This window comes from Pseudomonas glycinis (assembly GCF_054871425.1).
In genome coordinates this window covers 57,672-173,014 of sequence record NZ_JBTYHF010000004.1, presented here as the reverse complement: position 1 = coordinate 173,014, position 115,343 = coordinate 57,672, and the positions used below count along the sequence as shown (strand labels likewise).

At 59.9% G+C, this 115,343-nt stretch carries 93 protein-coding genes and 1 pseudogene (2 of these 94 cut by a window edge); 36 read left to right on the top strand and 58 right to left on the bottom strand.

Annotation, left to right across the window (positions count from 1 at the left end; genetic code table 11):
* A protein-coding gene (locus ACYSTU_RS11200) for a DUF4197 domain-containing protein (protein WP_498998419.1) crosses the window boundary here: on the top strand, nt 1-682 show its 3' portion. It extends 8 nt beyond the left edge of the window; the window shows 682 of its 690 coding nt (coding positions 9-690); its start codon lies off the left edge, out of view; its stop codon occupies nt 680-682.
* 772 nt (nt 683-1,454) lie between these two features.
* On the opposite strand, the gene ACYSTU_RS11195 is transcribed toward ACYSTU_RS11200, so the two are convergent.
* Both ACYSTU_RS11195 and ACYSTU_RS11190 read right to left on the bottom strand, forming a co-directional pair.
* Complete coding sequence (locus ACYSTU_RS11195) at nt 1,455-4,523, bottom strand: efflux RND transporter permease subunit (protein WP_016771493.1); 3,069 nt, start codon at nt 4,521-4,523, stop codon at nt 1,455-1,457.
* 6 nt (nt 4,524-4,529) lie between these two features.
* On the bottom strand, nt 4,530-5,630 hold the full coding sequence (locus ACYSTU_RS11190) for an efflux RND transporter periplasmic adaptor subunit (RefSeq protein WP_024011758.1): 1,101 nt from the start codon (nt 5,628-5,630) through the stop codon (nt 4,530-4,532).
* A 94-nt stretch (nt 5,631-5,724) separates the two neighbouring features.
* On the opposite strand from ACYSTU_RS11190, the gene ACYSTU_RS11185 reads away from it, so the two are divergent.
* Complete coding sequence (locus ACYSTU_RS11185; protein ID WP_073476091.1) at nt 5,725-6,360, top strand: TetR/AcrR family transcriptional regulator; 636 nt, start codon at nt 5,725-5,727, stop codon at nt 6,358-6,360.
* A gap of 107 nt (nt 6,361-6,467) precedes the next feature.
* Here ACYSTU_RS11185 and ACYSTU_RS11180 read toward each other — a convergent pair whose 3' ends face one another.
* On the bottom strand, nt 6,468-7,250 hold the full coding sequence (locus tag ACYSTU_RS11180) for a class I SAM-dependent methyltransferase (protein ID WP_404822205.1): 783 nt from the start codon (nt 7,248-7,250) through the stop codon (nt 6,468-6,470).
* A 92-nt stretch (nt 7,251-7,342) separates the two neighbouring features.
* On the opposite strand from ACYSTU_RS11180, the gene ACYSTU_RS11175 reads away from it, so the two are divergent.
* Entirely contained in the window at nt 7,343-7,963 is a 621-nt protein-coding gene (locus ACYSTU_RS11175) for a hypothetical protein (RefSeq protein WP_056783179.1), read from the top strand.
* 3 nt (nt 7,964-7,966) lie between these two features.
* Here the strand turns inward: ACYSTU_RS11175 and ACYSTU_RS11170 are convergent, their stop codons facing one another.
* From ACYSTU_RS11170 to ppc, 7 genes are all read right to left on the bottom strand, one after another.
* Nucleotides 7,967-8,659, bottom strand: a complete 693-nt coding sequence (locus ACYSTU_RS11170; RefSeq protein WP_498998411.1) for an extensin-like domain-containing protein — start codon at nt 8,657-8,659, stop codon at nt 7,967-7,969.
* Between the two features lie 2 nt (nt 8,660-8,661).
* Nucleotides 8,662-9,498, bottom strand: coding sequence for an isocitrate lyase/PEP mutase family protein (locus ACYSTU_RS11165; protein ID WP_498998407.1), 837 nt, complete (start codon nt 9,496-9,498; stop codon nt 8,662-8,664).
* A 30-nt stretch (nt 9,499-9,528) separates the two neighbouring features.
* Complete coding sequence (locus ACYSTU_RS11160; RefSeq protein ID WP_024011753.1) at nt 9,529-10,389, bottom strand: DUF72 domain-containing protein; 861 nt, start codon at nt 10,387-10,389, stop codon at nt 9,529-9,531.
* On the bottom strand, nt 10,389-10,697 hold the full coding sequence (locus ACYSTU_RS11155) for a hypothetical protein (protein WP_042606956.1): 309 nt from the start codon (nt 10,695-10,697) through the stop codon (nt 10,389-10,391). Before ACYSTU_RS11155 ends, ACYSTU_RS11160 begins: the two co-directional genes overlap by 1 nt.
* Before the next feature lie 302 nt (nt 10,698-10,999).
* Nucleotides 11,000-11,674, bottom strand: coding sequence for a tRNA (adenosine(37)-N6)-threonylcarbamoyltransferase complex dimerization subunit type 1 TsaB (gene tsaB, locus ACYSTU_RS11150; protein WP_498998401.1), 675 nt, complete (start codon nt 11,672-11,674; stop codon nt 11,000-11,002).
* Between the two features lie 95 nt (nt 11,675-11,769).
* The gene (gene adk / locus ACYSTU_RS11145) at nt 11,770-12,420 is read right to left on the bottom strand and encodes an adenylate kinase (protein ID WP_324174975.1); all 651 of its coding nucleotides are present in this window, start codon (nt 12,418-12,420) and stop codon (nt 11,770-11,772) included.
* Between the two features lie 300 nt (nt 12,421-12,720).
* Nucleotides 12,721-15,351 carry a phosphoenolpyruvate carboxylase gene (ppc, locus tag ACYSTU_RS11140; protein WP_110645880.1) on the bottom strand — a complete coding sequence of 877 codons (2,631 nt, stop codon included), beginning with the start codon at nt 15,349-15,351 and terminating at the stop codon, nt 12,721-12,723.
* 213 nt (nt 15,352-15,564) lie between these two features.
* Here ppc and ACYSTU_RS11135 point away from each other — a divergent pair, with 213 nt between their 5' ends.
* The 4 genes from ACYSTU_RS11135 (at nt 15,565) to ACYSTU_RS11120 (ending at nt 19,980) form a co-directional block, all read left to right on the top strand.
* Entirely contained in the window at nt 15,565-15,909 is a 345-nt protein-coding gene (locus tag ACYSTU_RS11135; protein WP_016771500.1) for a hypothetical protein, read from the top strand.
* Nucleotides 15,910-16,287: 378 nt separating this feature from the next.
* Nucleotides 16,288-16,692 carry a DUF4398 domain-containing protein gene (locus tag ACYSTU_RS11130; protein ID WP_024011747.1) on the top strand — a complete coding sequence of 135 codons (405 nt, stop codon included), beginning with the start codon at nt 16,288-16,290 and terminating at the stop codon, nt 16,690-16,692.
* Nucleotides 16,693-16,747: 55 nt separating this feature from the next.
* Nucleotides 16,748-17,536 (top strand): lipotoxin F family OmpA-related lipoprotein LptF, encoded by a 789-nt coding sequence (gene lptF, locus ACYSTU_RS11125; protein WP_024011746.1) that lies wholly within the window; start codon nt 16,748-16,750, stop codon nt 17,534-17,536.
* Between the two features lie 200 nt (nt 17,537-17,736).
* Nucleotides 17,737-19,980, top strand: coding sequence for a hypothetical protein (locus ACYSTU_RS11120; RefSeq protein WP_498998387.1), 2,244 nt, complete (start codon nt 17,737-17,739; stop codon nt 19,978-19,980).
* A gap of 237 nt (nt 19,981-20,217) precedes the next feature.
* On the opposite strand, the gene ACYSTU_RS11115 is transcribed toward ACYSTU_RS11120, so the two are convergent.
* From ACYSTU_RS11115 to ACYSTU_RS11055, 13 genes are all read right to left on the bottom strand, one after another.
* Nucleotides 20,218-20,547, bottom strand: a complete 330-nt coding sequence (locus ACYSTU_RS11115) for a PA3694 family proteiin (RefSeq protein WP_041478159.1) — start codon at nt 20,545-20,547, stop codon at nt 20,218-20,220.
* Nucleotides 20,544-21,449 (bottom strand): alpha/beta hydrolase, encoded by a 906-nt coding sequence (locus ACYSTU_RS11110; RefSeq protein WP_498998382.1) that lies wholly within the window; start codon nt 21,447-21,449, stop codon nt 20,544-20,546. Before ACYSTU_RS11110 ends, ACYSTU_RS11115 begins: the two co-directional genes overlap by 4 nt.
* A gap of 152 nt (nt 21,450-21,601) precedes the next feature.
* A complete protein-coding gene (locus ACYSTU_RS11105; RefSeq protein ID WP_166554750.1) occupies nt 21,602-22,852 on the bottom strand; it encodes a flavohemoglobin expression-modulating QEGLA motif protein in 1,251 nt (416 codons plus the stop codon).
* A 221-nt stretch (nt 22,853-23,073) separates the two neighbouring features.
* Complete coding sequence (locus ACYSTU_RS11100) at nt 23,074-23,787, bottom strand: TetR/AcrR family transcriptional regulator (protein WP_016771505.1); 714 nt, start codon at nt 23,785-23,787, stop codon at nt 23,074-23,076.
* A gap of 105 nt (nt 23,788-23,892) precedes the next feature.
* Nucleotides 23,893-25,395, bottom strand: a complete 1,503-nt coding sequence (gene lysS / locus ACYSTU_RS11095) for a lysine--tRNA ligase (protein ID WP_024011743.1) — start codon at nt 25,393-25,395, stop codon at nt 23,893-23,895.
* Between the two features lie 79 nt (nt 25,396-25,474).
* A protein-coding gene (prfB, locus tag ACYSTU_RS11090) for a peptide chain release factor 2 (RefSeq protein ID WP_099758102.1) occupies nt 25,475-26,570 on the bottom strand; the annotation gives its coding sequence in 2 pieces (ribosomal slippage) (nt 25,475-26,497 and nt 26,499-26,570; 1,095 coding nt in all).
* A 307-nt stretch (nt 26,571-26,877) separates the two neighbouring features.
* Complete coding sequence (locus ACYSTU_RS11085) at nt 26,878-27,879, bottom strand: response regulator (RefSeq protein WP_024011741.1); 1,002 nt, start codon at nt 27,877-27,879, stop codon at nt 26,878-26,880.
* Nucleotides 27,880-27,927: 48 nt separating this feature from the next.
* Complete coding sequence (locus ACYSTU_RS11080; RefSeq protein WP_024011740.1) at nt 27,928-28,938, bottom strand: chemotaxis response regulator protein-glutamate methylesterase; 1,011 nt, start codon at nt 28,936-28,938, stop codon at nt 27,928-27,930.
* Nucleotides 28,935-31,205, bottom strand: a complete 2,271-nt coding sequence (locus ACYSTU_RS11075) for a hybrid sensor histidine kinase/response regulator (protein ID WP_498998371.1) — start codon at nt 31,203-31,205, stop codon at nt 28,935-28,937. Before ACYSTU_RS11075 ends, ACYSTU_RS11080 begins: the two co-directional genes overlap by 4 nt.
* Nucleotides 31,202-31,885 (bottom strand): chemotaxis protein CheW, encoded by a 684-nt coding sequence (locus ACYSTU_RS11070; RefSeq protein ID WP_110600173.1) that lies wholly within the window; start codon nt 31,883-31,885, stop codon nt 31,202-31,204. Before ACYSTU_RS11070 ends, ACYSTU_RS11075 begins: the two co-directional genes overlap by 4 nt.
* Nucleotides 31,882-33,153, bottom strand: a complete 1,272-nt coding sequence (locus ACYSTU_RS11065; protein ID WP_498998368.1) for a CheR family methyltransferase — start codon at nt 33,151-33,153, stop codon at nt 31,882-31,884. The genes ACYSTU_RS11070 and ACYSTU_RS11065 overlap by 4 nt, the downstream gene beginning before the upstream one ends.
* Nucleotides 33,150-33,686, bottom strand: coding sequence for a chemotaxis protein CheW (locus tag ACYSTU_RS11060; protein WP_498998365.1), 537 nt, complete (start codon nt 33,684-33,686; stop codon nt 33,150-33,152). The genes ACYSTU_RS11065 and ACYSTU_RS11060 overlap by 4 nt, the downstream gene beginning before the upstream one ends.
* The gene (locus ACYSTU_RS11055) at nt 33,686-35,308 is read right to left on the bottom strand and encodes a methyl-accepting chemotaxis protein (RefSeq protein ID WP_217879387.1); all 1,623 of its coding nucleotides are present in this window, start codon (nt 35,306-35,308) and stop codon (nt 33,686-33,688) included. The genes ACYSTU_RS11060 and ACYSTU_RS11055 overlap by 1 nt, the downstream gene beginning before the upstream one ends.
* 438 nt (nt 35,309-35,746) lie before the next feature.
* Between ACYSTU_RS11055 and ACYSTU_RS11050 the strand changes: the two genes are divergently transcribed.
* The 5 genes from ACYSTU_RS11050 to ACYSTU_RS11030 all read left to right on the top strand — a co-directional run bounded on the left by ACYSTU_RS11050 (nt 35,747) and on the right by ACYSTU_RS11030 (nt 44,216).
* Nucleotides 35,747-36,262, top strand: a complete 516-nt coding sequence (locus ACYSTU_RS11050) for an Hcp family type VI secretion system effector (RefSeq protein WP_007949952.1) — start codon at nt 35,747-35,749, stop codon at nt 36,260-36,262.
* A gap of 134 nt (nt 36,263-36,396) precedes the next feature.
* Nucleotides 36,397-38,439, top strand: a complete 2,043-nt coding sequence (locus ACYSTU_RS11045; RefSeq protein WP_498998362.1) for a type VI secretion system Vgr family protein — start codon at nt 36,397-36,399, stop codon at nt 38,437-38,439.
* On the top strand, nt 38,429-39,166 hold the full coding sequence (locus ACYSTU_RS11040) for a DUF4123 domain-containing protein (protein ID WP_498998357.1): 738 nt from the start codon (nt 38,429-38,431) through the stop codon (nt 39,164-39,166). The genes ACYSTU_RS11045 and ACYSTU_RS11040 overlap by 11 nt, the downstream gene beginning before the upstream one ends.
* On the top strand, nt 39,166-43,848 hold the full coding sequence (locus tag ACYSTU_RS11035; protein ID WP_110600185.1) for an RHS repeat-associated core domain-containing protein: 4,683 nt from the start codon (nt 39,166-39,168) through the stop codon (nt 43,846-43,848). Before ACYSTU_RS11040 ends, ACYSTU_RS11035 begins: the two co-directional genes overlap by 1 nt.
* Nucleotides 43,845-44,216 (top strand): SMI1/KNR4 family protein, encoded by a 372-nt coding sequence (locus ACYSTU_RS11030; protein ID WP_039764143.1) that lies wholly within the window; start codon nt 43,845-43,847, stop codon nt 44,214-44,216. The genes ACYSTU_RS11035 and ACYSTU_RS11030 overlap by 4 nt, the downstream gene beginning before the upstream one ends.
* A gap of 5 nt (nt 44,217-44,221) precedes the next feature.
* Here ACYSTU_RS11030 and ACYSTU_RS11025 read toward each other — a convergent pair whose 3' ends face one another.
* Nucleotides 44,222-44,776 (bottom strand): RNA 2'-phosphotransferase, encoded by a 555-nt coding sequence (locus ACYSTU_RS11025; RefSeq protein ID WP_177421636.1) that lies wholly within the window; start codon nt 44,774-44,776, stop codon nt 44,222-44,224.
* 215 nt (nt 44,777-44,991) lie between these two features.
* Here ACYSTU_RS11025 and ACYSTU_RS11020 point away from each other — a divergent pair.
* From ACYSTU_RS11020 to ACYSTU_RS11000, 5 genes and pseudogenes are all read left to right on the top strand, one after another.
* Nucleotides 44,992-46,837 (top strand): annotated as a pseudogene (locus ACYSTU_RS11020) (RHS repeat-associated core domain-containing protein); the annotation flags it as partial.
* A gap of 20 nt (nt 46,838-46,857) precedes the next feature.
* Nucleotides 46,858-47,220: an HNH/endonuclease VII fold putative polymorphic toxin gene (locus ACYSTU_RS11015; protein WP_498999099.1), complete on the top strand. Its 363-nt coding sequence runs from the start codon at nt 46,858-46,860 to the stop codon at nt 47,218-47,220.
* 2 nt (nt 47,221-47,222) lie between these two features.
* Complete coding sequence (locus ACYSTU_RS11010) at nt 47,223-47,861, top strand: hypothetical protein (RefSeq protein ID WP_024011730.1); 639 nt, start codon at nt 47,223-47,225, stop codon at nt 47,859-47,861.
* 104 nt (nt 47,862-47,965) lie between these two features.
* Nucleotides 47,966-48,121 carry a barstar family protein gene (locus ACYSTU_RS11005; protein WP_498998347.1) on the top strand — a complete coding sequence of 52 codons (156 nt, stop codon included), beginning with the start codon at nt 47,966-47,968 and terminating at the stop codon, nt 48,119-48,121.
* A 107-nt stretch (nt 48,122-48,228) separates the two neighbouring features.
* Nucleotides 48,229-48,573 (top strand): hypothetical protein, encoded by a 345-nt coding sequence (locus tag ACYSTU_RS11000; RefSeq protein WP_110600189.1) that lies wholly within the window; start codon nt 48,229-48,231, stop codon nt 48,571-48,573.
* Between the two features lie 125 nt (nt 48,574-48,698).
* Here the strand turns inward: ACYSTU_RS11000 and ACYSTU_RS10995 are convergent, their stop codons facing one another.
* Both ACYSTU_RS10995 and ACYSTU_RS10990 read right to left on the bottom strand, forming a co-directional pair.
* Complete coding sequence (locus tag ACYSTU_RS10995; protein WP_122508298.1) at nt 48,699-49,421, bottom strand: tellurite resistance TerB family protein; 723 nt, start codon at nt 49,419-49,421, stop codon at nt 48,699-48,701.
* 177 nt (nt 49,422-49,598) lie between these two features.
* Entirely contained in the window at nt 49,599-49,784 is a 186-nt protein-coding gene (locus ACYSTU_RS10990) for a hypothetical protein (protein ID WP_016771524.1), read from the bottom strand.
* A 403-nt stretch (nt 49,785-50,187) separates the two neighbouring features.
* Here ACYSTU_RS10990 and ACYSTU_RS10985 point away from each other — a divergent pair, with 403 nt between their 5' ends.
* Nucleotides 50,188-51,816 carry a glucan biosynthesis protein D gene (locus ACYSTU_RS10985; RefSeq protein ID WP_071174494.1) on the top strand — a complete coding sequence of 543 codons (1,629 nt, stop codon included), beginning with the start codon at nt 50,188-50,190 and terminating at the stop codon, nt 51,814-51,816.
* 199 nt (nt 51,817-52,015) lie between these two features.
* Here the strand turns inward: ACYSTU_RS10985 and ACYSTU_RS10980 are convergent, their stop codons facing one another.
* From ACYSTU_RS10980 to ACYSTU_RS10970, 3 genes are all read right to left on the bottom strand, one after another.
* Nucleotides 52,016-53,122: an NADH:flavin oxidoreductase/NADH oxidase gene (locus ACYSTU_RS10980; RefSeq protein ID WP_039759093.1), complete on the bottom strand. Its 1,107-nt coding sequence runs from the start codon at nt 53,120-53,122 to the stop codon at nt 52,016-52,018.
* Between the two features lie 266 nt (nt 53,123-53,388).
* Nucleotides 53,389-55,098 (bottom strand): single-stranded-DNA-specific exonuclease RecJ, encoded by a 1,710-nt coding sequence (gene recJ, locus ACYSTU_RS10975; protein ID WP_016771527.1) that lies wholly within the window; start codon nt 55,096-55,098, stop codon nt 53,389-53,391.
* Between the two features lie 54 nt (nt 55,099-55,152).
* A complete protein-coding gene (locus tag ACYSTU_RS10970; protein WP_083366913.1) occupies nt 55,153-55,695 on the bottom strand; it encodes a YaeQ family protein in 543 nt (180 codons plus the stop codon).
* A gap of 146 nt (nt 55,696-55,841) precedes the next feature.
* Between ACYSTU_RS10970 and ACYSTU_RS10965 the strand changes: the two genes are divergently transcribed.
* Nucleotides 55,842-57,041, top strand: a complete 1,200-nt coding sequence (locus tag ACYSTU_RS10965; protein WP_264364576.1) for a CaiB/BaiF CoA transferase family protein — start codon at nt 55,842-55,844, stop codon at nt 57,039-57,041.
* Between the two features lie 222 nt (nt 57,042-57,263).
* Here the strand turns inward: ACYSTU_RS10965 and ACYSTU_RS10960 are convergent, their stop codons facing one another.
* From ACYSTU_RS10960 to xerD, 7 genes are all read right to left on the bottom strand, one after another.
* Complete coding sequence (locus tag ACYSTU_RS10960) at nt 57,264-57,545, bottom strand: DUF3509 domain-containing protein (protein WP_016771530.1); 282 nt, start codon at nt 57,543-57,545, stop codon at nt 57,264-57,266.
* Between the two features lie 162 nt (nt 57,546-57,707).
* Nucleotides 57,708-58,115, bottom strand: coding sequence for a response regulator (locus ACYSTU_RS10955; RefSeq protein WP_016771531.1), 408 nt, complete (start codon nt 58,113-58,115; stop codon nt 57,708-57,710).
* A gap of 117 nt (nt 58,116-58,232) precedes the next feature.
* Nucleotides 58,233-59,606 (bottom strand): transporter substrate-binding domain-containing protein, encoded by a 1,374-nt coding sequence (locus ACYSTU_RS10950; RefSeq protein WP_110600197.1) that lies wholly within the window; start codon nt 59,604-59,606, stop codon nt 58,233-58,235.
* Nucleotides 59,607-59,726: 120 nt separating this feature from the next.
* Nucleotides 59,727-61,136, bottom strand: a complete 1,410-nt coding sequence (gene thrC / locus ACYSTU_RS10945) for a threonine synthase (protein WP_024011723.1) — start codon at nt 61,134-61,136, stop codon at nt 59,727-59,729.
* Nucleotides 61,137-61,243: 107 nt separating this feature from the next.
* Nucleotides 61,244-62,548 (bottom strand): homoserine dehydrogenase, encoded by a 1,305-nt coding sequence (locus tag ACYSTU_RS10940; protein WP_024011722.1) that lies wholly within the window; start codon nt 62,546-62,548, stop codon nt 61,244-61,246.
* Between the two features lie 131 nt (nt 62,549-62,679).
* A complete protein-coding gene (gene dsbC, locus ACYSTU_RS10935; RefSeq protein ID WP_016771534.1) occupies nt 62,680-63,411 on the bottom strand; it encodes a bifunctional protein-disulfide isomerase/oxidoreductase DsbC in 732 nt (243 codons plus the stop codon).
* A 366-nt stretch (nt 63,412-63,777) separates the two neighbouring features.
* Nucleotides 63,778-64,674 (bottom strand): site-specific tyrosine recombinase XerD, encoded by an 897-nt coding sequence (gene xerD, locus ACYSTU_RS10930; protein ID WP_016771535.1) that lies wholly within the window; start codon nt 64,672-64,674, stop codon nt 63,778-63,780.
* A 108-nt stretch (nt 64,675-64,782) separates the two neighbouring features.
* On the opposite strand from xerD, the gene ACYSTU_RS10925 reads away from it, so the two are divergent.
* Nucleotides 64,783-66,591: a cation:proton antiporter gene (locus tag ACYSTU_RS10925; protein ID WP_130888424.1), complete on the top strand. Its 1,809-nt coding sequence runs from the start codon at nt 64,783-64,785 to the stop codon at nt 66,589-66,591.
* Between the two features lie 163 nt (nt 66,592-66,754).
* On the opposite strand, the gene rplS is transcribed toward ACYSTU_RS10925, so the two are convergent.
* The 5 genes from rplS to ffh form a co-directional block, all read right to left on the bottom strand.
* Nucleotides 66,755-67,105 carry a 50S ribosomal protein L19 gene (gene rplS / locus ACYSTU_RS10920; protein ID WP_003175895.1) on the bottom strand — a complete coding sequence of 117 codons (351 nt, stop codon included), beginning with the start codon at nt 67,103-67,105 and terminating at the stop codon, nt 66,755-66,757.
* 45 nt (nt 67,106-67,150) lie between these two features.
* Entirely contained in the window at nt 67,151-67,903 is a 753-nt protein-coding gene (trmD, locus tag ACYSTU_RS10915) for a tRNA (guanosine(37)-N1)-methyltransferase TrmD (protein ID WP_038860625.1), read from the bottom strand.
* A 2-nt stretch (nt 67,904-67,905) separates the two neighbouring features.
* Complete coding sequence (gene rimM / locus ACYSTU_RS10910; protein WP_016771538.1) at nt 67,906-68,442, bottom strand: ribosome maturation factor RimM; 537 nt, start codon at nt 68,440-68,442, stop codon at nt 67,906-67,908.
* A gap of 5 nt (nt 68,443-68,447) precedes the next feature.
* The gene (rpsP, locus tag ACYSTU_RS10905) at nt 68,448-68,699 is read right to left on the bottom strand and encodes a 30S ribosomal protein S16 (RefSeq protein ID WP_003185073.1); all 252 of its coding nucleotides are present in this window, start codon (nt 68,697-68,699) and stop codon (nt 68,448-68,450) included.
* A gap of 249 nt (nt 68,700-68,948) precedes the next feature.
* The gene (ffh, locus tag ACYSTU_RS10900; RefSeq protein ID WP_498998326.1) at nt 68,949-70,325 is read right to left on the bottom strand and encodes a signal recognition particle protein; all 1,377 of its coding nucleotides are present in this window, start codon (nt 70,323-70,325) and stop codon (nt 68,949-68,951) included.
* 210 nt (nt 70,326-70,535) lie between these two features.
* Between ffh and ACYSTU_RS10895 the strand changes: the two genes are divergently transcribed.
* The 3 genes from ACYSTU_RS10895 to ACYSTU_RS10885 all read left to right on the top strand — a co-directional run bounded on the left by ACYSTU_RS10895 (nt 70,536) and on the right by ACYSTU_RS10885 (nt 74,151).
* Nucleotides 70,536-71,348 (top strand): cytochrome C assembly family protein, encoded by an 813-nt coding sequence (locus ACYSTU_RS10895; protein ID WP_016771539.1) that lies wholly within the window; start codon nt 70,536-70,538, stop codon nt 71,346-71,348.
* A 12-nt stretch (nt 71,349-71,360) separates the two neighbouring features.
* Nucleotides 71,361-72,602: a transporter associated domain-containing protein gene (locus ACYSTU_RS10890; RefSeq protein ID WP_498998321.1), complete on the top strand. Its 1,242-nt coding sequence runs from the start codon at nt 71,361-71,363 to the stop codon at nt 72,600-72,602.
* Between the two features lie 232 nt (nt 72,603-72,834).
* Entirely contained in the window at nt 72,835-74,151 is a 1,317-nt protein-coding gene (locus ACYSTU_RS10885; protein ID WP_016771542.1) for an MFS transporter, read from the top strand.
* Nucleotides 74,152-74,248: 97 nt separating this feature from the next.
* On the opposite strand, the gene purT is transcribed toward ACYSTU_RS10885, so the two are convergent.
* The 5 genes from purT to ACYSTU_RS10860 all read right to left on the bottom strand — a co-directional run bounded on the left by purT (nt 74,249) and on the right by ACYSTU_RS10860 (nt 77,528).
* Nucleotides 74,249-75,430, bottom strand: a complete 1,182-nt coding sequence (purT, locus tag ACYSTU_RS10880; RefSeq protein ID WP_024011715.1) for a formate-dependent phosphoribosylglycinamide formyltransferase — start codon at nt 75,428-75,430, stop codon at nt 74,249-74,251.
* A 100-nt stretch (nt 75,431-75,530) separates the two neighbouring features.
* A complete protein-coding gene (locus tag ACYSTU_RS10875) occupies nt 75,531-75,998 on the bottom strand; it encodes a VUT family protein (protein ID WP_016771544.1) in 468 nt (155 codons plus the stop codon).
* 154 nt (nt 75,999-76,152) lie between these two features.
* Complete coding sequence (locus ACYSTU_RS10870; RefSeq protein ID WP_039759143.1) at nt 76,153-76,368, bottom strand: DUF1289 domain-containing protein; 216 nt, start codon at nt 76,366-76,368, stop codon at nt 76,153-76,155.
* Nucleotides 76,365-76,889 (bottom strand): gamma carbonic anhydrase family protein, encoded by a 525-nt coding sequence (locus tag ACYSTU_RS10865; protein WP_130888428.1) that lies wholly within the window; start codon nt 76,887-76,889, stop codon nt 76,365-76,367. Before ACYSTU_RS10865 ends, ACYSTU_RS10870 begins: the two co-directional genes overlap by 4 nt.
* A gap of 39 nt (nt 76,890-76,928) precedes the next feature.
* Nucleotides 76,929-77,528, bottom strand: coding sequence for a CoA pyrophosphatase (locus ACYSTU_RS10860; RefSeq protein ID WP_016771547.1), 600 nt, complete (start codon nt 77,526-77,528; stop codon nt 76,929-76,931).
* Between the two features lie 147 nt (nt 77,529-77,675).
* Between ACYSTU_RS10860 and ACYSTU_RS10855 the strand changes: the two genes are divergently transcribed.
* The 8 genes from ACYSTU_RS10855 to ACYSTU_RS10820 all read left to right on the top strand — a co-directional run bounded on the left by ACYSTU_RS10855 (nt 77,676) and on the right by ACYSTU_RS10820 (nt 92,117).
* Nucleotides 77,676-78,227 carry an NUDIX hydrolase gene (locus ACYSTU_RS10855; RefSeq protein WP_016771548.1) on the top strand — a complete coding sequence of 184 codons (552 nt, stop codon included), beginning with the start codon at nt 77,676-77,678 and terminating at the stop codon, nt 78,225-78,227.
* Between the two features lie 76 nt (nt 78,228-78,303).
* Nucleotides 78,304-78,819, top strand: coding sequence for a L,D-transpeptidase family protein (locus ACYSTU_RS10850; protein ID WP_024011712.1), 516 nt, complete (start codon nt 78,304-78,306; stop codon nt 78,817-78,819).
* 282 nt (nt 78,820-79,101) lie between these two features.
* Nucleotides 79,102-79,833 (top strand): GntR family transcriptional regulator, encoded by a 732-nt coding sequence (locus ACYSTU_RS10845; RefSeq protein WP_016771550.1) that lies wholly within the window; start codon nt 79,102-79,104, stop codon nt 79,831-79,833.
* A 40-nt stretch (nt 79,834-79,873) separates the two neighbouring features.
* Nucleotides 79,874-80,980, top strand: coding sequence for an N-acetylglucosamine-6-phosphate deacetylase (nagA, locus tag ACYSTU_RS10840; protein ID WP_125927637.1), 1,107 nt, complete (start codon nt 79,874-79,876; stop codon nt 80,978-80,980).
* On the top strand, nt 80,961-81,983 hold the full coding sequence (locus ACYSTU_RS10835) for an SIS domain-containing protein (protein ID WP_217879375.1): 1,023 nt from the start codon (nt 80,961-80,963) through the stop codon (nt 81,981-81,983). Before nagA ends, ACYSTU_RS10835 begins: the two co-directional genes overlap by 20 nt.
* 34 nt (nt 81,984-82,017) lie before the next feature.
* Nucleotides 82,018-84,531, top strand: coding sequence for a phosphoenolpyruvate--protein phosphotransferase (gene ptsP / locus ACYSTU_RS10830; RefSeq protein ID WP_498998301.1), 2,514 nt, complete (start codon nt 82,018-82,020; stop codon nt 84,529-84,531).
* A 23-nt stretch (nt 84,532-84,554) separates the two neighbouring features.
* On the top strand, nt 84,555-86,270 hold the full coding sequence (nagE, locus tag ACYSTU_RS10825; protein WP_130888431.1) for an N-acetylglucosamine-specific PTS transporter subunit IIBC: 1,716 nt from the start codon (nt 84,555-84,557) through the stop codon (nt 86,268-86,270).
* Between the two features lie 129 nt (nt 86,271-86,399).
* Nucleotides 86,400-92,117: a membrane-targeted effector domain-containing toxin gene (locus ACYSTU_RS10820; RefSeq protein ID WP_498998296.1), complete on the top strand. Its 5,718-nt coding sequence runs from the start codon at nt 86,400-86,402 to the stop codon at nt 92,115-92,117.
* A 62-nt stretch (nt 92,118-92,179) separates the two neighbouring features.
* On the opposite strand, the gene ACYSTU_RS10815 is transcribed toward ACYSTU_RS10820, so the two are convergent.
* The 3 genes from ACYSTU_RS10815 to purL all read right to left on the bottom strand — a co-directional run bounded on the left by ACYSTU_RS10815 (nt 92,180) and on the right by purL (nt 97,652).
* Nucleotides 92,180-92,536 carry a DUF6124 family protein gene (locus ACYSTU_RS10815; RefSeq protein WP_125927634.1) on the bottom strand — a complete coding sequence of 119 codons (357 nt, stop codon included), beginning with the start codon at nt 92,534-92,536 and terminating at the stop codon, nt 92,180-92,182.
* 902 nt (nt 92,537-93,438) lie between these two features.
* Nucleotides 93,439-93,750 (bottom strand): YqfO family protein, encoded by a 312-nt coding sequence (locus ACYSTU_RS10810; protein WP_016771558.1) that lies wholly within the window; start codon nt 93,748-93,750, stop codon nt 93,439-93,441.
* Nucleotides 93,751-93,755: 5 nt separating this feature from the next.
* Nucleotides 93,756-97,652, bottom strand: coding sequence for a phosphoribosylformylglycinamidine synthase (gene purL, locus ACYSTU_RS10805; protein WP_207808440.1), 3,897 nt, complete (start codon nt 97,650-97,652; stop codon nt 93,756-93,758).
* 285 nt (nt 97,653-97,937) lie between these two features.
* On the opposite strand from purL, the gene mltF reads away from it, so the two are divergent.
* On the top strand, nt 97,938-99,398 hold the full coding sequence (gene mltF / locus ACYSTU_RS10800) for a membrane-bound lytic murein transglycosylase MltF (protein ID WP_024011704.1): 1,461 nt from the start codon (nt 97,938-97,940) through the stop codon (nt 99,396-99,398).
* Between the two features lie 127 nt (nt 99,399-99,525).
* Here the strand turns inward: mltF and pdxJ are convergent, their stop codons facing one another.
* The 8 genes from pdxJ to lptF (ACYSTU_RS10760) form a co-directional block, all read right to left on the bottom strand.
* Nucleotides 99,526-100,269, bottom strand: a complete 744-nt coding sequence (gene pdxJ / locus ACYSTU_RS10795; RefSeq protein WP_206421013.1) for a pyridoxine 5'-phosphate synthase — start codon at nt 100,267-100,269, stop codon at nt 99,526-99,528.
* 39 nt (nt 100,270-100,308) lie between these two features.
* Complete coding sequence (recO, locus tag ACYSTU_RS10790) at nt 100,309-100,998, bottom strand: DNA repair protein RecO (protein WP_016771561.1); 690 nt, start codon at nt 100,996-100,998, stop codon at nt 100,309-100,311.
* 166 nt (nt 100,999-101,164) lie between these two features.
* Complete coding sequence (gene era, locus ACYSTU_RS10785; RefSeq protein ID WP_016771562.1) at nt 101,165-102,067, bottom strand: GTPase Era; 903 nt, start codon at nt 102,065-102,067, stop codon at nt 101,165-101,167.
* Entirely contained in the window at nt 102,060-102,749 is a 690-nt protein-coding gene (gene rnc, locus ACYSTU_RS10780) for a ribonuclease III (RefSeq protein WP_024011703.1), read from the bottom strand. The genes era and rnc overlap by 8 nt, the downstream gene beginning before the upstream one ends.
* A gap of 169 nt (nt 102,750-102,918) precedes the next feature.
* On the bottom strand, nt 102,919-103,773 hold the full coding sequence (gene lepB, locus ACYSTU_RS10775; RefSeq protein ID WP_122508283.1) for a signal peptidase I: 855 nt from the start codon (nt 103,771-103,773) through the stop codon (nt 102,919-102,921).
* 9 nt (nt 103,774-103,782) lie between these two features.
* A complete protein-coding gene (gene lepA / locus ACYSTU_RS10770) occupies nt 103,783-105,579 on the bottom strand; it encodes a translation elongation factor 4 (RefSeq protein WP_016771564.1) in 1,797 nt (598 codons plus the stop codon).
* Between the two features lie 173 nt (nt 105,580-105,752).
* On the bottom strand, nt 105,753-106,814 hold the full coding sequence (gene lptG / locus ACYSTU_RS10765) for an LPS export ABC transporter permease LptG (protein WP_016771565.1): 1,062 nt from the start codon (nt 106,812-106,814) through the stop codon (nt 105,753-105,755).
* Nucleotides 106,807-107,928, bottom strand: a complete 1,122-nt coding sequence (gene lptF / locus ACYSTU_RS10760; RefSeq protein ID WP_016771566.1) for an LPS export ABC transporter permease LptF — start codon at nt 107,926-107,928, stop codon at nt 106,807-106,809. Before lptF (ACYSTU_RS10760) ends, lptG begins: the two co-directional genes overlap by 8 nt.
* A gap of 296 nt (nt 107,929-108,224) precedes the next feature.
* Between lptF (ACYSTU_RS10760) and ACYSTU_RS10755 the strand changes: the two genes are divergently transcribed.
* The 3 genes from ACYSTU_RS10755 to ACYSTU_RS10745 are packed head-to-tail and all read left to right on the top strand — an operon-like array spanning nt 108,225 to nt 110,596.
* A complete protein-coding gene (locus ACYSTU_RS10755) occupies nt 108,225-109,715 on the top strand; it encodes a leucyl aminopeptidase (RefSeq protein WP_039759172.1) in 1,491 nt (496 codons plus the stop codon).
* A gap of 57 nt (nt 109,716-109,772) precedes the next feature.
* A complete protein-coding gene (locus ACYSTU_RS10750; RefSeq protein WP_016771568.1) occupies nt 109,773-110,201 on the top strand; it encodes a DNA polymerase III subunit chi in 429 nt (142 codons plus the stop codon).
* 8 nt (nt 110,202-110,209) lie between these two features.
* Entirely contained in the window at nt 110,210-110,596 is a 387-nt protein-coding gene (locus ACYSTU_RS10745) for a hypothetical protein (RefSeq protein ID WP_056783087.1), read from the top strand.
* Between the two features lie 52 nt (nt 110,597-110,648).
* Here ACYSTU_RS10745 and ACYSTU_RS10740 read toward each other — a convergent pair whose 3' ends face one another.
* A complete protein-coding gene (locus ACYSTU_RS10740; protein WP_498998268.1) occupies nt 110,649-113,606 on the bottom strand; it encodes an RHS repeat protein in 2,958 nt (985 codons plus the stop codon).
* Nucleotides 113,607-113,764: 158 nt separating this feature from the next.
* Between ACYSTU_RS10740 and ACYSTU_RS10735 the strand changes: the two genes are divergently transcribed.
* Nucleotides 113,765-115,343, top strand: the 5' portion of a protein-coding gene (locus ACYSTU_RS10735; RefSeq protein WP_016771570.1) for a valine--tRNA ligase. Its footprint extends 1,268 nt past the window's final position; the window shows 1,579 of its 2,847 coding nt (coding positions 1-1,579); it begins with the start codon at nt 113,765-113,767; its stop codon lies beyond the right edge, outside the window.

The window sequence follows — 115,343 nt, the reverse complement described above, 5'->3', positions numbered from 1 at the left end:
CCCTACCCTTCGCTTCGCCGCCGCCTGCGCCGGTCTGCTGATCTCCGCCAACGCCTTGGCCTTGTCGCTCAACGACCTGTCGCAACAAGACGCCACCGGCGGCCTCAAGGACGCCCTGACCCAAGGCGCCCAGATCGCCGTGAAACAGCTCGGCACCCCGGGCGGCTTCAGCAATAACCCCGAAGTGAAAATCGAACTGCCGGGCAAACTCGGCAAAGCCGCGAGCAAGATGAAAGCCTTCGGCATGGGCGCCCAGGTCGAAGAACTGGAAACCGCGATGAACAAAGCCGCCGAATCCGCCGTGACCCAGGCCCAGCCAATCCTCGTCGATGCAGTGAAGAAAATGAGCGTGGCCGACGCCAAAGGCATCCTCAGCGGCGGCAACGATTCGGCGACCCAATACCTGAACAAATCCAGCCGCGAACAGATCCGCGCGAAATTCCTGCCCATCGTCAAGCAAGCCACCGACAAGGTCGGCGTCGCGCAGAAGTACAACGCCTTTGCAGGTCAAGCTGCGGCTTTCGGTGTCGTCGACGCCAAGAGCGCCAACGTTGAAATCTACGTCACCGAACAGGCACTCAATGGTTTGTTCGAGATGATCGGCAAGCAGGAAGAAACAATTCGTCAGAACCCGGCCGCTGCGGCGACGAGTCTGGCGAAGAAGGTGTTTGGTACGTTGTAATTTCCGAACCACAAAAAAAGCCCGCTCAACTTCCTCGGTTCAGCGGTTTTTTTTGCGCATCCGCTTTGTGGATCGACCGGACCGAGGACACGATTCACCGCAGTTCAGCAAGGGAAATCCTCTGCCGATGCGCAGTCATAGCGGGAAGTCGAGCTGATTACCAGAGCAACGTCGGCTTGAGATACCGAGTCAGTATCCGCAAAAGAAACAGATCAAAAGCCCCTCACCCTAGCCCTCTCCCGGAGGGAGAGGGGACTGACCGAGGTGTTCAGGCGAAATACGCCGACTTGCGATACCGAGTCGAATGCAGATTTTGGAACGCCAAAAATCGGCTCCCTCTCCCTCGGGAGAGGGCTGGGGTGAGGGGCAGCAACAACACAAATCAAAAGCCGAACACCCACGCTTTTCACCACTCAATGGCCGAGTGTCAGCTCGCCTGCTCTTGATCTTGATCCACCGGCGACGTCGGAAGGCTGAGTGGAGGGACTGATCCGGGCGTGGGAGCGCAGCGACCGTCTGGCGCAGCCAGACACAGCGGAAGGAGGTGCAGCGAAGCAAACCGGAGCCGCTGCGCCCGGATCAGTCCCGGAGCGAAGGAACCCGAGCCTGCGAGGGCCGAACGCAGGAGCAAGCCTTTTTGGGTACTTTTTCGGCGTCTGGAAAAAGTGCCTCGCCGTAAGGGCGAAACCGCCAGCCGCAACACCCACAGCAACGGATATACACCCAAAACCCCAAGTCATGGTCGGCCCGAAGGCCGCCACGACAAAGAAACTCAACCCTCCCGACGAACCCTGAACCAGGCCGCATACAACGCCGGCAAAAACAACAGCGTCAGCGCCGTAGCCACAATCAGCCCGCCCATGATCGCCACCGCCATCGGCCCGAAAAACACACTGCGCGACAGCGGAATCATCGCCAGCACCGCCGCCAGCGCCGTCAATACAATCGGCCTGAAGCGCCGCACCGTAGCCTCGATAATCGCCTGCCAAGGCTTAAGCCCCGATGCAATATCCTGCTCGATCTGATCGACCAGAATCACCGAATTGCGCATGATCATCCCGGACAACGCGATGGTCCCGAGCATCGCCACAAACCCGAACGGCTGGCGGAACACCATCAGAAACAGGGTCACCCCGATCAAGCCCAACGGCGCCGTCAGAAACACCATCGCCGTGCGCGAGAAACTGCGCAACTGCACCATCAGCAAGGTCAGCACCACGACAATGAACATCGGCACCCCGGCATTCACCGACTTCTGCCCGCGCTCGGAATCCTCCACCGTGCCGCCGACATCCAGCAGATAACCATCGGGCAACTCAGCGCGAATCGGGTCCAGCGTCGGCATGATCTGTTTGACCAGCGTCGCCGGTTGCTCCTTGCCATAAATGTCAGCGCGTACGGTCACGTTCGGCAGGCGGTTGCGGTGCCAGATGATGCCTTCCTCGAAGCCGTATTCCAGCGTGGCAATCTGCGACAACGCCACACTGCGGCCGTTATCGGTCGGCACCGCGAGACTCGGCAATAACGACAACTCAGTGCGCTCATGCACGGTGCCGCGCAGCAGAATCTCGATCAACTCGTTGTCTTCGCGGTACTGGCTAACGGTCGAGCCGACCAGCGAACTCTGCAGGAATTTCGCCAGATTCGCCGTGCTCACACCGAGGGCGCGGGCGCGATCCTGATCAATGTTCAGATAAACAACTTTGCTCGGTTCTTCCCAGTCCAGATGCACGTTGACCACATGCGGATTCTCGCGAACCTTTGCTGCCACCTTGCGCGCCAATGCACGGACTTCTTCGATGTGTTCACCGGTAACGCGGAACTGCACCGGATAGCCAACCGGCGGGCCGTTTTCCAAACGGGTGACCCGCGAACGCAGGGCCGGGAACTGTTCGTTGAGGGTTTCGATCAACCAGCTGCGCAGCGCTTCACGCTCTTCGATGGTTTTTGCCAACACCACGAACTGAGCAAAACTCGCCGCCGGCAGTTGCTGATCCAGCGGCAGATAAAAGCGTGGCGAACCGGTGCCGACATAGGCCACATAATTGTCGATGCCGGCGTGCTCCTTGAGCAGCGCTTCGAGGCGTTTGACTTCACTGGTGGTATTGGCCAGCGAAACACCTTCGGCCAGTTTCAGATCGACCATCAACTCCAGCCGGTTCGAAGCCGGGAAGAACTGCTGCGGGACGAAACGGAACAGCATCACCGAGGCGATAAACAGGCCCACGGTGAGCACGATCACCGTCTTGCGATGGGCCACGCACCACTCCACCAGACGCCGCACGCGCTGATAGAACGGCGTGGCATACGGATCCGGTTGACCATCGCCAGTGCCGTGTTTTGCCGCGTGAATTTTCGCCAGATCCGGCAGGAGTTTTTCCCCCAGATACGGCACGAACATCACCGCCGCGACCCATGAGGCGAGCAAGGCAATGGTCACTACCTGGAAAATCGAACGGGTGTATTCGCCGGTGCCGGACTGGGCAGTGGCAATCGGCAGGAAGCCGGCGGCGGTGATCAGCGTGCCGGTGAGCATCGGGAATGCGGTGCTGGTCCAGGCGTAACTCGCCGCGCGAATGCGGTCGAAGCCCTGTTCCATTTTGATCGCCATCATTTCCACAGCAATGATCGCGTCATCCACCAACAAGCCCAGCGCCAGCACCAGCGCACCGAGGGAAATCTTGTGCAGACCGATGCCGAGGTAATACATGCAGGCGAAGGTCATCGCCAGCACCAGCGGAATGGTCAGCGCGACGACCATGCCGGTGCGCACACCGAGGGAAAAGAAGCTCACCAGCAAGACGATCGCCAGTGCCTCGACCAGTACCTGAACGAACTCGCCGACGCCGGTTTTTACCGCTGCCGGCTGATCGGACACCTTGCGCAGCTGCATGCCGGCCGGGAGGTTTTTCTGGATCCGCGAGAATTCGCCCTCCAGCGCCTTGCCCAGGACCAGAATGTCGCCGCCATCCTTCATCGCCACGGCCAGACCGATCGCGTCGTCGCCCATGAAACGCATGCGCGGCGCCGGTGGGTCGCTGAAACCGCGACGCACATCGGCAATATCGGAGATACGGAACGTACGATCGGCGACGCGGATCGGAAAGTTCTTTATCTCATCGACTGTCTGAAAATTCCCCGAGACGCGTAGCTGCAAGCGCTCGCTGCCGGTTTCGAAGAACCCCGCCGTGGATACCGCGTTCTGTTCCTCCAGCGCCTGCTGCACCGCCGCCAGCGGCAAGCCGAGGGTGGCGAGCTTGACGTTGGACAGCTCGACCCAGATTTTCTCGTCCTGCAGGCCGAGCAGTTCGACCTTGCCGACGTCCTTGACCCGCTGCAGCTGAATCTGGATGCGGTCGGCGTAATCCTTGAGCACGGCGTAGTCAAAACCGTCGCCGGTCAACGCATAGATATTGCCGAAGGTAGTGCCGAACTCATCGTTGAAGAACGGCCCCTGAATTCCCGGCGGCAAAGTCTGGCGAATGTCGCCGACCTTCTTGCGCAACTGGTACCAGAGATCGGGGATCTGCTTGGAGTGCATCGAGTCGCGGGCGATAAAGGTGACCTGGGATTCACCGGGGCGTGAGAACGACATGATGCGTTCGTACTCGCCGGTTTCCATCAGCTTCTTTTCGATACGTTCAGTGACCTGGCGCGAGACCTCCTGCGCGGTCGCACCGGGCCAGCGGGTCTGAATGACCATCGCCTTGAACGTGAACGGCGGGTCTTCACTCTGGCCGAGTTTGGTGTAGGACAACGCGCCGACAACGGCGAGCAAAAGCATCAGGAACAGTACGATCTGGCGATTACGCAACGCCCATTCGGAGAGGTTGAAGCGCATCGGGGCTTACTCCTTGTTCGCCAGATTGACCACACGATTGGAGCGATCCACTGGTCGAACCTGCTGGCCGTCGAGCAATACGTGAACGCCGGCAGCCACCACCCAGTCGCTGGCATTCAGGCCCTCGAGCACCGCCACGCTTTTCTCGCCGAACGGACCGACCCGCACCGGGGTTTTCTTCAACGTGTTGTTGCCGTTGACCACCCAGACGTAAGTGGCGCCGTTTTCAGCGGTGAGCGCGGAAAGCGGTATCGACAACGAGACACTGTCGGCCGCTTGCACGAACACCCGGGCGCTCTGCCCCAGTTCAGCCGGGACTTTGCCGCTGGTGAACGAGATACGCGCAGCAAAAGTGCGCGAGCGCGGATCGGCGGACGGCGACAACTCGCGGATCTGCCCGGCAAACCGCTGATTCTGCTGTGCCCACAATTCCACCGTCACTGGCTGACCGACCTTGAAGCGGCCGAAGCTTTGCTCCGGCAGGCTGATCAACACTTCGCGCTCACCATCGGTGGCGAGGGTGAACACGGTTTGCCCGGCAGCGACCACCTGCCCGACTTCCACCGAACGCTTGGCCACCACGCCATCCTGTGGCGCACGCAGCACCGCGTAACTGGCCTGGTTGGTCGAAACGTTGAATTCAGCTTTGATTTGTTTAAGGCGGGCTTCGCCGGAGCGATATAGATTTTCCGCGTTGTCGTAGGCCGAGCGGCTGACCATTTGCCGATCCATCAGGGTTTTATAGCGATCGCGCTCGGCGCGGACCAGGTTCAGATTGGCCTCGGCGGCGGCGACCTGCGCGCGGGTGGCTTCCAGTTGCAGGCGCACATCCTGCGGATCGAGTTCGGCCAACGGCTGATCGGCTTTGACGCGCTGGCCTTCGTCGACCAGTCGTCGGCTGACTTTGCCGCCAATGCGGAACGCCAGATCAGGCTCATAGCGGGCACGCACCTCGCCCGGATAACTTTCCATCGCCTGCGCCGAAGGCTCGGGCTGTACCACCATGGCCGGGCGTACGGTGACTTTGGTCACCTCTTCCTGACCGCACGCCGATAACAGGAACGCCAGACTGACTGGCACGGCAAAGGACAACGCATGGCGGAACATGGTGACGGACCTTTCGCGAATGAGGCTTGGAATATTTATACTGGCGGGTATGGTATTAATAGCAAACTCACCAGTCCAGTATTAAAAGCGAAGAATGTCGAACAATCTTTCAGCTCCAAACGGCCCGGGCCGCCCCAAGGATCTGGCCAAACGCCAAGCGATCCTGGATGCGGCGAAAACCCTGTTTCTCTGCCATGGCTACGCCAACACCAGCATGGACGCGGTGGCCAGCGAGGCCGGCGTGTCGAAGCTGACGGTCTACAGCCATTTCAATGACAAGGAGACGCTGTTCTCCGCCGCCGTCGTCGCCAAATGCGAGGAACAATTGCCACCGCTGTTCTTCGAATTGCCGGACGGCATCGCGGTGGAAAATGTATTGCTGAACATTGCCCGAGGCTTCCACCAACTGATCAACAGCGATGAATCGGTGAACCTGCACCGTCTGATCATGGCCCTGGGCAGTCAGGACCCGAAGCTGTCGCTGATCTTCTTCGAGGCCGGCCCCGAGCGCGTGGTCAACGGCATGGAAGGTCTGCTGACGAAAATCCATGCAACCGGCGCGCTGAGCATCGACCAGCCACGAAATGCCGCCGAGCATTTCTTCTGCCTGATCAAAGGCGCGGGAAATTTTCGTTTGTTGTACGGCTGCGGCGAGCCGCTGACTGGAGAAGCAGCGGAACGGCATGTGCGGGAGGTGGTGGGGTTGTTTATGAGGGCGTACAAACCCTGACAGTTTTGCGGTGCTTGTGCAGACCGCTTCGCGAGCAGGCTCGCTCCCACACTGGAATGCATTTCAACTGTGGGAGCGAGCCTGCTCGCGAATGGGGCGACGCGCTCTCAGGGTTTGAGCGCTTTCTTCGGATAAATGTCATACCGGCTCGATTTGCCATCCAGCGCATGGCTCGGTTTCGGCCCTTCGATGCACGGTGCCTTGCGCGGGCGCTTCACCACCACCCGGTGCGTGGCCAGTGCCAGTGCGGCTTCAAGCAGGGCCGGGGCATCCGGGTCATCACCGACCAGCGGGCGGAACAGGCGCATTTCCTTTTTCACCAGCGCGGTTTTCTCGCGATGCGGGAACATCGGGTCGAGGTAGATCACCTGCGGCGGTTCCCCTTCCCAACTGCGCATCACTTCGATGGAGTTGCCCTTGAGCAATTTCATCCGCGCCACGATCGGCGCTACATCGAAATCTTCTGCCGCCCGGGCCAAGCCGTCCTCAAGCAGTGCGCCGATCAGCGGCTGGCGCTCGATCAGGCTCATTTCACAACCGAGACTGGCCAACACAAACGCGTCCTTGCCCAGCCCCGCCGTGGCATCGAGGACGCGCGGGCGCACGCCTTGGGCGATGCCGACAGCCTTGGCAATCATCTGCCCGCTGCCGCCGCCATACAAACGACGATGCGCCGCGCCGCCTTCGACGAAATCGACCCGCACCGGTCCCGGGGCGTCCGGGCCAAGCTGCTGCAACTGCAAACCCTGCTCGCCGACCTGCAAGGCGAACTCACCGTCGGCCTCGCCGAGCGGCAGGCCGAGACGTTCGGCCCAGTGTGCGGCTTGCGTTTGAAACGCTGGGGCGAGGGCCTGGACATGGATGCGGCAGGCCGCGGGTGACTCGATCATGAAAAAACGCTCAAAAAAGTTAAGGATCGACAAAAACCGCCGATAAACCATTCAACGCGCATTTTGCCAGAGCTGAGCGTCAACCGAAAAAAATGTCAGGCATTCTTCCCACATCGATTGGCTACGTTTCGCCCCATGGCGACTTCAGCCGTCATAACACTCAAGCACTGAGCGGCGTCAGTCACCTGTGGCAGGATTTCTTTGCCCAGGCCCTGGCCGAACAGACGAGTGAAGTGGTGCCTGCCTGTGGCACGTTTCCTCCGGTTGACCTGAACAGCCCGGAAGAACCAACCGTTGGCAGCGAGTTGCACGCGCACATCGTCAGCCAGCGTGAGTGCGACGTGGTCGAAACCCAGGTTCGCCCGCCGGAGCCACTGTTCCTGCCGATCGCCGAGTTCGAAATGGAGCTGCTGGACAAGCCGTTCCCACCGTTCCCGCCAGAAGAACTCAAAGCCCAGCAAGAGCAACAGGATTTCGACAGCAGCTGGGTGCGCCCGATTGTGATCAACAATGGCCAGCCAGTGCCGGAGCCAGGCCCTGCTCCGCAGAAACGCCCGCTGTACCTGCCGATTGCCGAGTTCGACCTGGACTTGCTGCAGAAGCCTTACCCGCCGTTCCCGCCGGAAGAAATCGTCGAGCAACAGAAAGCCCTGGACTTCGATAACGGCTGGGCTCGCCCGATCGTTCTGCAGAACCTGCGCCTCGCCGCCTGATTCTCAGCGACACACGCTCCAGCGCCCGACATCGACATGAAAGTGATTGCGATGAGCGGCGTTGTAGTCCGGACTCAACACCACACTGAATGACTCACAGGCGCCGTCACGCAGCTGGCGCAGAAACTCTGCGTCCTGACTCTGCTTGGGCCAATCCTTGAGCACGCTGATCGTGCGCCCGTCAGACAGGCGGAAACCGGCGATGTCCAGCGCGTCGGCACTCGCATGTCGGCTGAGAGCGCCGTTCTCACGGTTGTAGACATTGCGACAGGCGAAGCTGCCGAGGTGATCGACCCGCGCGATTTTCTGGCCGTAAACCGATTGCGCCGCCGGTTGCAGGGTGTGGTGTTCAAACGTTGCGTAGGCCACCGCCAGCGGGCAACTGGCGATGAAACTGCTGCTCAGCGCCACTTCACCGCCCTGCACCCGCAGAGCACCGATCAGCGGACACTTGGCGCCCGGGCTGTCGGCCTGGGGACTGACGCGCAGATCCGAGCTGCTCAATGCCTGTGCGCAAAGCTCGGAATCACTGCGCAGGCGCATGAGTTTGTAACCGGTCAGCCAGTTGGGCGCGGTTTTTACGTCCAGGGGCGCCCAGGGATTCCACTGTGGTGGCACGTCCAGCCAACCACGCCAGACACTCACCGCGCCACCAGCGATCGCGAGCAACACCCCCCAGAACAGCCAACGTCCCATGCTCAGTCCTTGAAGAATTGATTGGCCCTGGCATACGGCATCGACTGTGACGTGAAGCCAAAGCTGCCGGATTGCTGGATTTCTTCAGCTGCGCGGAAGAACTCGCCGAACGCCGCCAGCGCCAGTGCCGAGCCGGTGCTGATGCGGCGTACGCCCATTTCCTCGAGCTGTTGCACGGTCATTTTCAAACCGCCAGACATCAACACGTTGATCGGTTTCGGCGCCACGGCTCGCACCACTGCCAGCACTTCTTCGGCGCTGCGCAAACCCGGTGCATAGAGCACGTCGGCACCCGCCGCGGCAAATGCCTGCAAACGGCGAATGGTGTCGTCGAGATCGGGATTACCGTGCAGGTAATTTTCCGCGCGGGCGGTGAGGATGAAGGGAAACGGCAGCGTACGTACCGCCGCGACGGCGGCTTCAATCCGCGCCACGGCGTGTTCGAAGCAATAGATCGGCGCGTCCGGACGTCCCGTAGCGTCCTCGATCGACCCGCCCACCGCGCCCGCTTCGGCGGCGCGCAGAAGGCTCTGCGCAGCCTCGACCGGGTCATCGGCAAAGCCGTTTTCCAGATCCACCGCCACCGGCAGATCCGTCGCTGCGACAATCGCGCGGACATTGGCCAAGGTTTCGTCGAGACTCAGTGCGCCATCAGCCTTGCCCTGGGAAAACGCGTAACCGGCGCTGGTGGTGGCCAAGGCCTGATAACCAAGACTGGCGAGCATCTTCGCCGAGCCGGCATCCCACGAATTGGGGATGACGAAGATCCTCTGGCGATCATGCAGGGCCTTGAAGGCTTGGGCTTTGAGGAGTTGCTGCTGACTGACTTGGACGTTCATCGACGGGCTCCCGGGCAGAAAAAACCCGCCTCAGAGCAAACCAAGCTGCTCGGCGGCGGGTTCTCTGTATAGCTCAGGCAGCGCGGGCAAGCCAGGCAAACGTTGCATCAGTTGTGCGTGAAAACGTTGCGCCAGTTTCGCTGCCAACAGGTTGTCGGCGGTATGCAGAAAGACGTAGGGCGTGCGGCCCTCTTCGATCCATTCAGCGACTTTCGCCACCCACGGCACAAGAAACGCATCGTTGGCCTCAAGCTCGGGATGGCCGATGAAACGCACCTGCGGAAACTGCGTGAACGCCGCCGGACGGGTCGGTACACGCGGCTTTTTCGACTGCGCGTGGATCACCGAGGACTCGGTCGACAAGCAACTGAACAGCGCGCGCGGGTCAAGACAGATGCGCTCGACACCACGATCCAGCAACAGACGATTGAGCAGACGCTCGCTCTCGCCCTTGGCGAAGAACTGTTCATTGCGCACCTCGACCGCAAGCGGGCAATCCAGCGCATCGATAAACGCCGCGAGCTCCGGCAGACGCTGCGGCGTGAAGCTTTTCGACAGTTGCAGCCACAGCGGCGAAACACGTTCGCCTAACGGCTTGAGTAATTGCAGGAAGGTTTCGGCAGCGGTCAGTTGCTCGCGCAGGTCGCCGCTGTGGCTGATGTCGCCGGGGAATTTGGCAGTGAAGCGAAAGTGCGCCGGCATGATCTCGGCCCAGCGCTGCACAGTGGCTGGCGACGGACTGGCGTAGAAGGTGGTGTTGCCTTCGACGGCGTTGAACACCTGGCAGTAGAGAGCGAGAAAGTCGGAGGTTTTTGCGTCTACCGGATACAGATACTCGCGCCAGGCATTTTCGCTCCAGGACGGGCAACCGAGATAGTAAGGCAGATCCATCAGATATACAGATCGAGGCCCAGCACGTCTGCGTCCCAATCGACAAAACCGGCGGTGCTCAGGTAGCTGGCCAGAGCCATGGCTACGCTTTTCTTCATCGCGCGGTGGTAGATCATGTCTTGCTGGCGGGCAGGCAGGTTGCTCAGGCGTTGCGCGGTGGCTTGCGCGGCACGAGCGGCCATCTGCTCTTCGCTCGGGAATTCCAGCTCGCCGTCGATGATGTCGACAGATTCATCCAGCGCCGCATTGCCTTTACGCGGCTTGCGCTTGATGGGGTAGGACTGAGTGGAAACGCCGTCTATACGCATAATGTCATGCTCGGTATCAATGATGGCAATTTAGCGGCACTTGACCGACTTAGCAAACCGCCGAGTGATAACTAGAACACATAAAGCGCAAAAGGTTTAAAACCGGAGCTGGAAACTGACGATTGGCAGGATTTGCAGAATGGCCCATGGGCCCGTGGCGAGGGGATTTATCCCCGTTGGAGTGCGCAGCACTCCCCTGCATTTTCTCAGAGCCGCCGCATTTTCAGGACTTGCGACTGCTGCGCAGCCGAACGGGGCGGTGCGACGCTAAATCCCCTCGCCACCAAATCAGCCCGGAGGTTTCAGCGGGCTTTCGGGGTGGCGACTTTATCGCGCAGGTAGACCGGCTGGGCGTCATCTGCCGGGATCGCCTCACCGCGCTCCCAGGCGAAACGCGCCAGGGTCAACAGGTCTTCGGCGTGGGGCAGCATGCCCGCATCGGAGCCGCTCAGATTGACCGCAATGCGCTCGCCGTAGCCCCAACCGGTACCGGCACCGAACCAATCGCCATTGGCGTCAGCCGGCAGCGCGGCGACTTCCGGTGGTAGAACGGCTTCGGCACCAACCAGACGCATCTCCCCCGCCGTCTCGCGGTAGCAGCCCCAATACACTTCATCCATCCGCGCATCGATGGCGGCTGCCACCTGGCTTACGCCATGTTCACGAAAGGCACGCTGGGCGAGCACGGCAAGGTTGGATACCGGCAATACCGGACGATCCAGAGCAAAGGCCAAACCCTGCACCACACCGATGGCAATGCGCACACCGGTGAACGCACCCGGGCCACGGCCGAAGGCAATCGCGTCGACCGCTTGCAACGTGGTGCCGGCATCGGCAAGCAATTGCTGGATCATCGGCAGCAGCTTCTGCGCATGCAGACGCGGGATCACCTCGTAATGGCTCGTGACCTCGCCGTCATGCAGCAAGGCAACGGAGCAAGCTTCAGTCGCGGTGTCCAGGGCCAGCAAGGTGCTCATCGATGTTTCCAAAACAGGGGTGGGGAAAAAAGTGCGTCAGTATAAACAACTACGGCCCGCAAGCGGGCCGTGGATGATGCAGCCGATCAGACTTTTCAGCTCAGCGCAGCCAGCACCTTGGCGGTGATCGCATCAACCGAACCAACGCCCGGAATGTGGCTGTACTTCGGCTTGCCGGCGTTTTTGGCGGACAGGCTCTGATAGAACTCCACCAAAGGCTTGGTCTGCGAGTGGTAGACCGACAGGCGATGACGCACGGTTTCTTCGGTGTCGTCCTTGCGCTGCACCAGCTCTTCGCCGGTGATGTCGTCCTTGCCAGCCAGTTTCGGCGGGTTGTAGACGATGTGGTAAACGCGGCCGCTGGCTTCGTGAACACGGCGACCGGCGATGCGCTGGACGATTTCTTCGTCTTCAACAGCGATTTCAACCACAGCGTCCAGCTCGACGCCGGCAGTGACCAGCGCTTCAGCCTGCGGAATGGTGCGCGGGAAGCCGTCGAACAGGAAACCTTTGGCGCAATCAGGTTGAGCGATGCGGTCCTTGACCAGCGCGATGATCAGGTCATCCGACACCAGGCCGCCGGCATCCATGATGCTCTTGGCTTGCACGCCCAGTGGAGTGCCAGCCTTGACCGCAGCGCGCAGCATGTCGCCGGTGGAGATTTGCGGAATGCCGAATTTCTCGGTGATGAACTTTGCCTGAGTACCTTTACCGGCCCCGGGAGCTCCCAGCAGAATGACGCGCATCGATGTGCTCCTCAATTTTTTATATAAAAGCTTTACAAAACAAAGGATTCGCTCGTAACAGGCGGATCCTGAAAATACGGGTCGTGGCCGCACAAACGGCCAAAGGCTGATCAAGATACACAGCAGGCTGCGCCCACACAAGACGCCAAAAGTCGGAGAAACCGACGCCCGCCGTGACCTCGCGACGCGGTAACCCAAGTCGCAACCCCATCAATAACTGTCGCTTCGCGGCACTTTCCTACGCCAGGAGAAGCGGCATCCGACCCTTGTCGCGAACGCCGCCAGAGGTGCTCAGCAACCTTAGCCGGTATTGCGCAATCCGGCGGCAATCCCTGCTACAGACACCAGCAGCGCCTGTTCCACCGGGCTGCCCTGCTCGACATCCTGCTGCCGCGAACGCGCCAACAGCTCGGCCTGCAATAGATGCAGCGGGTCGAGGTAGGTGTTGCGCAAGCGGATGAATTCAAGGGTGTCCGGGCTGTGCGCCAGCAGCTGCGACTGCCCGGTCAGACCGAGCACGACGGTGCATGCCTGCGACAATAGGTCGCGTAACTGCGCGCCCAACGGCAGCAGATCGGCTTCGACCAAACGTTCGTCATAGGACTGCGCGATATCCGCGTCGGCCTTGGCCAAGACCATTTCCAGCATGTCGATACGAGTGCGGAAGAACGGCCACTGTTCGCGCATCTGCCCGAGCAACTCGCCCTCGCCGCGCTCCAGCGCCTTGCTCAGCGCCGTCTCCCAGCCCAGCCAGGCCGGCAGCATCAATCGGGTTTGGGTCCAGCCGAAAATCCACGGAATTGCCCGCAGGCTTTCGATACCGCCGGCACGGCGTTTGGCCGGGCGACTGCCGAGCGGCAAACGTCCCAGCTCCTGCTCCGGGGTCGACTGACGGAAGTACTCAACGAATTGCGGATTTTCCCGCACCACCTGGCGGTAAGCGCTGACACCGTCCGCCGCCAATTCGTCCATCAGATGGCGCCATTCCGGAGTCGGCGGCGGCGGTGGCAACAAGGTCGCCTCGAGCACGGCGGCCAGATACAGATTGAGGTTTTGCTCGGCGATGTCCGGCAGGCCGAATTTGAAACGAATCATTTCGCCCTGTTCGGTCGTACGGAATCGCCCGGCCACCGAACCCGGTGGTTGCGACAGAATCGCCGCGTGCGCCGGACCGCCGCCACGGCCAACGGTGCCGCCGCGACCGTGGAACAGCAGCAGTTCGACTTGCTGCTCACGGCAGATTTCCACCAGTCGTTCCTGCGCGCGATATTGCGCCCACGCCGCAGCGGTGGTGCCGGCGTCCTTGGCCGAGTCGGAATAGCCGATCATCACTTCCTGCGGGCCATGCAAACGCGCGCGATAGCCCGGCAATAGCAGCAGACGTTCCATCACCGGTCCGGCGTTGTCGAGGTCGGCGAGGGTTTCGAACAGCGGCACCACGCGCATCGGCCGCAGTACGCCGGATTCCTTGAGCAGCAGTTGCACCGCGAGCACGTCGGAAGCGGCGCCGGCCATGGAGATCACGTAGGAGCCCAGCGACGCAGCGGGCGCGGCGGCGATTTCCTTGCAGGTGTTGAGCACTTCGGCGGTGTCCGCCGATGGTTTGAAATGCGCGGGCAGCAACGGTCGACGGTTGCTCAGCTCCTCGGTGAGGAAGTTGATGCGCTGTTCTTCATCCCAATCTTCGTAGCGGCCGAGGCCGAGGTAATCGGTGATTTCGGTCATTGCCGAGCTGTGCCGGGTCGAATCCTGACGCACATCGAGGCGCACCAGAAACAGGCCGAACGTCACCGCCCGACGCAGGCAATCGAGCAACGGCCCGTCGGCGATGACGCCCATGCCGCATTCGTGCAGCGAGTTGAAACACAACTGCAAAGGCTCGAGCAAATCGCGATTGTCGTGCAGCACATCGGCGGTAGCCGGGGTCGGCGCGGTCAATGCAGCGTGCGCCCAATTGCGTGTGGCGCGCAGGCGTTCGCGCAATTGTTTGAGCACCGCGCGATAAGGTTCGGCGCTGTCGCCGGCCTTGGCCTTCAGCGCATCGCTGGCCTGCTGCATCGACAGTTCGGCAGCCAGATGATCGACGTCGCGCAGGTACAAGTCAGCGGCCATCCAGCGCGCCAGCAGCAAGACTTCACGAGTGACGGCGGCGGTGACATTGGGGTTGCCGTCACGGTCGCCGCCCATCCATGAGGCGAAGCGGATCGGCGCGGCTTCCAGCGGCAAGCGCAGACCCGTGGCGGCGAACAGCGCCTGATCGGCCTTGCGCATATGGTTGGGGATCGCCTGCCACAACGAATGCTCGATCACCGCAAAGCCCCATTTGGCTTCATCGACCGGCGTCGGGCGGGTGCGGCGGATTTCTTCGGTGTGCCAGGCTTCGGCGATCAGCCGTTGCAGTTTGCTCTGGATCTGCTCGCGCTCGGCGCTGGTCAGGTCGCGATGGTCCTGCGCCGCCAGTTGCGCGGCGATCGCGTCGTACTTCTGGATCAACGTGCGTCGCGCCACTTCGGTCGGGTGCGCGGTCAGCACCAGTTCGATTTCCAGCCGCGCCAGCTGCCGGGCCAGAGATTCGGCGCTGTGCCCTTCACTGCGCAGGCGCGCGAGCAGTTCCGGCAATACCCGCGATTCGAACGGCGCCGGTTGCGACTCCTCGCGGCGATGGATCAGCTGATATTGCTCGGCGATGTTGGCCAGGTTGAGAAACTGGTTAAAGGCCCGCGCGACCGGAAGCAATTCGTCTTCACTCAATTGATTGAGGCTGGCGCTCAGTTCAGCGTCCATCGAGCCGCGCCGGTCGGCCTTGGCGCCCTTGCGAATCTGCTCGATCTTGTCGAGGAACGCCTCGCCGTACTGGTCTCGAATGGTGTTGCCCAACAGCTCTCCGAGCAGGTGAACATCTTCGCGCAAGCGTGCATCAATATCGGTCATCAGCAGTTCTCCAGCGGTAATCGGGGACAGCGCAGAAACGAATGCTTTGCCAGAGAGTGCCGCTCTGCGCCGCTTCTTACAAGCAGGCGACGAATTGACTTTAAACCTTGCCGGCGAAAGCTAGTCTCAACAGTAAGCCGTACGACGGCCCGCCGCCGGCGCTGCCGGACACTCACCCAGGCCTGCCATCAGCAGGCGCTAAATGAGGTCATCATGAAAATTCGTGAACTCGCCCAGCATTGGGAAGAAAACGCCAAAGGTCGCCTGACCGACACCGGCTACACGATTCATCTGGACGTCGAGGCCGCCGCGCGCCTGGCGGCAATTGCCGAGATGTATCCCAAACGTCATCCCGAGGAACTGCTCGGCGAACTGATCGGCGCCGCGCTCGAGGAGTTCGAAGCGAGCCTGCCGTATGTGAAGGGTTCGACGGTGGTGGCGACTGATGAGGAAGGTGATCCGTTGTATGAGGATGTCGGCCCGACGCCGCGTTTTCTGGCGTTGTCGCGGCGGCATTTGCATGACTTGTCCTCGGCTGAGAACAAGCAGAAGCACTGATTCGACACACATCAAAACCGTGGGAGCGAGCCTGCTCGCGAATGCGGATTTTCATTCAGCATTTGCGCTGACTGACACATCTCATTCGCGAGCAGGCTCGCTCCCACATAGGCTGTATTCCAGTTCGAAAATTGTTTTATCAACGGACAAATTACACCCGCGCGTACCGCTCCAAACCGCCAAAGTTCCCGTCCCAGAGCCTTGTCCAAACGGTCAATTTAATTTTTGGCGATAGGCCATCTTTTCTGAACTTTTCAAAAATGCCGCCGGTCGGAACAGGTAACCACGCCTGGAACGAGCGTTTCAATTCGCGTCTACAAGCGATGCTTTCGCCTCCTCTGCCAGGATGGATTCAGTTGTATTTTCAGGAGATGCCTAATGGAGTTGAAGACCATGAAAACCCAAACCTCGTTTTCCCACCTGCGCGGTCTGAAACTGGCCGCTCTGGCCATCGGCACCAGCTTCGTACTGGCCGGTTGCGCCGGTAATCCTCCGACCGAGCAGTACGCCGTCACTCAATCGGCCGTCAACAGCGCCGTCAGCGCTGGCGGTACCGAGTTCGCTGCGGTGGAAATGAAGCAGGCTCAGGACAAACTGAAACAAGCTGAAATCGCCATGCACGACAAGAAGTATGACGAGGCCCGTCGCCTGTCGGAACAGGCTGAATGGGACGCTCGCGTCGCTGAACGCAAGGCTCAGGCCGCCAAGGCCGAACAGGCTGTGAAGGATTCCCAGAAAGGTGTTCAGGAACTGCGTCAGGAAAGCCAGCGCACCGTGCAGTAAGCGCGCATCCCGACCGCAAAGCTGAAACTCTTACCGATAGAAAGGACGACAAATTATGCGTAAGCAACTGATGATTCCCGCTCTTCTGGCCGCAAGCGTTGCACTGGCTGCCTGCTCCACCCCGCCTAATCCGAACCTGGAACAGGCGCGCACCAACTACGCCGGCCTGCAGGCCAACCCACAGGCGAGCAAAGTCGCGGCACTGGAAACCAAAGACGCCAGCGATTACCTGGACAAGGCCGACAAAGCTTATCTGGACAAAGAAGATGCAGCCAAGGTTGACCAACTGGCTTACCTGACTAACCAGCGCGTCGAAGTGGCCAAGCAGACCATCGCTCTGCGCACCGCTGAAAACAACCTGAAAAACGCCGCAGCCCAACGTGCCCAGGCCCGTCTGGATGCCCGTGACCAGCAGATCAAACAACTGCAGGACAGCCTGAACGCCAAGCAGACCGATCGCGGCACGCTGGTGACTTTCGGTGACGTGCTGTTCGCCACCAACAAGGCTGATCTGAAATCCAGCGGCCTGGTGAACATCAACAAACTGGCGCAATTCCTTCAGGAAAACCCGGATCGCAAAGTGATCGTCGAGGGTTACACCGACAGCACCGGCACCGCGAGCTACAACCAGTCGCTGTCCGAGCGTCGCGCGACTTCCGTGCAGATGGCTCTGATCAAGATGGGCGTCGACCCTTCGCGCATCGTCGCTCAGGGTTATGGCAAGGAGTACCCGGTAGCGGATAACGGCAGCGTCTCGGGCCGTGCAATGAATCGTCGTGTGGAAGTGACCATCTCCAACGACAACCAGCCAGTAGCACCGCGTTCTTCGGTGAGCTCGAACTAAGCTCCATCCGGTAACGCAAAAGCCCCGCCTGAGCGATCAGGCGGGGCTTTTTTTGTGGAAGTGTGAAAGTCGGTTGACTCAATTCCCATGACCGTTTCGTCTTCCGAAGGCGAAGTCCACTGTCAACTATGACAGTGGACGAGGATCGGTACTTGGAAGAGGCTGTTACCTGTCAGCCTGATCCTCACAAGGATTCCCCGATGAAACGATCAATCATCGCAGTCGGATTTTTGTCGACACTACTCCATGCAGCGATGAGCTGGAGCAACGCGGCAATCCCACCAGAGCCTTTGTATGATCCCGATGACATGGTCATCAGCACCGATCCCGAACTACTGACTCCCTCGATAAAACGCCCCATCACAGGCGTTCAAAAGGTATTGCTGGTGGTCGGGCACTGGTCAGGCGAACCGGGCCTGGACTCCGGAAAAATTGCTGAGCAAACTTTCTCAACGCACTGGAACTCATTGCGCTCCTACATCCTCGCTGCCTCCGGCAATAAACTGAAACTGGAAGGCACACAGATCGAGGCAGATTTCGGTCCAAAACCTGCAACATGCTCCGCTTCAGGCAGTCTCGACGCAGGACGCAAAGCGGCCCGTGCACAAAACATTGATCCCGCAGGTTTTCCATTCCTCTTTGTGGCGGTCCCTTGTGGCGGCGGCGCAATCGCTACAATGCCGGGAAACTGGATTTGGGTTAAAGGTATGCCGGGCTCACCGCATGTATGGAAGCACGAATTCGGCCACAATCTGGGATACCCACATGGCGGCACTTATACCAGATGTCCGGTGAGTAATGACGTTGTTCAGGCTCCTGAAGAGTGCAGCCCGGTCGGGTATGGTGATACTGGAGACTCAGTGTCGGGCGGAGCAACACTCTATCCGGCAATCAACCGTTGGTCTTCCGGCTGGCTTGATGACTCACAGGCCGCCGTGATCAGTAAGACAGGTCTGTACCGCCTGGGGGTATTGGGTAAGGAAGGGCCTCAACTTTACATGATCAATCGGCCCACAGAACCTCAGTTGATAGCGCTTGAGTACCGCCAGCCCACACCATTCGACGAATTTTCTCCCACAGATAATCGCGTGACCGGCGTATGGATCAGGTACTCGTCACTGCACGGGACGGTGCGCAACGTGCAATTGGATGCCTCGCCAGAAACTGCCACAACGAACGATCCTACCCTGCAGCCAGGACGGACGCTGGAAGACGCGACGGCAAAAATCAAAATCAAAGTCTGTGCGACGGATAAGGCTGGTGCATCGCTCGCAATTGCAATAAATGGACAAGGCCTCCCATATTGCACAACGACAGTCGTGCCACCGCTGGTCATGACACCCGAGCAGAACGCTACAACAACGCGGAAACCTTTGATCACTGGAACGGCGCGACCGGGAGCAACGATCAAGGTAGCAGAAGCCGCAACCCCGGAGACTTTCTTCGCAACAGCTATCGCGGATGCACAAGGCAGGTGGTCAATAACCCCTCCTACCGATAGGCCATCAGGCCCCAATGCACTTGTGCTTCGGCAGTACTTTGCCGACAGAGTCTCGGGGCTGTCCGAGCAGCGTTTATTCAACGTTGTTGATATCATGGATGTGTCTCCCCCGGTTATCTCTACGCCAGTGGAAAACGCTGACTCCGGTTACAACCCTTTGCTTTCAGGCACAGCATTGCCTGGCGCCCATATTCGCGTAACCCGAGTTTACGGCCCGTACGAAGTACTGGCGGAAACAGACGCTGATGCCTATGGCAAATGGTCAGTGCGAAGTGTCTGGACATTACCCTCAGGGCCTTTTTCCATGACAGCCTGGCAAAGCATTGATGGTAAGCGCTCGCCGTGGAGTGCCAATAGAACAATCAAGGTAATTGATACGCTCGACGCGCCAGTCATAGAAACCCCACTAGAGGGTAGTGACAGTGGTCAAAACCCTCTGCTCTCCGGCAAAGCTCTTCCGGGCGCACATATCCGTGTGTCCAAGGTCTACGGCCCTTACGAGGTACTGGCGGAAACAGACGCCGATGCCTATGGCAACTGGTCGGTGCAAAGTGTCTGGACTTTACCCGTCGGCCCGTTTTCCATGACTGCATGGCAAAGCACTAATGGTAAGCGCTCGCCGTGGAGTGCCAATAGAACAATCAAGGTAATTGATACGCTCGACGCGCCAGTCATAGAAACCCCACTAGAGGGTAGTGACAGTGGTCAAAACCCTCTGCTCTCCGGCAAAGCTCTTCCGGGCGCACATATCCGTGTTTCCAAGGTCTACGGCCCTTACGAGGTACTGGCGGAAACAGACGCCGATGCCTATGGCACCTGGTCGGTGCAAAGTGTCTGGACTTTACCCGTCGGCCCGTTTTCCATGACTGCATGGCAAAGCATTGACGGTAAGCGCTCGCCGTGGAGTGCCAATCGAAAAATCACGGTGACAGCCAGCCCTTAGCTGTAAAAGCTCCTTCGTTCAAATGGAGGGGCTCTTTGTTAAGTTTCATACTGTAGCCCCTCACCCCACCCCTTCCCCGAGGGAGAGGGAGCCGATTGGGGATGCTCTAGAGATACATCGATCTGAAAGTGCTTTATTGAATCCATAATCGACACGGTCTCTCAGCTCGATGTATGGCGGAATACACCTCGGTAGTCCCCTCTCCCAATGGGAGAGGGGGAAAGTGATCCAGCAGAATCACTGCTCCAGCTTCTGCGGCGTCTCCTCCCCCATGCAGCGCACAGCCTTTTTCTGGCCATTGATCAACACCCCGGTCAGGCCTTTCTGCTCGGTATCAAACAACACCAGCACGCCATCAATGCACTGCGCCACTTGCGGCGCAGGTGTCAGCGAGACTTTGTAGTCCTCGCCCGGCACGGTCTTGAGCATGGTGAATTCGCTGAGCAGCAACGCATCCTCCGGCTTGGCGAAGTGCAGGTAGCCGTAGTACCACAGCGCCCCGACGGTGCCGAGGATGCTGCAGATACCGGTGATGATCAGCGGGATGGCATTACGTTCTTCAGTCATTGCAGGGTCTCATCTTCGGAATTCGGGGGCGGCGGATAGTTGGGGATTTCGCCGAGGCGGCGCAGGCCGTCGAAGTGTTCGGGGTCGTCGAGATAGCGCAGCATGACCTGACGCCACACCGGATCGCCGAAGGTTTGCACATGACCGCCACGGGTCAGCTGCAACACGCGCGGCGGCGGCGCTGCCTGATACAGGCGAATGCCGTTGGCCATCGGCACCAGCGGATCGTCGATGCTATGGAAGATCAGCTTCGGCACGCCGGTCAGCTGCGCCATCGAGTTGATTGCGCTGTCGCCGTCCGGCACCAGCCACGACAGCGGCACTTGCAATGGCCAGGTCAGCCACGAAGTGCTGAGGGCGAATTGGCCGACGCTGCGATAACTGGCCGGCACGCCATCCAGCACCAGGGCCTTGAGTTGTTTTTGCCGCTCCGGGTGCTGCGCCAGCCAATGCACCGACATCGCGCCGCCCAGACTCTGCCCGAGCAGCACCAGCGGTTTGCCTTTGACCTCGGGCGCGTTGTCGAGCCAGGCGAACGCGGCGTCGATGTCCTGATAGATCGCCGGCAGGCTCGGCTTGCCCTCGGACAAACCGTAGCCGCGATAGTCGACCAGCAGCACCTGATAACCATTCTTCGGCAACCACCAGCTGCCGCCCAGATGCATCGGCAAATTGCCGCCGTTGCCGTGCAGATGCAGGACCGTGCCTTTGACCTCGACGCCAGGTTTGGCCGGCAGCCACCAGGCGTTGAGCTTCAAGCCATCGGCGGTGATCAGGGTGACGGTGCGGTATTCGAGTTTGGCTTTGTCCGGGGTGAAGATCTGGCCCGGTTCCGGGTAGAACAGCAGCGAACTGCAACCACCGAGGGTCAAGAGCAGGCAAAGGATGCCGAGGATTCTCATCCGGTGAAACCTCGCAAAGAAGAGAACTGAACACAAATCAAACCTGTGGGAGCGAGCCTGCTCGCGAAAGCGGTGTATCAGCCGACATCAATGTTGAAGGTGAAATCGCATTCGCGAGCAGGCTCGCTCCCACAAGGGGTTCGGTGCTGGGTCTAGAGGATATTGGAGTAATCCGCCTCAATCCGGTCCAGGCTCAAATGGTTGAGGAAGTTGGAGAAACACATCCACGCCGACAACGCATTCAAGTCACGGAACTGATCCGGCAGATATTTCGGCGGCACCACCAGCCCTTCATCCACCAATTGCCGCAAGGTACGCATGTCTTCCAGTGTGGTCTTGCCACAGAACAACAGCGGAATCTGCTCGAGCTTGCCCTTGCGCACGGCCAACTGAATGTAGTTGTAAACCATGATGAAGCCCTTGAGGTAGGACAAGTCTTTGGTGAATGGCAGACCGGTCGGCGTCGAACCACGGAACACCCGGCTGGCATTGCCGTAGCTTTCGGCCATCTCGAAACCCTGCTCGCGGAAGAATTCGTATATCTGCAAAAAGTCGGCGCCCTCTTCCACCATATGAATCGCACGGGTGCGGTTGGTCAGTTTGCGCAGGCGACTCGGGTAAGAAGCGAAGGTGATAATTTCCATCAGGATCGCCAGACCTTCCTGGGTCACCGTCGACGAGGGCGGGCCTTTCGACAGGAAGGTGCAGATCGGCTGGTTCAAACCGTTGAGCGTGGTGCCGACATGCACCAGGCCCTCGTGGACTTCCAGTGCGCGCACGTCGCGGTCGTTGAACAGCGCGTCGGTGCGGATCTTGATGTAGTCAGCGCCCGCCGCAGCGTCGGCGACGATGCCGTCGGACTCGAACACGCGAATCGTCTCTTCGGCCTCACCGAATACCTTGTTCAGTCGGGTTTGCAGCAGGTGCACCGCGTCTTTGGCGGTGAGGATCTTCGGCTCGTCCTTCAGATCGCCGCGCCCGTCGATGTTGTTCAGGTAGTCGGACATCATCAGGCCGAGGTCGGCCAATGTCGGGTCACCGGCGTGAAAGGCATCGGACGCCGCGCCGTACAGCTCTTGCGAGATTAGACCGAAATCCTCGGTGCCGCGCGCTTCGAGCATGCGCACCACCATGCGGTATTCCTTGCACATGCGCCGCATGATCTGCCCGACCGGGTTGAACTGGCCGAGCTGGCGGGTGATGTCGCGCTCGATGTTCTGGAATTCCAGTTTGACCTGGCTCGAATCGAACGACAGCGGGCGGTTGAGGTAGTAGTCGCGATCCACCGCCGGCATTTCCTTGCCCTTGGCCTTGAGGAAGCCCTTGCGCACGTTGTCGTCCCACTTGACCGCATCGAGCACGCGGATCGGCGTCTGCGCCAGCACAATGCGATCGGACAACATGCGTATCGTCTGCTGGTAATCGTCCACCCGAAACTCCTGTAGAAAACGTGACGTGCTGAAACTCAGACTTTTGATCGTTCCCACGCTCTGCGTGGGAATGTCGCCCGGGACGCTCCGCGTCCCTTTTTGCTGCGTGACGCAGAGCGTCACAGGATGCATTCCCACGCGGAGCGAGGGAGCGATCATCAACGGCTCGCTCCCACAGGGTGTAGCGTGAAACGCTAGACCGACGCCAGCACCAGGTGCATATACCGCGTCAGAATCCCGAGCATGTCCTCTTCGGCCAATGGCTCGGCGTCATTGAGCAGGCCCTGATATTCCATCCGCCCGATAATCGCCGTCAACACCTTGGCATCCTGTTGCGGTTCGCGCGAGCCCAGTACCTGGAACAACTGGCAGGTGCCCTGCAACAGAATCTGCTGATGCGAGCGCACCAGAATGGCCAGACGCGGATTGAGCAGCGCTTCCTGACGGAACGCCTGTTCGGCCATCAGATGCTCGCGCCGGTTGATCAATTGCCGGTGCACGTAATCGGCCATCAGCCGCGCAATATCATCGGCCAATTGCGAGCGCGACTCCGGGCTGCCGTCGGCGCTGACCACCATTTCGCGCAACAGACCCTCGTTATTGATCCACAACTTGGCCATGTACGCCGCGCTGCGCTCCACGTATTGGGCGAAGGTATCGGTGAGCAGGTCATCGATGTCCTTGAAGTAATACGTGGTCGCCGACAGCGGCACGCCGGCCTCCGCCGCGACCGCACGATGGCGCACGGCACGCACGCCGTCGCGCACGACAATGCGCATCGCGGCGTCGAGAATGTCCTGGCGACGCTGCTCACTGCCCTGTCGGCTGGCCTTTCGGCCCTGGTACTGAACACTTTCAGCGACCGCAGTGGCGATACCCGCTGCACCTTCTTGAGCTAATGCACCCATCACGACAGCACTTCCTCTACTAATGCCAAATTAACCAATTGATACATTTGTACCAGACAGGCAATAAAAAGCCGCCTGTTTTAGGCGGCTTTTTAACTGAAACGTTTACGCTTGCGGTCGCATGTGCGGGAACAGGATCACATCGCGGATCGACGGCGAGTTGGTCAGCAACATCACCAGACGATCGATGCCGATACCTTCGCCGGCGGTTGGCGGCATGCCGTACTCCAGCGCACGGACGAAGTCGGCGTCGTAGTGCATGGCTTCGTCGTCGCCGGCGTCCTTGTCGGCCACCTGCGCCATGAAACGCTCGGCCTGATCTTCGGCGTCGTTCAACTCGGAGTAGGCATTGGCGATTTCACGACCACCGATGAACAGCTCGAAGCGGTCGGTGACGTTCGGGTTCTCGTCGTTACGACGGGCCAGCGGCGACACTTCAAACGGGTACTGAGTGATGAAGTGCGGCTGCTCGAGCTTGTGCTCGACCAGCTCTTCGAAAATCATCACCTGCAATTTGCCCAGACCTTCGAAGCCCAGCACCTTGGCGCCGGCCTTCTTGGCGATGGCGCGAGCCTTGTCGATGTCGTTCAGATCATCGGCTGTCAGCTCAGGGTTGTACTTGAGGATCGAGTCGAACACCGACAGACGCACGAACGGCTCGCCGAAGTGGAACACCTTGTCGCCGTACGGCACGTCGGTGCTGCCCAGCACCAGCTGCGCCAGCTCGCGGAACAGTTCTTCGGTGAGGTCCATGTTGTCTTCGTAATCGGCGTACGCCTGATAGAACTCCAACATGGTGAATTCAGGGTTGTGACGAGTCGAAACGCCTTCGTTACGGAAGTTGCGGTTGATCTCGAAGACCTTTTCAAAACCGCCAACCACCAGACGCTTCAGATACAGCTCTGGGGCTATACGCAGGAACATTTCCATGTCCAGCGCATTGTGGTGGGTTTCGAACGGCTTGGCTGCGGCGCCGCCGGGAATGGTCTGCAGCATCGGCGTTTCGACTTCGAGGAAGTCGCGCTTCATCAGGAAGCTGCGGATGTGCGCGATCACTTGCGAACGCACGCGGAAGGTCTGGCGCACGTCTTCGTTGACGATCAGGTCGACGTAACGCTGGCGATAGCGCTGTTCGGTGTCGGTCAGGCCGTGGTGCTTGTCCGGCAGCGGGCGCAGCGACTTGGTCAGCAGGCGCACGTTGGTCATTTCCACGTACAGGTCGCCTTTGCCGGAACGCGCCAGGGTACCTTCGGCGGCAATGATGTCGCCCATGTCCCAGGTTTTCACCGCGGCCAGGGTTTCTTCGGACAGTGTCTTGCGGTTGACGTAGACCTGAATGCGCCCGGTCATGTCCTGGATCACCATGAACGAGCCACGGTTGAGCATGATGCGACCGGCAACCTTGACCGGGATTGCAGCCTCTGCCAGCTCTTCCTTGGTCTTGTCCGCGTACTGTTTCTGCAAGGCATCGCAGTAGTTGTCGCGGCGGAAGTCGTTCGGGAAGGCATTGCCCTTGGCGCGCTCGGCAGCAAGCTTTTCCTTGCGCAGGGCGATCAGGGAGTTTTCTTCCTGTTGCAGGGCTTGCGGGTCGAGTTGTAGGTCGCTCATGTCTTTAAGTATTCCATCAGGTTCGTTGCCCCCAGCCTTCGGCTGGGGATCGCGGGCGAGCCCGCTCCCACAGAGGGTGTTACAGGCCGGATTTCAGGCTCGCTTCCAGGTACTCATCGATGTCGCCATCGAGCACCTTGTCGCAATCGCTGCGTTCGATGTTGGTACGCAGATCCTTGATCCGCGAGGCATCGAGCACGTAAGAGCGAATCTGGTGACCCCAGCCGATATCCGACTTGGTGTCTTCCAGCGCCTGCGAAGCGGCGTTGCGCTTCTGCATTTCCTGCTCGTACAACTTGGCCCGCAGCATTTTCATCGCGGTGTCCTTGTTGGCGTGCTGGGAACGCTCGTTCTGGCAGCTGACCACGGTGTTGGTCGGTACGTGGGTGATACGTACGGCCGAGTCGGTGGTGTTTACGTGCTGACCACCGGCACCGGAGGAACGATAGGTGTCGATCCGCAGGTCTGCCGGGTTGATTTCGATTTCCACCTTGTCATCGATCTCTGGCGAGACGAAAACGGCGGAGAACGAGGTGTGACGACGGTTGCCGGAGTCGAACGGGCTCTTGCGCACCAGACGGTGCACGCCGATCTCGGTACGCAGCCAGCCAAAGGCGTATTCGCCCTTGATGTGCACGGTCGCGCCCTTGATCCCGGCGACTTCACCGGCGGACAGTTCCATGATGGTCGCGTCGAAACCGCGTTTGTCGGCCCAGCGCAGGTACATGCGCAACAGGATGTTGGCCCAGTCCTGCGCTTCGGTACCACCGGAACCGGCCTGGATGTCCAGGTAGGCGTTGTTCGGGTCCATTTCATGGCTGAACATGCGGCGGAATTCCAGCTTGGCCAGATTTTCCTCGAGACGGGCCAGCTCGGCGACGACATCGCCCACTGCGCCTTCGTCGTTCTCTTCGACGGCCATGTCCAGCAGGTCGCGGCAATCGGCCAGACCGCCGTTCAGTTCGTCGAGGGTGTCGACGATCTGCGCCAGCGCGGCACGCTCGCGGCCCAGCTCCTGGGCGTATTCAGGTTTGTTCCAGACACTCGGATCTTCAAGCTCGCGATTGACCTCGGTCAGACGCTCATGCTTTTGATCGTAGTCAAAGATACCCCCGAATAGTTTCGGAGCGCTCGGACAGGTCCTTGATGGTGTTCAGGATCGGGTTGATTTCCATGACGGGCAGCACTCGTTGGCGAACTTTTGAAAGCCGGCGAGTATAACGTAAACAGGCTGTCGCGGCAGCCCGTCTGGCGGTGAATGGGCCGAGATTGCTGCCCTCACCCTAGCCCTCTCCCGGAGGGAGAGGGGACCGATCGGGGGATATTTGAAACATACGCCGAATAGAATGGCTTCACCGAATCCGTGACCGCCAAGCCTGAAGATCCATAATCGCTGCGATCTCACAGGTCGATGTCTGGCCCGAGACACCTCGGTCGGCCCCCTCTCCCTCCGGGAGAGGGCTGGGGTGAGGGCAACGGCCGTTACTCGATCCCGACCTGATTGCGCCCATTGTTCTTGGCCAGATACAAGCCGCGATCCGCCGCCGAAATCAGCAGCCGGCAATCACTGCCCGCCTGCGGCACCATGGTCGCCAGACCGATGCTGATGGTCAGACTGGAACCCTCGGCCGGCGTGTTGTGCGGAATTTTCAGCGCCGCCACAGTCTGGCGCAGTTTTTCGGCCAACAGCCGCGCGCCGCCCGGCGAAGTGTTTGGCAGGACCAGCACAAACTCCTCGCCGCCATAACGCGCCGGCAGATCCGATGGCCGCGAGCTGGCGTCACGGATGGCTGCGGCGACCTTGCGCAACGCTTCATCGCCTTCAACGTGGCCAAAACTGTCGTTATAAGATTTGAAGTAATCGACGTCGATCATCAGTAACGACAGCTGCGTCTGATCACGCAGCGAACGGCGCCACTCCAGTTCCAGGTACTCGTCGAAGTGCCGGCGGTTGGACAGCCCGGTCAGGCCATCGGAATTCATCAGCCGTTGCAGCACCAGATTGGTGTCGAGCAATTGCTGCTGGCTGACCCGCAACGCACGGTACGCGGCGTCGCGCTGGAGCAATGTCATGTAGGAACGCGAGTGGTAGCGGATCCGCGCGACCAGTTCGATGGTATCCGGCAATTTCACCAGGTAATCGTTGGCGCCGGCGGAGAACGCCGCGCTTTTGATCAGCGGGTCTTCCTTGGTCGAAAGAACGATGATCGGGATGTCCTTGGTCGCCGGGTGATTGCGGTATTCGCGCACCAGGCTCAGGCCATCGAGGCCGGGCATCACCAGGTCCTGGAGGATCACCGTCGGCTTGATCCGCACCGCCTGGGCGATGGCCTGCTGCGGGTCGGAGCAGAAGTGGAAGTCGATGTTTTCCTGATTCGACAGCCCACGGCGCACCGCTTCGCCGATCATCGCCTGATCATCCACCAACAACACCATGGCGGCGTTTTCGTCGGTTTTAATGTCGTCGATCTGTAAATCATTCATGAGCGGTCACCTGAGTACTGCGGGGGCCTGGATTGCCGATCAACCTGTTCATTTGGGGAAAATCTCCAGCAATCGTGGCGCTATCTTTTCCAGCGGGCGGATTTCCACCGCGGCATCGATCGCCGCGGCAGCCTTGGGCATGCCGTACACCGCACTGCTGTGCTGATCCTGGGCGATGGTCAAATAACCCTGCTGGCGCATGAGCTTAAGCCCTTGCGCGCCATCGCGCCCCATCCCGGTCAATAAAACCCCGACCGCGTCACCGTTCCAGTAACTGGCGACGCTCTCGAAAAACACGTCGATCGAGGGGCGATAGATCTCGTTGACCGGTTCGGCGGTGTAGGCCAGCGTGCCGTTTTTCAACAGGCGAATATGGTGATTGGTCCCGGCCAGCAGCACCGCGCCACTTTGCGGCGGCTCGCCTTCACGGGCCAGACGCACATCGAGGCCGCTGGCGCTGGCCAGCCATTCGGCCATGCCGGCGGCGAACACCTGATCGACATGCTGCACCAGCACGATCGCGGCGGAAAAATCTCTCGGCAGGCCTTTGAGCAACACTTCCAGCGCCGCCGGCCCACCGGCAGACGAACCGATCGCCACTAGCCGCTGACGTGACGGCGAACTGCGCGGCGTACTCGGCGCCGGGCGCGCACGTGGCGCCTTGTCGCCGATCAGCCAGCCGATGTTGAGGATCTTGCGCAACAACGGCGCCGCCGCTTCCTGGGCATTGCCGGCGCCAATGGCCGGCGTGTCGACCACGTCCAGCGCGCCGTGGCCCATGGCCTCGAACACGCGGTGCACGTTCTGCTGGCGGTCGACGGTGACGATGACAATCGCGCACGGCGTTTCGGCCATGATCCGCCGCGTGGCTTCGACGCCGTCCATGATCGGCATGATCAGGTCCATCAGGATCAGGTCCGGGGTGTATTCGGCGCAGCGTTGCACCGCCTCCGCGCCGTTGCTGGCGACCCAGATCACCTGATGCGCCGGCTCGAACGCCAGCGCTCGGCGCAGGGCCTCCACCGCCAGGGGCATGTCGTTGACGATTGCGATCCTCATGCCCGCGCTCCCCCGATGAGCTCGACCACTGCATCGAGCAGGGCGTCGTCATGAAAACTGGCTTTGGCCAGATAATAGTCGGCGCCGACGTCCAGTCCACGGCGGCGGTCTTCTTCGCGATCCTTGTACGACACGACCATCACCGGCAGCGATTGCAGACGGTTGTCGCGGCGCAGCAGCGTGACCAGCTCGATGCCGTCCATGCGCGGCATGTCGATGTCGGTGATCAGCAGATCGAAGTTCTCCGAACGCAGCGCATTCCAGCCGTCCATGCCGTCCACCGCCACCGCGACGTCGTAGCCACGATTGAGCAGCAGTTTGCGTTGCAGCTCGCGCACGGTCAGCGAATCGTCGACCACCAAGACTCGTTTGCGCGCCGCTTCGGCAGCTTGATTGCCGTGGCGGGCAATGCGCTCCAGGCGCCCGGTGTTGAGCAGTTTGTCCACCGAACGCAGCATGTCTTCGACATCGACGATCAGCACCACCGAGCCATCATCGAGCAAGGCCCCGGCGGAGATGTCCTGAACCTTGCCCAGACGCTCGTCCAGCGGCAACACCACCAGCGTGCGCTCACCCACGAAGCGCTCGACCGCCACCCCATAAATCGCCTCGCGCTCGCGGATCACCACGACTTTCAGGGTAGCGCCATCGTTCTGACTGGCCGGGCGATTGAGCAACTGGCTGGCCGCAACCAGCCCGACATGCTGGCCTTCGTGCCAGAAATGCTGACGCCCCTCGACCTGCACAATGTCTTCCGGCGCCAGATCGCACATGCGTTCGATGTGCGCCAGCGGGAACGCGTAAGCCTCTTCACCGACTTCCACCACCAGACTGCGCACCACCGAAAGCGTCAGCGGCACTTCCAGGTGGAAACGGCTGCCCTCGCCCGCCGTCTGCTCCAGCACCACGGCCCCGCGCAATTGGCGGACCATATGCTGAACAGCGTCCAGGCCGACGCCACGCCCGGACACTTCGGTAACCTTGTCGCGCAGGCTGAATCCCGGCAGAAACAGGAAGGTCAGCAGTTCTTCTTCGCTCAATTGCGCTGCGGTTTCGGCTGGGGATAACTGCCGTTCGACGATGCTGCGGCGGACTTTCTCCAGATCGACGCCACCGCCGTCATCGCTCAATTCCAGCACCAGCAAACCGGCCTGATGGGAAGCGCGCAGGCGAATAAGGCCCTCTTCCGGCTTGCCCTTGAGCAGGCGTTGTTCCGGGGATTCGATGCCGTGATCGACGGCGTTGCGCAGCAGATGAGTCAGCGGTGCTTCAAGCTTTTCCAGCACGTCGCGATCGACCTGGGTTTTCTCGCCTTCGATCTCCAGGCGCACCTGCTTGCCAAGGCTGCGACCGAGGTCGCGAACCATGCGCGCCTGCCCGCTCAACACGTCGGCGAACGGGCGCATGCGACAGGCCAGCGCGGTGTCATAGAGCACTTGCGCGCGCTGACTGGCCTGCCAGGCGAATTCGTCGAGTTCGGCGTTTTTCTCGCTGAGCAGTTGCTGCGACTCGGCGAGCAAACGTCGCGCATCTTCCAGCGACTCGAGCGCTTCCAGGCTCAGCGCATGCTCCTTCAGGTGCACATTGAGATTTTCCAGCGCGCGCAGACCGTTGTTCTGCATGCGTTTGAGGCGCTGCATGGTCGCCAGGTGCGGCTTGAGACGCTGGGTTTCCACCAGCGATTTGCTCGATAGATCGAGCAAGCTGTTCAGGCGTTCGGCAGTGACGCGCAAGACGCGCTCGCCGCCCTCGGTGGTGCGTTTGTTTTTGCGCGGGGTCGGCTCGGCGGGCTCGTCCATGATCGGCGCTGTCGCTGTTGGCGCGGGCTCGATCTGCAACTCGGCCATCGTCGGCGTGGCAACCACAGCGGCTGGCGCCGACGGATCGAGCAGACGCCCCATCAGCGCCACGTAGGCTTCAATGTCCGCAGGTTGCGGCGCATTGGCCGGCGTGGCGATGCGCATCAGCAGATCGGTGCCCTGCAACAACGCGTCGATGTGCTCGGGACGCAGCAACAAACGCCCTTCCTGGGCGCTGACCAGGCAATCTTCCATGACGTGGGCGACGCTGACGCCGCTGTCGATACCAACGATCCGCGCCGCACCTTTGAGCGAGTGCGCCGCGCGCATGCACGATTCCAGTTGATCGGCCTGGGTCGGATTGCGCTCCAGCGCCAGCAGCCCGGCGCTGAGCACTTGGGTCTGGGCTTCGGCTTCGAGGCTGAACAGTTCGAGCAGGGAGGCGTCGCGCATTTGCTCGGGGGTCATGTCAGGCTCCGGGTCACGGCGGACAACAGCTGTTCTTCGTCCAGCCAGCGCAGGCTGCGACCGCGATATTGCAGAACGCCACGGGTGTACTTGGCACTGGCCTGCGCACCGGACTGTGAAGCAGCATCGAGGATGCGTTCGTCGATGGCATGAATGCCGTCGACCTCGTCCACCGGCACCACCACCGGCCCGCCATGGGCAGCGATGATCAGCATGCGCGGCATGACTCGCCCGCCGCTGGCCGGCGCAACGCTGGCGCCGAGGTCGAGCAGTTCCACCAGCGACAGGCACGCGACCAGCGCGCCACGGACATTGGCCACGCCGAGCAAGGCCCGCGAGCGCTGGTGCGGCAGCGAATGTATCGCCTGCAACGGCGCGACTTCGACAAGCGTGCGCGTGGCCAGTCCGAGCCATTCCTCGCCGAGGCGAAACATCAGCAGCGAGCGGGTCTTGACGTCGATTTCGACTTTGCTGACCACTGCTTCGCGCTGGTCCTGCTGCAACGAATAACGGTCGAGCAGGCGCGTGGCGGCGGCGGAATACACCGAGCAGTTGCGGCAATGAATGTGCTCTTCCAGCAACGGGCAGGACTTGTCGCCATGAATGCCGATGCGGTTCCAGCAATCGTCGATGGCGCGGGCGTCTTCGTGGGTAACGTTCAAGGTGTCGGACGCGCTCATCGTTTACGCTCACTGTCGGCGGTGCGCCCGCTGCGGGCGGCGCGCTCCTGCAATCGTCGGGCACCCGCCGTGTCGCCCTGAGCCTGCAGCAACGCGGCCAGGTGCATCAGCGCTTCGGGATGTTGCGGTTCGAGGTACAAGGCCTTGCGATAAAAACCCTGGGCCTCGAGGCTCAGGCCGGCGACATCGCTGAGCAGCCCGAGCCAGTAGAACACCTGCGCCACCGGCTCATGGCTGCGCAGATACTGTTCGCACGCGGCACGGGCCTCGGCGCTTTTGCCTTCGTTGGCCAGTGCAGCGATTTGCGCCAGCAGCGTCGCGGCGTCGGGGTTGGCAGTTTTTTTCGTCACCGGCAAAGCCGTCACGGCAGCGAACGGCCGATTGCGCACTGGCGCTGGCGGCGCGCTGCGCAATGGCTGGCTGACCGGCACGGCGACCGGTTTGGGCGTCGGCAGCGGTTCGGGGTGCGGCTCGTTATGGCGGCTGAAAGCGAACGACTGCGGAATGCCGATCGAGCGCATGCCCAAGCGCCCGAGCAGACTGCCCTCCGCCGGGCCGATAAACAGCACGCCGTCGACGTGGGTCAGGCGCTTGAGCACTTCGAACACCTGTTTCTGCGTCGGCTGGTCGAAATAGATCAGCAGGTTGCGGCAGAACACGAAATCGAAGGCAGGCTCGCTAGCCAACAGCGTCGGATCGAGGACATTGCCGACCTGCCAGCGCACTTGTTCGCGAACGTATTCGTTGACCCGGTGGCCGTCCTGCTCAGGCATGAAATGCCGGTCGCGAAACTGCAGCTCCTGCCCGCGAAACGAGTTCTTGCCGTAAACAGCACGGCGCGCCTTGTCCACTGACAATGGGCTGATGTCCATGCCATCGACCTTGAACTGATGCGGCTTGAGCCCGGCATCAAGCAGGGCCATGGCGATCGAATAGGGTTCTTCGCCGGTCGAGCACGGCAGGCTGAGGATGCGCAACGCGCGCATGTTGTTCAGCTCGGCGAGACGCTGACGGGCCAGTTTGCCCAAGGTGGCGAAGGATTCCGGGTAACGGAAAAACCATGTTTCCGGAACGATCACCGCTTCGATCAGCGCCTGCTGTTCATCCCGCGAGCCTTGCAACAGCTGCCAGTATTCGTCGGCGTGGGCGGCCTGGGACAGCGTGGTGCGCTGGCGCACGGCACGCTCGATGATCGCCGCGCCCACCGACGCGACATCGAGGCCGATGCGTTCCTTGAGGAAATCGAAAAAGCGCTGCTCACTGCTCATGGCTGCGCCTCTAACTGCGCCGGATCACGCGGCGGATCGGGGAACAGCAAACCGCGCACGGCGTCATCGAGCAAGTCATTGACCCGCACCCATTGCAGCAATCCCTGCGCATCTTCGCGCACCGGGCCGAGGTACGGTGCCTCGCGGTTATCGAGGCCGTAGGGCTGGAAATCTTGCGGATGACAGCGCAGCGTGTCGGTGGCCTGCTCAAGAATCAGCCCGAGCCATTGCGCTGCTTGCGCTTGATCCGGCTGATAATTGACCAGCACCAGCCGCGTGCTGGTGCGCGCCTCGGCGGGTCGGCCGAAAGTCAGCGCGCTGAGGTCGATCACCGGCACCACCGCCCCGCGATAGGCGAACACCCCGGCCACCCAATGCGGCGCCCGGGCAATCGGCTTCAACGGCAGGCGCGGCAGCACTTCGGCCACTTCGGTGGCTCGCAAGGCATAGCGCTCGCTGCCGATGCGAAACAGCAGAAACAGCGCCTGCTTCGCCACTGGCGCGGCGCCACGCTTGGCGATGATGTCGCTCATCAGACTTTGAATCGCGAAACGCCGCTGCGCAGGCCGACGGCCACCTGGCTCAGTTCGTCGATGGCGAAACTGGCCTGACGCAGCGATTCGACGGTCTGGCTGCTGGCATCGCCCAGCTGCACCAGCGCATGGTTGATCTGCTCGGCGCCAGTGGCCTGGGCCTGCATGCCTTCGTTGACCATCAGCACGCGCGGCGCAAGAGCCTGCACCTGATGGATGATCTGCGACAGCTGCTCGCCGACCTGCTGCACTTCCGACATGCCGCGGCGTACTTCTTCGGAAAACTTGTCCATGCCCATCACCCCGGCCGACACCGCCGACTGGATCTCGCGAACCATCTGTTCGATGTCGTAGGTGGCCACGGCGGTCTGATCGGCCAGACGCCGGACTTCGGTGGCGACTACGGCAAACCCGCGACCGTACTCGCCGGCCTTCTCGGCTTCGATCGCTGCGTTGAGCGACAGCAGGTTGGTCTGGTCGGCCACCTTGACGATGGTCACCACCACCTGATTGATGTTGCCGGCCTTCTCGTTGAGGATCGCCAGTTTGGCGTTGACCAGATCCGCCGCGCCCATGACCGAGTGCATAGTGTCTTCCATGCGCGCCAGGCCTTGCTGGCCGGAGCCGGCGAGTACCGAGGCCTGATCGGCAGCGGTGGACACTTCGGTCATGGTGCGCACCAGATCCCGCGACGTCGCGGCGATCTCACGGGAGGTTGCGCCGATTTCGGTGGTGGTCGCTGCGGTTTCGGTGGCGGTGGCCTGTTGCTGCTTGGACGTGGCAGCGATTTCGGTCACCGAGGTGGTCACCTGCACCGAGGAGCGCTGGGCCTGGGACACCAGCGACGTCAGCTCGGTCATCATGTCGTTGAAGCCGGTTTCGACCGCGCCGAATTCGTCCTTGCGATCGAGGTTCAGGCGCGAGCTCAGATCACCGGTGCGCATGATGTCGAGGATGGTCACGATGCGGTTCATCGGCGCCATGATCGCGCGCATCAGCAGCAGACCACATAGGCCGGCGGCCAGCACCGCAACCAGCAGGGAAATGACCATGCTGACTTTGGCCGTTGCCACCGCGTCGTCGATGTTGGCCATGGCGTTATCAGCGACGACTTTGTTCTCGCCAATGATGTCGTTGAGTTTCATCCGCCCGGTGTACCACGCCGGGGTCAACTTCTCATTGAACAGCTTGATGGCATCGGTTTCCAGATTGCGCTTGTGCAGGTCCAGCACGGCATCCTGAATCTGCATGTAGGTATCGTGGTACTTCTCGAACAGGGCGAATTCGGAACGGTCTTCATCGGTGGCCATGGTCTTGCGATAGCTGGCCATATGTTCTTGCAGACGCGCCTCGAACGCCTTGTAGTCGGCAGCGTCTTCACTGGAAACGCCCTGGCCTTCCTTGAGGCCGAGCAGTTTTTGGGTCTGCAAATAACTGTCGACCCATGCGCCGCGAATCATCGAGCTGTAATAGACGCCGGGGATGGCATCGTCGCGCACGCTGTTTTCACTGGCCTCGATCTTCAACAACCGCGAGTAGGACAGCACCACCATCAACAGCATGATGGCGATAATCACCGCAAAGCTCGCCAAAATGCGTTGGCGCAACGTCCAGTTCTTCACAGTGAATCCTCGTGCCTGATCGAAATGCGGGGAGTATAGCCGAGGGCGGTGTTTCATTTATAAGACGCTTTCGCTGGCAGCACTGTCCTTGTGGGAGCGAGCCTGCTCGCGAAGGCGACACCGCGGTCCTGGCAAATCCCCTACTGCGCAAGAAGTTGCGCAGTAGGGCGTAATATTTCAGGGGTAAATTGCCCAGCAGCCCAAGCGGCGCAAGCCCTGCAGCCAAGTGCGCAAGAAGTTGCGCAGTACTGCGCAACTTCTTGCGCACTTTCTCCCGGCTTGCCCGCCGAAAAACGCCGCGAATGATCACCGACTACCGTGGCGCCCCCGCCATCCGGGCACCGCGCAAAACCTGGCACGCTCCTTGATAACACTGGGTCACCCACCGGGCGATTTCGCCTCCGGGCACCCTAACTTTATCCGCAAGGAGAGCACCCCATGGCAACACCAGCGTACATGTCGGTTACCGGCGAAAAACAAGGCCTGATCACTGCCGGCGCGTTCACCGCCGACTCCGTTGGCAACACCTACCAGGAAGGCCACGAAGACCAGGTCATGGTTCAGGCTTTCACCCACGACGTGATCATCCCGCGTGACCCGCAATCCGGTCAGCCAACCGGTCAGCGCGTACACAAGCCAGTTGTGATCACCAAGGTCTACGACAAGGCTTCGCCACTGCTGCAAGCAGCTCTGACTTCCGGCGAGCGCATGAGCGAAATCGTTATCCAGTGGTACCGCACCTCGGCTCAAGGCACCCAAGAGCACTACTACACCACCAAACTGGAAGACGCGATCATCGTCGCCATCAACAACAAAATGCACAACTGCCAGGATCCAGGCAACGCGCACTTCACCCACCTGGAAGAAGTGCAGTTCACCTATCGCAAAATCACCTGGACCCACGAAGTATCCGGTACTTCGGGTTCCGATGACTGGCGTGCTCCAGTCGTTTAATTACGGCTGACCGTTACACGCATCGGCCAGCTCTGCTGGTCGATGTTGTTTACGCCCCTCCAGAATTTCGCGTACGTTGAGCCGCTTTTTTGCGGTCGTCGACGAGCGCCGCTGTACAGCACGAGGAACAAGGGATGTTCGCGCCGGCCAATGAAACCCACTTTGCCCTGACCATCGAAGGGCTTTCCGCCGACTTTCAGGTGTTTACCCTCACCGGCCGGGAAGCCATCAGCCAGCCTTTTGTCTTTGAGGTGGAGCTGGTCAGTGAGCAGCCGTCGCTGGACCTCGAAACCCTGCTGCACAAACCGGCCTTCCTGCAGCTGTCGCCTGACGGCAGCGGCATCCATGGGCAGATCTACCGCGCCGCGCAAGGCGATTCCGGCAAGCGCCTGACCCGATATTCGGTGACCCTGCGCCCGCAACTGGCGTACCTCGCGCACCGCATCAACCAGCGCATCTTCCAGAACCTCAGCGTGCCGAAGATCATCGGTCAGGTGCTGGAAGAGCACGGCATTCAAGGCAACGCCTACGAATTCAAGACCGGCTCGATCTATCCCGAGCGCATCTACTGCGTGCAATACGACGAGTCGGATCTGCATTTCATCCAGCGCCTGTGCGAAGAGGAAGGCATTCACTTCCACTTCCAGCACAGCGCCAACGCGCACAAGCTGGTGTTCGGCGACGACCAGACGGTGTTCCCGAAGCTCAAGCCGGTGCCCTATCAGCAAGACTCCGGCATGGTCGCCAGCAACCCGGTGATCAAGCGTTTCGACCTGCGCCTGGAAACCCGCACCAGCCGCACCACGCGCCGCGACTACGACTTCGAAAAACCGCGCCTGACCCTGGAAAGCGAAAACCGTGGCGACGCCCTGCCCGACCTCGAAGACTACGATTACCCGGGCCGTTTCATCGACCGCGAGCGCGGCAAGCACCTGGCCAAACGCGCCCTCGAACGTCATCGCAGCGACTTCCAATTGGCCGAAGGCAAGAGTGATCAGCCTTTGCTGGTCAGCGGTCATTTCCTCGCCCTGACCGAACACCCGAAAGCCAAGTGGAACGACCTCTGGCTGCTCACCGAAGTTCTGCACGAAGGCAAACAGCCGCAAGTGCTCGAAGAGTCGGTGACCAGCGACACCACCGCGCTGAAAGACGATTTCCATCAGGGTTACCGCAACCGCTTCCAGGCCACGCCGTGGGACGTGCCCAATCGCCCGCCGCTACGCCACCCGAAACCGCGCATTCTCGGCAGCCAGAGCGCGGTGGTCACCGGCCCGAAAGGTGAAGAAATCCACTGCGACGAGTACGGCCGGGTCAAAGTCCAGTTCCATTGGGACCGCGAAGGACAGGCCGACGACAAGACCAGTTGCTGGCTGCGCGTCTCCAGCGCCTGGGCCGGCGCCCAGTACGGCGGCATCGCCATCCCGCGCATCGGCATGGAAGTGCTGGTCACCTTCCTTGAGGGCGACCCCGACCAACCACTGATCAGCGGCAGCCTGTACCACAAGGAAAACACCGTCCCCTATGAACTGCCGGCGAACAAGACCCGCAGTACTTTCAAGACCCTGAGTTCGATGGGTGGCGGCGGCTACAACGAACTGCGCATCGAAGACAAAAAAGGCCAGGAACAGATCTACCTGCACGCCCAGCGCGACTGGGACGAAAACATCGAGCACGATCAGAAAATCCGCGTCGGCAACGAACGCCACGACACCGTCGAACAGAACAGCTACACCGAGTTCAAAGCCGAAGAACACCACACCGTCTACGCCGACCGCAAAGTTGAAACCCGCGCCAACGACCACCTCACCGTCGGCGTGAATCAGCACATCAAGATCGGCACCGGCCAGTTCATCGACGCAGGCCAGGAAATCCACCTTAGCAGTGGCATGAAGGTAGTGATGGAGGCTGGTGCGGAGCTGACCTTGGTGGGTGGCGGCAGCTTCATCAAGATCGATGCTGGCGGCGTGACCCTGAGCGGGCCGGTGATCAACATGAACTCCGGGGGTAGCCCGGGCGTTGGTACGGGCGCCGCGCCATTGATGCCCGGCATCCTCAAACAGGCCGACGCCGACAAGGCCGGCCAGGTCCTGACCCCGGCGCAGATCAACACCCTAAAACGTAACGCGCCGTTCTGTGAAGAATGCGAAAAATGCAAGGCAGGTGCCTGTGCCATCTGAACGAATCACCCCCAAGGACTGGCTGGCGCAACAACCGCTGCAAAGTGGCGAGCGGTTGTACCTGATCATCAGCGCGGCCAGCGATGCAGACGCCCTGAAAACCCTGTACCTCACCGAACCCACCGCCCAGCTCATCCCGATCTGGGGCGGCACGCCCTACTCCACCTGGCAACCGGTGATGCCCTACCTCACCGAACTCAAAGCCAACTCCGCTTTCCTGCCCTGGATCGCCGAAACCGACGCCCTCGACTGGGGCTGGCTGGCGGTGTCGCGTTCAGAACCGAACGAAGTGTTCGAACACCTGCGCAGCCTGACGCAGGTGAAAATGCCGGATGGCACCGAGGTGTTTTTCCGGTTTTGGGATGGGCGGCATATTTATCCGATTCTGCGGGGGCTTGGGGAGAAGGCTGGAGAAGTGCTGCCGGTGTTTGAGCGGTATCTGATCAATGGGCAGGCGCTGGAAGTGGGCACGCGAGTGGTGCCGAAGGTCAGGGACTGGCCGTGGTGGGAGGTGCCGAAGGGGTTGTTGGAGGGGTTGAGCAAGGGCAATCCGGCGACGCTGGTCAGCAACCTGATGCAATGGCTGGAAGAAGACCGCCCGGACCTCTACACCGCATGGCCCGAGAACAATCTGAAGCTGAAAATCACCCGCTTCGTGCGCCGCCCGGATGCGCCGCAAAATCTTAAAGAAGCATTGATAAACCACCTGATTCTGGAGCAAGGCTGATGGATCGCGTTGCCTTTGTTGACAACCAACTGAACACCTTCAAGGACAGTCTGAAGCTGTATCAGGAACAAACAAAAACCTGGTACGCACAGGCTCTCGACAAGGGTAGCCGTGCCGCGGACATGCCGTCCTTATTGGGCATGGAGCGTATCATCAAGGCGGGCAACACCAGTAAAACGGTGAGCATGACCGACGGTAACTTCACCTCGAACGTGGCTCAATGTCCGCTCAAGGGTCCGTTGCTGATCGAGAGCAAATTCGAATCGGTTTACGACATTCCCGTCGGCGATATCGAAGTCGAAATCGTGGCCGTGGACGGTGGTGCTGTCAGCAAGGTCAAACTCGACCCCCAAGGCAAAGCCGCATGGACCGGCGGGGTGCCCGGCAAGTTCTACACAATTCGCGTCCATAACGAAGTGACCCCGGCGCAGATCGACGCCCTCTTCAGTTCTTACAGCGGCGTGACTGCGGACCTTGAAGGTTTCCTGCGCAAGGAATGGGCCGGCTTCAAACCGCAATGGTCGAATCTTTCGACCTCCGGCACAGCCATGGCCATCGGCAACGGCATTCTTGAAGGTGGCTGGGAGGCCATCAAGGGTGTGTGGGACGGCATCAGCCTTGTGCTCGATATCCTCCAGGATCCGAAGAAATTCGCCAAGGATCTCGGCGCTGGCGCAGACGAGCTGATCAAAGTCGCCAAAAGCTCGCCGGACATCATGAAAAAAGCCATGTTGCTGGCCAGTGATGAAGCGGCCTTGTTTTTGCTGGTGCGCAGCGCGGTGATCTGGCTGGCGGGCTTGCCGCCGATGAAGATGGCGGGCGATGTAGCGAAGATGACCACGGCAATTGTCGTTGGCATTGCGATCGACATCGTGATCGGCGTGGTATTGACCATCGCGGCAGAAGGTACCGGCGTCATCTACCTTGCGGCCCGACTCAAGAAGTACGGAGAGCTTGTCATCAAGGCTGTGATCGGCTTCGTGAAGTCGGTGTTCAAGATCATCAACGGCTTTATGGAGTATGTCGCCAAGTACACCGCAGTGGCGGCCCGAGGGGTGACCGCGAAGGTCAGGAACGGGATTTCCGAGTTGCGTTTTGATGGGAAGAAAAACGCCAGACTTGCGGAGGGCAAATTAGCTGACGATGTGTCCAAACAGGCAAAAACACCGGCCGATAAAAGTGCAGAGCCTGTTGACAAAACAAGCACCGACAAATGCCCGGTGTCGATGGTCACCGGTGAAGAACTGCTGACACTGACTGATGGTCAACTCAATGGTCTGTTGCCGTTTGAATGGACGCGCCTGTACAGAACCAGCGCAGTGGAAATTGATTGCGGTCTGGGTTATGGCTGGAGCCATGCCTTGGCTCATCGCCTTGAGATCGATGGCGATGAAATCATATGGACCGACCATGAAAATCGCTCGACGCCCTTCCCACTCCCAAGCGAGCAGCGTCCCACCATCACCAACAGCCTGTCGCACGCGGCCATTTTTCTCGGTGACGATCCATCCGAGCTGATTCTCGCGCAGGCTGGCAAGCGACCATCGTTCTATCACTTCCGCTTCGACAGCAAAGGCGCGACCCTGATCGCCATCAGCGATAGCTATGGCAACCGCTTGCACGTTACTCGCGACATCCATGGGCGCATCAAACGTCTCGACAACGGTGCCGGCCGCGCCCTGCTCCTGCGCTACGATCGCAAGCACATCATCGCCGTCGACTATCAACAGTTCCTGCCAGCGGACAATCTTGAGGCCGCATGGAACACGGTGCAGACGCTGGTCACTTACAGCTACGACACGCAGCATCGCCTGATCGAGGCGAAGAACGCCGCCGACGAAGCCGAACGCTATCGCTACAACGACCAGCACGTCATTCTCGAGCGGCAATTGGCAGGCGGCGCGGCGTTCTACTGGGAGTGGGAAAACGAAGGCAAACTGTCTCGGTGTACACGTCACTGGGCCAACTTTTCCCAGATGGAAGCGCAATACGCTTGGGACGACAAAGGCAGCGTTACCGTAACCAACGCTGATGGTAGCGAAGAGGTCTACACCCACGATGATCAGGCGCGACTGATCAGCAAAATTGATCCCGATGGTGCCGAGCATCAAAAAGCCTATAACGACAAAGGTCAATTGATCGCGGAAAAGGACCCATTGGGCGCTGTTACCGAATACCGCTACGACGACAACGGACTGATGACCGCTGTCATCCCCCCAGAAGACGAAGCTACAACTTACGAATATATCAACGGCTTCGTCAGCGACGTTCGTCGCGGCAAAGCCAGTTGGAAGTATCAACGCAACCGACAGGGTGATGTCACTGCGCAGATTGACCCGGACGGCAATGCCACCCATTACAGCTATGACCCGCAGGGTCGTCTGTTGGAAATCCGTCACCCGGACGGCAGCCGTCATCAACTCGGTTGGAATAATCTCGGTCAACTGCTTGAAGAACGCCTTCCCGACGGCGGTCAGCGCAAGTACCGTTACGATGCACTAGGCAGGCAGATCACTCGCCAGGAAGAGTCCGGCGCGATCACTCATTACCAATGGGATGCTGCCAATCGCCTTGCCCAAGTTACGCTGCCCGGCGGCGCCACTCGCGCATTCAGCTACAACGCCTACGGCAATGTCACTGCTGAACGCGACGAACTTGGCCGTATCACCCGCTACGAATACGCCGATAATCTCCACCTCGTCAGCCGCCGCATCAATCCCGACGGCAGCCAACTGCGCTACCGCTACGACAACTCGCGCCTGTTGCTCACTGAAATTGAAAACGAGCGCGGCGAGCACTATCACCTTGATTACTACGCCAACGGCCTGATTCAACAGGAAACCGGCTTCGATGGTCGTCGGACTGCCTACGAGTACGACCTCAACGGCCAACTGCTGAAGAAAACCGAGTTCGGCGACGACGGCAGCGAACTGGTCACCGAATATCAGCGTGACGCCGCAGGTCGTTTGCTCGTAAAAACGCTACCCGACGGCGAAGAGATTCACTACAGCTACGACGCGCTTGGCCGCCTCGTTAACGTTGACGACGGCAATTGGCCGCTCGCCTATAAATACGATCTGCAAGACCGACTTATCGAGGAGCACCAAGGCTGGGGCACTCTGCGCTACCAGTACGATAGCGTTGGCCAACTCAGCCACTGCCGCCTGCCGGACGGTAGCACCCTCGACTACCGACATTTGTCCGGCGGGCGCTTAAGCAGCATCGACCTCAACGGCTCCCGCCTGACAACTCACCAGTTCAGCGCCGGTCGTGAACAGCAGCGTCAGCAAGGCTTGCTGCTCAGCCAATACCAATACGATGAACAGGGCCGCCTCCAAGCGCACAGCGTCAGCCAGCGGGAAAAACACCTGTTCCAGCGTCGCTACAACTACGACGCCAACGGCAACCTCGCCGGAATCGACGACAGCCGCAAAGGCAACCGCAGCTATCACTACGACCCGCTGGATCGCCTGATCAGCGTGCGCGGCGCCATGCCAGAGAGCTTCGCCCACGACCCGGCGGGCAACCTGCTCGGACAAAATGACCTGCCCGTTGCGAATCTCGCCAACGTCAAAGGCAATCGCCTGTTGATGCAAGGCGACCGCCACTATGACTACGACGCCTACGGCAACCTGATCCGTGAAAGTCGCGGCACCGGACAAAAGCTCGTCACCGAATACCGCTACGATTGCCAACACCGCCTGATCGGCGTCAGCCTGCCGGGCGGCAGCACAGCAACCTACAAATACGACGCCTTTGGCCGCCGCATTGAAAAGTCAGTCGACGGTCACACCACCGAGTTTCTGTGGCAAGGCGAACGACTCATCGCTGAAAGCGCCGAGAACCGCTACCGCAGTTACATCTACGAACCGGGCACCTTCCGCCCGTTGGCAATGCTCGACGGCGAAGGCCCGCTAAAAGCGGCCCCGTTCTATTACCAACTCGACCACCTCGGCACGCCGCAGGAACTGACCGATTACAGCGGTGAGATCATGTGGTCGGCGAAGTACCGCGCCTATGGCAACCTCGCGGCACTGGACGTCAGCGAAATCGATAACCCGCTGCGCTTCCAAGGTCAGTATTTCGACGCCGAGACAGGGTTACATTACAACCGCCACCGCTACTACAATCCGGGGACTGGACGGTTTTTGACGCCGGATCCGATCAAGCTTGCGGGTGGGTTGAATAGCTACCAGTACGTGCCTAACCCTACGGGGTGGGTGGACCCGTTAGGCTTAAGCTGTAATGTTGCGCAGTGCCCAAAAGTGCGATCCATTGACCCAAATGAGGTAAGATTTTCCCAAACCTCTGTCTCATACAACAAGGTCGACAGAGCAGGAAACAATTACACCTATGACAATTTAGTCGCGAGCATGAGAGAAAAAGGTTGGCAAGGTGATCCCATTGATGTGGTCCGAATGCCGGACGGCCATCTCACCAGCATGGATAACACCCGGGTCCGTGCCGCACGCGAAGCCGGTATAAAAGTAGAAGCCAGAGAGCGCGGATATAACGATCCAGTAACTGAGCCAGAACAACAACGCTTTGCTGTTAAGGGAAAAAAACCAGATACGTGGGGCCAAGCGATCGAATTAAGAGTTGGAAAGCAGTCGCCAAAACGTTTCGGAAAGGAAACTCCTTACGGATCTCACGAACTACCAAAATTGAGCGGCAAAGAATGAATAACTATTTAGAAATCACAGGCCGAAGTCATTTTTCTTATCCAAGTGACTTCATTGAAACAATCAACCTAACACCTGCCATAGATATTGAACCTTGGTGGTTCATTGTTTTTGAAGAGGGGGATGTAAATTACTGGTACCACACCTTAAAAAAACTTTACCCACAGAGGGAGCTAATCCCCTTTGCGAGGTTCAACGCAAACGATGACATAGCCTGCTTCGATGGCCGTGATGAATCCGGAAACCCGGAAGTCCTCATAATCCACGCCTACGCTTCAGAAGGCTGGGAGCTTCATGGAACTTATGAGAATTTCAAAGAGTGGTTGAGTGAAGCCATTCAAACTCATTCTACATGGGAGGAAGAATGAGCAAACTAGGCATCTGCAAGCGAATAAATAAATTGCGGAGGCACGAAGCTTGTTAACCAAACATCATTTTCAGCTTTAAAAAATTTGAACCCTTTTACAAACATTTCGTGACTATCAATGCGTAAAACCACAGATTTACCGTAACGACGTCCGATATCGCATGCTAACGTTTCACTTTGTGTTAAATGAACATGATGCCTAGCCCCGGGTATTAGACCGTTTTTCAAAATAGAGTCAAGGAAACGTATAGCCGTTCCATGATACAAAAAATCCGGAGGTTGAATTTCAGGGTAGTTGCGGCTCACCGATTCCGACGAATGCCCCTGAATTGCTCGAATATATGCTCCATCGCTGGATATCTCAAAACGCTTTTTATCACTATGAAAGACGATATTACTTATAACTTCATAGCTTAATAACTTCCCGACCCTCTCTGAACCTTTTATTAACTCATCTACATTTGCCCAGCCCTCGACATCCAGCAGCAACCCAATCGACTCGGGTTTGTGACGTAACACATAACTTATAAACTTACTAAAATCTTCAAACGAGTCAGTCATCAAACACCTCAAATACAAAAAAACCTGAAAAAACTACAACAACCTTATCAAAGTCTCAACCGTTCAGGAAAAACGCTCCACTGTTTCCCCACTCCCGAGTGAGCAGCGTCCCGCCATCACCAACAGCCTATCGCGCGCGGCCATCTTTTTCTGACGTTCCATCCGAGCTGGTTCTCGCAGGCTAGCAAGCGACCATCGTTCTATCACTTCAGCTTCGACTCGGTTGGAACAATCTCGGTCAATTGCTTGAGGAACGCCTACCCGACGGCGGTCAGCGCAAGTACCGTTACGATGCACTAGGCAGGCAGATCACTCGCCAGGAAGAGTCAGGCGCGATCACTCATTACCAATGGGATGCTGCCAATCGCCTTGCCCAAGTTACGCTGCCCGGCGGCGCCACTCGCGCATTCAGCTACAACGCCTACGGCAATGTCACTGCTGAACGCGACGAACTTGGCCGTATCACCCGCTACGAATACGCCGACAACCTGCACCTCGTCAGCCGCCGGATTAATCCCGACGGCAGCCAACTGCGCTATCGCTACGACAACTCGCAACTCAACCTCACCGAGATCGAAAACGAGCGCGGCGAACGCTACCAACTCGATTATTACCCGAACGGCCTGATCCAGCAGGAAACCGGCTTCGACGGCCGCCGCACCGCGTACGAGTACGACCTGAACGGCCAACTGCTGAAGAAAACCGAGTTCGGCGACGACGGCAGCGAACTGGTCACCGAATATCAGCGTGACGCCGCAGGTCGTTTGCTCGTAAAAACGCTACCCGACGGCGAAGAGATTCACTACAGCTACGACGCGCTTGGCCGCCTCGTTAACGTTGACGACGGCAATTGGCCGCTCGCCTATAAATACGATCTGCAAGACCGACTTATCGAGGAGCACCAAGGCTGGGGCACTCTGCGCTACCAGTACGATAGCGTTGGCCAACTCAGCCACTGCCGCCTGCCGGATGGCTGCACGCTCGATTACCGTCATTTGTCCGGTGGACGCCTGAGCAGCATCGACCTGAACGGTTCACGCCTGACCAGCCACCAATTCAATGCAGGCCGCGAGCAACAGCGCCAACAAGGCTTGCTGCTTAGCCAATACCAATACGATGAACAGGGACGTCTGCAAGCGCACAGCGTCAGCCAACGGGACAAGCACCTGTTCCAGCGTCGCTACAACTACGACGCCAACGGCAATCTCGCCGGAATCGACGACAGCCGCAAAGGCAACCGCAGCTATCACTACGACCCGCTGGATCGCCTGATCAGCGTGCGCGGCGCCATGCCAGAGAGCTTCGCCCATGACCCGGCAGGCAACCTCCTCGGACAAAATGACCTGCCCGTTGCGAACCTCGCAAACGTCAAAGGCAATCGCCTGCTCATGCAAGGCGACCGCCACTACGACTACGACGCGTACGGAAATTTGATCCGCGAGCGTAGCGGCAACGGCCAAAAGCTCGTCACCGAATACCGCTACGACTGCCAGCATCGCCTGATCGGCGTGAGTCTGCCAGGCGGCAGCACTGCAACCTACAAATACGACGCCTTCGGTCGCCGCTTCGAAAAAACCGTCGACGGCCACACCACTGAATTCCTCTGGCAAGGCGAGCGATTGATCGCCGAAAGCGCAGAAAATCGTTATCGCAGCTACATCTACGAACCGGGCAGCTTCCGCCCATTGGCAATGCTCGACGGCGAAGGCCCACTAAAGGCTGCCCCGTTCTACTATCAACTCGACCACCTTGGCACTCCGCAAGAGCTCACCGACTACAGTGGCGAAATCATGTGGTCCGCGAAGTACCGCGCCTATGGCAACCTCGCGGCGCTGGACGTCAGCGAAATCGATAATCCGCTGCGTTTTCAAGGGCAGTATTTCGACGCCGAGACAGGGTTACATTACAACCGCCACCGCTACTACAATCCGGGAACTGGACGGTTCTTGACGCCGGACCCGATCAAGCTTGCGGGTGGGTTGAACAGCTACCAGTACGTGCCTAACCCTACGGGGTGGGTGGATCCTTTGGGGTTGAGCAACAATTGCCCTGGCAAAGCGAAAAAAGGCTTTCAAAGAAAGGTGGATGATACTAGTAACAATAAGGTTGAAAATGGCGAACCAGAGCTACCTAAAGGCCATGACAGCACAATTACTAGGAAAGCCGCATTCAGACAAGCGAAACGCGTTGGAGGTGTGCCCCTATCACAGCAGCCATCCAGATCCTATAAAGAGGTACTTACCGACCAGCCTGGTCGCGTGATGAGTAGGGTTTATGAGTTCAATTTGAAAGACGGCAGGATTGTGACTATTAGAGAGCATTCATTGGGACATATAAAAGGTAATGAAGGGCCACACTTCAATACTGAAGTTACGGGAACCACAGGTACGAAAGCAGCCTTAAAAGAAGGTGACAACTCACACACTTACTTCAAAAAAGACTAATCATGAGCATATACTACACATGCGAACCGGGTATAAAGTTCCATGAAACGCCCGAGCAGTTTTCCGACCCTGACTTCATGAGCATCGCATTAGTAGCGGGCACTCTTCAAGACTTATGGTCCACGTGGAAAGCCGTCAGTAATTTTCTCGCACCTGAATGGCCGGTAACCATAAAGTGGCGGACCATTGGATACTCTCTGGAACAACAGAAAATCCAAGAGCTACGCCTGCAAAAAGAGATACTCACAAGCCTAAGCCCGAATGGACTTTTGAAAAAAAACGAAAAGACTAAAATATACTCTTATGTAGACTTCACCAACACGAACGACATCACATTCACCCCTAACGAACTAACACAATACCGAAACACTATTCTCATTCTAAAAAAGGAAGAGGAAGACGCATATAAAATCTGGAGCCACCTAAGTGAAAACGACAAATTGAACGTAGCAGCTATAGCAAAGTTCTTGAAGAACAATCGAGATACACTCATTGCTCGCTTTCTAGAAAGTGACACCCACTCAACCGCTCATATTATAACCCCGGAAAAATACTCAGAGAGAATAAAATCAATACTATCCAAGCTGAATATTGAAGAGATAAAATCGACTAAGCTTTATGAAATCATTAATAAATCTTGAATCTATTTTGAACCGCTGCTCCACAAGCGTATAGCTTCTGCATTTTCTTGGGCTCAGTACTATGGAACAACCTAAATTCTCTGTGGGATTTGCTCAGTCCGGACGTGGAGCGTCCGATTGAAATAGTATGGAACAATTCGAAAGAATCTGAACAAAGCATGGGCGAAACTTTTAAAAAAATAATATTTATATTCGAGCGAACAAAAAATCAGGACATATCCCTGGGTTTAGATGAAAATTTCGAATACAAACTAAAGTAAAAAAATTGATACTTGCCAGCGCACTTATTCAACGCTACAGCAAGCACGACTATCGTTTGAATGATCAGAACAAAGTATTCACGAATGCAAAGATTTGAAGAAACCCGATGAGATTAAAACTCGAATACAAGCTCCAACCTATCAGAGTACCAAGCGGCTGGACAATAACAATCAACAATCTATATGAGGTGGAGTTGACACCGGAGACTTGCGGCTGGTTCTCTAGTTCGGTACTGATCGGAGGAGTCCGCCAGAGTACCGGCCATTGCTTTGACACGAGAGTCGAGCCCGAAGGGGATCCCGACGGAGAATTTGTGATCGACATGCTAACGATCGAATACGATAGAAGAGGTGAGCCAATCAAAAACTCCGAAATTTTTCTATCTGAATTCAGGACCAAAAGCAAAATCGAATTTATTGAAAAAATTGAAGAGTTCATGATGGAGGCTTGAGTACCATCGCTGCTCAAGAATGGAACAGATTTAAAACAGCTTTCCAAGCTCAATCTTCATTGAAGCGTCATTAGGCGACTCAGGAAAAATCGCAGCACAACACTGCGATTTCTCACCCCATAGAATCAATCGGCCGCCAACCGCACCTGCCTCTCCAACTCCACCTTCAACCCCGGCTCCAATTTCAACTGCCGTGCCAGTTCATCCAGATAGCTCTTCTCCATAAAATTCTCCTCATCCACCAGCATCACACTGGCGATGTACATCTCCGCCGCCATTTCCGGCGTGCTCGCCGCGCGGGCGACGTCGGTGGGGTCGAGGGGTTTGTTGAGTTCGGCGTGGAGCCAGTGTTGCAGTTCCTGATCGTTGTCGAGCTTTGTGAATTCGCCTTCGATTAGTTCGCGCTCGCGCTCGTCGATGTGGCCGTCGGCTTTGGCGGCGGCGACCAGGGCTTTGAGGATTGCCTGGCTGTGCTGCTCGACTTGAGCGGGTGGCAGGCGGTCGAGGGTTTGCGGTTCGCGTTGGGGTGCGCTGCCTTTTTGGGCGTTGTAGTTGCCGTACGCCTTGTAAGCCAGTACGCCCAGCGCGGCGAGGCCGCCGTAGATCGCGACTTTGCCGCCGACCTTGCGGACCTTTTTATTGCCGAGCAGCAGGCCCATCGCGCCTGCGGCCAATGCGCCGCCACCCGCGCCGGAGAGCAGGCCGCCGAGGCCGCTGGAGCCAGACGAGCCACCGAGCAAGCCGCCAAGTCCGCTCGCAGCCGATTTGCTGGAAGCGCCGCCGGCCTTGTTCTGCAGCATTTCCTGCCCGGACTTGAGCAGTTGATCGAGCAATCCACGGGTGTTCATGTTCCGTCTCCAAACAAGGGTTATCCGGATCTAAGGCCCTCAGCCTAGTTCGAAAGTGCCCGGACCCGCCCCGCGAGTGTGCTTCGAGATGTTGCTCGCCACTCAAAAGGGCTCGTTCCGAGCGCTACCCAATCAAAAGGGGCAGGCCTTTCGACCTGCCCCCTTCTCCCCTCCTCCTTAAAACCGCGAAACACTCCGCATCGCATCCACCAGATAGCGCATGGCGATCCGGTCGCTTTCCGATAGCTCTCGATAACGTTCCACCAGTTTCAATTCCTCGGAATTGAGACGGCGTCTTCTGCGCCCGCCGCCCAAGCAAGGAAAGATGCCCAACATTTCGGTGATGCCCTGTATTTTTGCCATGGACGATGTCCTTCTCTATTGAGTCAAGAAACTGCTGAACCTCACATCGCCCTGCCTCTTCGAGCAGCGTCGTGTGCCCCGCCGGCACGAAGGCTTGTATCCGGTCTTGCTCATAGAATAGGAATTAAATTGGCGTTGAAAAGTGGTTTTTAGAGTAATTAATCGAAAAAAGCAGATATGCCCTCTAAATCAGAGGGCCCTGTCAGAAAAATTACAGACATGTCTTGTTTCATTGCCAGATGGCGCAACGCAAACAAGCCTTTTTGCCCGACAATCGAACCGATTAAGCTAGCGGGCATCTGTTTATAGTCCGTTGCGTTTGGCCGAAGGCATGACCGAACCGTAATTTCCGATCCGATACGTGCCAGGAACGGCGCGGGATTGCACACGACAGGTTGTATTTATGCACCGCAGGAATTTGCTCAAAGCGTCCATGGCCATTGCGGCCTATACCGGTCTTTCCGCGTCGGGCCTGTTGGCTGCTCGCGCCTGGGCGGCCAATGGCGGCGCCGCCGATGGCGAGGCCCAGGCCTTCGATTTCGAAGCGTTGAAGCGTCAGGCCAAGCAGCTCGCCGGCAATGCCTATCAGGATACGAAACAGGTGTTGCCGCCAACCTTGGCGACCATGACTCCGCAGAATTTCAACGCGATCCGCTACGACGGCGAGCATTCCCTGTGGAAGGAAAACAAAGGTCAACTGGACGTGCAGTTCTTCCACGTCGGCATGGGTTTCCGTCAGCCGGTGCGCATGTACAGCGTTGATCCGAAGACGCGCATGGCGCGCGAGGTGCATTTCCGCCCGGCGCTGTTCAATTACGAGAACACTTCGGTCGACACCCAGCAGCTCAAGGGCGACCTGGGTTTTGCCGGCTTCAAACTGTTCAAGGCGCCGGAGCTGGATCGGCATGACGTGGTGTCGTTTCTCGGCGCCAGCTATTTCCGTGCGGTCGATGCTACTGGCCAATATGGCCTCTCCGCGCGCGGCCTGGCCATTGATACCTACGCGAAGAAGCGCGAAGAGTTTCCCGACTTCACCAAGTTCTGGTTCGAGACGCCGGACAAAAACGCCACGCGTTTTGTAGTCTACGCCCTGCTCGACTCGCCGAGCGCCACTGGCGCGTATCGCTTCGACATCGACTGCCAGGCCGAGCGCGTGGTCATGGAAATCGACGCGCACATCAACGCGCGTACCACCATCGAACAACTGGGCGTGGCGCCGATGACCAGCATGTTCAGCTGCGGCACCCACGAACGGCGCATGTGCGACACCATTCACCCGCAAATCCACGACTCCGACCGTCTGGCCATGTGGCGCGGCAATGGCGAGTGGATCTGCCGTCCGTTGAACAACCCGGCGACGCTGCAATTCAACGCATTTGCCGACAAGGACCCGAAGGGTTTCGGCCTGGTGCAGACCGACCACGAATTCGCCAACTATCAGGACACCGTCGACTGGTACAGCAAGCGCCCGAGCCTGTGGGTAGAACCGACAACCGCATGGGGCGAAGGCTCGATCGATCTGCTGGAAATTCCCACGACCGGCGAGACGCTGGATAACATCGTCGCCTTCTGGACGCCGAAGAAACCCGTGGCTGCCGGTGATTCGCTGAACTACGGGTACAAGCTGTACTGGAGCGCGCTGCCACCGGTCGGCACGCCACTGGCGCGAGTGCACGCGACGCGTTCGGGCATGGGCGGCTTCACCGAGGGTTGGGCGCCGGGTGAGCACTACCCGCCAGTCTGGGCGCGCCGTTTTGCCGTCGACTTCACCGGTGGCGGCCTTGAGCGCCTGCCACAGGGCACCGGGATCGAGCCAGTGATTACCTGTTCCAACGGCAAGGTGCAGGACTTCAGCGTGCTGGTGCTGGATGACATCAAGGGTTATCGGATCCTGTTCGATTGGTACCCGACCAATGACAGCGTTGAGCCGGTGGAACTGCGCCTGTTCATTCGCACCAATGACCGCACGTTGAGCGAGACCTGGTTGTACCAGTACTTCCCGCCGGCGCCGGACAAGCGTAAATACCCTTGAGGTTTTGTAGCGCCTGCCAGTGCCTCATCGCTGGCAAGCCAGCTCCCACAGTGGTGAGTTGATCACAAGACCTGTAGTCGACTCGAACCTGTGGGAGCGGGCTTGCCCGCGATGACGGCAGCGCAGACAGCGAGGCCGGATCAGACAAACCAAAGCCCCGACCATCACTGGTTCGGGGCTTTTGCTTTCCAGCCTTCAATCAATCACGCAAATCCGACTCATGAATGGGCTGATCCCGATGGGTCGCGCGCTGATACTGCGCCGGCCACACTGCTTTGCGCCCGCCCAGATCATCGTCGGCATGCAGCGGCCAGTACGGATCGCGCAGCAGCTCTCGGGCGAGGAAAATGATATCAGCCTGACAGGTACGCAGAATGTGCTCGGCCTGGGCAGGCTCGGTAATCATGCCGACAGTGCCGGTGGCAATGCCTGACTCTTTGCGTACCCGCTCGGCAAAGCGCGTCTGATAACCGGGTCCGACCGGAATTTCCGCGTTTGCAGCTGTCCCTCCTGAAGACACGTCAATGAGATCGGCGCCCAGCGTGTGAAGGCGACGCGCCAGTTCCACGGTTTCGTCCGGATTCCAGCCGTCTTCGACCCAGTCGGTCGCCGACACGCGGACAAACACTGGCAATTCCTCCGGCCATACCGCCCTCACCGCTTCAGTTACTTGCAGCACCAGACGGATACGATTCTCGAACGAACCACCGTACTGATCGCGACGCTGGTTGCTCAGCGGCGAAAGAAACTGATGCAGCAGATAGCCGTGCGCGGCATGCACCTCGACCACGCTGAACCCCGCCGTCAGCGCGCGCTTGGCCGCGTCGACAAAGGCTTGAATCACTTCGGCGATCTGCCCTTCATCGAGCTGTTTTGGCTGGGTGTGCTGCGGATCGAAAGCAATCGGCGATGGCCCGACCGGGGTCCAGCCGCCATCCTCGGGTTTGACGCTGCCATGCTTGCCGATCCACGGCCGGTGGGTGCTGGCCTTGCGCCCGGCGTGGGCCAGCTGAATGCCGGCGACCGCGCCCTGGGCGGTGATGAAGCGAGTGATGCGTTGCAGCGGTTCGATCTGTTCGTCGTTCCACAGGCCAAGGTCTTCGGCGGTGATGCGCCCGTCGGCGGTAACCGCCGTGGCTTCGGTGAAAACCAGACCGGCACCGCCCACCGCGCGGCTGCCCAGGTGCACCAGGTGCCAGTCGTTGGCCAGGCCGTCGACGCTGGAGTACTGGCACATCGGCGACACGGCGATGCGGTTGGGCAGGGTCAGTTGGCGCAGGGTAAAGGGTTCAAGCAGCAGACTCATGGGGCACCTCTCGAATCGGTGGGCAGGCTCCAGGGTTCTGTTTGAAAAGTCGACGAGTGACAGAAAAAGGGTGCAGCACCCGCCCCCGCGGGCAAAAATTCGACAAGACGTCACAAGGCCAATCAAGCAGTGCTTAGAGCCTAGTCGACAACCGGAGATGACGGAGGGTTCAGAGTAATTCAGTGTGTGAAAGGACGCTTTCGCGAGCAGGCTCGCTCCCACAAGGCAGCACCGTACCTGTGGGAGCGAGCCTGCTCGCGAATGGCTTAACGCGGTTCGATATGAGCAATCATCAACTGCACAGTCTCGTTGCCACGAAACTCGTTGACGTCGAGCTTGTAAGCCAGTTCAACCCATTGAATCGTCGGGTTCGGCCACACATCGCGATCAATGCCAAACGCGATGCCATCGAGCTTCACCGAACCGCATTCGCTTTTCAGCACCACTTTCAAATGCCGTTCGCCAACCACGCGCTGCTCGACCAGTTGAAACACGCCATGAAACAGCGGCTCGGGGAAATGCTGCCCCCATGGCCCGGCGTGACGCAAGGCGCGGGCCAGTTCGAGGTGGAACTCTTCGACGGCCAGCGTGCCGTCCGACAACATGCGCCCGGTGAGGTCTTCTTCGCGAAGTTGCCTACGTACTTCAGCGTCGAATGCCTCGGCGAACAGCGGAAAATTCTCCTGCGGCAAGGTCAGACCAGCGGCCATCGCGTGGCCACCGTACTTGGCGATCAGGTTCGGATGCTGCGCCGCGACCACACTCAGCGCATCGCGAATATGGAAGCCCTGCACCGAGCGACCGGAGCCCTTGAGCAGACCATCACCGGCATCGGCGAAAGCAATGGTCGGGCGGAAATAGCGCTCTTTCATCCGCGAGGCGAGGATGCCGATCACACCCTGGTGCCACTCCGGGTCGAACAGGCACAGACCGAACGGCATCGACTCGACCGGCAGATCCTTGAGCTGCGCCAGCGCTTCACGCTGCATGCCCTGCTCGATGGATTTGCGATCCTGGTTCATGCCGTCCAGTTGCGCAGCCATTTCCCGCGCCAGATTGGCGTCGGCGGTGAGCAGGCATTCGATGCCCAGGCTCATGTCGTCCAGACGCCCGGCGGCGTTCAGGCGCGGGCCGACAATAAAACCCAGGTCGGTGGAAGTGATCCGCGCAGCCTCTCGCTTGGCGACTTCGAGGATCGCCTTGATCCCCGGCCGCGCCCGGCCGGCACGAATCCGCTCCAGCCCTTGATGCACAAGAATGCGGTTGTTGGCATCCAGCGGCACCACGTCGGCGACGCTGCCCAGCGCCACGAGATCGAGCAGTTCGCCGATGTTCGGTTGCGGTTTGCTCTCGTACCAGCCAAGGCTGCGCAGGCGTGCGCGCAAGGCCATCAACACATAAAAAATCACCCCGACGCCAGCCAGCGCTTTGCTCGGAAACTCGCAGCCTGGCTGATTCGGATTGACCAGCGCATCAGCCTGCGGCAGTTCATCGCCGGGCAAGTGGTGGTCGGTGATCAAAACCTTCAGTCCGGCGCGCTTGGCCGCCGCGACGCCTTCGACGCTGGAGATGCCGTTATCGACGGTGATCAATAGTTGTGGTTCACGGGTCAGCGCGACCTCGACGATTTCCGGCGTCAGGCCATAGCCGTATTCGAAACGGTTCGGCACCAGATAATCGACATGCGCCGCGCCCAACAGGCGCAGGCCGAGCACACCGACCGTGCTGGCGGTGGCGCCGTCCGCATCGAAGTCGCCGACGATCAAAATGCGCTGGCGTTGCTCCAATGCCGTCACCAGCAGGTCAACAGCCGCATCAATGCCTTTGAGCTGCTGGAACGGGATCAAGCGCGCCAGACTTTTGTCCAGCTCCGCTTCCGATTGCACGCCCCGCGCCGCGTACAGGCGGGTCAGCAGTGGCGGCAGATCACCGAGGAAAGGCAACGTGGCAGGCAATTGACGAGGTTCGATACGCATGGGGCGACGGAGGCTTCTCTTTGATTCGTGGGAAATATCAGCGGTGTCGCGACCTCAGCCGCGCTCACCTTGCAGCCATTGCAACTGGACTTCGTGCTGACCGCGATCGTCGGTGACGAAGATCGTGCCTTCGCTGATCATCACGTCCCACTTGATGACGCGCGGCATGTCCTTGGCCAGGGTCTCCAGCACTTCCTGCGGGACGGCGGCGATGTTGACGTTTTTCAGGTTCTTGATCGCCGGGATCACCTTGGTTTCCCACACACGCAGGCTGCCGTAGGCCAGCAGGCTGGTGCGTTCGGTGCGGCGCGAGCACCAGGTCAGGCGATCGACATCCGGCTGGCCGACTTCGATCCAGTGCAGGACACGGTCGTCCAGGCTCTTTTCCCACAAGGCCGGTTCATCCACGTCTGACAGACCACGGCCGAACGACAGCTGCTCGTTGTACCAGAGCGCGTAGGCCAGCAGCCGCACGGTCATGCGTTCTTCGGTTTCCGAAGGATGACGGGCGATGGTCTGCTTGACGCTTTCGTAAACGCTGCGGTCGAGGTCGGTGAGGTTCAGTTCGAATTTGTAGGTAGTGGACGGCTGGGCCATGAACGGGCTTCTTGATACGAGGAAAGTCGGCAAGTCTAACCGATGCCACAGGCAATCAACGAATTGATGGCGATCGAGCTGCGGCGTCTGACAGCCGGCTATGTTAAAACCCTGTATCCGTTCAGCCTTGTCCTACAGGATTTCGCATGCCGTTCACCAGCAAACCGCTCTCGGGTCTGAAAGTCATTGAATTGGGTACGCTGATCGCCGGGCCGTTTGCCTCGCGCATTTGCGGCGAATTCGGCGCCGAAGTGATCAAGATCGAGTCGCCGGACGGCGGCGATCCCCTGCGCAAGTGGCGCAAATTGTACGAAGGCACCTCGTTGTGGTGGTTTGTCCAGGCGCGCAACAAGAAGTCGCTGACCCTCAATCTGAAACACCCCGACGGTTTGGCGATCCTGAAACAACTGCTGGGCGAAGCCGACATTCTCATCGAGAATTTCCGCCCCGGCGTCCTGGAAAAACTAGGTCTGAGCTGGGAAACCCTGCACGCGCTGAACCCGAAACTGGTGATGGTGCGCCTGTCCGGTTTCGGTCAGACCGGGCCGATGAAGGACCAGCCGGGTTTCGGTGCGGTCGGCGAATCCATGGGCGGCCTGCGGTACATCACCGGTTTCGAAGATCGGCCACCGGTGCGTACCGGGATTTCCATCGGTGATTCGATTGCCGCGCTGTGGGGCGTGATCGGTGCGCTGATGGCGCTGCGTCATCGCGAGGTCAACGGCGGACTGGGCCAAGTGGTCGACGTTGCGCTGTATGAAGCTATCTTCGCGATGATGGAAAGCATGGTGCCGGAGTTCGACGTGTTCGGTTTCATCCGCGAGCGCAGCGGCAACATCATGCCGGGCATCACGCCCTCTTCGATCCACACCAGCGCCGACGGCAAACATGTACAGATCGGTGCCAATGGTGATGCGATCTTCAAACGCTTCATGCTCGTGATTGGCCGCGAAGATCTTGCCAACGACCCACTGCTGGCCAGTAACGACGGGCGCGACAGTCGCCGGGACGAGTTGTATGGCGTGATTGATCGCTGGGTCAATTCCTTACCACTGCAGACTGTTCTCGACTTGCTCAATCAGGCCGACGTACCGGTCAGCCGGATCTTCAGCGCCGAGGACATGTTCAACGATCCGCAATATCTGGCGCGAGAGATGTTCCTGCATGCCAAGCTGCCGGACGGCAAGGACTTCAAGATGCCCGGCATCGTGCCGAAACTTTCCGAAACCCCTGGTTCATCCCAATGGGTCGGGCCGCAGTTGGGCGAACACAATGCGCAGGTGCTTGGCGATCTGGGCTACGACGCGGCGCAAATCGCTCGCCTGCGCGAAGACGGAGCCATCTGAGCAGCGCCGGGCGCTTCGGTTTTTCAAGCAACAAGCCGCGCACTGCGCAAACGCCGGGCAAAAGAAACCCCGAGAAGTGGGGAGACGACTCGGGGTTAAACGGGGTCTGCTTCGAGACCCGTAGCAGCAAGCGACAAGCACCGGAGCACAATGCTTGATCTCGCTGTTATGGGGTCTGACTGACAGGGATGCAGGAAGGTTCCCGCAAAAAATATTTCATCTTTACAGGGCCGGACGCTTGTCCAGAGCTGCATTGCGCAACGCCGCAATCACGCAGGGTTCCAACCGCCCTTCGGCGATCATCACGTCACGGTGCAGGCCGTCCACCACGTCGGTCAGCAAGCGCTTGTCGCTCAACTGGGCCTGATTGAATTCGCGTTCCACCACAATGGCGCCGCTGCTGTTCTTCAGCGTCACCAGACATTCACCATGGCTGCCGCGAGGGGTCAGCGTCACCTGATACGGGCTCAGAGCCTCACCGAGCAATAGACTGATACTTTCCATCTCGATCTCCACTCAATAGTCCGAAAACACAGTGCCTGGGGCGTGTTCACATTAAATGACCACCGGCCCGAGAAGAAAGTTCTGCCTGTCGCGTCCCAACCTTGCGGGTCCGCGTCTGACAGAGCATGCACGGCGAAGATGACAGAAAAATATTCGCCGGTTTCAGGCCTCGATGAGCTCCTGCGGGGTGATCAGATAACTGTCCAGCAGACCTCTCATCAACACCGCCGAAACCGGCGTTTGCAGCCGTCCCAGCAGGCGCAGGCGTTGCTGGCGGAGCAGCGGCTCCAGATCACTCATCAAACTCTGCGCGACCGAGCCCAGCAGAATCAGGGCACGCGCCTCATGGTGCGCCGCCAGGTGATGAATCAAAGCCAGCCCATCGCCACCCTTGAGCTGCGGATCGCAGATGGCGATATCGACCGCGCCGCGATGCCCCAGTGAACTCAAGGCTGACGCCAGCGAAGGCGCGGTCAATACATCGTAGATGCCGATGGCATTGAGCATTTGATGCAATGCCATCAGCTGGAACGGGTTGGGTTCAAGAATCAGGACTTTAAGCGAGCGCATGGGCGACCTCTGGAGCGATCATCGCGGACTCTCACCGCAGTTGTCGTTCACTCTAGGGCAGGCGTCTTAAGCCTCCCATCAGAAAAGTAGCCGCGTCTTGCAGGACATTTCCCTTCTTTACGGCAGACAGCGACACCCGCTCTCGGTCCTGCGCTGAGTGATATCGGTCCAGCCACCCAACAGGCCGCGCAATTTACCGTCACCGCTGTAAAACGGCACGGTCCACTGATACACCTCGCGAGACCCGCCCTTGAACAGCAGCTGTCGTTTGCTGAACCGCGACTTGCGGGTCTGCAACTGGGCGATGAATTCATCGTGCAGCATCCGCGCAGTGGTTTCCGGAAACGCATCGACTTCGATCAGCAGGCGCCCCTGCATCTGATCCAGGCGCACCGACAGTGCTTCCTCGTAACTGCGATTGCAGATGATCAAGCGCCCGTGCAGATCACGGACAAACACCGGATCCGGCATCGAATCGATCAGGGCGTGCTGAAAGGCCAGTTGATCACCCAGCTCCTTTTCCGCTGCGCAGCGCAGCTTGATTACGGCTGCCAGACGCCTGTTCCACACCAGCGACAGCATTCCGAAAACGCCGATTACCCCCATCGCCCAGCATGCCCACTCGACCAGGCGTTCCCAGACGGAGGGCACGGGCGGCGGCGAAACGCCCGCCAGCCACTTGAGACGCATCGCCCGCAACTCCGCCGCAGGGAACGCTTCCAGCGCCTTGTTGAGAATACTCAGTAGTTGCGGCATGCCTTTTCGTACAGCCAGATGATCGGCTTCCCACTTGCCCTCTACCAGGGCACCGACCTTGAGCATGCCCAACGGATAGAGCTGCGCGCCGATTTCGTTTTCGATGGTTGCGTAGGCTTCACCGCTCTCGACCAGCGCCCGCGCTTCGGCGTAGGTTTTCACCGAGCGTATTTCAATCGACGGATAATCGCGGCGAATCGCATCCTCCAGGGCATGACGGGCGGGCAGCACCAGAACGCGCTTGGCCAGTTGCTCGAAAGACTCCACCCGCGGAGTATTGGCATGTCCGACAAAAACCCAGCCTGCCCCTCCAAAAGCATGACTGAAATCGAGAAACGCCTTGCGATCATCACTCATGGCCAAGGTCGTACTGATGTCCGCGACTCCGCTTTGCAGGCGATCGAGCATATGGTCGGTAGAGAACGATTCCTGGTGCTCGAATTGCAGGCCGGTCATTGCGCTGACGCGCTTGAGCACATCGTTGTTCAGACCGCTCCACTGGCCATGTTCGTCCTGAAACAGGTACAACGGATATTGCACCGATGCCACCGTCACTCTGGGGTTGTCACGTATCCATTGCTGCTCGTGCGCATCCAGCTCGATAGCCTGGACACTGGCTGACGCATTGGCCTGATCGAGTGCCATTTGCGCTGCCATGCCGCTGTGTGTCCACCCCAGCACCGCCAACAAAAACAACCAGCCCAGTGCCGGTTTCAAACCTCTGTAAAACAGCATTGCCATTTCCTTCGTGATCGACTCACCCGTCCTTCGTGGGTGAAAACCCGAGCAGTGTGGCAGCAGAAACAAAAAAGCCCGTCAGGAGACGGGCTTCAAAATGTGACAGCTTTTACTGGCTTAGAGCGGCTTGCCGCGGTTGCCATGCTGGCTGACAAAGGCTTGCACGGCTTTCAGGTCGTTTGGCAGAACCGTGCAGCGCTCGTTTCGCTCAAACAAATCAGAAAGATGTGCAGGTAGTTCGAGCGCTTTTCCTACACCCGCTTTCTCCACTGCCTCAGGAAACTTGACCGGATGGGCAGTACCCAGAATGACCATCGGGATATCCAGGCTGCGACGGCATTCGCGCGCGGCTTTCACACCGATGGCAGTGTGCGGGTCGAGCACCTCACCGGTTTGCTCGTAGACGTCGGCGATGGTTTCGCAGGTCTGCGCATCGTCCACCGCCAGGGAATCGAACAGCTTGCGTGCTTCGGTCCAGCGCTCTTGCTCGACGCTGAAACTGCCGTCCTTTTTGAACGAGTCCATCAGGCCGGCAATCGCCGCACCGTTACGCCCGTGCAGGTCGAACAGCAGGCGCTCGAAGTTCGACGACACCATGATGTCCATCGACGGCGACAGCGTTGCGTGCAGGGTTTCCTTGACGTACTGGTTGCCGCTCATGAAGCGGTGCAGGATGTCGTTGCGGTTGGTGGCGACGATCAACTGGTTGATCGGCAGCCCCATGTTGCGAGCCAGGTAACCGGCGAAAATATCGCCAAAGTTGCCGGTTGGCACCGAGAACGACACCGAACGTGCCGGGCCGCCCAATTGCAGGGACGCATGGAAGTAGTAAACGATCTGGGCCATGATCCGCGCCCAGTTGATCGAGTTCACCGCCACCAGACGCGTGCCTTTGAGGAAGCTCTGGTCGGCGAAGCTGTTCTTGACCATTTCCTGGCAGTCATCGAAGTTGCCTTCGATGGCGATGTTGTGGATGTTCTCGCCGAAGATCGTTGTCATCTGCCGACGCTGCACTTCCGATACGCGCTGATGCGGGTGCAGGATGAAAATGTCGACGTTTTCGCAGTGCTTGCAGCCTTCGATGGCCGCAGAACCGGTATCACCAGAGGTGGCACCGACAATCACCACGCGCTCGCCGCGCTTTTCCAGCACGTAATCGAGCAGGCGACCGAGCAGTTGCAGGGCGAAGTCCTTGAACGCCAGGGTCGGGCCGTGGAACAGCTCAAGCACCCATTCATTACCGTTCAACTGACGCAGTGGCGCCACGGCGCTGTGGGCGAACACGCCGTAGGTTTCTTCGAGAATCTTCTTGAAATCGGCATCCGGAATGCTGCCGGTGACAAACGGGCGCATCACCCGGAAGGCCAGTTCGTGATACGGCAGGCCGGCCCAGGAAGCGATTTCTTCCTGAGTGAAACGTGGCAGGTTTTCCGGGACGTACAGACCGCCATCGGTCGCCAGACCGGCCAGCAGGACCTCTTCGAAATTCAGGGCCGGGGCCTGGCCGCGAGTACTGATATATCGCATTTTTTTCAAACCTTCGGTTTGAGCTGCAAGCTGCAAGCTGCAAGTCGCAAGTAAAAGCCAGACTGCTTCTCTCTTGCCACTTGCCGCTCGAAGCTTGCCGCTGCTTTTTAGTTCAAATGTTCGACACGGATCCGTACAACCGGGCCGTCGACGCCAGCCAGTGCTTCCAGCGCGGTGATCGCATCGTTGATGCGCTGCTCGACCACGCGGTGGGTCAGCAGGATCATCGGCACCAGGCCGTCATGCTCTTCGACTTCCTTCTGCATGATCGATTCGATATTGATGCCGCGCTCCGACAGGATGCTCGCCACCTGAGCCAGTACGCCCGGATGATCCTTGGCGTGAATGCGCAGGTAGTAAGCGCTTTCGCAGGCTTCGATCGGCAGGATCGGATGCGCCGACAGCGAGTCCGGCTGGAAGGCCAGGTGCGGCACACGGTTTTCCGGGTCGGAAGTCATCGCGCGAACCACGTCGACCAGGTCGGCGATCACCGAGGAAGCGGTCGGCTCCATGCCAGCGCCGGCACCGTAGAACAGCGTCGAACCGGCGGCGTCGCCGTTGACCATCACTGCGTTCATCACGCCGTTGACGTTGGCGATCAGGCGATCGGCCGGAATCAGCGTCGGGTGCACGCGCAACTCGATGCCGGCGTCAGTGCTGCGCGCCACACCGAGGTGCTTGATGCGATAGCCCAGCGCTTCGGCGTAGTTGACGTCGGCAGTGGTCAGTTTGGTGATGCCTTCGGTGTAAGCCTTGTCGAATTGCAGCGGAATGCCGAAGGCAATCGACGCCAGAATGGTCAGCTTGTGCGCGGCATCGATGCCTTCGACGTCGAAGGTCGGGTCGGCTTCGGCGTAACCCAGCGCTTGCGCTTCGGCGAGTACGTCTTCAAACGTACGGCCCTTCTCGCGCATTTCGGTGAGGATGAAGTTGCCGGTACCGTTGATGATCCCGGCAACCCAGTTGATGCGGTTGGCGGACAGGCCTTCGCGGATCGCCTTGATCACCGGAATGCCACCGGCCACCGCCGCTTCGAATGCCACGATCACGCCTTTCTCGCGTGCCTTGGCGAAAATCTCATTACCGTGAACGGCTATCAGCGCCTTGTTCGCGGTGACCACATGCTTGCCATTCTCGATGGCCTTGAGTACCAGCTCGCGGGCAACGGTGTAGCCGCCCATCAGCTCTATGACGATGTCGATCTCAGGGTTCGTGGCCACTTCGAAGACATCGTTGGTAATCGCAATACCGGTCGTCTGGAACTGAGGCTTTGGCGTGCGCGTGGCAATTTGTGCCACTTCGATTCCACGCCCGGCACGACGAGCAATTTCCTCGGCGTTGCGCTGAAGTACGTTGAAGGTACCGCCACCGACGGTCCCTAACCCACAGATGCCTACTTTGACCGGATTCACTGTGAACTCCCCATGAAACGGCCGACACAGGGTCGGCCGGAAAACAACCGCGTGCTCGCGGCTCTCTGTTGATGGCCCGGCGCTGTTGCCGCCGGACCACGATCGTCAACGGTTGCCCGTGACGATGCGAATTACTTCGCGCCCAGCGCCAGTTTGGCGACTTGTGGCGCCGGCTGGTAGCCCGGAATGACCTGGCCGTCGGCCAAAACGATGGCCGGTGTACCGTTCACGCCGATCGACTGACCGAGGGCGAATTGCTTGGAAACCGGGTTATCGCACTTGGCGGCCTTGATTTCCTTGCCATCGACCATTTTGTCCATGGCGGCTTTCTTGTCTTTCGAGCACCACACTGCTTGCAGCTGCTCGTCACCCGGCGAATTCAGGCCCTGGCGCGGGAACGCCACGTAGCGCACTTCGATGCCGCGCTTGTTCAGCTCCGGCACTTCGGCATGCAGTTTGTGGCAGTACGGACAGGTGGTGTCGGTGAACACGGTGATGTGCGATTTGGTCTCGCCCACGGCCGGGTAGACAACGGTTTCGGCCACCGGGATGGCATTGATCAGTTTGGAAATGCCCAGGCGTTCGGTCTTCTCGGTCAGGTTGACCGGTTTGCCATTCGCCAGCTGATACAGGTTGCCCTGGACGATGTACTGGCCATCGGCGCTGGCGTACAGCACGCGGCTGCCTTTGAGTTTGACTTCGTACATGCCAGGCAACGGGCTGGCACTGATGCTTTCGACCGGAACTTCGAGTTCGAGTTTTTCCAGGCTTTGACGAATGGCTTTGTCAGCCGCGTCGTCGGCGACGGCAAAGGTGCTCACCAACGCAATGGCGGCGGCGGCGAAAATCTGGGTCAGACGCATGAGTACTCCTGAGGGCGGGCCAATGAAACGGTCAGAACGCCCGTGCGAAACACCGGGTCATAACCGTCCATCGTGCAAACCGGCAAAGCCTAACACATAAGGTCACGAGGGCCGAATGCGCCTGTCGCCACACACTCATGTGCAACTGACACATCTTCATGCTTGTACAACTGACCCACAACCACATGTGGCTGACACACATTATTGTGGCGAGGGGATTTATCCCCGATGGGTTGCGAAGCAGCCCTGAACCATCCACCGCGACCTTTCAGTCAAAATCGAGCCAGCCGGGTTTGCGACTGCTGCGCAGCCAAACGGGGATAAATCCCCTCGCCACAGGTCAGTATTTCAACATTATGGGATGTGTCAGCCGCGAGGGTGGTGCTTCGCGTGCAAGTCCTGCAAGCGGGCGCGGGCGACATGGGTATAGATCTGCGTCGTAGACAGGTCGCTGTGGCCGAGCAGCATCTGCACCACGCGCAAGTCCGCGCCGTGATTGAGCAGATGCGTGGCGAACGCGTGGCGCAAGGTGTGCGGCGACAGCGACTTGCTGATCCCGGCGACCTTGGCCTGGTGCTTGATCCGATGCCAGAACGTCTGCCGGGTCATCTGCTCGCCACGCTGACTGGGGAACAGCACATCGCTGGGGCGGCCACCGAGCAACTCGCCACGACCATCACGCATATAACGCTCGACCCACACAATCGCCTCCTCGCCCATCGGCACCAGACGCTCCTTGCTGCCCTTGCCCATCACCCGCAATACGCCTTGGCGCAGGTTGACCTGCTCCAGCGTCAGGCTGATCAGTTCGGTCACGCGCAGGCCACAGGCATACAGCACTTCCAGCATCGCGCGGTCACGCTGGCCGATGGCGTCACTCAGATCCGGCGCCTTGAGCAGTGCTTCGACATCGGCTTCCGACAGCGATTTGGGCAACGGCCGACCCAGTTGCGGCATGTCGACGCGCAACGTCGGGTCGACGCTGATCAGTTTTTCCCGCAACAGATAGCGATAAAAGCCACGCACCCCGGAGAGAAATCTCGCGGTGGAGCGCGGCTTGTAGTTTTGCTCCAGCCGCCACGCCAGATGATCGAGGATCAATTCGCGGCCGGCATTGATCAGCTCGAGATTTTTCTCCTGCAACCAGCCGTTGAACAGCGCGAGGTCACTGCGATAGGCGTCGCGGGTGTTGTCGGACAGGCCTTTCTCCAGCCATAAAGCGTCGAGAAATTGATCAATCAGCGGATGGTCGATGGCAGGCATGGGTGCTCGGGGCAGGCAGTTTTTAACACTGTGCGCAAATAGACAGTGAACGACGGGAATGGCCACTAGTCTTTCATAGCCAGCCAGATCAAGGAACAGGGAGCATCAATGAACGAGCAGCAAATTCTCTTGGCATTTGGCGGGATCGGCGCGGCGGCGCTGGGTTGTCAGTGGCTGGCATGGCGCCTGAAGCTGCCGGCCATTCTGTTTCTGCTGCTGACCGGCATTCTTGCAGGCCCGCTGCTGGGTTGGCTCGACCCGCAGGAAATGTTCGGCCCGCTGCTGATGCCACTGGTGTCGCTGGCAGTGGCGCTGATTCTGTTCGAAGGCAGCCTGACCCTGCACCTGTCGGAATGGAAAGAAATCGGCAGCGTCGTTCATCGACTGGTGACCCTCGGTGCGATTTCGACCTGGATCGTCATCGCGGTAGCCACGCATTTCCTGCTGGGCTTCGACTGGATGCTGGCGATTCTGTTTGGCAGCCTGACGCTGGTCACCGGTCCGACCGTAATCGTGCCGATGCTGCGGGTGGTGCGGCCAAAAGCTTCGATTGCCAACATCCTGCGCTGGGAAGGCATCGTCATCGATCCGATCGGCGCTCTGCTCGCCGTCGTGGTGTACAGCTTCATCATCGCCAGCGCTGAAGGTCATGGCCTCAAGCAAAGCCTCTTCACCTTCGGCGGGGTGATTCTCTGCGGCGCCGTGTTTGGTGTCGTCGGGGGTTGGCTGCTGGGGACGGTGATCCGACGTCAGTGGCTGCCGGAATACTTGCATAACCTGGCCTCGCTGGCAGCCGTGCTGGCGATCTTCATCGGTGCCAACCAGGTGATGCATGAGTCCGGCCTGCTGGCGGTGACGCTGATGGGCATGTGGCTGGCCAACATGAAAGGCGTGGACGTGCGGCACATCCTGCACTTCAAGGAAAACCTCAGCGTGTTGCTGATTTCCGGACTGTTCATCCTGCTCGCGGCGCGCCTGGACCTGAACGCTTTGCTTGGCCTGGGACCGCTGGTGTTGATTCTGCTGTTGGTGATCCAGCTGATCGCCCGTCCGTTGAATGTTTTGCTTAGCACCGCCGGTTCCAGTCTCAGCTGGCGCGAACGGGCGTTGCTGTGCTGGATCGCGCCGCGCGGAATCGTCGCTGCGGCTGTCTCGGCGATTTTCGCGATTCGCCTGGATGAATCCGGACATGAAGGCGCCCTGCTCCTGGTGCCGCTGACCTTTGCGGTAATCATCGGCACCGTGGTTTTGCAAAGCGCAACGGCGCGACCGCTGGCACGGCTGTTAAAGGTCGCCGAACCGGCGCCGAGCGGTTTTCTGATCGTTGGTGCCAATGGCCCGGCCCGTGAATTGGGCAAGTCGCTGCAACAGCTGGGCAGCCGCGTGCTGCTGACCGATTCGAGCTGGGAGAATATCCGCGCGGCACGCATGGAAGGCTTGCCGACCTATTTCGGCAACCCGGCGTCGCAGCATGCCGACGCGCATCTGGACCTGGTGGGGTTGGGGCATTTGCTGGCACTGTCACCGTCGGGCGAGCTGAACACATTGGCGGCGATGCGCTTTCGTCATGACTTCGGTCATCAGCGCCTGTTCGGTCTGGCCAGCGGCCATGAAAGCCGCCGCAGCGACAAGCACCGCGCAAGCCTGGAACACCGGGGCAATCAATTGGGCAGTGAGGCACTGACCTATTCGAAACTGGCCGGCCAGATGGGCCAGGGAGCGGAGCTTTACAGCACGACATTGACGGACGGCTTCGGCTGGGAGGATTACCAAGCGCTGCACGGCAATCGCGCGACGCTGCTGTTCATGCGTGATGACAGCGGCTGGGTGCATGTGGTGACACCGGAAACGGCGTTGAAACCGGGGGCTGGGTGGACGTTGCTGGCGTTGATTCAACCGCAAGGTTCCAGCGCCTGATGGATCGATTCGCGAGCAGGCCCCACATTCGGACTTCTGTGGGAGCGAGCCTGCTCGCGAAGGCCGCGACTCGGTCACAGACAGACGAAGATCCTTGCAGCACAAATCCCGGGCAACAAAAAAGCAGCCCGTAGGCTGCTTTTTTCTGCATCGGAAGCTGGGCTTAAGCCAGTTTTTCCTTGATGCGTGCTGCTTTACCCGACAGGTCGCGCAGGTAGTACAGCTTGGCTTTACGTACGTCACCGCGACGTTTGACAGCCATGCTGTCGATCTGCGGGGAGTAGGTCTGGAAAGTACGTTCTACGCCAACACCGTTGGAGATTTTACGAACGGTGAACGCACTGTTCACGCCGCGGTTACGCTTGGCGATTACAACGCCTTCGAACGCTTGCAGACGGGAACGATCGCCTTCCTTCACTTTCACCTGAACGACAATAGTGTCGCCTGGGGCGAAGGTAGGGATTTCTTTGGTCATCTGCTCTGCTTCGAGTGCAAGGATGATTTTGTTGGTCATGCTGTGCTCCTAAGGTAAATCGTTCGATCTACCATCGATACGTTGTTAACTATCGTCCCGCTCGCGGATGTATTCCTCGAGCAGCTTCTTCTCTTCTCCAGAAAGCGAGCGGCTTTCCAGAAGATCGGCGCGTCGTTCATAGGTCCGACCAAGGGACTGCTGTAAACGCCAACGCCGGATATGCGCGTGATTGCCACTCAGCAACACGTCGGGAACACGCTGATCCGCATACACCTCCGGTCGGGTGTAGTGCGGGCAATCCAGCAGACCATCCGTAAAGGAATCTTCCTCAGCGGAATCCGCATGCCCTAAAGCTCCAGGCAGCAGTCGTGTAACCGCATCGATCAGGACCATGGCCGGCAGCTCGCCGCCAGACAGTACATAGTCGCCAATCGACCACTCTTCATCGACATGAGCCTCAATAAAGCGCTCGTCAATGCCTTCGTAGCGGCCGGCAATCAGGATCAATGCATCCGATTGTGCCAGCTCGCGTACCGCCGACTGAGTCAGTTGACGGCCTTGGGGGGACAGGTAAATCACCTTCGCCGCCTCCCCGGCTGCTGCCTTGGCCTGAGCCAGCGCATCTTCCAGGGGCTTGATCTTCATCACCATGCCCGGACCACCGCCAAACGGGCGATCGTCCACAGTGTGATGCCGATCCGTCGTGTAATCTCGCGGATTCCAACAGGTCAGCTGCAAGAGCCCCTGTTTGACCGCACGACTGGTGATGCCGTAATCGCCAATGGCGGAAAACATCTCGGGAAACAAACTGATCACTTCTACGCGCAAGTTAGCCACGTTCAGAAGTCCGCGTCCCAATCCACCTTCATCTCGCCCGCTTCCAGGTCGACGGCCAACACGCATTGCTCCGTATAGGGCAACAGGCGTTCGCGATCATCCAGGCTGCCAGCGCAAGGCTTGACGACCATTACATCATTGGCGCCGGTTTCCAGAAGATGATCGATTTTCCCGAGCAGTTGCCCAAGGGTGTCGATGACCTTCAGACCTTCCAGCTGGTACCAGTAGTACTCGCCTTCGGTCAATTCAGCGAACAGGTTGCGCGGCACGCAGATCTCATAACCGGCCAGAAGACGAGCTTCTTCACGATCATCGAGACCCTTGAGCTTGGCGACCAGGAACTTGTCGCTCCCGCGTCCACTGACCAGCTCGACCTGTTTGACATTGCCTTCGCGCTTGAGCGTCCAGGTTTTGTACTGCAACAGGTTTTCAGTCGGATCAGTAAAGGAATAAACCTTCACTTCGCCGCGAACGCCATGAACAGAATAAATTTTGCCAATAACGATCAAATCATCGGCAGGGGCTGGCGTCGCGTTCATATTGCTCAGGCCGCAGCCTTGGCAGATTCCTTCAACAACTGAGCAACGCGCTCAGAAGGTTGTGCACCAACGCTCAGCCAGTAGGCAACGCGCTCTTGGTTCACGGACAGACGGATTTCCTGACCACGGGCAACAGGGTTGAAGAAACCAACCTGTTCTTTGTGGGAGCCGTCACGCGGGTTACGCGAGTCGGTTACGGTCAGGTGGTAAAACGGGCGCTTTTTGGAGCCGCCAAGGGCAAGACGGATTGTTAGCATGTGAACATCGTTCCTGTAGTCGGTGCTGCAAATCTAAATGCACAGCGGGCATGGGTGCCCGAAAGGCCGCATATTCTAAGGAATATCCGGACTTTTGCAAATGACTTTTTCCGGCGCCCATGGCATGCCGTGCAGATTTGCATAGAGAGCCGTCGATAAAAACGGCCAGTCAGCTCCCGCCGAGTGCGGGTTTGCTGTTGATCCTGCGTCCTTGCAGGGTCTGCGCCGGTGCGACGACCGGCGAAGTCTTTACATTTTCGGCATGCCGCCGCCGGGCAACATACCGCCCATGCCGCGCATCATTTTTGCCATACCGCCCTTGGCGGTGAATTTCTTCATCATCTTCTGCATCTGCTTGTGCTGCTTGATCAAGCGGCCGATGTCCTGCACCTGCGTGCCGGAACCCATGGCGATCCGGCGCTTGCGCGAACCGCTGATCAGCTCAGGGTCGCGGCGCTCGGCCGGGGTCATGGAATTGATGATGGCTTCCATCTGCTTGAACTGCTTCTCTGCGGCGTTCTGGGCATTGCCCATCTGCGACAGGTTGACGCCGCCGATGCTCGGCAGTTTGTCCATGAGCCCGCCGAGGCCGCCCATGTTCTTCATCTGTTGCAGCTGATCGCGGAAGTCTTCGAGATCGAAGCCCTTGCCCTTCTTCAGCTTCTTGGCCAGTTTGTCGGCCTTGTCCTTGTCCAGCGTCGCTTCGGCCTGCTCGATCAGGCTGAGCACGTCGCCCATGCCGAGGATCCGCGAGGCGATACGCTCAGGGTGGAACGGATCGAGCGCTTCGCTCTTCTCGCCCATACCGATGAACTTGATCGGCTTGCCGGTGATGGCGCGCACCGACAGCGCGGCACCGCCACGGGCGTCGCCGTCGACCTTGGTCAGGATCACACCGGTCAGCGGCAGCGCATCGCCGAACGCCTTGGCCGTGTTCGCGGCGTCCTGACCGGTCATGGCGTCGACCACGAACAGGGTTTCGACCGGGTTGATCGCGGCGTGCAGCGCCTTGATCTCGCCCATCATCTCTTCGTCGATGTGCAGACGACCGGCGGTGTCGACGATAACCACGTCGATGAATTTCAGTTTGGCTTCTTTAATAGCCGCATTGGCGATGTCGACCGGCTTCTGGCTCAGGTCGGACGGGAAGAACGTCACGCCGATGTCGTTGGCCAGGGTTTCCAACTGCTTGATCGCGGCCGGACGGTAAATGTCCGCAGACACGACCATGACCGACTTCTTCTTGCGCTCTTTAAGAAAGCGCGCCAGTTTGCCGGCGGTGGTGGTTTTACCCGCGCCCTGCAGACCGGCCATCAGAATCACGGCTGGCGGAACGGCGCTCAGGTTGAGGTCTTCGTTGGCCGCGCCCATCAGGCTTTCGAGTTCGGCCTGGACGATCTTCACGAATGCCTGGCCCGGCGTCAGACTGCGCGACACCTCGGTGCCGACAGCGCGCTCCTTGACCGAATTGACGAAGTCCTTGACCACCGGCAATGCGACGTCAGCTTCGAGCAACGCCATGCGCACTTCACGCAGGGTGTCTTTGATATTTTCCTCGGTCAGCTTCGCCTTGCCGGTGACATGGCGCAGCGTCTGCGAGAGACGGTCGGTTAAGTTTTCAAACATTGCGCGATCCTTTCAGGCCCTGTACGAACCGGGATAATGGCGGCCCAGACCGGAATCAACATGTGCTCGGCGAGCCTGCGGCGTGGGCAGGTCGCGGATTATAGCGAAGACTGCGGCCGGCGGACACCTCGCCGTCAGCTTGCGGAGTCTTTCGTGCCGTGGCGGTTCTATGCCAAACTCAGCGCCTTTCGGGCTCGCCTAACAGGATTTATGCTCCCCTTGTCACCCAGTTTGCTGACCACCCTCGCCGCCGCCCTGCTCTATGCCGCTGCGACCGTCTATCAAAGTACCCGCCTGGCCACCGGCGCCAAGGCGAACAAGCGCCTGCTGGTCAGCCTCGGCGTCTTCGCCGTGCTCGCCCACGGCGCCAGCCTGCTTACACATCTATTGACCCCGATCGGCCTTGGCCTGGACTTTTTCAGTGCGTCCAGTCTGATCGCTGCTGCGGTAATCGCCCTGACCCTGCTCGCCTGTTCGCGGATCCCGGTGGAAAACCTGCTGGTGCTGTTGTTCCCGCTAGGCGCGATCACGGTATTGCTGGCGCAGTTCGCGCCGACCGGCACGGTGCAGATCATCGATGAAGAGCCGGGCATCCTCGCGCACATTCTATTGTCGATCCTCGCCTACGGCATGTTCACCATCGCCGTGTTCCAGGCGTTGCTGCTGCTGGTTCAGGACCATCAGCTCAAGCACAAGCACCCGTCCGGGCTGATCAAGAACTTCCCGCCCCTGCAAACCATGGAAAGCCTGCTGTTCGGCTTTCTCTGGGCCGGCTGGACACTGCTGTCGCTATCGCTGATTTCCGGCTGGCTGTTCGTCGAGAACCTGTTCGCTCAGCATCTGGTGCACAAGACCCTGCTGGCCTGCCTGGCATGGATCGTCTTCAGCGTGCTGTTGTGGGGCCGCAACCGTCTGGGCTGGCGCGGCCACAAGGCGATTCGCTGGACCCTCGCCGGTTTCTGCCTGCTGATGCTGGCGTACTTCGGCAGCAAACTGGTTCGTGAATACATTCTGCACATCTGACGGGCGGCATAAATGGACGGTTTGCCCATAGGGCCGATGCTCGCGGTATTTGTCCTGCTGATTTTATGGTCAGGGCTGTTTACCGCCGTCGAAATCGCGCAGCAGCACCTGCTCGCGCAACGTATCGCCTCGCGCCCCAGCGATAAACCGCTGGCGAAGCTGAGCTTCCCGCTCGACAGCCTGATCCTCTGCAACACCCTGTGCCGCGCCCTCGCAGTGATCATCGCGACGTTGCTGGCGATTTTCCTCTGCGAAGAAAACGGCCCGTGGGCGGCGTGCCTGGGCGCCGGTGGCATCCTGTTGGTGTTCGCCGATTATTTCCCGCGCACCGTGGCTCGGCGCTATCCGGATGCCGTGCTGGCGTTCGGCAATGCCCTGCTGACCGTGCCGATGAAAATCGTCTACCCGTTCGCGTGGCTGTTCAGCCGGGTCAGCGCTTTGCTGTTGACCCCGTTCACGCGCAAAACTCAGGTGGTGCAACAGAGCGAGGACGAGTTACCGACCGATCACGATGAGGATCACGACCATCCGGTCCGCACCCACCCGGTGTCGGGCATTCATGCGCTGGACAACATCACGGTCAACGACATTCTGGTGCCGCGCAGTGACGTCGACGGCATCAACCTCGACGATTCGATCGAAGAGATCATCGAGCAACTGCGCGAGAACAAGCGCACGCGTCTGCCGGTGTTTCACAGCGACATCAATCAGGTCGAAGCGGTGCTCAACACCCGCCAGATCGGCCATTTGCTGAGCAACGGCGGATTGACCCGCGAGGCACTGCTGGCCGCCAGCTACGAGCCTTACTTCGTCCCGGAAAGCACGCCGCTGCAACTGCAACTGCTGAACTTCCACAAGCAGCAACGCCGCCTCGGCATGGTCGTCGATGAATACGGTGAAGTGCTGGGCATCGTCACCCTTGAAGACATTCTCGAAGAGATCGTCGGCGAATTCGAAAGCGAGCACAGCCTCGACAACCCGCACATCCATCCCCAAGCCGACGGGCGTATGGTGATCGATGGCGCCGCATCGATCCGCGACCTGAACAAGTGCCTGGGCTGGCACCTGCCGAGCGACGGGCCGAAGACGCTCAACGGCCTGGTCACCGAAGCGCTGGAAACCATTCCGGAAAGCGCGGTGTGCCTGAAGATCGGGCGTTATCGACTGGAAATCCTCGAGACCGAGGAGAACCGGGTGAGCAAGGTGCTGATCTGGCTGACCTCATCGGTGCCTGCTCTGGTGCCTGCTCGATAAAGCTGCATTGTTTGCGCTTGTTTGATCGTTAGCCCCCTTCCTATAATCGAGGCGCTTACCCAAGCGCCGTCGATCCCTGTGCCTACCCGGCACTGCCCGGATCCTGACTGTTTCCGCTGCAAACCGACGACTGTTCCTACTCGAAACAGCGCTCGCGCCCTACCCCACATCCCTGGGTGTTCGACCATAATAATTCGCTCCACTGGAGCTCATGACTGTCAGGGATCACCGCATGACGACCCATACCGCTTACAGCGAAACCGCGCCTGCCCAGCCGACCAATTCCGCCACCCGCGTGGCCACGGCAAGCTTCATCGGCACCGCCATCGAGTTCTACGACTTCTACGTTTACGCCACTGCTGCGGCGCTGGTGATCGGGCCGGTGTTCTTTCCGCAGACCTCCGGCACGGCGCAGATGCTTTCCGCTTTTCTCACTTTCGGCATTGCCTTCCTCGCCCGACCACTGGGTTCGGCATTGTTTGGCCACTTTGGCGACCGCATCGGGCGCAAGTCGACGCTGGTCGCCTCACTGCTGTTGATGGGCGTGTGCACCACCTTGATTGGCGTGTTGCCGGGCTACGACAGCATTGGTGCCTGGGCGCCGATTCTCCTGTGCGTGCTGCGTTTCGGTCAGGGCCTGGGCCTTGGCGGCGAATGGGGCGGCGCAGCGCTGCTGGCCACGGAAAACGCGCCGAAGGGCAAACGCGCCTGGTTCGGCATGTTCCCGCAGCTCGGGCCATCGATTGGTTTTCTTGCGGCCAACGGCCTGTTCCTGACCTTGGCCATGACCTTGGATGACGAACAGTTCCGCAGTTGGGGCTGGCGCATTCCGTTTCTGCTCAGCGCGGCGCTGGTGATGGTCGGCCTGTATGTACGCCTGAAACTGCATGAAACGCCAGTGTTCGCCAATGCGATCGCCCGTCAGGAGCGAGTCAAAGTGCCGCTGGTCGAGTTGTTCAGCCAATACTGGGCGCCGACCCTGCTCGGGGCGGCGGCAATGGTCGTCTGCTATGCGCTGTTCTATATCTCGACGGTGTTTTCCCTGAGCTATGGCGTATCCACACTGGGTTACAGCCGCGAAACGTTCCTCGGCCTGTTGTGCTTTGCCGTGTTGTTCATGGCCGCAGCGACGCCATTATCCGCTTGGGCCAGCGACCGTTACGGGCGCAAACCGGTGCTGATCATCGGTGGCGTGCTGGCGATTCTGTCTGGGTTTCTGATGGAGCCATTGCTGACGCAGGGCTCGACCTGGGGCGTGGCGCTGTTTCTGTGCATCGAGCTGTTTTTGATGGGCGTGACATTCGCACCGATGGGCGCGCTGTTGCCTGAGCTGTTTCCGACCCACGTGCGTTATACCGGCGCTTCAGCGGCGTACAACCTCGGCGGCATCGTCGGAGCCTCGGCAGCGCCGTTCTTTGCGCAGAAACTGGTGGCGATGGGCGGGTTGAGCTATGTCGGCGGGTATGTGTCGGCGGCGGCGGTGTTGAGTCTGATTGCGGTGCTGTGCTTGAAGGAGACGCGCAATAACGATCTGAATCAGGTTGCCTGACGGAGATCAAAAGCTTCGCGAGCAGGCTCGCTCCCACAGGGAAATGCATTCCAAATGTGGGAGCGAGCCTGCTCGCGAATAGCTGTCGCGACTCGGTTTACAGCTCGACAACAACCGCCTGCGACGCACGCGTCGCCTTGGCGCGAGCAGCCTCGATCGACTCATCCCGCGCCAGCGCCACGCCCATGCGGCGCTGGCCGTTCACTTCCGGCTTGCCGAACAGACGCAGCGCGGTGTCCGGCTCGCTCAACGCAGCGCCCAGGTTGGCAAATGCGGTCTGGGTCGACTGGCCTTCCACCAGAATCACTGCCGACGCCGATGGGCCGAACTGACGGATCAGTGGTACCGGCAGGCCGAGAATGGCGCGGGCATGCAGGGCAAACTGCGACAGGTCCTGGGAAATCAGCGTGACCAGACCGGTGTCATGCGGCCGTGGCGAGACTTCGCTGAACCACACCTGATCGCCTTTGATGAACAGCTCGACGCCGAACAGACCACGGCCACCCAGCGCTTCAGTGACTGCTTTGGCAACGCGCTCGGATTCAGCCAGAGCAATCGGGCTCATGGCCTGCGGCTGCCAGGATTCCTGATAGTCGCCCTTCTCCTGACGGTGACCGACCGGTGCGCAGAACGTGGTGCCGCCAATGTGGCGCACGGTCAGCAGGGTGATTTCGTAGTCAAAGTCGATGAAGCCTTCGATGATCACCCGACCTTTGCCGGCGCGACCGCCCTCTTGCGCGTAATCCCAGGCTTTCTGTACGTCATCGGCGCTGCGCAGCAGGCTCTGGCCCTTGCCCGACGAACTCATCACCGGCTTGACCACGCAAGGGAAACCCAGGTCCTGAACGGCTTTGCTGTAGTCCTCGAAGGTGTCGGCGAAGTGGTACGGGGAGGTCGGCAGGTCCAGCTCTTCGGCAGCCAGACGACGGATGCCTTCGCGGTTCATGGTCAGCTGCGCCGCACGCGCGGTCGGAATCACGGTGAAGCCTTCGGCTTCCAGCTCGACCAGCGTGGCGGTAGCGATGGCTTCGATTTCCGGCACGATGAAGTGCGGCTTCTCGGCTTCGATCACTGCACGCAGAGCAGCGCCGTCGAGCATGTTGATCACGTGGCTGCGATGGGCGACTTGCATGGCCGGCGCGTTGGCGTAGCGGTCGACGGCAATCACTTCAACGCCCAGGCGCTGCAGTTCGATTACCACTTCCTTGCCCAACTCACCACAGCCACACAGCAATACGCGGGTCGCGGTTGGCGACAATGGAGTTCCGATACGGGTCATCTCAGGTCCTCAAAGGAAGCGGATCATCGAGGAAAGCCACGCAGGTGCGCTTTCCATGGGGAGAAAGCGCGGCATTTTACATGAACCCGAGGGTTTGGCTTCAGCTCGCGACAGCCTGTTTGCGATCACGCCAGGCCATGATCAGCCAGACCGCGGTAACGCCGGCGAACTTGGAGGCCAGCGCGGTGATGATCACCGGCGGCGTCAAGGCGTCGATCATGCCGAAAAAGATGAAGGTATCCAGCGGAATGCTCAGCGCCGAACTGATCCACAGACGATCACGCAACGGCCGCTTGGTGATGCTGAACACCAGCCAGTCGATGCACTCGGAGACCGCGAACGCCGTGGCGCTGGCCAGCGCGATGGAAGGGTCGGACGTGATGTAGGAGAGCACCAGCGCCGCCAGCATCGCCACGATCGCGCCATGACCGAAGCGCGTTTGCACCATGTCGCGCAGCACGAACACCAGCCCGCCCCAGGCCGACCAGATGATGTCCAGGTGCGGTGCGGTGGAAAAGGCGAAGTTGATCAGCACGACGCTGCTGATGTAGGCGATGAGGAAGATCATGGGGGCGGCCTGTAAATGTGGCGCACAGGTTACTTGAGCGCTGGTATTGCGCCAATAGGTGCGGAGACAGGACCGACGTCTTCGCGAGCAGGCTCGCTCCCACAGTGGAACGCATTTTCAAGGTGGGAGCGAGCCTGCTCGCGAAAGCGGTGGTTCAGACGCCTGACTTCGCGGGAATCATCCAGACCAATCCACTCGCCTTCGCCCGTTCATGACACAACCCCAGCACGACGCGGCGCTCGTCATTGTTCATGCGGCCCCAGCGGGTGATCTCCGCGACCGTGCGCTGGCACCCGGTGCAAACATCATCTTCGTCCAGCGCGCAGATATTCACGCAGGGCGAGGCGACGGGTCGTTCAACAGTCGTCATTGTTCCTGCTCGACCAGATCGCGGGCGTAACGCTGCGAGTTATGCACATAGTGCGCGGCGCTGGCTTCGAGCATATTCTTTTGCGCCTCGGTCAGTTCACGCACGACCTTGCCCGGCGAGCCCATCACCAGCGAACCGTCGGGAATTTCCTTGCCTTCGCCGATCAGCGAATTGGCGCCGATGATGCAGTTCTTGCCGATCTTCGCGCCGTTGAGAATCACTGCGTTGATACCGATCAGGCTGTAATCGCCGACCGTGCAACCGTGAAGCATCGCGTTGTGGCCGATGGTCACGCCGGTACCGATGGTCAGTGGATAGCCCATGTCGGTGTGCATCACCGTACCGTCCTGCACATTGCTGTTCTTGCCGACGAGGATCAGTTCGTTGTCGCCGCGCAACACAGCGTTGAACCAGACGTTGGCGCCCTCTTCCAGGCGAACCTTGCCCACCAGCACGGCATTGGGCGCGACCCAGCTCTGTGGATGGGTTTCGACACGGGCGTCGCCCAGGCGGTATTTCATCTTTTTTCCCTCAGGGCTCACGGCCGTTCGAACGACGGCTCAGGTATCGATAAAGCTTTTCGGCGGTCGGTGCAGGCTGATTTTGGCGTCATAGAGCAGGTTGATCAACTCGACGATCATGATCGCCGTCAGGCCCCAGATCTTGTACTCGCCGAAGCGATAGCTCGGCACGTACCAACTGCGGCCCTGATAATCGATGCGATGAGTATGCTCACGCGGGTCCTTGCGGAAGAATTCCAGCGGCACGCTGAAGACGGCGGCGATCTCGGCATCATTGGGCTGGTATTCGACAAAGTCGGGAATCACGCCGACATACGGCGTTACCTTGATGCCGTGCAGGGAAATCAGCGGGCTTAGCGGGCCGATGACTTCGACCAGGCCCGGCGGCAGGCCGATCTCTTCTTCGGCTTCGCGCAGCGCGGTGAATATGAGGTCCGGATCTTCCGGGTCGCGGCGCCCTCCGGGGAAAGCGACCTCGCCGCCATGGGTCGAAAGCCCGCTGGCGCGCAGGGTCAGGACCAGTTCCGGTTCGTCACTGCGGGTGATCGGCACCAGCACGGCGGCTTCGGGGAAACGTGCGTCGGTCTCCAGCGTACGCGGTGTGTGGTTGCTTACCCTATGCAGTAGCTCGTCCAGCATGAGTGTTCTCGATCGGTGCCTTGCTCCGCATCATGCACCAATCAAAGCGAGCGCCCAAGCCCCCGAAACCCGTCGTGTCGCGAAACGACAACTTGCCGACCGGCCCCGCTGCACGCCAAGATAGGCGCAGCATTCAGGAACCCGAGCATGAAATTTTGCAGCCACTGCGGTAACCCGGTCACCCAGCGCATTCCCGAAGGCGACTCGCGGCTGCGATTTGTCTGCGACAGCTGTCAGACCATTCACTACCAGAACCCCAATATCGTCGCCGGTTGCGTGCCGACCTGGGGGACGAAAGTGCTGCTCTGCCGCCGCGCCATCGAGCCGCGTCTCGGTTACTGGACGCTACCTGCCGGCTTCATGGAAAACGGCGAGACCATCGAGCAGGCCGCCATCCGCGAAACCGCCGAAGAAGCCTGCGCCCGGGTGCGCAACCTGAGCATCTACACGCTGATCGACGTGCCGCATATCAGCCAGGTGCATGTGTTCTTCCGCGCCGAACTGGCCGATCTGCAATACGCGGCCGGGCCGGAGAGCCTTGAAGTGCAGCTGTTCGAAGAAGCCGACATTCCCTGGGACGAGCTGGCTTTCCGCACGGTCGGGCGCACGCTGGAGTGTTTCTTTGCCGATCGGCGCAGCGAGGTTTACCCGGTGCGTTCGGAGTCGATTCCGCCACTGGTGCAGCCGGCGATCACTTGAGCTTCGCGGCACCCTGCCGATAACCACACCTACATCTATCACTATGTGTCTGCGTCATTCTTGGGGAATCGTTTCAATGCGTTGGTTGCTTGCCCTGTTGTGCCTGTCGTTCGTCAGCGTTTCGCAAGCGTCATTCGTGACCACCGTGACGCCCTCGAACACTCCGCTGATCGAAAAAGTCCTGGTACTGAAATCGGCCCACCAACTGCAGTTGATTGCCGACGGCAAGCCGCTGAAGACCTATCGCATCTCCTTGGGCAAGGGTGCAAAGAAAGGCCCGAAACTGATCGAGGGCGACAAACGCACACCCGAAGGTTTCTATTGGATCGACTGGCGCAAGACCAGCGACAAATTCAACCTGTCGATGCACATCTCCTACCCGAACATCAGCGATGCCGCCCGCGCACGCCGTGAAGGTGTCGAGCCCGGCGGGATGATCATGATCCACGGCACCCCGGATTCGGCAGACAATCCGGAGCAGTTGTTCCATACCCTCGACTGGACCGACGGCTGCATCGCCATGCGCAACGTCGACATGCGTGAAGTGTGGAATCTGGTACCGGACGGCACGATGATCGAGATTCGTCCGTAACCTCGACCGCTGGTCACCGCAAAAAAAATAAATCAAAAGATCGCAGCCTGCGACAGCGCCTACAGGGGTGATACCACTCTCAACTGTAGAAGCTGTCGCAGGCTGCGATCTTTTGCTTTTTATGGGCCACCACTAATACCACTTTAAACAGTGACCCCTGACAACCGCCAATCCATTGGGCCAGACGCCAGTTCATCGCGTTGACATGGTATTCAAGTGGTATTAGCTTCCGTCGCACAAGCGAGCCACAACAATCCTATACTCGCGACGGAAACGACCTACATGAACGACCTTCAAACCCTACGTCCCGATGACTCCCAGCCGACGCCGCTGTACTTGCAACTGGCGCGCAATCTGGAAGCGGCGATTCATGCCGGGCAGTGGAAGGCCGAACAGGCGATGCCGTCCGAGCGCAACCTGAGCGACCAGCTCGGCATCTCCCGGGTCACCGCACGCAAGGCTTTGGAAGTTTTGCTCGAGCAAGGCCTGATCCGCCGCCTGCAAGGCTCGGGCACGTTCATCACCCCACGCCTGGAACAACCGCTGTCGCGTCTGTCCGGCTTCAGCGAAATGCTGCGCCTGAAAGGTTTCGTGCCTAGCTCGAAGTGGCTGGAGCGGGAGATCACCCTGCCGACCCACGAAGAATTGATCCGCCTCGGCCTGTCGCCGAACGACAAGGTGGCGCGCATGAAGCGCCTGCGCAAAGCCGATGACACGGTCATGGCGATCGAGATGAGCACCCTGCCCGCCTCAATCATGCCCAGGCCGCAAGCGGTGGGCGATTCGCTTTACGAATACCTCGACGGCATCGGCAAACCGATCGTCCGCGCCCTTCAGCACATCCAGGCAATCAACGCCTCGGACGAATTCGCCGCGCTGGTCGGCATCGCCCCCGGCACCGCCATGCTGCTGATGACCCGGGTCGGCTATCTGGAAGACAACACGCCGATCGAAGTCACCGACACCTATTGCCGCAACGACTACTACGACTTTGTTGCAGAGCTTCGTAGATAAAGAGCCGCGTCGCTGAGAGCGGCCCCAAGCGAGAACGAAAATGTCCGAAGACAACATCCTCACCGCCAGCGGCTGGGTTCGCGGCCGGCTGATTCACGAACACGGCAAGATCGTGTCGATCGAAGGCGTGCCCTGCGATCCGGCGGCTAACGATCTGCCCTATCTGCTGCCGGGTTTCATCGACCTGCATGTGCACGGCGGCGGTGGCAAAGACATTATGGAAGGCGCCGAAGCCTTCGAAACCATCAGCAAAACCCATGTGCGTTTCGGCACCACCTCGCTGTTGGCCACGACCATGACTGCGCCGAGCGCGGAGATCTCAAATGTCCTGAAAGAGGTAGGACAATTCTGTGAACAGCGTCCGAAAGGCGCCGCGCGAGTCCTCGGCGTGCACCTTGAAGGCCCGTACATCAACCCGGGAAAACTCGGCGCTCAACCGAACTTCGCCCACACCGCATTGATGGCCGAAGTTGAAGAATATCTGGCGCTGGCGCCGATCCGCGTCATCACCATCGCCCCGGAAATCGCCGGTCACGATGCATTGATTCGCGAACTGAGCAGCCGTGGCATCCGCATGCAGATCGGCCACACCCTCGGCAGCTACGAGGAAGGCGTCGCTGCGCTGGCTGCCGGTGCCAGCAGTTTCACCCACCTCTATAACGCCATGAGCCCGCTGCATCACCGCGAGCCGGGCATCGTCGGCGCAGCACTGGCCCACGCCAAATACGCCGAACTGATTCCCGATCTGCTGCACGTGCACCCCGGCGCCATCCGCGTGGCCCTGCGTTCGATCCCGTGCCTGTATTGCGTCACCGATTCGACCGCCGCCGCCGGCATGCCCGACGGTGAATACAAGCTTGGCAGCCACACCGTGACCAAATGCCTGGGGGGCGTGCGTCTGCCCGACGGCACGCTCGCCGGCAGCACACTGACCATGGATCAGGCCCTGCGCAATCTGGTCAAGATCGGTTTGCCGATCAGCGAAGCCTCGCAGCGTCTGTCGCAATTTCCCGCCGACTACCTCGGCATTACCGAACGCGGGCGCCTTGCCCCCGGCGCCTGGGCCGACTGCGTGCGGCTCGATCGCTCACTCACACTGACCGCCGTCATGGTCGAAGGAGAAGACATTGACTTCAAAAATGCTTGAAGAGGCGCTGTCCTCGTTCGAGGCCGTGCAAGCCCAACTGCAACAGCTCGACGCGCCGATGATCGAGATCGCCGGGCGCCTGCGCCGGCAGCCGCCGCAAGTGGCGATGACCGTCGCCCGTGGCAGCTCCGACCACGCGGCGAGCTACTTCGCCTACCTGACCATGCAGCAACTGGGCGTGCCGGTGGCCTCGTTGCCGATGTCGGTGGTGACCATGCAGCAGGCGCCGCTGAAAGTCAGCGGTCAGGTCGCCTTTGCGTTTTCGCAGTCGGGGCAGAGCCCGGATCTGGTCAACAGCCTGCGTCTGTTGCGCAAGCGTGGCGCGCTGAGCGTGTCGATGGTCAACGCTGCCGATTCGCCACTGGAGGCGGCTTGTGAATTCAGCCTGCCGCTGCTCGCCGGCACGGAAAGCAGTGTCGCTGCGACCAAAAGCTTTATCGCCACCCTCAGCGCCAGCGCGCGTTTGATCGCGCACTGGAAAGAGGACAGCGAATTGCTGCAAGCCCACGACGCGCTGCCAGCAGGCCTGCGCGAAGCGGCGAAACAGGACTGGAGCGTGGCCATCGAAGCCCTGCGCGATTGCGAGCGCCTGATGGTGATCGGCCGTGGCGCCGGTTTCGCGATTGCTCAGGAAGCCGCGCTGAAGTTCAAGGAAACCTCGGCGATTCAGGCCGAAGCGTTCAGCAGTGCCGAAGTCCGTCACGGCCCGATGGCACTGATCGACGAACACTATCCGCTGCTGGTTTTCGCCCCACGCGGCGCCGAGCAGGCCGGCCTGCTGAGCCTGGCGGCGGAAATGCGCCAGCGCGGCGCCCGGGTCTTGCTCGCCGCGCCGGATGACGTCAGCGAACGCGACCTGACCCTGAGCCGCGCCGAACACCCGGCCCTCGACCCGATTCTGGCGATCCAGAGCTTCTACGTGATGGCCGCAGGCCTGGCCGTGGCGCGGGGCATGGACCCGGATCAGCCGCGCCATTTGAGCAAAGTGACCCGCACGCATTAAGTCCGACTGACTGCACACCTGATGAGACCCAGCCATGCCCGACAACAATAAAGAGCTGACCCTCAGCGCCCCGCTCAGCGGCCCGGTACTGACGCTCGCCAACGTCCCGGACGCGGTGTTCGCCAGTGGCGCGATGGGCGACGGCATCGCCATCGACCCGCTCAACGACACGCTGTATTCGCCCTGCGCCGGCGTGGTCATCCACGTTGCGCGCAGCAGCCACGCGGTGACCGTTCGCGCCGACAACGGTGCGGAAATCCTCCTGCATTTGGGCCTCGACACCGTTGAATTGAACGGCGAAGGTTTCGCCATGCTGGTCAAGGAAAGCGATCGCGTCAGCCTCGGTCAGCCGCTGCTGCGCTATGACCTGGACAAGGTCGGCCAGCACTGCAAAAGCCTGGTCAGCCTGTTGATCCTGACCAACAGCGCGGATTTTCAGGTGCGGCCGATCACCCTCAAAGCGGTGAAAGTCGGCGAGCCGTTGCTGCACATCATCGCGCGCAATGTTGTCGCGGCGAATACCGATACAAGCGGCGGGCCTGAGGTTCGTGGTCAAGTGCAGGTCGCTCATCGCGGCGGCTTGCATGCGCGCCCCGCTGCGCTGATCCGCCAGACCGCCCAGGGGTTCAGCAGCCACTCACAACTGCATTTCAACGGCAAATCGGCGCCGTGCAACAGTCTGATCGGTTTGATGGGCCTGGCGATCGGTGAGCAGGATGAAGTGCAGGTCAGTTGTCAGGGGCCGGACGCCGATGCCGCATTGCAAGCTCTGCTCAGCGCATTGGCCACGGCGCTGCCGGACGATCATCACGGGCAAGCGCCGGTCAGCACTGCGGCGCCGAAACGCCCGGCCGAGGCAGGTGTGTTGCATGGTGTTTGCGCCGCGCCAGGGCTGGTCGCCGGGCCGTTGTTTCGCTTGAACGCGATAACTCTACCGGCGGATGCGGGCCATCACGATCCAGTGCAACAGCAGCAGACGCTTGAAACGGCATTGAACGCGGTGCGCAGCGAAATCGCCGCCACCCTCGCCCAGGCGAAAAAGCACAAGAACGCCGACGAAGAAGCGATCTTCGCTGCACACATGGCGCTGCTCGAAGACCCGGCCCTGCTCGACGCCGCGCAGCAATTCATCGCGCAAGGCACCGCAGCGACCCACGCTTGGAGTCAGTCGATCGACACCCAGTGCGACATGCTCCAAGGCACCGGCAGTCCGCTGCTGGCCGAACGTGCCAACGATTTGCGCGACCTCAAGCAACGCGTGCTGCGTGCCCTGCTTGGCGAGGCCTGGCAATACCAGGTGCCGGCCGGCGCCATTGTTGCCGCCCACGAACTGACGCCATCGGATCTGCTGCAACTCAGCGCGCAAGGTGTCGCCGGGTTGTGCATGGCCGAGGGCGGCGCGACCTCGCACGTAGCGATTCTGGCGCGCGGCAAAGGTTTGCCGTGCATCGTCGCTTTGGGCGCGCAATTGCTTGAGCAGCCGCAAGATCAGGCCGTGGTGCTCGACGCTGACGGCGGTCGTCTCGAACTGACCCCGAATGCGCAACGCCTGGCCGACGTGCAACAGGCACAAATCCAGCGCCAGCAGCGTCGCGACAGCCAACAGGCCAAAGCCCATTTGCCCGTTGAAACGCGCAATGGCGTGCACATCGAAGTGGTCGCCAATGTCGCCTCAAGCAACGAAGCGGCAGACGCATTTGCCAACGGTGCTGATGGTGTAGGCCTGTTGCGCACCGAGTTTCTCTTCGTTGATCGCCAGACTGCACCCGACGTCGAAGAACAGCGCAGCGCCTATCAAGCGGTCATCGATGCCATGGGCGACAAGCCAGTGATCATCCGCACCATCGACGTCGGCGGCGACAAGCAACTCGACTACCTGCCACTGCCGGCCGAAGCCAACCCGGTGCTCGGTCTGCGCGGCATTCGGCTGGCCCAGGCGCGGCCGGACATTCTCGATCAGCAACTGCGCGCGCTGCTGCAGGTCAAGCCGTTGTCGCGTTGCCGGATTCTGTTGCCGATGGTCACCGAGGTCGACGAACTGCTGCACATCCGCCAGCGCGTCGATGCCTTGCGCCTTGAGCTGGGCATTACCGAGCGCCCGGAAATCGGCGTGATGATCGAAGTCCCCGCCGCCGCGCTGCAAGCCGAACAACTGGCCGAACACGCCGACTTTCTCTCGATCGGCACCAACGATCTGTCGCAATACACCCTGGCCATGGACCGCGATCACGCCGGGCTGGCGGCGCGGGTCGATGCCCTGCACCCCGCGTTGCTGCGTCTGATCGCCATGACCTGCGAAGGCGCGGCGGTGCACAAGCGCTGGGTCGGTGTCTGCGGCGCCCTCGCCTCCGACCCGTTGGCCACGCCGGTGCTGATCGGCCTCGGCGTCACCGAACTGTCGGTGAGCCCGGTGCAGATCGGTGAAATCAAGGACCGCGTGCGTCAGCTGCATGAAGCCGAATGTCAGCGCCTGAGCCGCGACTTGCTCAAGCTCTCCAGCGCCGCCGCCGTCCGCCACGCCTGTCATCAACATTGGCCTCTGCGCTAACAAAAACAAAAAGGACAAACGCCATGTACCAACTCTTCATCGAAGGCCTGCAACGCCTGGGCCGCGCGCTGATGCTGCCGATCGCGATCCTGCCGATTGCCGGCCTGCTGCTGCGCCTGGGCGACACGGACCTGTTGAACATCGCGATCATTCACGATGCCGGACAAGTGATCTTCGCCAACCTGGCGATGATCTTTGCCATCGGCATCGCCGTCGGTTTTGCCAAGGACAACAACGGCACCGCCGGCCTGGCCGGGGTGATCGGTTATCTGGTGATGATCTCCACGCTCAAGGTGCTCGACTCGACGATCAACATGGGCATGCTCGCCGGGATCGTCAGCGGCCTGATGGCCGGCGCGCTGTACAACCGGTTCAAGGACATCAAGCTGCCGGAGTATCTGGCGTTCTTCGGTGGCCGGCGTTTTGTGCCGATCGTCACCGGGTTCGCGGCGGTGGGTCTGGGCGTGCTGTTCGGCTATATCTGGCCGCCGATCCAGCAGGGCATCAACGCGTTCGGCGCGCTGATGATGGAAAGCGGCAGCATCGGCGCCTTCGTGTTCGGCGTGTTCAACCGCCTGCTGATCGTCACCGGCCTGCACCACATCCTCAACAACATGGCGTGGTTCGTCTTCGGCAACTTCACCGACCCGACCACGGGCGCCTTGGTGACCGGCGATCTGTCGCGGTATTTTGCCGGCGATCCGAAGGGCGGCCAGTTCATGACCGGCATGTTCCCGATGATGATCTTCGGCCTGCCCGCCGCCTGCCTGGCGATGTACCGCAACGCCCTGCCGGAGCGGCGCAAGGTGATGGGCGGGATCTTCCTGTCGATGGCGCTGACCTCGTTTCTCACTGGCGTCACCGAGCCAATCGAATTTGCCTTCATGTTTCTCGCGCCGCTGCTGTTCCTCCTGCACGCGCTGCTGACCGGGCTGTCGATGGCGATCACCAACGGCTTGAACATTCATCTGGGCTTCACCTTTTCCGGTGGTTTCATCGACATGATTCTCGGCTGGGGCAAGTCGACCAATGGCTGGCTGGTGGTGCCGGTCGGGCTGGCTTATGCGGTCATCTATTACCTGGTCTTCGACTTCTGTATCCGCCGCTTCAATCTGAAGACGCCGGGGCGCGAAGACGTCGCCAGCGCCGAAAAAGCCGTGCTCTCGGAAACCGAACGCGCCAGTGCGTATATCAAAGCCTTGGGCGGCGCAGAGAATCTGCTCACCGTCGGCGCGTGCACGACGCGACTGCGCCTGGAGATGGTCGACCGCAACAAGGCTTCGGACGCTGAGCTGAAAGCGTTGGGCGCGATGGCCGTGGTGCGCCCGGGCAAGGGCGGCAGTTTGCAGGTCGTGGTCGGGCCGCTTGCTGACAGCATTGCCGATGAGATTCGCTTGGCCATGCCTGCGCTGGGCCGAACAGCATTGGTGGAAACCGCAGTGGTTGCCGATGAGCCGAAGAGCGTTGCGCTTACCCGCAACGAGGCGCAGCAATGGCTGGATGCACTGGGCGGTCGCGACAATGTGCTGCAACTCGATTGCATCGCCATGACCCGCATTCGCCTGCAACTGGCCGATGCCAAGGCATTGTCCGATGCGCAGCTCAAAGCGCTCGGCTGCCTGGGTGTCAGCCAGTTGGACGGCGGCGTCTGGCATTTGCTGGTGGGGGACAAGGCCGCGAGTTTGAGCGGGGCGATCGAGACATTGCTGAGTCGCGGGGAGGTCAGCGCGCAGGTTTGATCTGCGCGGGTAACGGGAGGGCTGGAGCGGGCGGGGAAAATCCGGCCCGCGCACGATACATGAATACCACCCTCCTCCACGCCCCGCTCGCCATGCTGGCCCTTCATCCCCAGCATGGAAATCGTGCCCATGAGCACCCCCAACGCACCCACACCCGATGAGATCAAAAACGATCTCAACCAGATCGGCCGTCTGCTCTTCAACACCGAAACCCCGCTGTTGCCCGAGCACAAACCGAGCACCGAGCAGGCTCATCTCAAACGCCTCGAAGAGCAGTTGAAAACCTATCGCGACGGCTACCTGCAACGCAGTCGCGCGCTCTATCAGGCGCTGGCAACCAGCGACCTGCAAAGCGAGGCAGGCAAGCAACTGATCGCCACGCTGAAGGTGCGCCTCAGCACGCAACTGATCAACATGGATCTGCGTGACCAGATCGACGGCAAACCGGCAAAAACCTTCCTTAAATACGACGCCGGTTTCACCGCGCTCGAGTACGAGGCGCAACAAGCCGTCAAGGATCGCCTGTTGCACCCGCAGGCTGGTGAACTGATGAAGAAACTGGCGCTGGGCCCGCTGTTGCGTCCGGCCATGTATGCGTTGCAGTTCACTTATCAGCAAACCACCGTCGAGCTCGCCGGGGCCTTTGTCGTTACGCAAAACGACACCCCGAAAGTCAGCGATCTGCTGACCGACCAGAGCGCGGGTTTCGTCGTGTTGTTCACGCCCGCCAGGGGCCTGGAGCAGTTCAATTCGCTGGCTGATCTCGACGCCCATCTGCTCGAGACCATGAAGCACAGCATCAGCCGTGGCGAGTTGATGCAGCTGCTGCCCAGCCGCTACCACGAGGTCGGTACAGCAGGAATCTGGCCATTGCAGCTGGCGCCCATCGACAGCCAACCGCTGTTCGAACACATCTACGATGCCTTGATCGAAAAACGCACCCTGGATATCGAATATGCACTGAGTTTCGCCGCTAACCCGCAGCAGGATCCCGCTCGCTTGATCGCCGAGCTGGAGCGCGCCATCGGCGCTGCGCTGCCGGATCTCACTCCGCGTCTGGCCCTTCAGGCACAAACTCTGTTCGAACGGCACCTGCGCAACAGCGCCCCGGACTGGTACCGCAGCGCCGACGCCGCCAAGCGGGCCGAACTGGCGTTGCACCTGGGCAACTACAATCAGGCCCGGCAAAACCTGCTTGACCTGATGGGCCCCGCGGTCAGTCTGATGGCCGTGGCCCGCCAGCAATGGCTGGAGCGTTTGAGTGATGATCTGCAAATCGACGATCTGCAACCGGACAACCTGCAAATCACCACCGACCGGCGGGTACCGGGATACGGCGTATATGTGCACAAGCGCAACCTGCTCGAGCTGACCCTGCGCGGCCCGCACACCGGCGATGACTTGCCAGGCTCGGAGTTTCTCAGCCACACCAGGCTGACTTACAACGACCTGCCGTTATCCGACGAGTACGCGGACGTGACGCCCGCCTGGGTGATCAAGCAGGCACTGGAGCTGGAACCGCGCGTCGACTTCGCACGTTTGCAAACGCAGATGCAGGCAAGCTCCGCAATCAAACCTGCCATTGAGCAGATGCTCGATCAGCGCATCGTCGCGCTCGCCCATACCGCAGCGCTGCAAGGGCACCTGCTCGACAGCGACCTGCAAATGATCCGGCGCCTGCGCAGCGGCAGCGATTCACAGTTACGCGCCGCCACGCTGTGTTTGCACGGTGCGCAACTCCAAGACCTTTGGGTGCTGCGTCAGAACGATCAGTCCGGTGCGCTCAAACGCGTTCTGCTATGCACGCCACAGGCCCCACGCGATCGCCAGTTCGAGGCCTTTGACAGTGAGCGCGAGTGTCAGGCCCATGTGTTGTCGTGGGCCAAGCAGAGTGACGCAGCCCAAACCATGGCTGGTTACCTGGTCAGCCGCGCACCGATGCGCTTTCGTCCTGCTCTGCGCAAAGTCTTGTCGGGGCTGAGCTTCAAACCGGAAGCAGCGGAGCACCAGAAGGTGACTTTCGATCACCTCGGCAACCATCTCGATTGCCTCAAAGCGATGGCTGAACACGTGCTTGCCACACGCATCGATGATTATGATTTCAGTACACCGGTGTGGTATCGCTCGACCACTGCGGCCAATCGCCGACAACTGACGACGCTGAGCGACGACGCCGAGGGCGCACTGCTCGCATTCAATCAACATCCGCTGTCGGGCGGGCGTTTCCAGACATTTGACGCCTACGTGCACGAGCAAGCGAAGCTCAGCCTGAACCGCTTGCTCAAACGTGCGGCCAATGACGTCGATCCTGACACCGTCTGGGCCTACTCGCCAAAATCGATCGTGCCCTCATGGACACCAAAGCCGTTGACCTATACCCGGCTGTATCGCGACGGCTATGCCGACGGCGTGGGTTTTCTCGAGCAGAAATTCTCACGCTCGGCGCGCTTCAGAGGTCCGCAAGGCGTCGATATCAGCAGCCTGACCGCGCAGAATGTCGCGCGCTCGGTCACAGGGGTGTGGATCGGCCAACGCTATACCGACAAAGTCAAAAAGGAGCTGCAGAATTCCCAGAGCGAAGGCTACGCGTTCCGCCGCAACGCGACGCTGGCGATCACTCAGCGCCAGATGCAAAGCGCCGCGCTGGAATGCCAGCTGCAAGGACATATCGCCAGCAGCGACCTGCAATGGCTCCAGCAAAGCATCACCAGCATGGATCAAACGTCGGGGCAGACGCGGACGAAGTACCCGATCCACCGGTTGATGATCGACGGCGAATGGGTGATCGATACCTGGCTGTTCAGCCATGGCAGTAATCCGGTTCTGCTGTATACGCCGGACGCGCCGGACGGCGTGCGTTTTCGTGAAGCGCGCCTGTTCAATTATCTGCTGCTGCAATCGGGCATGGTCGAGTACTTCACCTCGCGCGTGGGTATCAGCGCCCAGACCCGGGTCCGCACGCACCTGGACAACATCCGCAAGAAGCTGCCCAAAGACCTCAACAAAACCACCCCCAGCCCCGCCCGCTACGACTCGATGCGACCGGCCGACGCCGTCAGCGACCTGCTCACCGCGCTCTATGACATGAAGCTGCAACGGCGGATCGACAACGTCCACGCGACCACCACCAGTCGTACCGAAATGATCGCCGGCCTGATCTGGACGAGCGTTGAGTGGGTCGCGGCCATCGCCACCGCGCCCTTCCCGCTGTTGAGCCTGAGCACCGGCCTGTTGCTGGCCTTCAAGGACGCGATGCTCGCCCTGCATGCCTATCGTCAGGGCAACAACAACGAAGCGTTCCGGCACTTGCTTGGTTATCTGTTCAACAGTGCCGGCGCGGTGCTGACGGATCTGCGTCCGGCGCTACGGTCACTCAAGCCCGTCCGGCGCCCGTTGCGTCAGGCTGTCGCCACTGCCGGCGATGAGCAACAGAGTGCTCTGGCATTGGTCGATCAAATGGCCACTGAACCCGTCTGGGACGATATGCAGGCGGTCGCTTTCAGAGGACAGTCGTATTACGCCAGTAACAACCCGGACGCGCTGGGCCGTTATTTGCTCTACCGCCCGGATCCGAATGGCTCCGGACTGCTTTCGACCGGCATTCTGACCGTACGCAATTCCGACGGGGTGATGGTGCGCAGCGGCCTGTCCGGCGGTGCACCGAAATACGAAGCTGTGCCCGATACACCCGGTCCGCACAAAGATTATGGAGTCGCGATCGACTACCGCGAGCGCGTCGAAACGTTGCTGGTGCCGCAATCGCGCGAGGCATTGCTGCAACTGAGCGATATGGGTATCCCGCGGCAGACCATCATGGCCCGGGTGGTCGATGAGTTGAGCGAGGTACGCACAGCCTATCTGGAACAGGTCGAAAAACTCACCAAAGACGCCACGCGCCATTTTGCCCGGCTCGCACCGCTGCCCGCCCGTGCCGAAGTGCCGGCGGTTGCCGCCAATACCTCATTCGCACAGTTGATCGGCAGCGATGCATTCGCCGCGAAGAACCTGGTGATCGGTGCACAACCTGGTTCGATCGCCAGCAAACAGTTATTGATCGAGCATCTCGACGTCCTCGTGGCGAACGGCTACAAGCATCTCTTTCTCGAATACCTGCCGGGTGACGTGTTTCATCTCAAACTGGAAAAGCTCAACAGGAACGGCTCCTGGTTTCATATCAAGAAACATCTGAAGGCGCTCGACAAAGCCATGGGGTATGCGCCGGACGCAGCTTTTTCTTACCTGGCGCTGGTGCGCAGGGCCCGGGAAAAAGGCATGAGCATCCATGCGCTAGACGGCTCGGCCAGCTATAAACTCGAAGGGATCATGGTGATGTCCGAAGTCTCGCCGCTGACCCCGCGCAACAACTCCATCAGAAACTTCTATTCGCACAAGGCGCTTGCCAGCGATGTGGCCGACGTCGGCGAAGAGCGCTGGATTGCCCTGACCGAACAGTCGCGCATGACCACGTTCGACAACACGCCGGGCCTGGCCGACCTGCACGAGGCCGTAGCCATACGTGTTGAAGACATCGACCTGTACCAACCGGCACGCATAAGCAGGGATACACCCGGCGCCATCGCCGGCGATGCGACTGCGCAAGGTGATTTCCTGGTACAGATGCCGAGCACCTACAAGGCACCTCTACCCGTCTCCAGGCCGCCCGCCGCAGCTAGCGCCGTTGATCACTTCAGCGATTTCGATGTGGCTTTGCCGCTGCGTGACGATATTGCTGAAATGTTGCATAAGCCCTACTCCATGGACTCGAATTACACCCCGACGATCTCCAGTGAAAGAACGGCCTACGAGGCTTTCATCGCCCAGCGCAAGCGCCTGGAAAAAACCGCCAGAGACGCTTTCACCGACTACGTCCCTCCCGATGCGCCGATCCTGCCGGTGCTCACCTCCGACTGCACATTCGAGGCTTTTCTGCGGCAGCTGGCCGACGGACGCTTGAATCTGCTGATCGGCGAAGCCCATGCCGATGTAGCGAGCAAAGCGCTGCTGAAAAAGCACATGAAAGCGCTCAAGAAAGCAGGCTATGACACGTTGTATGTCGAGCACCTGTTCACCGATCTGCACCAGGCCGATCTCGACATTTTTTTGCGAACCCAACGTATGCCGCACAGGCTGAAGGCGTACCTGCATCGTCAGGACCGAGGGCACATGATGGCTTACGGTGGCAGCGATACCTACACGGAGCTCTACCAGGCAGCAGCCAAATACAACATCCGCATCAGAGCGATCGATTGCACAGCGTCCTACCACCTCAAGGGCCTGCATGACAAAGCAGTCTCGCGAAACGAGATGTTCAGCTATTTTGCAACCCAAGTGATCGAGGCTGATCAACTGGCCAACGGCCCGCATAAATGGGTGGCCCTCATCGGCAGTGCGCACACCAATTACAACCTCGGCGTGCCAGGTCTGGCCGATACACTTTCAGCCGTCAGCCTGCACGTGCGCGACACCGCCCCTGAGCTGGCCAGGGATATTCATCGCGGCACATGGGAATTTGTCAGCGGCCAGCACGAGGCCAACGTGAGGGCCTTGAGCAGCGACTTTGTGATGGAGGTGGCCGTCCCCGGCACGAAAAAACCTGCTGCGCCTCCGTCTGTCAGTCGCAGCAGACTGACTCGACAGGGCCAATTCCTGATCGAAAATGCAGATACCCGCAAAGCCAGTGTGGTGCATAGATCCAGGTCCGGCGAGATCGTTGAGACGCCGATTCAGATCAATGACAAAGGTCTGTTCTTCATTGATCGCTGGGGGAAAAAAGATCAGAGCTTCAAATACCTGCGAACCTTGATCGACATGCTTGTAACGGACGTCAAGCTGACACAGGTGACGTGACATCCACGCGATTGCACGTCGTGGAAAACCACCGGGCTCGACGGCCCGGTGGTTTTTTACGCCTACGGATCAACCCGATCCAGCGCACGGTTCACCGCCAGCTCAGCGAGCATGATGATCTGCTGAATCGCCAGCGCCGTATTGCGCTGCGGTCGCCCCAACTGATCGGCGAAATCACTGGCCAGGGTATTGGCTGAAGCGAGGGATTCACAGGCGTGGGCGAGCAGGGTTTCGGTGTCGACGTCGGGCTGGATCAGAAACAGGGTGCCGGGCGGGCGCGCTTTGCTCGGCTGTGGGCACAGGTAAAAATCCAGAGCGCGCTTGATCGCTTCGCGGTTTTTCGCGAGGTCGTCGGCGCGGATGGTTTGTTCGAGGGGGGTGGTGGGTTCGAGGGGTGGGTCGGGGACAGGTTTTGACATTGATACGTTCCTCATCAATAGCCAATCACTTGCCGTTTCTCACGCGGCGGAGTGGTGGCAGCAGTGTGCGGGGTGAGAAACCGGTAGGAACAAGCCCGGCCGGACCGAAGTCCGCCCGCACACAGCCGCCATAACAATGCAGACAGCAGGAATGCCGGCGGCGATTATGGTGGTACTGATTGTGGATTAACAGTTCCTAAGGGTTCTCACACCCGATCGCCGAAGTTTCGGCGACACCAAAAGACTAGAGATCGCACGTCCGACGGACAACCTGAAAACCTTGTGGGAAGGTTCTGGTCATTGGGTACCGGATTTAAACAATCTCAAGTTCTCGAGAGCATGGATGGGCCTCATCGCGAGCAGGCTCACTCCTACAGTTGTGATCGGGTGCATTCAGTGAGAAACGGGGCGGCTGACAGGCCGCCTTCGCGAGCAGGCTCGCTCCCACAGAAAGCAAAATCAAGATCAAAAGATCGCAGCCTTCGGCAGCTCCTACACAATGAGCGTTAGCTCGAGTGCTCTTGATCTTGATCCACCGGCGACGTCGGAAGGCTGAGTGGAGGGATTGATCCGGGCGTGGGAGCGCAGCGACCGTCTGGCGCAGCCAGACACAGCGCAAGGAGGTGCAGCGAAGCAAACCGTAGCCGCTGCGCCCGGATCAGTCCCGTAGCGAAGGAACCCGAGCCTGCGAGGGCCGAACGTAGGAGCAAGCCTTTTCGGTTACCTTTTTGCTGGGCCGGCACTCCGGCGTTTGAAAAAGGTGACTCGCCGTAAGGGCGAAACCGCCAGCCGCCACACCCGAAGCAACGGATATTCACCCAATTCAAAAAAAAACCAAGGCCAACAAAAAACCCGCAGACAATCACTCATCTGCGGGTCTCCCGTTCAAGCAGCCAAGAAGATCAGAAATCCTCCAGCCGCCACACCTCATAAGCCGGCGTCTCATACGGATGACTGAGCTTCAACGCCGCCACAACAGCCACAATCAACTCATCCGCAACGACAAGCTCAACCTTCCATTCCTCAACCCGCTCGACCTGCCCCGCCTGACCGATAAACGGCTGACTGCCGTCCAACGGTCGAAACTGGCCCAGGCCAAGCACCTGCCACGCACAGTGGTCATAGTCACCGATCCGCCCACCACCGGCAGCGAACACAGCCCCTTTGACCACCTCGACATGACTGTCAGGAACAAAAAACGCCAACTTGTACACGACGATCAGTTAACCCACACGCGAGCATTACGGAACATGCGCATCCACGGCGCGTCTTCGTTCCAGTCTTCCGAACGCCACGAGTTCTGCACCGCACGGAACACACGCTCCGGGTGCGGCATCATGATCGTCACACGGCCGTCACGGCTGGTGAGGCCGGTGATCCCGCGCGGCGAGCCGTTCGGGTTGGCCGGGTAGGCTTCGGTGACCTTGCCGTGGTTGTCGACAAAACGCATCGCCACGCAACCGGACAGATCGGCTTCCAGCAGTGCTTCTTCGCTGGCGAATTCGGCGTGTCCTTCACCGTGGGCGATAGCGATCGGCATGCGCGAACCGGCCATGCCCTGCAGGAAGATCGAGTTCGACTCCTGGATCTGCACCATCGCCACACGCGCTTCGAACTGCTCGGAGCGGTTGCGCACGAAGTGCGGCCAGAACTCGCTGCCCGGGATCAGCTCGTGCAGGTTGGACATCATCTGGCAACCGTTGCACACGCCCAGCGTGAAGCTGTCGTTACGCTCGAAGAAGCCCTGGAACGCATCGCGGGCGCGGCTGTTGAACAGCGCCGACTTGGCCCAGCCTTCACCGGCGCCGAGGACGTCGCCGTAGGAGAAACCACCGCAGGCCACCAGGCCTTTGAACTCGTTGAGATCGACACGGCCGGCGAGGATATCGCTCATGTGCACGTCGATCGCGCTGAAACCGGCGCGGTCGAAAGCGGCGGCCATTTCCACCTGACCGTTGACGCCCTGCTCACGCAGCACGGCAACCTGTGGGCGGATGCCTTTCTTGATGTAAGGCGCGGCGATGTCCTGGTTGACGTCGTAGCTGAGCTTGACGCTCAGGCCCGGGTTGTCTTCTTCCAGCAGCGCGTCGAATTCCTGCTCGGCGCAGTCGGCGTTGTCGCGCAGACGCTGGATCTGGTAGCTGGTCTCGGCCCACTGACGTTGCAGCAGACGACGCTGGCCTTCGAACACGGTGTCACCGTTGAAGGTGATGTTGATCTGGCCATTGTTGATCGGCTGACCGATCACCGACACGCAGTCGCCCAGACCGGCGGCGCTGAATTGCGCGAGAATGTCCGGGGTGGCGTCCTGGCGAACCTGGATCACCGCACCGAGTTCTTCGTTGAACAGGATCGCGGCGATTTCCGAAGCGGATTCGGCAACGCTGTCCAGGTTCAGGCTCAGACCGCAGTGGCCGGCGAAGGCCATTTCCACCACGGAGGTCAGCAGACCACCATCGGAACGGTCGTGGTAGGCCAGCAGGTGACCGTCGGCGTTGAGGCCCTGGATCACCGCGAAGAAAGCTTTCAGGTCTTCGGCGTCATCGACATCCGGCGCATGCTTGCCGAGTTTGCCGTGGACTTGCGCGAGGATCGATGCACCCATGCGGTTCTGCCCGCGACCGAGGTCGATCAGGATCAGGTCAGTGGTACCCTTGTCCATGCGCAGTTCCGGGGTCAGGGTCTGACGGATGTCAGCCACTGGCGCGAAACCGGTGACGATCAGCGACATTGGCGAGGTGACGGTCTTGTCTTCGCCGTTGTCGTTCCAGCGCGTGGCCATGGACATCGAGTCCTTGCCCACCGGAATGGTGATGCCCAGCTCAGGGCACAGCTCCATGCCGACCGCTTTCACGGTGTCGTACAGGCGCGCGTCTTCGCCCGGGTGGCCGGCCGCCGACATCCAGTTCGCCGACAGTTTGATGTCGGAGAGCTTGTTGATGCGCGAGGCAGCAATGTTGGTGATGGTTTCGCCGATGGCCATGCGGCCCGAGGCCGGCGCGTCCAGCAGAGCCAGCGGAGTACGCTCGCCCATCGCCATCGCTTCACCGGTGTAGACGTCGAAACTGGTGGCGGTGACGGCAACGTCGGCCACCGGCACTTGCCACGGGCCGACCATCTGGTCACGGGCGACGAGGCCGGTGATGGTGCGGTCGCCGATGGTGATCAGGAAGCTTTTGCTGGCTACGGCCGGGTGATGCAGAACGCGTTCGATGGACTCGCTGATGTCGAGGTTCGACGGATCGAAGTCATCGCCCAGCTCGGCTTCGCGAACCACCGAACGGTGCATGCGCGGCGCCTTGCCCAGCAACACTTCCAGCGGCATGTCCACCGGGTTGTTGCCGAAATGGCTGTCGGTTACGGTCAGTTGCGGTTCGGCAGTCGCTTCACCGACTACGGCAAACGGGCAACGCTCGCGTTCGCAGATCGCCTGGAAGCGCTCGAAGTCTTCCGGGCCGACTGCCAGCACGTAACGTTCCTGGGATTCGTTCGACCAGATTTCGTGCGGGGCCATGCCCGGCTCGTCATTCGGGATGTTGCGCAGTTCGAAACGGCCACCGCGGTCGCCGTCGTTGACCAGTTCCGGGAAGGCGTTGGACAGACCGCCCGCGCCGACGTCGTGGATGAAGCTGATCGGGTTCTTGTCGCCCAGTTGCCAGCAACGGTCGATGACTTCCTGGCAACGACGCTCCATTTCAGGGTTTTCACGCTGCACGGAAGCAAAATCCAGATCCGCCGAGCTGGTGCCGGTGGCCATCGACGAAGCCGCGCCGCCACCGAGACCGATCAACATCGCCGGGCCGCCGAGCACGATCAGCTTGGAGCCGACGACGATCTCGCCTTTCTTGACGTGCTCTTCGCGGATGTTGCCCATGCCGCCAGCGAGCATGATCGGTTTGTGGTAACCGCGCACTTCGTCGCCGTGCGGGGTCGTGATCGATTGTTCGAAGGTACGGAAATAGCCGGTCAGCGCCGGACGACCGAATTCGTTGTTGAACGCAGCGCCGCCGAGCGGGCCTTCGATCATGATGTCCAGCGCGGTGACGATGCGCTCAGGCTTGCCGTACGGCACTTCCCACGGCTGTTCGAAGCCAGGGATTTGCAGGTTGGAGACGGTGAAACCGGTCAGGCCGGCCTTTGGCTTGGCGCCGCGACCGGTTGCACCTTCGTCACGGATCTCGCCACCGGAACCGGTGGATGCGCCCGGGAATGGCGCAATCGCGGTCGGGTGGTTATGGGTTTCAACCTTCATCAGGATGTGCACCGGCTCCTGCACCGCGCCGTACTGGCGGGTTTCAGGGTTCGGGAAGAAGCGGCCGGCAACGTTGCCGACGATCACCGAAGCGTTGTCCTTGTAAGCGGACAGCACGCCTTCGCTGTGCATCTGATAGGTGTTCTTGATCATGCCGAACAGGCTTTTTTCCTGGCTCTGGCCGTCAATGTCCCAACTGGCGTTGAAGATCTTGTGGCGGCAGTGCTCGGAGTTGGCCTGGGCGAACATCATCAATTCGATGTCGTGCGGGTTGCGCTTCAGACCGTTGAAGGCGTTGACCAGGTAGTCGATCTCGTCTTCGGCCAGGGCCAGGCCCAGCTCGGTGTTGGCCTTTTCCAGCGCGGCGCGGCCGCCACCGAGGATGTCGATGGCGGTCAGCGGCTTCGGCTCGGCATGGCTGAACAGACCGGCGGCCTGCTCGAGGTTGGCCAGCACGATCTGAGTCATGCGGTCATGCAGCGCGTCCGAGATCAGTTGGGCTTCGGCTTCGCTGAACTGCCCTGCAACATAGAAGGCGATACCGCGTTCCAGGCGCTGGATCTTGCTCAGGCCGCAGTTGCGGGCGATGTCGCTGGCCTTGCTCGACCACGGCGAGATGGTGCCGAAACGCGGCAACACCAGAAACAGACGGCCGGTAGGCTCTTGAACCGGAACACTTGGGCCGTACTTCAGAAGGCGCGCTAGCACCTGCTGTTCGTCGCCGGTCAGGACGCCGGTGACTTCGGCGAAGTGAGCGAATTCAGCATACAGGCCAGTGACAGCTGGAACCTTCTGGCTCAGTTGCTCAAGGAGTTTGCTGTGGCGAAAGGCAGAAAGGGCAGGAGTGCCGCGCAGGATCAACATCTTCGGGACAGCCTCGGGAAGGGGTGTGCTTTGAGGCCGTGCATTCTAGCCTAAACCGACCTCAACATCACCCGAAACGCTACGCACGGTTGCACTCGGGTAGCAATCTGTGTTTCTGCCTTCGGGGTCAGGTAAATCAAGCCTTCCAGCATGGCTTATTTTTACTGTAACAAAATGCCCTGAAGGCCCGTATTCAAGGGATTTCGTTCGATTTTGTGATCGCTAGCAGACTAGTCCTACGCTGTCGAGATATGGCGCCCGTGGCCGTTTGCGTATACTGCGCAGATGTTTTTCCCAACGGCTTTGCGTCCGCGATACGCCAAATGGCTGATCGCAACCGGACTCTTCCTGGTGCTCGGTGGCTGTGTTGATAAACCCAACACACTCGAGCGCGTAAAGGAGGACGGTGTGCTGCGCGTGGTTACCCGCAACAGCCCCGCCACCTACTTTCAGGATCGCAGCGGTGAAACCGGCTTCGAATACGAGCTGGTGAAGCGCTTCGCCGACGATTTGGGCGTCGAATTGAAGATCGAGACCGCCGACAACCTCGATGACCTGTTCAACCAGGTCGGCAAGCCGAACGGCCCGGTACTCGCGGCCGCCGGTCTGGTCAGCAGCGATGAACGCAAGAAGCAGGTGCGGTTCTCCCACTCCTACCTCGAAGTCACCCCGCAGATCATCTACCGCAACGGCCAGTCGCGTCCCACCGATCCGGCGGATCTGGTCGGCAAGAAGATCACCGTGCTCAAGGGCAGCACCCACGCCGAACAACTGGCCGCGCTGAAACAGAAATATCCCGGCATCGAATACGAAGAATCCGACGCGGTTGAAGTGGTCGATCTGCTGCGCATGGTCGATGAGGGCCAGATCGACCTGACCCTGGTCGACTCCAACGAAGTGGCGATGAATCAGGTGTACTTCACCAACATCCGCGTGGCCTTCGACCTCGGCGACGCGCGCAGTCAGAGCTGGGCGGTGGGCCCGGGCGAAGACAACAGCCTGCTTAACGAAATCAATGCCTATCTGGACAAGGTGCAGAAAAACGGCACCCTGCAACGCCTGAAGGACCGCTATTACGGCCATGTCGATGTGCTTGGCTACATGGGCGCCACCACCTTCGCCCAGCACTTGCAGCAGCGCCTGCCGAAATACGAACAGCACTTCAAGAACTACGCGAAGAAAGAGAAAGTCGACTGGCGCCTGCTGGCCGCCATCGGTTATCAGGAATCGCTGTGGCAGCCGACGGTGACCTCGAAAACCGGCGTACGCGGCTTGATGATGCTGACCCAGAACACCGCGCAGGCGATGGGCGTATCGAACCGCCTCGATCCCAAGCAGAGCATCATGGGCGGCGCCAAGTACCTGGCTTATATGAAAGATCAGCTCGACGACTCGATCCAGGAACCGGATCGCACCTGGTTCGCCCTGGCGGCGTACAACGTCGGCAGCGGCCATCTGGATGACGCGCGCAAACTGGCGGCGAAGGAAGGCTTGAATCCGGACAAATGGCTGGACGTGAAAAAGATCCTGCCGCGCCTTTCGCAGAAGCAGTGGTACAGCAAGACCCGCTACGGTTACGCCCGCGGTGGCGAACCGGTGCACTTCGTGGCGAACATCCGTCGCTACTACGACATCCTGACCTGGGTGACCCAGCCGCAGCTTGAAGGCGATCAGGTGGCCGAGGGCAACCTGCATGTGCCGGCGATCGACAAGTCGAAACCCGCGCAAGAACCTGCCCCGCTTTAACCCACACCTCAAATCCAACTGTGGGAGCGAGCCTGCTCGCGAAAGCGTCGTGTCAGTCGACATAATCTTTGACTGATACATCGTTTTCGCGAGCAGGCTCGCTCCCACAGGGGTTTTGTGTAGCTGCTCAGGATTTGGCAGCAGCCAGAATCAGCGCTTTCATTTCCGATACGGCGGACTTGAAGCCCACGAACAACGCATGCGCCACCAGCGCGTGGCCGATGTTCAGCTCATTGATGCCTTTGATCGCAGCCACGGCTTCAACGTTGTGATAATGCAAGCCGTGACCGGCGTTAACGATCAAGCCTTGGGCCAGACCAAACGCAACGCCATCCGCCACACGCTTCAATTCCTCGGCCACTTCAGTCGGGGTTTCGGCATCGGCATAACGACCGGTGTGCAGCTCGACTGCCGGCGCACCGACGCGCTTGGAGGCGGCGATCTGGCGCTCGTCGGCGTCGATGAACAGCGACACTTCGCTGCCGATCTTCGACAAGCGCTCGACCGCAGCCCTGATGCGCTCCTCCTGCCCCGCTACATCCAGACCGCCTTCGGTGGTCAGCTCCTGACGGGTTTCCGGGACCAGGCAGATGTGCGCCGGGCGAATGCGCTCGGCGAACGCCATCATTTCTTCGGTGACGCCCATTTCGAAGTTCATGCGGGTTTGCAGCACATCCTTGAGCAGCAACACGTCACGCTCCTGGATGTGCCGGCGATCTTCGCGCAGGTGCACGGTGATGCCATCAGCGCCCGCCTCTTCCGCATCCAGCGCCGCTTTCACCGGATCCGGGTAGCGCGTGCCACGGGCCTGACGCAGGGTGGCGACGTGGTCGATGTTCACGCCGAGAAGAATGCGATTGCTGCTGGTCACGGATGCGCTCCTGAATAGAGAGGTTCGGCGCACAGCATATCAGGGCTTGCGAAACAGCTCGCGACTGACAAGCGGACGCCCGCCCAAATGCACCGCCAGGGCCTGGCGCATCAGACGCTTGGCCGCCGACAGCGCACCGGGCGCCGACCAGTCGGCTTCGGCCATGGCCAGCAGTTCAGTGCCGTTGAACAAGCCTGGTTGCAGCAGATACACCCTTTCGAGACCGGCATCGACTTGCAGGCGATAGAGACCGTCAGGTGCCACAGGCTCACCGTGCATATCGGTGTTCATGGAGAAGCCGTAGCCGAGATCATCCAGCAATCGCCATTCGAAAGAGCGCAATAAAGGCTCCAGCGGTCGACCTTCGGCCAGCGCCAGCAAGGTCGCGGCGTAATGATCAAATACTGCAGGATGCGGATCCTCGGCAGGCAACAGGCGAATCAACAATTCGTTGAGGTAGAGACCGCTGAACAGCGCCTCGCCGTTGAGCCATGCCGAGGTGCCAGAACTCTCCATGCGCCCGACATTCTTCAGCTCGCCCTTGCCACGGAACTCGACCTCCAGCGCCACGAACGGCCGCGCCAGCGTCCCGGCCTTGCCCCGCGCACTGCGCAACACCGCCCGCAGCCGACCTTGCGGCGTGAGGAAATCGACCAATGCGCTGGTTTCGCGATAGGCGCGCGAATGCAGGACGTAGGCGGGTTGGGCGGGAGGCGGGTTTTGCGACATTGAGTTCTCGATGAAGAAACGCGGTTTTACATACAACCCAAAACCACTGTGGGAGCGAGCCTGCTCGCGAAAGCGGAGTGACAGTCAACATCAATGCTGAATGTTACATCCTCTTCGCGAGCAGGCTCGCTCCCACAGTGAGTAGCGGTGTTTTCGAGATCGCTACTTACAGATCGCCATAACCCAGCGAACGCAGCGCGCGCTCGTCATCGGACCAGCCGCCCTTCACCTTGACCCACAGGTTGAGCATGATCTTGGAGTCGAACAGCAGCTCCATGTCCTTGCGCGCTTCGGTGCCGATGCGCTTGATGCGCTCGCCCTTGTCGCCAATGATGATTTTCTTCTGACCGTCACGCTCGACGAGAATCAGCGCGTGGATGTGCAAGGTCTTGCCCTGCTGCTTGAATTCTTCGATTTCGACGGTGATCTGGTACGGCAGCTCGGCGCCCATCTGGCGCATGATTTTCTCGCGCACGAGTTCGGCGGCAAGGAAACGGCTGCTGCGGTCGGTGATCTGGTCTTCCGGGAAGAAGTGATCATTCTCCGGCAGGTGATCGGCGATGACCTTTTCCAGCGCTTCGAGGTTGTGCCCGTGCTGCGCGGAAATCGGGATGATCTGCGCGTTTGGCAGCTGTTCCTGCAACCAGCTCAGATGCGGCATCAGCTCGGCTTTGTCTTCGATGCGATCGGTCTTGTTCAGCGCGACGATCAGCGGGCCGGTCACGTATTGCACACGCTCGAGCACCATCTGGTCTTCGTCGGTCCACTTGGTGCGGTCGACGACGAAGATCACCACATCGACGTCTTTCAACGCCGCCGAAGCGGTTTTGTTCATGTAGCGGTTCAGGGCCTTTTCGCCACCCTTGTGCATGCCCGGGGTGTCGACGTAGATCGCCTGTACGTCGCCCTCGGTCTTGATCCCGAGCATGTTGTGGCGAGTGGTCTGCGGTTTGCGCGAGGTGATCGCGAGCTTCTGCCCGAGGATGTGGTTGAGCAGCGTCGACTTGCCGACGTTGGGACGGCCGACGATGGCAACGTAGCCACAGCGAGTTGCGTTTGTATCAGTCATTGCCATTCTCCACGCCCAGGGCAATCAGTGCTGCGGCGGCCGCTACCTGTTCGGCAATACGACGGCTCACACCCTGACCTCGGCTTTTTTCATTCAGTAAGACCACTTCGCATTCGACGAAGAAGGTACGGCAGTGCGGTTCGCCCTGGATATCCACCACTTCGTAGCGTGGCAGTTCGCAACCGCGCGATTGCAGGTGTTCCTGCAAGCGGGTTTTCGGATCCTTGTTGGTGTCGACCAGCGTCAGCCCTTCGAACTCGCCGGCCAGCCAGGCCAGCACGCGCTCGCGGGCGACGTCCATGCCGGCATCGAGGTAGATCGCGCCAATCAACGCTTCGAGGGCATCTGCCAGAATGGATTCACGGCGGAAACCACCGCTCTTCAGTTCACCCGAACCCAGACGCAAATAATCACCGAGGTCGAAACCGCGAGCGAGTACGGCCAGCGTCTCACCTTTTACCAGCCGTGCGCGCAAACGCGACAACTGGCCTTCGCGGGCCAGCGGGAAGCGATCGAACAGCGCCTCGCCAGCGACAAAGTTGAGGATGGCATCACCGAGGAATTCCAGACGCTCGTTGTTGCGCCCGGCAAAACTGCGGTGCGTGAGGGCCAGCAGCATCAGCTCCTGGTCCTTGAAGGTGTAACCGAGCTGGCGCTCGAGACGGCTTAGAGAAACGCTCACGGTTTACCCACGCTGAGTTCGTGGCTGGTTTCCACTGCCATCGCCGGGGTACGGCGCAGGCCTGGGACAATTAACGCTGTGTTCAAAAAATAAATCCTGGCGATTGCGAAGCCGATTGTGCCGGCTCCAGAAATGCATTCGGCGCTGTGGTCAACAGCGCCGTGTTTGATTACTTGATCAGGCCAACCCGCGAGAAATTCGGCAGGTGGCTGAGTTTCGGCTCCGGCCAGCTCATCCAGACCGCGAAGGCCTTGCCGACAATATTCTTGTCGGGAACCATGCCCAGCAGATCCTTGGGAATGTTCGGATCATCCCAGTAGCGGCTGTCATTCGAATTGTCGCGGTTGTCGCCCATCATGAAGTAGTGCCCGGCAGGCACTGTCCACGAACGGTCCGGGGTAGCGCGGTAGCGGCTCATTTCCTTACGGATCAGGTGTTCGGCTGCGCCGAGTTTTTCCTGATAGAGCTCCGCGCTGCCCAGCGAACCCGCTTCGGCGCCGACCATCTTCTCGGCAATCGACTCGCCGTTGACCAACAGACGCTTGTCGGCGGTGTAACGCACCGTGTCACCGGGCAGGCCGACCACACGCTTGATGTAGTTGACGTTCGGGTCGCTCGGGTAGCGGAACACCATCACATCGCCGCGCTGCGGGTCACCGACTTCGATGATCTTCTTGTCGATCACCGGCAGACGGATGCCGTAGGAAAACTTGTTCACCAGAATGAAGTCGCCGACGTCCAGGGTCGGTTTCATCGAGCCGGACGGGATCTGGAACGGCTCCACCAGGAACGAACGCAGCACCAGCACGATGAACAGCACCGGAAAGAACGACTTGCCGTATTCGACCAGCAGCGGCTCTTTGTTCAGCTTCTCGACCACCACAGGCTCGGGCTGGCTGACACTGCCTTGATAAGAGGCAATGGCAGCACGCCGACGCGGTGCCAGGAACAGCAGATCAAGCAACGCCAACAGGCCGCAGACGAACACGGCGATGACCAGCAACAGCGGGAAATTTAGCGACATAGGACCTGATTATTCCAACCTGAGCACGGCGAGGAAGGCTTCCTGTGGAATTTCCACGTTGCCGACCTGTTTCATGCGTTTCTTACCGGCCTTCTGCTTCTCGAGCAGCTTCTTCTTACGACTGACGTCACCGCCGTAGCATTTGGCCAATACGTTCTTTCTGAGCGCCTTGACGGTTGTCCGCGCCACGATCTGACCACCAATGGCAGCCTGAATCGCCACGTCGAACATCTGACGAGGAATCAGTTCTTTCATCTTCTCGGTCAACTGGCGACCTTTGAAGTGCGAATTGTCACGGTGCACGATCAATGCCAGGGCATCGACCTTGTCGCCGTTGATCAGCACGTCCAGTTTCACCAGATTAGCCGATTGATAACGATCGAAATGGTAGTCCAGCGAAGCATAGCCGCGGCTGGTGGATTTGAGACGGTCGAAGAAGTCCAGGACCACTTCGTTCATCGGCAGGTCGTAGGTCACTTGCACCTGATTGCCGAGGAACAGCATGTCGACCTGAACACCGCGTTTCTCGATGCACAGGGTGATCACGTTACCCAAGTGTTCCTGCGGTACGAGGATATTGGCGCGCACGATTGGCTCGCGCATGTCCTCGATCGCCGACACGTCCGGAAGCTTCGACGGGTTGTCGACGTAAATCGTTTCACCGGTTTTCAGCACCAGCTCGAAAATTACCGTCGGCGCAGTGGTGATCAGGTCCAGGTCGTATTCGCGCTCGAGGCGCTCCTGGATGATTTCCATGTGCAGCATGCCGAGGAAGCCGCAACGGAAGCCGAAGCCCAGGGCGTCGGAGCTTTCCGGGGTGTACTGCAGCGACGAGTCGTTCAGGGTCAGCTTCTGCAGCGCTTCGCGGAAATCCTCGAAGTCGTCGGAACTGACCGGGAACAGACCGGCGTAAACCTGTGGCTGAATGCGTTTGAAGCCCGGCAGCACCGGCACGTCCGGCGTGGAGCTCAGGGTCAGGGTGTCACCGACCGGCGCACCGTGAATGTCCTTGATGCTGGCGATGATGAAGCCCACTTCGCCGGCCTTCAGATCAACGGTGGCGGTGTGTTTCGGGTTGAACACGCCGACGCTGTCGACCAGGTGCACCTTGCCGGTGGACTTGACCAGAATCTTGTCGCCCTTCTTCACACGGCCGTGGCGCACGCGTACCAGGGAAACAACGCCCAGGTAGTTGTCGAACCAGGAGTCGATGATCAACGCTTGCAGCGGATCTTCGATATTGCCGGTCGGCGCAGGGATGGTGTGCACCAGACGCTCGAGCACTTCGTCGACACCCAGGCCGGTCTTGGCGCTGCAGGTGACGGCGTCGGTGGCGTCGATGCCGATGATCTTCTCGATCTCGTCCTTGACGCGATCCGGCTCGGCCTGGGGCAGGTCGATCTTGTTCAGGACCGGCATGACCTCCAGGCCCTGCTCGATGGCGGTGTAGCAGTTGGCCACGGACTGGGCTTCGACGCCCTGCCCCGCATCGACCACCAGCAAGGCACCTTCGCACGCGGCCAGGGAACGGCTGACTTCGTAGGTGAAGTCGACGTGCCCCGGGGTGTCAATGAAGTTCAGTTGGTAGGTGATGCCGTCTTTGGCTTTGTAATAGAGGGTAACGCTGTGGGCCTTGATGGTGATCCCGCGTTCACGCTCAAGATCCATGGAATCCAGTACCTGGGCTTCCATTTCACGCTCGGCCAGGCCGCCGCACATCTGGATGAAACGGTCAGCCAGCGTCGACTTGCCATGGTCAATGTGGGCGATGATGGAGAAATTGCGGATATGACTCAAATCACTCACGGATCAACACTCAAAAAGGCTGCAGGCTTGGCCCGCCGAAAAATAGCCGGGAATTGTACCTGATACACGGCGCAAGCGTCACGTTCGCCTGTCACCCGGATCGCATGCAAAAACGCCCCGGTCTGGCGACCGAGGCGTTTTCAGGGTTCAAGCGCTCAATGAAAGCTTGTTCATCAGCCCGCGCGTCTGAGCAGCCAGACACCCGCCAGCGCACACACGCCGGCCGGCACCAGCACCGCAAACAGCGGCGAGAATCCGAACACCAGACTCGATGGTCCCAGCAGATCCTGGACGATGCGGAAGGTGAAGCCCACCAGCACGCCGGTGAAAACACGCTGACCGAGGGTCACCGAACGCAGTGGACCGAAGATGAACGAGATCGCCATCAGCACCAGCGCGGCGGTCACCAGCGGCTGCAACACCTTGACCCAAAATGCCAGCCAGTAACGGCCGTTGCTCAGGCCCTGCTCGGCCAGATAGTGGATGTAGCCCCACAGACCGCTGATCGACAGCGATTCCGGCGCCATGACCACGGTGCTGAGCAGTTGCGGGCTCAACGCCACGTCCCACTCCTCGCTCGGGGCATTGACGACCTCGGTGCTGCGCTCGTGGAACAGCGTGGTGGCAACGTCGGTGAGCTGCCACTTGCTGCCGTCAAACTCGGCCTTTTTGGCGAAGCTGGAGCTGAGCAGATGGCGTTCCTTGTCGAAGTGATAGCGCGTCACGCCGTACAACAGACCGTTCGGTTGAACGGCGTTGATGTGGATGAATTCCTCACCCTGACGGTGCCACATACCGTGTTTGGCGCTTTGCGCATCGCCGCTGCCCTGGGCCAGCGAGCGATTGGCCTGTGCCATGCTTTCGGTGGCCGGGGCGACGTATTCGCCAATCAGCACGCCGGCGAGCATCAGCACCAGCATCGGCTTCATGACGGCCCAGACGATACGGCCGATCGACACGCCAGCAGCGCGCATGACCGTCAGCTCACTGCTGCTGGCCAGACTGCCGAGACCGATCAGGCACCCGATCAATGCGGCCATCGGCAGCATTTCATAGAGCCGGCGCGGTGCGGTGAGCAATACAAAACCGAGCACGTCGACCAAGGTGTAGGTGTCGCTGACGTCGCCCATTTCATCGATGAAGGCGAAAAGCGTTGCCAGGCCGAGGATGATCGCCAGCACGGCGATGATCGCCATGAATACGCTGCTGCCGATGTAGCGGTCGAGTTTAACCACGGGCCACCTCCAGCGCAGCACTACGACGGCTGGCCAGTTTCAGGCGCAGCGGCTCCCAGTAAAGCAGGCCGAGGCCGATCACCAGAAAGATCGCGTGTACCCACCACAGGCCGAGGGCCGGCGGGATCTTGCCTTTTTCAAGGGCGCCGCGAGCGGCAATCAGGATGGTCAGGTAGGCCATATAAAGAAGAATCGCCGGCAGCAGCTTGAGAAAACGCCCCTGACGCGGATTCACCCGCGACAGCGGCACCGCCATCAGGGTCACGATGAATACCAGCAACGGCAGCGACATACGCCATTGCAGTTCTGTTTTCGAACGGATGTCGTCGCTGCCCCACAGGGACGAGGTCGGCATTGCATCGCGATCGGTGACTTCTTCGCTGACGTCCGGCTTGGGCAGCAGCACGCCGTAGGTTTCGTAATGAATGGCGCGGTAATCGGCTTGCCCCGGGCTGCCGTCATAGCGATAGCCGTTGTCGAGAATCAGGTAACGATTGCCGTCGGGGCGGATTTCCTGACGGCCCGACTCGGCCACCAGCACGGAAATCCCGCGGTCCTTTTTATCGGCGCCGAGGTTCTTCTGCGAGATGAACACGCTGCCGAGATTGACGCGATCGTCGCTCAGGGTTTCGGTGTAAGTCACTCGGGTGCCGTCGCGCAAGGCCTGGAAGCGTCCCGGTTCGAGGGTATCGAACTCGGTCAGCGCGTCCTGCTTGTTCAGCAGCAGCTGGAACTGGTTGGCGCCCTGCGGAGCCAGGCCGAGGCTCAGCCACGCCACCACCAGTGCCACCAGCGTTGCCGGAAACAGGGTCATGCGAAACAGCTTCTGCTGGCTCATGCCAGTGGCCGAGAGCACGGTCATTTCGCTTTCGAGGTACAGGCGACCGTAGGCCAGCAGGATCCCGAGGAACAGGCCCAGCGGCAGAATCAGTTGCAGGAAACCCGGCAGACGAAAGCCCATGATCAGGAACAGCGAGCCCGGATCGAGCTGACCGGCCGCAGCCTGCGCCAGGTATTTGATGAAGCGACCGCTCATGATGATGACCAGCAGCACGGCACTTACGGCGCTGAGGGTCAACAGGACTTCGCGGGATAGATAACGGAAGACGATCAAACCAGACACTCCAGGGTTGTCAGGCTAAGGCGGCCAAACAAGCAAACACATCGACCGGCCCGCCATGCAGAGCGGTCGAAAAAAGATGCGGCATTATCCTGTGATTGTGTGCGCCTGTCACTGCGCACACTCATCCATCGCTGTAATCCTTTGCTGAGGGTTGTCAGGCGCGGGGAGCGAGGTTCAAACTGCGCCCCTTGTCGCAGGCTTTGGCCTGCGCCTCTTCTATCTATAAGCAGGCGACTGCGGACAACGTCGAACGCCTGCGTGTTGACCATTCATTCAGGGATCCGGACATGGAACTGGTTGTAAAAAGCGTTAGCCCAGAAACGTTGAAAACCGCCACCCTGGTGGTTGCCGTCGGCGAAGGCCGCAAACTCGGTGTCGCCGCCAGACTGGTCGACGAGTCGAGCGGTGGCGCGATCAGCGCCGTGCTCAAGCGTGGCGACCTGGCCGGCAAGGTCGGTCAGAGCCTGCTGCTGCACAGCCTGCCGAACCTGAAAGCCGAGCGCGTGTTGCTGGTCGGTGTGGGCAAGGACGAAGAACTGGGCGACCGTCCGTTCCGCAAAATCGTTGCCGGCATCCTCAACACCCTCAAAGGCCTGGGCGGCGGTGACGCCGTGCTGGCGCTGGATGAAGTCATCGTCAAAGGTCGCGACAGCTACGGCAAGACTCGCCTGCTGGCAGAAACCCTGGTCGACGGCGGCTACACCTTCGACCAGTTCAAGAGCCAGAAAGCCGAACCGCGCGCCCTGAAGAAAATCACCCTGCTGACCATCAAGGCTGCGCAAGCCGAAGTGCAGCGTGCCGTGAACCACGCCACCGCCATCGCCAACGGCATGGCGTTCACCCGCGATCTGGGCAACCTGCCACCGAACATCTGCCACCCGACCTTCATGGGCGAACAAGCCAAGAATCTGGGCAAAGAGTTCAAGGATCTGAAAGTCGAAGTGCTCGACGAGAAGAAGATCAAATCCCTCGGCATGGGCTCGTTCTACGCTGTGGGCCAGGGCAGCGCCCAGCCGCCGCGCCTGATCGTCATGCAATACAACGGCGGCAAGAAATCCGAGAAGCCATACGCGCTGGTCGGCAAGGGCATCACCTTCGACACCGGCGGCATCAGCCTGAAGCCGGGCGCCGGCATGGACGAGATGAAATACGACATGGGCGGCGCTGCCTCCGTGTTCGGTACCTTGCGTGCTGTGCTTGAGCTGAAACTGCCGATCAATCTGGTGTGCATCCTCGCCTGCGCCGAAAACATGCCGAGCGGCAATGCTTCGCGGCCGGGCGATATCGTCACTACCATGAGCGGCCAGACCGTGGAAATCCTCAACACCGACGCTGAAGGCCGTCTGGTGCTGTGCGATGCGCTGACCTACGCCGAGCGCTTCAAGCCACAAGCGGTGATCGACATCGCCACCCTGACCGGTGCTTGCGTAGTTGCCTTGGGCGCGCACACGTCCGGCCTGCTGGGCAACAACGACGAGCTGATCGACCAACTGCTCAGCGCCGGCAAGGCTGCCGACGACCGCGCCTGGCAACTGCCGCTGTTCGATGAGTATCAAGAGCAGCTGGACAGCCCGTTCGCCGACATCGCCAACATTGGCGGGCCGAAGGCAGGCACCATCACTGCCGCCTGCTTCCTGTCGCGCTTCACCAAGAACCTCAACTGGGCGCACCTGGACATCGCCGGCACGGCATGGACCAGCGGCGGCAAGGACAAAGGCGCCACCGGCCGTCCGGTTCCACTGCTGACCCAGTACCTGCTCGATCGCGCCAAGGCCTGAAACCGCTGAAAGGTGGCGTCACTCTCGGGTGACGCCACTTGCCGCTCTGGAACCGCAATGACCAAAGTCGACTTCTATATCCTGCCCAGCGCCGATCCTTCAGCGCGCCTGGATTTCGCCTGCAAGCTCACCGAGAAAGCCTGGCGCATGGGCCACCGCATCTACCTGCATTGCAGCGATGCGGCCCAGCGCGACGATCTCGATGCGCGTCTGTGGGCATTCAAGGGTGAAAGCTTCGTGCCCCACGGCCCGGCCGACAGCGAACCGGACGGTTTGATCGTGCTGGGACTCGGGCAAGACTGCGGTGAGCATCAGGATCTGCTGGTCAATCTCGACCTGAAAGTCCCGGCCTTCGCCAGCAAATTCGCCCGCGTGGCGGAAGTGGTGGTGGAAGATCCGACCATCCGAGCGGCGGCGCGGGAGAGTTTCCGTTTCTACCGCGAACAGGGCTATTCTCTGCAAGACCACCGTTTACAGCGACTCTGAGCACTCCAATGGACACTCCGAAACCGCAACAGAAGTCCGCACATCTGCTGGACGATCTTGAATCGATCCGCCAGTTGCTCGGCGATGACAACCTGCAACCGCCGCTCTTGACCGATACGGTCGATGACGGCGAACAGGAACAGATTCCGATGCTGTTCGATTCCGTCGGCAATCAGCCGGCGGCTGTCGAGCCGCCACCAGCGCCGCCGGCTGCCCCGGCTGCCGCACCGGTTGATAAAGGCCCGGACGCCTTGTTGCACCTGGACAGCGAACTGCGCGCCGCCGCGCAATTGATCATGCAAGACGTGATCGACGACTTCGCCCCGCACATCGAGACCGAAATCAAACGCCGCCTCGATGCGCGGATGGAGCGGCTGCTCAGCCAGTACGAGTAGCCTTGGCGCCCCCACGATCAGCACTGAGTTGGCAACCCGGCAAACCCGACTTCTAGACGGTGTTGCTGCGATGCCAATCCAGTGTTCTGGCATGTCTGGGCGTGGCAACCATGCCTTTTCCCCGACTCACAAACTCTTGCGCCCAGTGTTCCGGAACTGCGGTGTTCAACGCCCCGTAAAAATCGAACAGTTCGCGGGTACTTTCGATAATCGACCACTGCCCCTGGTGCACCATCGCTATCGGAAACGGGCCTGGCCGGGCAACCGCCTCCAAATATCCGTTGTCCTGTTTGACCTTGTCGAATTCATGATTCCACATATGTGAAACGAAGTTCACTTGCGGACCATGACGGATCACATTCATCGGGGTGTTATCGAACGGCCTCGCAGAATCCAGTTCGGCGATAGCATGATTGATCAAATTCATGACTTGCGCCTCCTCGCTACTTCCCGAACGCGGAACAATACCTTTTCCTTGTCTTGACTGAATAACATCGTGCATATCGTAGTCACCCGTGTAGGGCGTGACGACTTTGAACTTCACCCAGGCATTCAGGAGTTCGTGTTCGATGGGACTTTGCAGATTAACGCTGTAGGAAACATCTTCATCGCTGATGCTATTGCGCGCATAAAGTCCTCGAACACCGCCCCGGCCCCACTGCCCCACTCGCCCGACCAACCCGCTTTTTTCTGCCCGCACGAGCATCGCTTCAGCGCCATCCCCGTAAACTGCTTTCAAGGAAGACGGTTTGATGGTCTTTTCAAGAATGTTATGGCCCTTGGCAGCGGCACCTTCGCCCAAAGCCTTGATGGTGTAACTTCCGGACTCTCTAACGCTTATTGCTACATTGTGTTCTTTGGATACTTTTTCGAAGGCAGGCATATGCAATGGATGGATAAATGACTCGCCAACCATTTGCCTGGCTTCTTGCCCTTCCTTGTACAAACCATTGCTGTCAAAAAACGTGACGGGATTATTGCCGACCATCATAAACAGGTTCATGCCGTCCGCCGTTCCTGCCGGATCAGCACTTAACCAGCGCCCTGCCCAGGGCTGATAGTAGCGCCAGCCAAAGTAGTAAAGTCCCGTGGCATCGCGTTCCTTTGCGCAGTATCTGGCGGTTTTGAAATCCGCCTCAATGGCACTTCGCGCCACCCATATGGCTGTGCCGCCAAATGGGTAATATTCCTCTTTACTTACAAGCTTCCCCTCACCGTCCACGACCACTGCGCTACTACCAATCAAGTTGTCATAGCTGTAATACAGCAGGTCATTATCGGCGTTCGGCGGCCTCGGACTGTCCCAATGCAGGATTCGCAGTCGGGATCGACCTGACGCATCTGCGTTGATGACGTGCAGACGCTCCGCCACTGTTGCGCCGATACCCTTCGCTCTGAGCTCCAGTGACGGCAGGTAGGCGACCCGCTGCTTGTGTATGCAACCACACACTTTCTGCGCGCTGAACTTCAGCACTCGCTGACTAGCACTGTCATAGCGATACGTCTCATGGTCATCCATCGCGCCATCACGCATCACCGGGGTCACTTGCAAAAGTTCGTTGCGCGGCGTCCAGACAAGCCGCTGTCCGGGATGCAAAGTGGTCTGCTGCCCACCCGCCGAGAAAAATGCTTCCACCTCCTCGGGATTTGTCGCCAGGGTGTCCAACACACCGCGATTGCTGCGGTTGCTGATCGTGACCCTGGCGGTGTGATTATTTTGCGAGGCTGGTGCGATGTGGCGTATCTGAATCAGATTGCCAGCCATATCGTAGCGGTAAGTGCGGGTGTAACTGGTGTAAGCGGCGTGGTCAGGACCGCAGACCAGAGGGGAGCCGCATGCCCCCTCGGCATTCGCCATCTCGCGTCCGGTTGCGCTGATCAGTTGATAGAGCGAGTCATGGATATAAGTGTTTTGCGCCAGCATCTTCTGATTTCGCCAGAAACATGGTGTCTGCGAATCGTCGCGCTCAACGCTGACGTTACCAACCGGATCATAGGTGTACTTCAGATCCTGTAGCACTTTAGCTCCCGCCGCATGCCCGAGCGGTCGTTCCACTCTGATTCCCGAGAGGCGCCGGGTTTCCTGCTCGTATTTCCAAGTGGTTACCACACCGTTGCCGCTCTCTTCACGCAGATTCTGACCCGCCGCCGAATACGTCAGCGACTTCACGACTACCCGTTCCGCGCTGCCCTTTAGCGTCACCCAGTGCCCCCGGATTGCGCCTGCCATATCGTAAGCCACGCGCTGCAGGTTGCCCGCTGCGTCCGTAGATGTATGAAGCGCGCCCGTCGCATCGGTGGTAACCAGACTGGTGAAGGTCTCGTCATCCAGGCCGTCATTCCAGTCCGAGGCGTTGTCACCCTGCCAATCGACCACCTCGCCCGGGTTGTCTGCGCTCTTGAAGAAACGACGGCTAATCGAGCGCGGCACACCTGTCAGCGCCACGCTATCAGTCTTCGTCAGACCGGCCGTGTCGTAGTGGCTCACGCACCGGCCGGCCAGGTTCAGCGCGATTTCAGCCTCAGTGTTTGCGGCATAGACCCTCCGCTCGCTGATTTTCGGGCGCTCGTTCCCCTCCTGTTCGGAAACGCTGGTCAGACGACCGAGAAGATCGCTCCCTTCATATTGATAGGTGCTGGTAACAAGCTGACTTGTGGATCCCGCACCGTGGTCAGGGCCGGGCATATTGCTTACCACCCTCCATGAACGACCGACGGCGTCAGGTAGCACCACCCTGCTGCCATTGTCGGCGCCCTGCTGGCTCAACACGCGCCCGGACAGACTCCTGACATAAATGAAATTGGCCAACCCGGCTTCGTTTAATCGTGGGTCAGCGCTGCGCATCAGGAACCCGCGACCATCGTAATGGTGACGGTCAATGCGTTCGCTTGTAACAGCGAGTGAATCGGGATGGCGGTGGTAACGCACATCCCGCACACGAAGGCAGCGGCTATCCAGCACCGTGATCGATGGAGTATTGGCATGCAGCGATGTTTGAGATGCACACATTTGATCTGCCCTTCGTTCCCTGTTGTAAAAGTACTAGCAGACAACTTGCACCACCGCCCGCGCGCTGCTGACCGGTCGCGCCCCGCTCGCCCTACTCACCATGCCCCGCTATACTTGCCGGCTTTTCCTGAATAAATGCCAATAGGGTCCCGCCGCGCATGGATAAGACCTACCAGCCGCACGCCATTGAAACTTCCTGGTACAAGACCTGGGAGTCCGAGAACTACTTCGCCCCGCAAGGCGCGGGCGAGTCCTACACCATCATGATCCCGCCGCCGAACGTCACCGGCAGCCTGCACATGGGTCACGGCTTCAACAACGCGATCATGGACGCGTTGATCCGTTTCCGCCGCATGCAGGGTCGCGACACCCTGTGGCAGCCGGGCACCGACCACGCCGGTATCGCCACGCAGATGCTGGTGGAGCGCCAACTCGAAGCCCAGGGCCAGAATCGTCACGATCTGGGCCGGGAAAAATTCCTCGAGAAAGTCTGGGAGTGGAAAGATCAGTCCGGTGGCAACATCAGCCGGCAGATCCGCCGCCTCGGCTCGTCCGTCGACTGGAGCCGCGAGCGCTTCACCATGGACGACGGCCTCTCGGAAGCGGTCAAGGAAGCCTTCGTGCGCCTGCATGAAGACGGCCTGATCTACCGCGGCAAGCGTCTGGTCAACTGGGACACCAAACTGCACACGGCGATTTCCGACCTCGAAGTGGAAAACCACGAAGAGAAAGGTTTCCTGTGGAACCTGAAATACCCATTGGCCGATGGCGTTAAAACCGCCGAGGGCAATGACTTCCTGATCGTCGCCACCACCCGTCCGGAAACCATGCTCGGCGACTCCGCCGTCGCGGTTAACCCGAACGACGAACGCTACAAAGCACTGATCGGCAAATTCGTCGAGCTGCCACTGGTTGGCCGGCGCATCCCGATCATCGCCGACGATTACTGCGATCCTGAATTCGGCACCGGCTGCGTGAAAATCACCCCGGCCCACGATTTCAACGACTACGAAGTCGGCAAGCGCCACAACCTGCCGCTGCTGAACATCTTCGACAAGAACGCCAACGTGCTGCCTGCCGCGCAGGTGTTCAACCTTGACGGCACGCTGAACGAGAGCATCGACGGCAAGATTCCGGCCGAGTTCGCCGGGCTGGAACGTTTCGAAGCGCGCAAGCAGATCGTTGCCGCGTTCGACGCTGCCGGCCTGCTGGTGAGTGTCAACGATCACAACCTGAAAACGCCGAAAGGCGATCGCTCCGGCACGGTCATCGAGCCGTGGCTGACCGACCAGTGGTACGTATCGACCAAGCCGCTGGCCGAGCCGGCGATTGCTGCCGTTGAAGACGGTCGCATCCAGTTCGTGCCTAAACAGTACGAAAACATGTACTTCTCGTGGATGCGCGACATCCAGGACTGGTGCATCAGCCGTCAGCTGTGGTGGGGCCACCGGATTCCGGCCTGGTACGACGAGTCGGGCAAAGTCTACGTCGGTCGCGACGAAGCCGAAGTGCGTGCCAAGCACAACCTCGGCCCGGACGTTGCGCTGCAACAGGACAACGACGTACTCGACACCTGGTTCAGCTCCGGCCTGTGGACCTTCTCGACCCTGGGCTGGCCTGAGCAGACCGAGTTCCTGAAGAAATTCCACTCCACCGACGTGCTGGTCACCGGTTTCGACATCATTTTCTTCTGGGTTGCCCGGATGATCATGATGACCATGCACCTGATGAAGAACG

Bases quoted from the DNA above. Each gene is read 5' to 3' on its own strand.
- ACYSTU_RS11195 (WP_016771493.1), bottom strand. From the start codon at position 4,523: ATGCGCTTCAACCTCTCCGAATGGGCGTTGCGTAATCGCCAGATCGTA.
- ACYSTU_RS11190 (WP_024011758.1), bottom strand. From the start codon at position 5,630: ATGTTCCGCCATGCGTTGTCCTTTGCCGTGCCAGTCAGTCTGGCGTTC.
- ACYSTU_RS11185 (WP_073476091.1), top strand. From the start codon at position 5,725: ATGTCGAACAATCTTTCAGCTCCAAACGGCCCGGGCCGCCCCAAGGAT.
- ACYSTU_RS11180 (WP_404822205.1), bottom strand. From the start codon at position 7,250: ATGATCGAGTCACCCGCGGCCTGCCGCATCCATGTCCAGGCCCTCGCC.
- ACYSTU_RS11175 (WP_056783179.1), top strand. From the start codon at position 7,343: ATGTCAGGCATTCTTCCCACATCGATTGGCTACGTTTCGCCCCATGGC.
- ACYSTU_RS11170 (WP_498998411.1), bottom strand. From the start codon at position 8,659: ATGGGACGTTGGCTGTTCTGGGGGGTGTTGCTCGCGATCGCTGGTGGC.
- ACYSTU_RS11165 (WP_498998407.1), bottom strand. From the start codon at position 9,498: ATGAACGTCCAAGTCAGTCAGCAGCAACTCCTCAAAGCCCAAGCCTTC.
- ACYSTU_RS11160 (WP_024011753.1), bottom strand. From the start codon at position 10,389: ATGGATCTGCCTTACTATCTCGGTTGCCCGTCCTGGAGCGAAAATGCC.
- ACYSTU_RS11155 (WP_042606956.1), bottom strand. From the start codon at position 10,697: ATGCGTATAGACGGCGTTTCCACTCAGTCCTACCCCATCAAGCGCAAG.
- tsaB (WP_498998401.1), bottom strand. From the start codon at position 11,674: ATGAGCACCTTGCTGGCCCTGGACACCGCGACTGAAGCTTGCTCCGTT.
- adk (WP_324174975.1), bottom strand. From the start codon at position 12,420: ATGCGCGTCATTCTGCTGGGAGCTCCCGGGGCCGGTAAAGGTACTCAG.
- ppc (WP_110645880.1), bottom strand. From the start codon at position 15,351: ATGACCGATATTGATGCACGCTTGCGCGAAGATGTTCACCTGCTCGGA.
- ACYSTU_RS11135 (WP_016771500.1), top strand. From the start codon at position 15,565: ATGAAAATTCGTGAACTCGCCCAGCATTGGGAAGAAAACGCCAAAGGT.
- ACYSTU_RS11130 (WP_024011747.1), top strand. From the start codon at position 16,288: ATGGAGTTGAAGACCATGAAAACCCAAACCTCGTTTTCCCACCTGCGC.
- lptF (WP_024011746.1), top strand. From the start codon at position 16,748: ATGCGTAAGCAACTGATGATTCCCGCTCTTCTGGCCGCAAGCGTTGCA.
- ACYSTU_RS11120 (WP_498998387.1), top strand. From the start codon at position 17,737: ATGAAACGATCAATCATCGCAGTCGGATTTTTGTCGACACTACTCCAT.
- ACYSTU_RS11115 (WP_041478159.1), bottom strand. From the start codon at position 20,547: ATGACTGAAGAACGTAATGCCATCCCGCTGATCATCACCGGTATCTGC.
- ACYSTU_RS11110 (WP_498998382.1), bottom strand. From the start codon at position 21,449: ATGAGAATCCTCGGCATCCTTTGCCTGCTCTTGACCCTCGGTGGTTGC.
- ACYSTU_RS11105 (WP_166554750.1), bottom strand. From the start codon at position 22,852: ATGTTGTCCGATCGCATTGTGCTGGCGCAGACGCCGATCCGCGTGCTC.
- ACYSTU_RS11100 (WP_016771505.1), bottom strand. From the start codon at position 23,787: ATGGGTGCATTAGCTCAAGAAGGTGCAGCGGGTATCGCCACTGCGGTC.
- lysS (WP_024011743.1), bottom strand. From the start codon at position 25,395: ATGAGCGACCTACAACTCGACCCGCAAGCCCTGCAACAGGAAGAAAAC.
- ACYSTU_RS11085 (WP_024011741.1), bottom strand. From the start codon at position 27,879: ATGAATGATTTACAGATCGACGACATTAAAACCGACGAAAACGCCGCC.
- ACYSTU_RS11080 (WP_024011740.1), bottom strand. From the start codon at position 28,938: ATGAGGATCGCAATCGTCAACGACATGCCCCTGGCGGTGGAGGCCCTG.
- ACYSTU_RS11075 (WP_498998371.1), bottom strand. From the start codon at position 31,205: ATGACCCCCGAGCAAATGCGCGACGCCTCCCTGCTCGAACTGTTCAGC.
- ACYSTU_RS11070 (WP_110600173.1), bottom strand. From the start codon at position 31,885: ATGAGCGCGTCCGACACCTTGAACGTTACCCACGAAGACGCCCGCGCC.
- ACYSTU_RS11065 (WP_498998368.1), bottom strand. From the start codon at position 33,153: ATGAGCAGTGAGCAGCGCTTTTTCGATTTCCTCAAGGAACGCATCGGC.
- ACYSTU_RS11060 (WP_498998365.1), bottom strand. From the start codon at position 33,686: ATGAGCGACATCATCGCCAAGCGTGGCGCCGCGCCAGTGGCGAAGCAG.
- ACYSTU_RS11050 (WP_007949952.1), top strand. From the start codon at position 35,747: ATGGCAACACCAGCGTACATGTCGGTTACCGGCGAAAAACAAGGCCTG.
- ACYSTU_RS11045 (WP_498998362.1), top strand. From the start codon at position 36,397: ATGTTCGCGCCGGCCAATGAAACCCACTTTGCCCTGACCATCGAAGGG.
- ACYSTU_RS11035 (WP_110600185.1), top strand. From the start codon at position 39,166: ATGGATCGCGTTGCCTTTGTTGACAACCAACTGAACACCTTCAAGGAC.
- ACYSTU_RS11030 (WP_039764143.1), top strand. From the start codon at position 43,845: ATGAATAACTATTTAGAAATCACAGGCCGAAGTCATTTTTCTTATCCA.
- ACYSTU_RS11025 (WP_177421636.1), bottom strand. From the start codon at position 44,776: ATGACTGACTCGTTTGAAGATTTTAGTAAGTTTATAAGTTATGTGTTA.
- ACYSTU_RS11010 (WP_024011730.1), top strand. From the start codon at position 47,223: ATGAGCATATACTACACATGCGAACCGGGTATAAAGTTCCATGAAACG.
- ACYSTU_RS11000 (WP_110600189.1), top strand. From the start codon at position 48,229: ATGAGATTAAAACTCGAATACAAGCTCCAACCTATCAGAGTACCAAGC.
- ACYSTU_RS10995 (WP_122508298.1), bottom strand. From the start codon at position 49,421: ATGAACACCCGTGGATTGCTCGATCAACTGCTCAAGTCCGGGCAGGAA.
- ACYSTU_RS10990 (WP_016771524.1), bottom strand. From the start codon at position 49,784: ATGGCAAAAATACAGGGCATCACCGAAATGTTGGGCATCTTTCCTTGC.
- ACYSTU_RS10985 (WP_071174494.1), top strand. From the start codon at position 50,188: ATGCACCGCAGGAATTTGCTCAAAGCGTCCATGGCCATTGCGGCCTAT.
- ACYSTU_RS10980 (WP_039759093.1), bottom strand. From the start codon at position 53,122: ATGAGTCTGCTGCTTGAACCCTTTACCCTGCGCCAACTGACCCTGCCC.
- recJ (WP_016771527.1), bottom strand. From the start codon at position 55,098: ATGCGTATCGAACCTCGTCAATTGCCTGCCACGTTGCCTTTCCTCGGT.
- ACYSTU_RS10970 (WP_083366913.1), bottom strand. From the start codon at position 55,695: ATGGCCCAGCCGTCCACTACCTACAAATTCGAACTGAACCTCACCGAC.
- ACYSTU_RS10965 (WP_264364576.1), top strand. From the start codon at position 55,842: ATGCCGTTCACCAGCAAACCGCTCTCGGGTCTGAAAGTCATTGAATTG.
- ACYSTU_RS10960 (WP_016771530.1), bottom strand. From the start codon at position 57,545: ATGGAAAGTATCAGTCTATTGCTCGGTGAGGCTCTGAGCCCGTATCAG.
- ACYSTU_RS10955 (WP_016771531.1), bottom strand. From the start codon at position 58,115: ATGCGCTCGCTTAAAGTCCTGATTCTTGAACCCAACCCGTTCCAGCTG.
- ACYSTU_RS10950 (WP_110600197.1), bottom strand. From the start codon at position 59,606: ATGCTGTTTTACAGAGGTTTGAAACCGGCACTGGGCTGGTTGTTTTTG.
- thrC (WP_024011723.1), bottom strand. From the start codon at position 61,136: ATGCGATATATCAGTACTCGCGGCCAGGCCCCGGCCCTGAATTTCGAA.
- dsbC (WP_016771534.1), bottom strand. From the start codon at position 63,411: ATGCGTCTGACCCAGATTTTCGCCGCCGCCGCCATTGCGTTGGTGAGC.
- xerD (WP_016771535.1), bottom strand. From the start codon at position 64,674: ATGCCTGCCATCGACCATCCGCTGATTGATCAATTTCTCGACGCTTTA.
- ACYSTU_RS10925 (WP_130888424.1), top strand. From the start codon at position 64,783: ATGAACGAGCAGCAAATTCTCTTGGCATTTGGCGGGATCGGCGCGGCG.
- rplS (WP_003175895.1), bottom strand. From the start codon at position 67,105: ATGACCAACAAAATCATCCTTGCACTCGAAGCAGAGCAGATGACCAAA.
- rimM (WP_016771538.1), bottom strand. From the start codon at position 68,442: ATGAACGCGACGCCAGCCCCTGCCGATGATTTGATCGTTATTGGCAAA.
- rpsP (WP_003185073.1), bottom strand. From the start codon at position 68,699: ATGCTAACAATCCGTCTTGCCCTTGGCGGCTCCAAAAAGCGCCCGTTT.
- ffh (WP_498998326.1), bottom strand. From the start codon at position 70,325: ATGTTTGAAAACTTAACCGACCGTCTCTCGCAGACGCTGCGCCATGTC.
- ACYSTU_RS10895 (WP_016771539.1), top strand. From the start codon at position 70,536: ATGCTCCCCTTGTCACCCAGTTTGCTGACCACCCTCGCCGCCGCCCTG.
- ACYSTU_RS10890 (WP_498998321.1), top strand. From the start codon at position 71,361: ATGGACGGTTTGCCCATAGGGCCGATGCTCGCGGTATTTGTCCTGCTG.
- ACYSTU_RS10885 (WP_016771542.1), top strand. From the start codon at position 72,835: ATGACGACCCATACCGCTTACAGCGAAACCGCGCCTGCCCAGCCGACC.
- purT (WP_024011715.1), bottom strand. From the start codon at position 75,430: ATGACCCGTATCGGAACTCCATTGTCGCCAACCGCGACCCGCGTATTG.
- ACYSTU_RS10875 (WP_016771544.1), bottom strand. From the start codon at position 75,998: ATGATCTTCCTCATCGCCTACATCAGCAGCGTCGTGCTGATCAACTTC.
- ACYSTU_RS10870 (WP_039759143.1), bottom strand. From the start codon at position 76,368: ATGACGACTGTTGAACGACCCGTCGCCTCGCCCTGCGTGAATATCTGC.
- ACYSTU_RS10865 (WP_130888428.1), bottom strand. From the start codon at position 76,889: ATGAAATACCGCCTGGGCGACGCCCGTGTCGAAACCCATCCACAGAGC.
- ACYSTU_RS10860 (WP_016771547.1), bottom strand. From the start codon at position 77,528: ATGCTGGACGAGCTACTGCATAGGGTAAGCAACCACACACCGCGTACG.
- ACYSTU_RS10855 (WP_016771548.1), top strand. From the start codon at position 77,676: ATGAAATTTTGCAGCCACTGCGGTAACCCGGTCACCCAGCGCATTCCC.
- ACYSTU_RS10850 (WP_024011712.1), top strand. From the start codon at position 78,304: ATGCGTTGGTTGCTTGCCCTGTTGTGCCTGTCGTTCGTCAGCGTTTCG.
- ACYSTU_RS10845 (WP_016771550.1), top strand. From the start codon at position 79,102: ATGAACGACCTTCAAACCCTACGTCCCGATGACTCCCAGCCGACGCCG.
- nagA (WP_125927637.1), top strand. From the start codon at position 79,874: ATGTCCGAAGACAACATCCTCACCGCCAGCGGCTGGGTTCGCGGCCGG.
- ptsP (WP_498998301.1), top strand. From the start codon at position 82,018: ATGCCCGACAACAATAAAGAGCTGACCCTCAGCGCCCCGCTCAGCGGC.
- nagE (WP_130888431.1), top strand. From the start codon at position 84,555: ATGTACCAACTCTTCATCGAAGGCCTGCAACGCCTGGGCCGCGCGCTG.
- ACYSTU_RS10820 (WP_498998296.1), top strand. From the start codon at position 86,400: ATGAGCACCCCCAACGCACCCACACCCGATGAGATCAAAAACGATCTC.
- ACYSTU_RS10815 (WP_125927634.1), bottom strand. From the start codon at position 92,536: ATGTCAAAACCTGTCCCCGACCCACCCCTCGAACCCACCACCCCCCTC.
- purL (WP_207808440.1), bottom strand. From the start codon at position 97,652: ATGTTGATCCTGCGCGGCACTCCTGCCCTTTCTGCCTTTCGCCACAGC.
- mltF (WP_024011704.1), top strand. From the start codon at position 97,938: ATGTTTTTCCCAACGGCTTTGCGTCCGCGATACGCCAAATGGCTGATC.
- recO (WP_016771561.1), bottom strand. From the start codon at position 100,998: ATGTCGCAAAACCCGCCTCCCGCCCAACCCGCCTACGTCCTGCATTCG.
- era (WP_016771562.1), bottom strand. From the start codon at position 102,067: ATGACTGATACAAACGCAACTCGCTGTGGCTACGTTGCCATCGTCGGC.
- lepB (WP_122508283.1), bottom strand. From the start codon at position 103,773: ATGTCGCTAAATTTCCCGCTGTTGCTGGTCATCGCCGTGTTCGTCTGC.
- ACYSTU_RS10755 (WP_039759172.1), top strand. From the start codon at position 108,225: ATGGAACTGGTTGTAAAAAGCGTTAGCCCAGAAACGTTGAAAACCGCC.
- ACYSTU_RS10750 (WP_016771568.1), top strand. From the start codon at position 109,773: ATGACCAAAGTCGACTTCTATATCCTGCCCAGCGCCGATCCTTCAGCG.
- ACYSTU_RS10745 (WP_056783087.1), top strand. From the start codon at position 110,210: ATGGACACTCCGAAACCGCAACAGAAGTCCGCACATCTGCTGGACGAT.
- ACYSTU_RS10740 (WP_498998268.1), bottom strand. From the start codon at position 113,606: ATGTGTGCATCTCAAACATCGCTGCATGCCAATACTCCATCGATCACG.